Annotated in this window: 93 protein-coding genes and 1 rRNA gene (1 of these 94 running past the window's edge); 37 read left to right on the plus strand and 57 right to left on the minus strand. The window is 41.6% G+C overall.

All coding sequences use genetic code 11. The features are described 5' to 3' along the window. From OFY17_RS10320 to OFY17_RS10340, 5 genes are all read right to left on the minus strand, one after another. On the minus strand, positions 1-56 hold the beginning of the coding sequence (locus OFY17_RS10320; protein WP_263530651.1) for a hypothetical protein. 484 nt of this gene lie to the left of the window's left edge; 56 of the gene's 540 nt are visible here — the first part of the coding sequence; the start codon lies at positions 54-56; its stop codon lies off the left edge, out of view. Between the two features lie 27 nt (positions 57-83). Beyond that, positions 84-1,016, minus strand: coding sequence for a type II secretion system protein (locus OFY17_RS10325; RefSeq protein WP_263530652.1), 933 nt, complete (start codon positions 1,014-1,016; stop codon positions 84-86). Beyond that, on the minus strand, positions 1,013-1,354 hold the full coding sequence (locus OFY17_RS10330; RefSeq protein WP_263530653.1) for a hypothetical protein: 342 nt from the start codon (positions 1,352-1,354) through the stop codon (positions 1,013-1,015). Before OFY17_RS10330 ends, OFY17_RS10325 begins: the two co-directional genes overlap by 4 nt. Next, positions 1,347-1,862, minus strand: coding sequence for a GspH/FimT family pseudopilin (locus tag OFY17_RS10335; RefSeq protein ID WP_263530654.1), 516 nt, complete (start codon positions 1,860-1,862; stop codon positions 1,347-1,349). Before OFY17_RS10335 ends, OFY17_RS10330 begins: the two co-directional genes overlap by 8 nt. Positions 1,863-1,945: 83 nt before the next feature. Continuing rightward, a complete protein-coding gene (locus OFY17_RS10340; protein WP_263530655.1) occupies positions 1,946-2,821 on the minus strand; it encodes an alpha/beta fold hydrolase in 876 nt (291 codons plus the stop codon). A gap of 88 nt (positions 2,822-2,909) precedes the next feature. On the opposite strand from OFY17_RS10340, the gene pabB reads away from it, so the two are divergent. Continuing rightward, complete coding sequence (pabB, locus tag OFY17_RS10345) at positions 2,910-4,316, plus strand: aminodeoxychorismate synthase component I (protein WP_263530656.1); 1,407 nt, start codon at positions 2,910-2,912, stop codon at positions 4,314-4,316. Positions 4,317-4,324: 8 nt separating this feature from the next. Beyond that, the gene (locus OFY17_RS10350; protein ID WP_263530657.1) at positions 4,325-4,981 is read left to right on the plus strand and encodes an NUDIX hydrolase; all 657 of its coding nucleotides are present in this window, start codon (positions 4,325-4,327) and stop codon (positions 4,979-4,981) included. Between the two features lie 48 nt (positions 4,982-5,029). On the opposite strand, the gene OFY17_RS10355 is transcribed toward OFY17_RS10350, so the two are convergent. Further along, positions 5,030-5,335: a LysR family transcriptional regulator gene (locus OFY17_RS10355; protein ID WP_263530658.1), complete on the minus strand. Its 306-nt coding sequence runs from the start codon at positions 5,333-5,335 to the stop codon at positions 5,030-5,032. A 114-nt stretch (positions 5,336-5,449) separates the two neighbouring features. Here OFY17_RS10355 and OFY17_RS10360 point away from each other — a divergent pair, with 114 nt between their 5' ends. Continuing rightward, complete coding sequence (locus tag OFY17_RS10360) at positions 5,450-6,793, plus strand: anti-phage deoxyguanosine triphosphatase (protein ID WP_263530659.1); 1,344 nt, start codon at positions 5,450-5,452, stop codon at positions 6,791-6,793. Positions 6,794-6,891: 98 nt separating this feature from the next. On the opposite strand, the gene OFY17_RS10365 is transcribed toward OFY17_RS10360, so the two are convergent. Beyond that, a complete protein-coding gene (locus OFY17_RS10365) occupies positions 6,892-7,512 on the minus strand; it encodes a phosphoadenosine phosphosulfate reductase domain-containing protein (RefSeq protein WP_263530660.1) in 621 nt (206 codons plus the stop codon). Between the two features lie 329 nt (positions 7,513-7,841). On the opposite strand from OFY17_RS10365, the gene OFY17_RS10370 reads away from it, so the two are divergent. Continuing rightward, positions 7,842-8,321: a TlpA family protein disulfide reductase gene (locus OFY17_RS10370; protein WP_263530661.1), complete on the plus strand. Its 480-nt coding sequence runs from the start codon at positions 7,842-7,844 to the stop codon at positions 8,319-8,321. A 12-nt stretch (positions 8,322-8,333) separates the two neighbouring features. On the opposite strand, the gene OFY17_RS10375 is transcribed toward OFY17_RS10370, so the two are convergent. The 9 genes from OFY17_RS10375 to OFY17_RS10415 form a co-directional block, all read right to left on the minus strand. Beyond that, positions 8,334-8,765 carry a copper chaperone PCu(A)C gene (locus OFY17_RS10375; RefSeq protein WP_263530662.1) on the minus strand — a complete coding sequence of 144 codons (432 nt, stop codon included), beginning with the start codon at positions 8,763-8,765 and terminating at the stop codon, positions 8,334-8,336. Between the two features lie 12 nt (positions 8,766-8,777). Next, on the minus strand, positions 8,778-9,287 hold the full coding sequence (locus OFY17_RS10380) for a hypothetical protein (protein WP_263530663.1): 510 nt from the start codon (positions 9,285-9,287) through the stop codon (positions 8,778-8,780). A 45-nt stretch (positions 9,288-9,332) separates the two neighbouring features. Further along, entirely contained in the window at positions 9,333-9,959 is a 627-nt protein-coding gene (locus OFY17_RS10385; protein WP_263530664.1) for an SCO family protein, read from the minus strand. 20 nt (positions 9,960-9,979) lie between these two features. Continuing rightward, a complete protein-coding gene (gene cyoE / locus OFY17_RS10390; protein ID WP_263530665.1) occupies positions 9,980-10,864 on the minus strand; it encodes a heme o synthase in 885 nt (294 codons plus the stop codon). A 16-nt stretch (positions 10,865-10,880) separates the two neighbouring features. Further along, on the minus strand, positions 10,881-11,216 hold the full coding sequence (gene cyoD, locus OFY17_RS10395; RefSeq protein ID WP_263530666.1) for a cytochrome o ubiquinol oxidase subunit IV: 336 nt from the start codon (positions 11,214-11,216) through the stop codon (positions 10,881-10,883). After that, a complete protein-coding gene (gene cyoC, locus OFY17_RS10400) occupies positions 11,216-11,836 on the minus strand; it encodes a cytochrome o ubiquinol oxidase subunit III (RefSeq protein ID WP_263530667.1) in 621 nt (206 codons plus the stop codon). The genes cyoD and cyoC overlap by 1 nt, the downstream gene beginning before the upstream one ends. 70 nt (positions 11,837-11,906) lie before the next feature. After that, entirely contained in the window at positions 11,907-14,009 is a 2,103-nt protein-coding gene (locus OFY17_RS10405; protein ID WP_407659418.1) for a cbb3-type cytochrome c oxidase subunit I, read from the minus strand. Continuing rightward, complete coding sequence (gene cyoA, locus OFY17_RS10410) at positions 13,996-14,847, minus strand: ubiquinol oxidase subunit II (RefSeq protein WP_263530668.1); 852 nt, start codon at positions 14,845-14,847, stop codon at positions 13,996-13,998. The genes OFY17_RS10405 and cyoA overlap by 14 nt, the downstream gene beginning before the upstream one ends. Positions 14,848-15,346: 499 nt before the next feature. Further along, positions 15,347-15,724 (minus strand): VOC family protein, encoded by a 378-nt coding sequence (locus tag OFY17_RS10415; RefSeq protein WP_263530669.1) that lies wholly within the window; start codon positions 15,722-15,724, stop codon positions 15,347-15,349. Between the two features lie 156 nt (positions 15,725-15,880). Here OFY17_RS10415 and OFY17_RS10420 point away from each other — a divergent pair, with 156 nt between their 5' ends. Further along, on the plus strand, positions 15,881-16,585 hold the full coding sequence (locus OFY17_RS10420) for a helix-turn-helix transcriptional regulator (protein WP_263530670.1): 705 nt from the start codon (positions 15,881-15,883) through the stop codon (positions 16,583-16,585). Between the two features lie 17 nt (positions 16,586-16,602). Here the strand turns inward: OFY17_RS10420 and OFY17_RS10425 are convergent, their stop codons facing one another. The 5 genes from OFY17_RS10425 to OFY17_RS10445 are packed head-to-tail and all read right to left on the minus strand — an operon-like array spanning position 16,603 to position 20,346. After that, a complete protein-coding gene (locus OFY17_RS10425; RefSeq protein WP_263530671.1) occupies positions 16,603-17,145 on the minus strand; it encodes a DinB family protein in 543 nt (180 codons plus the stop codon). 44 nt (positions 17,146-17,189) lie between these two features. Beyond that, entirely contained in the window at positions 17,190-17,825 is a 636-nt protein-coding gene (locus OFY17_RS10430; RefSeq protein WP_263530672.1) for an HAD hydrolase-like protein, read from the minus strand. A 52-nt stretch (positions 17,826-17,877) separates the two neighbouring features. Beyond that, positions 17,878-18,432, minus strand: a complete 555-nt coding sequence (locus OFY17_RS10435) for a GNAT family N-acetyltransferase (protein ID WP_263530673.1) — start codon at positions 18,430-18,432, stop codon at positions 17,878-17,880. Between the two features lie 9 nt (positions 18,433-18,441). After that, positions 18,442-19,491, minus strand: a complete 1,050-nt coding sequence (locus tag OFY17_RS10440) for a DUF2333 family protein (protein ID WP_263530674.1) — start codon at positions 19,489-19,491, stop codon at positions 18,442-18,444. Between the two features lie 12 nt (positions 19,492-19,503). Further along, entirely contained in the window at positions 19,504-20,346 is an 843-nt protein-coding gene (locus OFY17_RS10445) for a hypothetical protein (RefSeq protein WP_263530675.1), read from the minus strand. A gap of 117 nt (positions 20,347-20,463) precedes the next feature. Between OFY17_RS10445 and dsbD the strand changes: the two genes are divergently transcribed. The 9 genes from dsbD to purD all read left to right on the plus strand — a co-directional run bounded on the left by dsbD (position 20,464) and on the right by purD (position 31,215). Continuing rightward, positions 20,464-22,299, plus strand: coding sequence for a protein-disulfide reductase DsbD (gene dsbD / locus OFY17_RS10450; protein ID WP_263530676.1), 1,836 nt, complete (start codon positions 20,464-20,466; stop codon positions 22,297-22,299). Between the two features lie 237 nt (positions 22,300-22,536). Continuing rightward, positions 22,537-22,980, plus strand: a complete 444-nt coding sequence (gene accB / locus OFY17_RS10455) for an acetyl-CoA carboxylase biotin carboxyl carrier protein (RefSeq protein WP_263530677.1) — start codon at positions 22,537-22,539, stop codon at positions 22,978-22,980. A gap of 20 nt (positions 22,981-23,000) precedes the next feature. Then, complete coding sequence (gene accC / locus OFY17_RS10460) at positions 23,001-24,341, plus strand: acetyl-CoA carboxylase biotin carboxylase subunit (protein WP_263530678.1); 1,341 nt, start codon at positions 23,001-23,003, stop codon at positions 24,339-24,341. Positions 24,342-24,458: 117 nt separating this feature from the next. Further along, a complete protein-coding gene (gene prmA / locus OFY17_RS10465; RefSeq protein WP_263530679.1) occupies positions 24,459-25,349 on the plus strand; it encodes a 50S ribosomal protein L11 methyltransferase in 891 nt (296 codons plus the stop codon). Between the two features lie 46 nt (positions 25,350-25,395). Continuing rightward, the gene (locus tag OFY17_RS10470) at positions 25,396-26,721 is read left to right on the plus strand and encodes a zinc-ribbon and DUF3426 domain-containing protein (RefSeq protein WP_263530680.1); all 1,326 of its coding nucleotides are present in this window, start codon (positions 25,396-25,398) and stop codon (positions 26,719-26,721) included. Positions 26,722-26,873: 152 nt separating this feature from the next. After that, positions 26,874-27,842 carry a tRNA dihydrouridine synthase DusB gene (gene dusB / locus OFY17_RS10475; protein ID WP_263530681.1) on the plus strand — a complete coding sequence of 323 codons (969 nt, stop codon included), beginning with the start codon at positions 26,874-26,876 and terminating at the stop codon, positions 27,840-27,842. A 72-nt stretch (positions 27,843-27,914) separates the two neighbouring features. After that, positions 27,915-28,193 (plus strand): DNA-binding transcriptional regulator Fis, encoded by a 279-nt coding sequence (fis, locus tag OFY17_RS10480; protein ID WP_263530682.1) that lies wholly within the window; start codon positions 27,915-27,917, stop codon positions 28,191-28,193. A 74-nt stretch (positions 28,194-28,267) separates the two neighbouring features. Continuing rightward, complete coding sequence (purH, locus tag OFY17_RS10485; protein ID WP_263530746.1) at positions 28,268-29,845, plus strand: bifunctional phosphoribosylaminoimidazolecarboxamide formyltransferase/IMP cyclohydrolase; 1,578 nt, start codon at positions 28,268-28,270, stop codon at positions 29,843-29,845. 83 nt (positions 29,846-29,928) lie between these two features. Further along, the gene (gene purD, locus OFY17_RS10490) at positions 29,929-31,215 is read left to right on the plus strand and encodes a phosphoribosylamine--glycine ligase (RefSeq protein ID WP_263530683.1); all 1,287 of its coding nucleotides are present in this window, start codon (positions 29,929-29,931) and stop codon (positions 31,213-31,215) included. An 87-nt stretch (positions 31,216-31,302) separates the two neighbouring features. Here purD and OFY17_RS10495 read toward each other — a convergent pair whose 3' ends face one another. Next, positions 31,303-31,566: a hypothetical protein gene (locus OFY17_RS10495; RefSeq protein WP_263530684.1), complete on the minus strand. Its 264-nt coding sequence runs from the start codon at positions 31,564-31,566 to the stop codon at positions 31,303-31,305. Between the two features lie 63 nt (positions 31,567-31,629). Here OFY17_RS10495 and OFY17_RS10500 point away from each other — a divergent pair, with 63 nt between their 5' ends. From OFY17_RS10500 to pdxH, 4 genes are read left to right on the plus strand one after another with little or no spacing between them, the layout of a single operon-like run. Further along, on the plus strand, positions 31,630-33,924 hold the full coding sequence (locus OFY17_RS10500; protein ID WP_263530685.1) for a 7TMR-DISM family protein: 2,295 nt from the start codon (positions 31,630-31,632) through the stop codon (positions 33,922-33,924). Between the two features lie 42 nt (positions 33,925-33,966). Further along, on the plus strand, positions 33,967-34,308 hold the full coding sequence (locus OFY17_RS10505) for a histidine triad nucleotide-binding protein (protein WP_263530686.1): 342 nt from the start codon (positions 33,967-33,969) through the stop codon (positions 34,306-34,308). A gap of 17 nt (positions 34,309-34,325) precedes the next feature. Then, on the plus strand, positions 34,326-34,958 hold the full coding sequence (gene coq7 / locus OFY17_RS10510) for a 2-polyprenyl-3-methyl-6-methoxy-1,4-benzoquinone monooxygenase (protein ID WP_263530687.1): 633 nt from the start codon (positions 34,326-34,328) through the stop codon (positions 34,956-34,958). Position 34,959: 1 nt separating this feature from the next. After that, positions 34,960-35,601 (plus strand): pyridoxamine 5'-phosphate oxidase, encoded by a 642-nt coding sequence (gene pdxH / locus OFY17_RS10515; RefSeq protein WP_263530688.1) that lies wholly within the window; start codon positions 34,960-34,962, stop codon positions 35,599-35,601. A 21-nt stretch (positions 35,602-35,622) separates the two neighbouring features. Here the strand turns inward: pdxH and OFY17_RS10520 are convergent, their stop codons facing one another. Then, positions 35,623-36,180, minus strand: coding sequence for an alpha-ketoglutarate-dependent dioxygenase AlkB family protein (locus OFY17_RS10520; protein ID WP_263530689.1), 558 nt, complete (start codon positions 36,178-36,180; stop codon positions 35,623-35,625). An 18-nt stretch (positions 36,181-36,198) separates the two neighbouring features. On the opposite strand from OFY17_RS10520, the gene OFY17_RS10525 reads away from it, so the two are divergent. The 4 genes from OFY17_RS10525 to yfaE all read left to right on the plus strand — a co-directional run bounded on the left by OFY17_RS10525 (position 36,199) and on the right by yfaE (position 41,044). Continuing rightward, a complete protein-coding gene (locus OFY17_RS10525) occupies positions 36,199-36,924 on the plus strand; it encodes a heparan-alpha-glucosaminide N-acetyltransferase (RefSeq protein ID WP_263530690.1) in 726 nt (241 codons plus the stop codon). Between the two features lie 310 nt (positions 36,925-37,234). Next, entirely contained in the window at positions 37,235-39,499 is a 2,265-nt protein-coding gene (gene nrdA / locus OFY17_RS10530; protein WP_263530691.1) for a class 1a ribonucleoside-diphosphate reductase subunit alpha, read from the plus strand. A gap of 125 nt (positions 39,500-39,624) precedes the next feature. Next, positions 39,625-40,758 (plus strand): class Ia ribonucleoside-diphosphate reductase subunit beta, encoded by a 1,134-nt coding sequence (gene nrdB / locus OFY17_RS10535; protein ID WP_263530692.1) that lies wholly within the window; start codon positions 39,625-39,627, stop codon positions 40,756-40,758. After that, complete coding sequence (gene yfaE / locus OFY17_RS10540) at positions 40,742-41,044, plus strand: class I ribonucleotide reductase maintenance protein YfaE (protein WP_407659420.1); 303 nt, start codon at positions 40,742-40,744, stop codon at positions 41,042-41,044. Before nrdB ends, yfaE begins: the two co-directional genes overlap by 17 nt. 9 nt (positions 41,045-41,053) lie before the next feature. On the opposite strand, the gene OFY17_RS10545 is transcribed toward yfaE, so the two are convergent. Then, on the minus strand, positions 41,054-41,659 hold the full coding sequence (locus OFY17_RS10545; protein ID WP_263530693.1) for a CDP-alcohol phosphatidyltransferase family protein: 606 nt from the start codon (positions 41,657-41,659) through the stop codon (positions 41,054-41,056). Between the two features lie 88 nt (positions 41,660-41,747). Here OFY17_RS10545 and OFY17_RS10550 point away from each other — a divergent pair, with 88 nt between their 5' ends. Then, the gene (locus OFY17_RS10550) at positions 41,748-42,515 is read left to right on the plus strand and encodes an alpha/beta fold hydrolase (protein ID WP_263530694.1); all 768 of its coding nucleotides are present in this window, start codon (positions 41,748-41,750) and stop codon (positions 42,513-42,515) included. A 21-nt stretch (positions 42,516-42,536) separates the two neighbouring features. Here OFY17_RS10550 and OFY17_RS10555 read toward each other — a convergent pair whose 3' ends face one another. Both OFY17_RS10555 and OFY17_RS10560 read right to left on the minus strand, forming a co-directional pair. Next, positions 42,537-43,439 carry a hypothetical protein gene (locus tag OFY17_RS10555; protein WP_263530695.1) on the minus strand — a complete coding sequence of 301 codons (903 nt, stop codon included), beginning with the start codon at positions 43,437-43,439 and terminating at the stop codon, positions 42,537-42,539. Between the two features lie 118 nt (positions 43,440-43,557). Then, entirely contained in the window at positions 43,558-44,424 is an 867-nt protein-coding gene (locus OFY17_RS10560; protein WP_263530696.1) for a prephenate dehydratase, read from the minus strand. A 108-nt stretch (positions 44,425-44,532) separates the two neighbouring features. On the opposite strand from OFY17_RS10560, the gene yidD reads away from it, so the two are divergent. Then, positions 44,533-44,799 (plus strand): membrane protein insertion efficiency factor YidD, encoded by a 267-nt coding sequence (gene yidD / locus OFY17_RS10565; protein WP_263530697.1) that lies wholly within the window; start codon positions 44,533-44,535, stop codon positions 44,797-44,799. Here yidD and OFY17_RS10570 read toward each other — a convergent pair. From OFY17_RS10570 to OFY17_RS10585, 4 genes are all read right to left on the minus strand, one after another. After that, on the minus strand, positions 44,796-45,440 hold the full coding sequence (locus tag OFY17_RS10570; protein ID WP_263530698.1) for a LuxR C-terminal-related transcriptional regulator: 645 nt from the start codon (positions 45,438-45,440) through the stop codon (positions 44,796-44,798). The genes yidD and OFY17_RS10570 overlap by 4 nt on opposite strands. A 27-nt stretch (positions 45,441-45,467) precedes the next feature. Then, positions 45,468-47,426 (minus strand): acetate--CoA ligase, encoded by a 1,959-nt coding sequence (gene acs, locus OFY17_RS10575; protein ID WP_263530699.1) that lies wholly within the window; start codon positions 47,424-47,426, stop codon positions 45,468-45,470. Between the two features lie 113 nt (positions 47,427-47,539). Next, positions 47,540-48,283: a class I SAM-dependent methyltransferase gene (locus tag OFY17_RS10580; RefSeq protein ID WP_263530700.1), complete on the minus strand. Its 744-nt coding sequence runs from the start codon at positions 48,281-48,283 to the stop codon at positions 47,540-47,542. Between the two features lie 55 nt (positions 48,284-48,338). Then, positions 48,339-48,959 (minus strand): HAD family hydrolase, encoded by a 621-nt coding sequence (locus tag OFY17_RS10585; protein ID WP_263530701.1) that lies wholly within the window; start codon positions 48,957-48,959, stop codon positions 48,339-48,341. A gap of 296 nt (positions 48,960-49,255) precedes the next feature. Between OFY17_RS10585 and OFY17_RS10590 the strand changes: the two genes are divergently transcribed. From OFY17_RS10590 to OFY17_RS10605, 4 genes are all read left to right on the plus strand, one after another. Further along, on the plus strand, positions 49,256-50,284 hold the full coding sequence (locus OFY17_RS10590; RefSeq protein WP_263530702.1) for a TAXI family TRAP transporter solute-binding subunit: 1,029 nt from the start codon (positions 49,256-49,258) through the stop codon (positions 50,282-50,284). A gap of 102 nt (positions 50,285-50,386) precedes the next feature. Beyond that, positions 50,387-52,513, plus strand: coding sequence for a TRAP transporter permease (locus OFY17_RS10595; protein ID WP_263530703.1), 2,127 nt, complete (start codon positions 50,387-50,389; stop codon positions 52,511-52,513). 126 nt (positions 52,514-52,639) lie between these two features. Further along, positions 52,640-53,467 (plus strand): formate dehydrogenase accessory sulfurtransferase FdhD, encoded by an 828-nt coding sequence (gene fdhD, locus OFY17_RS10600; protein WP_263530704.1) that lies wholly within the window; start codon positions 52,640-52,642, stop codon positions 53,465-53,467. Continuing rightward, positions 53,457-55,775, plus strand: a complete 2,319-nt coding sequence (locus OFY17_RS10605; protein ID WP_263530705.1) for an FdhF/YdeP family oxidoreductase — start codon at positions 53,457-53,459, stop codon at positions 55,773-55,775. The genes fdhD and OFY17_RS10605 overlap by 11 nt, the downstream gene beginning before the upstream one ends. A 65-nt stretch (positions 55,776-55,840) precedes the next feature. Here OFY17_RS10605 and OFY17_RS10610 read toward each other — a convergent pair whose 3' ends face one another. Beyond that, a complete protein-coding gene (locus OFY17_RS10610) occupies positions 55,841-57,199 on the minus strand; it encodes a peptidoglycan DD-metalloendopeptidase family protein (protein WP_263530706.1) in 1,359 nt (452 codons plus the stop codon). A gap of 388 nt (positions 57,200-57,587) precedes the next feature. On the opposite strand from OFY17_RS10610, the gene OFY17_RS10615 reads away from it, so the two are divergent. After that, the gene (locus OFY17_RS10615) at positions 57,588-58,898 is read left to right on the plus strand and encodes a response regulator (RefSeq protein ID WP_263530707.1); all 1,311 of its coding nucleotides are present in this window, start codon (positions 57,588-57,590) and stop codon (positions 58,896-58,898) included. Here the strand turns inward: OFY17_RS10615 and OFY17_RS10620 are convergent. From OFY17_RS10620 to OFY17_RS10640, 5 genes are all read right to left on the minus strand, one after another. Further along, complete coding sequence (locus tag OFY17_RS10620) at positions 58,895-60,442, minus strand: sensor histidine kinase (RefSeq protein WP_263530708.1); 1,548 nt, start codon at positions 60,440-60,442, stop codon at positions 58,895-58,897. The two genes, OFY17_RS10615 and OFY17_RS10620, sit on opposite strands and share 4 nt — an antisense overlap. Continuing rightward, positions 60,439-60,981: a heme NO-binding domain-containing protein gene (locus OFY17_RS10625; RefSeq protein WP_263530709.1), complete on the minus strand. Its 543-nt coding sequence runs from the start codon at positions 60,979-60,981 to the stop codon at positions 60,439-60,441. The genes OFY17_RS10620 and OFY17_RS10625 overlap by 4 nt, the downstream gene beginning before the upstream one ends. Before the next feature lie 273 nt (positions 60,982-61,254). After that, positions 61,255-61,701, minus strand: coding sequence for an MOSC domain-containing protein (locus OFY17_RS10630; RefSeq protein ID WP_263530710.1), 447 nt, complete (start codon positions 61,699-61,701; stop codon positions 61,255-61,257). A gap of 22 nt (positions 61,702-61,723) precedes the next feature. After that, positions 61,724-62,152 carry a GNAT family N-acetyltransferase gene (locus OFY17_RS10635; protein WP_263530711.1) on the minus strand — a complete coding sequence of 143 codons (429 nt, stop codon included), beginning with the start codon at positions 62,150-62,152 and terminating at the stop codon, positions 61,724-61,726. A 15-nt stretch (positions 62,153-62,167) separates the two neighbouring features. Continuing rightward, positions 62,168-62,404, minus strand: a complete 237-nt coding sequence (locus tag OFY17_RS10640) for a DUF6500 family protein (protein WP_318013673.1) — start codon at positions 62,402-62,404, stop codon at positions 62,168-62,170. A 129-nt stretch (positions 62,405-62,533) separates the two neighbouring features. On the opposite strand from OFY17_RS10640, the gene OFY17_RS10645 reads away from it, so the two are divergent. The 6 genes from OFY17_RS10645 (at position 62,534) to OFY17_RS10670 (ending at position 66,815) form a co-directional block, all read left to right on the plus strand. Beyond that, positions 62,534-62,827, plus strand: coding sequence for a DUF4212 domain-containing protein (locus OFY17_RS10645; RefSeq protein ID WP_407659422.1), 294 nt, complete (start codon positions 62,534-62,536; stop codon positions 62,825-62,827). A 5-nt stretch (positions 62,828-62,832) separates the two neighbouring features. Then, a complete protein-coding gene (locus tag OFY17_RS10650) occupies positions 62,833-64,599 on the plus strand; it encodes a sodium:solute symporter family protein (protein WP_263530713.1) in 1,767 nt (588 codons plus the stop codon). Positions 64,600-64,709: 110 nt separating this feature from the next. Further along, positions 64,710-65,216 (plus strand): hypothetical protein, encoded by a 507-nt coding sequence (locus OFY17_RS10655; RefSeq protein ID WP_263530714.1) that lies wholly within the window; start codon positions 64,710-64,712, stop codon positions 65,214-65,216. Positions 65,217-65,402: 186 nt separating this feature from the next. Then, positions 65,403-65,609, plus strand: coding sequence for an RSP_7527 family protein (locus OFY17_RS10660; protein ID WP_263530715.1), 207 nt, complete (start codon positions 65,403-65,405; stop codon positions 65,607-65,609). Between the two features lie 280 nt (positions 65,610-65,889). Beyond that, on the plus strand, positions 65,890-66,360 hold the full coding sequence (locus OFY17_RS10665) for a GNAT family N-acetyltransferase (protein WP_263530716.1): 471 nt from the start codon (positions 65,890-65,892) through the stop codon (positions 66,358-66,360). Between the two features lie 80 nt (positions 66,361-66,440). Further along, positions 66,441-66,815: a glutathione S-transferase N-terminal domain-containing protein gene (locus tag OFY17_RS10670; RefSeq protein WP_263530717.1), complete on the plus strand. Its 375-nt coding sequence runs from the start codon at positions 66,441-66,443 to the stop codon at positions 66,813-66,815. 394 nt (positions 66,816-67,209) lie between these two features. Here OFY17_RS10670 and OFY17_RS10675 read toward each other — a convergent pair whose 3' ends face one another. Both OFY17_RS10675 and OFY17_RS10680 read right to left on the minus strand, forming a co-directional pair. Further along, positions 67,210-69,078, minus strand: coding sequence for a methyl-accepting chemotaxis protein (locus tag OFY17_RS10675; RefSeq protein ID WP_263530718.1), 1,869 nt, complete (start codon positions 69,076-69,078; stop codon positions 67,210-67,212). 254 nt (positions 69,079-69,332) lie between these two features. Next, positions 69,333-69,815: an FKBP-type peptidyl-prolyl cis-trans isomerase gene (locus tag OFY17_RS10680; protein WP_263530719.1), complete on the minus strand. Its 483-nt coding sequence runs from the start codon at positions 69,813-69,815 to the stop codon at positions 69,333-69,335. A gap of 343 nt (positions 69,816-70,158) precedes the next feature. Between OFY17_RS10680 and OFY17_RS10685 the strand changes: the two genes are divergently transcribed. Then, positions 70,159-73,611 (plus strand): hybrid sensor histidine kinase/response regulator, encoded by a 3,453-nt coding sequence (locus OFY17_RS10685; protein ID WP_263530720.1) that lies wholly within the window; start codon positions 70,159-70,161, stop codon positions 73,609-73,611. Positions 73,612-73,664: 53 nt separating this feature from the next. Here OFY17_RS10685 and OFY17_RS10690 read toward each other — a convergent pair whose 3' ends face one another. The 8 genes from OFY17_RS10690 to OFY17_RS10725 form a co-directional block, all read right to left on the minus strand. After that, entirely contained in the window at positions 73,665-74,291 is a 627-nt protein-coding gene (locus OFY17_RS10690; RefSeq protein WP_263530721.1) for a TetR/AcrR family transcriptional regulator, read from the minus strand. 58 nt (positions 74,292-74,349) lie between these two features. Next, entirely contained in the window at positions 74,350-74,718 is a 369-nt protein-coding gene (locus OFY17_RS10695) for a DUF2750 domain-containing protein (protein ID WP_263530722.1), read from the minus strand. A 13-nt stretch (positions 74,719-74,731) separates the two neighbouring features. Next, positions 74,732-75,418 carry a pseudouridine synthase gene (locus OFY17_RS10700; RefSeq protein WP_263530723.1) on the minus strand — a complete coding sequence of 229 codons (687 nt, stop codon included), beginning with the start codon at positions 75,416-75,418 and terminating at the stop codon, positions 74,732-74,734. Positions 75,419-75,586: 168 nt separating this feature from the next. Continuing rightward, positions 75,587-76,204: a YitT family protein gene (locus OFY17_RS10705; RefSeq protein ID WP_263530724.1), complete on the minus strand. Its 618-nt coding sequence runs from the start codon at positions 76,202-76,204 to the stop codon at positions 75,587-75,589. 126 nt (positions 76,205-76,330) lie between these two features. Beyond that, a complete protein-coding gene (sodX, locus tag OFY17_RS10710) occupies positions 76,331-76,633 on the minus strand; it encodes a nickel-type superoxide dismutase maturation protease (RefSeq protein ID WP_263530725.1) in 303 nt (100 codons plus the stop codon). A 78-nt stretch (positions 76,634-76,711) separates the two neighbouring features. Further along, positions 76,712-77,209, minus strand: coding sequence for a superoxide dismutase, Ni (sodN, locus tag OFY17_RS10715; RefSeq protein WP_263530726.1), 498 nt, complete (start codon positions 77,207-77,209; stop codon positions 76,712-76,714). Positions 77,210-77,222: 13 nt separating this feature from the next. Further along, positions 77,223-77,420: a hypothetical protein gene (locus OFY17_RS10720; protein ID WP_263530727.1), complete on the minus strand. Its 198-nt coding sequence runs from the start codon at positions 77,418-77,420 to the stop codon at positions 77,223-77,225. 49 nt (positions 77,421-77,469) lie between these two features. Further along, the gene (locus tag OFY17_RS10725; protein WP_263530728.1) at positions 77,470-77,913 is read right to left on the minus strand and encodes a tetratricopeptide repeat protein; all 444 of its coding nucleotides are present in this window, start codon (positions 77,911-77,913) and stop codon (positions 77,470-77,472) included. Between the two features lie 249 nt (positions 77,914-78,162). Here OFY17_RS10725 and OFY17_RS10730 point away from each other — a divergent pair, with 249 nt between their 5' ends. After that, on the plus strand, positions 78,163-79,062 hold the full coding sequence (locus OFY17_RS10730) for an adenylate kinase family protein (protein WP_263530729.1): 900 nt from the start codon (positions 78,163-78,165) through the stop codon (positions 79,060-79,062). A gap of 86 nt (positions 79,063-79,148) precedes the next feature. On the opposite strand, the gene cobO is transcribed toward OFY17_RS10730, so the two are convergent. The 11 genes from cobO to rrf all read right to left on the minus strand — a co-directional run. After that, positions 79,149-79,775 (minus strand): cob(I)yrinic acid a,c-diamide adenosyltransferase, encoded by a 627-nt coding sequence (cobO, locus tag OFY17_RS10735; RefSeq protein ID WP_263530730.1) that lies wholly within the window; start codon positions 79,773-79,775, stop codon positions 79,149-79,151. 3 nt (positions 79,776-79,778) lie between these two features. Further along, positions 79,779-80,393, minus strand: coding sequence for a trimeric intracellular cation channel family protein (locus OFY17_RS10740; protein ID WP_263530731.1), 615 nt, complete (start codon positions 80,391-80,393; stop codon positions 79,779-79,781). A 24-nt stretch (positions 80,394-80,417) separates the two neighbouring features. After that, positions 80,418-81,005, minus strand: coding sequence for a histidine phosphatase family protein (locus OFY17_RS10745; RefSeq protein WP_263530732.1), 588 nt, complete (start codon positions 81,003-81,005; stop codon positions 80,418-80,420). Continuing rightward, positions 81,002-81,790, minus strand: coding sequence for an adenosylcobinamide-GDP ribazoletransferase (locus tag OFY17_RS10750; protein WP_263530733.1), 789 nt, complete (start codon positions 81,788-81,790; stop codon positions 81,002-81,004). The genes OFY17_RS10745 and OFY17_RS10750 overlap by 4 nt, the downstream gene beginning before the upstream one ends. Positions 81,791-81,817: 27 nt before the next feature. Then, positions 81,818-82,879, minus strand: a complete 1,062-nt coding sequence (gene cobT, locus OFY17_RS10755; RefSeq protein WP_263530734.1) for a nicotinate-nucleotide--dimethylbenzimidazole phosphoribosyltransferase — start codon at positions 82,877-82,879, stop codon at positions 81,818-81,820. 11 nt (positions 82,880-82,890) lie between these two features. Continuing rightward, on the minus strand, positions 82,891-83,658 hold the full coding sequence (gene rlmB / locus OFY17_RS10760; RefSeq protein ID WP_263530735.1) for a 23S rRNA (guanosine(2251)-2'-O)-methyltransferase RlmB: 768 nt from the start codon (positions 83,656-83,658) through the stop codon (positions 82,891-82,893). 56 nt (positions 83,659-83,714) lie between these two features. Then, positions 83,715-86,285, minus strand: a complete 2,571-nt coding sequence (gene rnr, locus OFY17_RS10765; RefSeq protein ID WP_263530736.1) for a ribonuclease R — start codon at positions 86,283-86,285, stop codon at positions 83,715-83,717. A 227-nt stretch (positions 86,286-86,512) separates the two neighbouring features. Further along, positions 86,513-87,052 carry a DUF924 family protein gene (locus OFY17_RS10770; protein WP_263530737.1) on the minus strand — a complete coding sequence of 180 codons (540 nt, stop codon included), beginning with the start codon at positions 87,050-87,052 and terminating at the stop codon, positions 86,513-86,515. A 117-nt stretch (positions 87,053-87,169) separates the two neighbouring features. Further along, positions 87,170-88,021 (minus strand): polysaccharide lyase family 7 protein, encoded by an 852-nt coding sequence (locus tag OFY17_RS10775; protein ID WP_263530738.1) that lies wholly within the window; start codon positions 88,019-88,021, stop codon positions 87,170-87,172. Positions 88,022-88,442: 421 nt separating this feature from the next. Beyond that, the gene (locus OFY17_RS10780) at positions 88,443-88,652 is read right to left on the minus strand and encodes a cold-shock protein (RefSeq protein ID WP_012071288.1); all 210 of its coding nucleotides are present in this window, start codon (positions 88,650-88,652) and stop codon (positions 88,443-88,445) included. A 510-nt stretch (positions 88,653-89,162) separates the two neighbouring features. Beyond that, positions 89,163-89,260 (minus strand): 5S ribosomal RNA (gene rrf / locus OFY17_RS10785); the annotation flags it as partial.

Below are 89,260 nucleotides of genomic sequence, written 5' to 3' on the forward strand. Positions count from 1 at the left end.
CTTTGACGTACTTTATTTTGACTTACCTTGCTCTGAAGCAGCAGTTTTGCTTCCATGACCTTTTCCATCCCTGCAATTTCCAGCTAATACACAGACCTGAGTTTTATGATCTGATTAGCCACGGCCTGACATTGTGATTTATAAAGCCAAACCTCACCTCTCATGGAGGTGTATTCTTGAGTGATACTTTCCTGACGACTAAAAGCCCCTTGCCCTTCTTGGCAGTCGGTTAGCCGATACAAGTATTCCACCCAAATCCCTCGAACTTGCTGTAATGCAAAATCCCTATAGTGTGTTGATAGACTATCTACAAAACCGTCGTTGCTGGTATCCAGTAATGGAAATAGGGCTAAACGCTCAATACCATTCATCAACTCCAAGGAATTACCGCTAAATGCTGGAGTTCGCCAGAAGGCGGTAGAGCCATCTTTACCCTCCCTTAAATACCAATAAAAAGCGTCTTCACTTTCCACTATGCCTGAATGACCAAGGGCGGTGTCATTTTCTAACTCTATGCTCGTCCCACTGCTGGAAACACTAAGTAATTGGCCTTTTACCGACACACCGCAGCTTGAGAAGGTCACTTCATCGCCTGCCTTCCAATAGCAGTCCATCGAAGTGGTGAAAGGGTTGCTGTTTACCGTAAGGCTGGTGCGGCAAGCACCATAGTCCGATCCAAGTAACCAGTCAGAATGGCTTTTCACGGAACGATTGCTTAAACGGCTGGGTAAGTTATGGCCTGACTGAATAGTGAGCGTGAGGCTAGAGTCTTCAAAGCAATGGGCAGGGATTAATCTCGACCACTGGGCATGAAAGTGTGCATTGATAGCGGCTCGCCTATTTTGATGGTCTTGATATCTTTGCGCTAATGCCTGACGCTCTTGGAAAGAGGATAGTGCCACCACCAAGGTGGGCAATATTATGGAAATCAGCAAGCAGGCTACCATCATTTCTAGTAACAGACTGCCCCTTTGATTTCCTCTTTGCCTTACCGTTTGACCGCCACGTAAAATCATGGGCTAATGCCTTCGTCTGCGCTGGAGACAGAATACTGAGAAGCATAAAACCATTGCTTTAGCTCTTCCCCCGAACATAGGTCGCAATTGGGGTATGAATAAAGGGTGTTAACATCTTCTGAGGCTAGATTTTCTCCGATTAGATGCTCAAACACCTCCTGATTTTGGTCGTTTTCAGCTCGCTTTTTGCTGTCTTCTGATATTTGAATACTTGACCATTGCCTATGGCTTTGACGCTCTACAACTTGCAACACTACAGCTAATAAAAATAGACACAGGAGTACTTCGAGAATGATCCAGCCTTGCTGGTGCTTTATTCGATTTGAAGGTTTAAACATCGCACACCTCACTACTCTTTTCGGTGAGGCTTGTGGTGTAAAAGCGCCCTCCTTGGTTCAGGACTAAGCCCGCTTGCCAAATTCCCAAACAAAATTGGAAGGTGCCATTTTGGTAACCCGATAGACCATCAGCGGTGAACTCTATACTTTGTTTATTCCTTGGAAAGCCTTGCCAAGATAAGACTATATCGCCATCCAATAAGATATTTCGATAAATCGAAGGTGAGCCTTCCACCTCTGTTTCTTGATATAGCAGAAAGCCAGATGACCAATCTCCAGAGCATGACTGCCCACCACACACATAGGCAGTTTGGCCACTCACCACGGCTAATTGCCGAGCTTGTAACAAAGCATCCGCTAGCTGTGCCATAGCCTCTTTGAGTGTTTTTTGGTCTTGGGTTGTTTGATGTAAGGAAAGAAAGTGAGAAGAGCCAAAATACGCCAATATGCTGAGGATCAGCATCACGCATATAAGCTCAAGCAATGAGAAACCACCTTGCTTATGCATGGCACAACCTCCTTGTTACTTTTCAATAAGCATCCTTGCTTATCTTAAGCTTAGCGGTTTTTCATAATTTGTAAGTTTTCAGTTTATTCCGAAGAGCTGTTATCAAACCATTGGTTAATATGTTTGGCTATTTGCCTCGGTTTTTGAAAAGGCAAAGAGTGGTCACAGGCACTGAGGCTTTTGTGCTGCCAGTTGTCATTCTTGATACTCAAGAGTTCATAGTGTTGCTTTAGGGCCTCATTACTTAGATCCCCTGAGAATAAAAACACTTCTTGGGAAGCATCAATGATACGCTGCCTCAGTTCTGGCTCTTGGTTCATGATTTCCACATAATCCGTCACTGCGTCCAGTGCATAAGCAAAACCGAATGGTCTATGGGCAAGACGGGATTGTGTTGTCGCTTCTGCCACTGGGTGTTTACGACGGTTCGGAGAGACGCCATCCATAAAAGCAGCTACGCCTAATTCAACATCACCTGTTTCACGAATTAAGCGCGAGGCATGGCGATACTTAAGGCGCACTTCCATAAGAGTACCTAGGTCTTCTCTATCCAGAGAAGCTGGTTCTAACAAGGCCATTTTAAGGGCAGATTTACTTTGCTGTTTGCGTCGGTAATTGAGATTTAATGCCACCAAACCGCCAAGCGAATAGGCAACCACATCACATTCCAGCCACTTCACATGGTCGAGTAAAGCCTCTATCTCATCCGTCAACTCATCGATAGAAACAGCCTCTTCTTCACCCGACGCATGAAAGGAGCCTCCCATGCCTTTTAAATCTGGCACTAGCATCCAACGCCACTGGGTTAAATACGGCATCATAGGAGAATAGGTAATTTCCCCCGCCACACCAGCCCCATGAATGAGCAAGCAAGTCTTGTCGGTTTCTGCATTGGGGTTTTCATAAAGGCGATACGCAATTCGCGCATTGGGTAAAGTAAGGAAAAAAATGTCAGACACGAGTAATTAGCCTGTGATCAAGTCGATTAAAAGAATACAATAATTGTGATTAAAAACAGCATCATATACTACTAGGTATTCATAACAAATGTCAGAAATTACGCAGATAAGCCTTCCCTATCAGGCATCTCTAGTCTCTTTTTTCAGTGCGATACGCCATTTGCCTTATCCAGCGTTACTGGATAGCAACCATAAAGACTTTCCTGACACTCAATACGATATTCTAGTGGCTAATCCTGTTGCCCGTATTCGCCCATCAAACAATCAGCCGATGATTCAATGGCGTGATAAGCCACTCTATGATTTAACTCTAACCAGTAACCCAATGTCACTGCTGGATGAGCTAATGTCACTTATTTGCCAAGAGCCTTGGGCAATATCTGCTTCCAAAGCATTACCATTTACTGGCGGTCTATTGGGCTATTACGGTTATGAAAGCGGCCATTATGTAGAAAAGCTCCCAGATACCGTAGAACATGATATCAAGCTGGATACGCTAGATGTTGGGCTCTACGCTTGGGCAGTCATCACAGACCATAAAGAACAAAGCACCCAATTAATTTTTACCCCTTGGTGTGATCAAAATGAAATAGATGAACTGATCAGTCTATTTCACGCCGTACCAAATTCCATAGAAAACAAAGAAACCTTCCTGTTAAAAACGCCTTTTGCCTCTAATATGACAGCGGCAGACTATGAGCAGAAGTTTAATCGTGTTCAAGAATACATATTGTCGGGTGACTGCTATCAGGTAAACCTTGCTCAGCGCTTTTCTAGCCAATATGAAGGCGACACTTTCTCTGCTTATCAAACATTACGAGAGGCTTGCCCTACTCCTTATGCCGCGTATTTAGAGCTTTCGCCTGAGCAAAGTGTATTAAGCCACTCCCCTGAGCGTTTTTTACAATGTGACCAAGGTAGAGTGGAATCAAAGCCCATTAAAGGTACGGTTTCACGCGGGGCAACGGAAGAAGAAGACAAGGCCAATGCAGAATGGTTACAAGCTTCTGAAAAGAACCGCTCAGAAAACCTAATGATAGTGGATTTGCTGCGTAATGACCTTGGCCGAACCTGTCTAACGGGCAGTATTAAAGTGCCTAAGCTCTTTGCATTAGAAAGCTACGCCAATGTTCATCACTTGGTTTCTACTGTGGAAGGACGAATTGAGAAAGCAGAACAAGCCATTCAGGTTTTCCACCAAAGCTTTCCCGGCGGCTCCATTACAGGAGCACCTAAGATTCGGTCTATGGAGATCATCGATGAATTAGAGCCCCATCAGCGTTCTGTGTATTGTGGTTCCATTGCGTATTTTAGTTGCAACGGTCAAATGGACTCTAATATAAGCATCCGCACCTTAGTGGCGGATGATGGAAAACTCCATTGTTGGGCTGGCGGTGGATTGGTTGCAGACTCGCAATGCCAAGAAGAATACCAAGAAACCTTTACCAAAGTGGGTAAATTAACCCATACTCTAGAGTACGTCTTTTTGAAGTAGGTTGTATTATGTGTGACATAGAGCGCTTCTTAAATGCCCCACCCATTCATTTAAGTTTGGACGATATTCGTGCCGCTCTAGATAACGAACCCTATGCGCAACCTATCCATAATCCAGATAAAGATTTATTCCCTAATGACTATCAAGAAAATTACCGCTCTGCTGCAGTACTAATTCCTATTTGGCATGAACCAAAAGACGGCGAGCTGTATGTACTCTTTACACAGCGAGCATTACATATGCGCAACCACCCAGGGCAAATAGCCTTCCCCGGTGGCAAACACGACCCAGACGATGCCAGCATTCAATACACAGCATTACGTGAAACCTTAGAAGAGGTCGGTTTAGAACCCGATTGTTTTGATCTATTGGGAGAGCTTGGGGAATTCTGTACCTTGTCTGGCTTTTGCATTAAGCCGATTGTCGCGGAAATGACCCGTAAAAGTGAATTAAGCTTATGCGAAGATGAAGTCAAATCCGTTCATTGGGTACCACTTAGATACCTATTGACGCCAGAAAACTATCAATTCAAAAAGAAGAAGCTAGACCCAACGTCATCAGGATATTTTGAAATTCAGTATCAAGAGATTCGTATTTGGGGCGTTACCGCAGGCATATTATTCGGCTTGTACCAAACTCTCGCTAAGCACTTAGCTCACCGATAGAAGTTTAAGCTGATTTATTTAAAAACGAAGCAGTACTTTTCGATCACATTATTTAGTGAAATTGATTGCCTGCTCGATCTCTAAAGATGTTTTTAAAACACTATGCCACTTGTTTTGAAATTTCTTATAACAAGTTTCCAGAGACTTGATATGGCGAAGTAATAGCTCACCAGCTTCCGTGATTTCTGTAGTACGTCCATGACGAACTAATAGCGCTTCACCTAACTCACTCTCAAGCTTTTGAATATGCTGAGTCACAGCAGGTTGTGTTAACCCTAGCTGCTGAGCGGTCTTGGTAAAACTGCTAGTTTCTGCCAAAATTTTAAACGTTGTTAGATGATGTGTATTTAACATAAAATTTCCTTATGATGTTATCTCATTATGGCAAAGCCATTTTGGGTAAACATTGATCTAAACCGTGTTTTAGTGAAAGATTATAATAATTATTAACATCACATGGACAACAAGATGACAAATGCGCACCATGACTTGCAACCTTGGACTGAAAGACAGTCTGGCTATAAAGCGGCTCGTGACAATGATTATCGGACGCCCTATCAAAGAGATCGTGCTCGCATTATTCACAGCGCGGCTTTTCGCCGTTTACAATCTAAAACTCAAATATTAGCAATACGCCAAAATGACTATAGTCGAACGCGTCTTACCCATTCTTTAGAAGTTTCACAAATTGGCAGTGGGATTGTACACCACCTAAAACACAGCGCGCCACAAAATTCAGCCTTTCAGCCTTGGTTAGCCAGCGATGCGTTAATTGAAACCATTTGTTTAAGCCATGACATAGGTCACCCTCCTTTTGGCCACGGCGGCGAAATTGCCCTCAATTATATGATGCAATCCTGTGGCGGTTTTGAAGGGAATGCGCAATCTTTAAGGATTCTAGGAAAACGAGGTTCCTATTCCGAACATTTTGGAATGGATGTAACACGCCGCACCTTATTAGGCATTTTAAAATACCCTGTTCTCCATCAGAGTGTGGTTGGAGAATACCCACAAAAACCAGATAACTTCCGTCAATTTAAAGCCTCTAATTGGGCACCACCGAAATGTGTTTACCAAGAGGAACAAGACTTGCTCACTTGGATTCTCGAACCATTTTCGGATTCAGACAAACAAGCTTTGCAACAAGTTAACAGTACCAAAGGTATCCATAAAAAAGCACAATTCTCAGGCTTCGATACTAGCATTATGGATCTAGCGGATGACATTGCCTACGGCGTGCATGATCTTGAAGATGCCATTGTTCTTAACATGGTCACAAAAGATATGTGGCTGGAGCATTTAGAACCCAAATTAGCTGCCATAGATACACCTTATTTAAAAAGTAATTTAGATAATATACGTACGCAGCTTTTTAGCGGCCAAAGCCACTTAAGAAAAGAAGCCATAGGCGACCTTGTCAGCTGGTTTATTACCTCCTGCCAAGTGGAAGAAAATACGACTTTTGAACATCCTTTATTGCGCTTTCAAGTCGGCTTACCTGAAGGCCAGAGAAAAGCCTTAGACCTTCTTAAGCAATTTGAGATGCAACATATTATCCAACGCCCTGAAGTACAGATGCTGGTGTACAAAGGTCAACAAATGCTGTTAGAAATGTTCGAAGCTTACAGCGCCGACCCGAACCGTTTATTGCCAAAAGAGATTGCTGCTGAATGGCGTAAAAGCCAAGAAAACGGGGAGAGTGGGTTAAGGATTATTTGTGACTATATGTCGTCGATGACAGATGACTACGCCAGCCGCATGTACAACAAATTGTTTGTGCCCAGCTTAGGCTCGGTGTTTGAGCCTATGTAAAAATACGAAACAGCTTAAATTATAAGTTTAAATAAAAAAGCACCACTTCCCCCACAAAAGGAAGGTGGTGCTTTTTTTGCTTAACAACACAAAAGCTTTTAAAGCTGAGTATGTAAGCCGCACTCTCTATTTGAAAGGCCTTTTGTTGGGTCAAAGTAATTTTTCACGTTAGGCAGGTCATGCTCTTTCAAATAAGCATCCATATCCGCCTCTTTCCAATGTAAGAAAGGTGCTACTTTAATCACCCCATCAGCACCTTGGCTGACAATGTCCATATTTTTACGGAATTCTGTTTGCTCCGCACGTACACCCGTAATCCAAACATCAGGAGCAACTTCTTTTAAGCCACGCGAAAAGGGTTCTAGTTTAAAGTTTGCAGTGAACTCATCATGACGTTCTTCGCCTACTGCTGGAACACCGCCAAAGGCATTATCCCAACGAGTTGCTGTGATTTTTGGCGTATATACTTCAACTTGTAAGCCAAGAGAACTAATTAGCTTCTCCGCTACTATGTAGGTATCACGAGTGTTGTAGCCTGAGTCAGCCCATAGGATTGTCATATCTTTTTTCACTGCGGCAGCCGTGTGCAAAACAACCGCTTCATGGGGGCCAAAGTGTGTAGACACCATTGGCTTTTTACCAGCACTTACCGCCCATTTAATTATTTCAAGAGGCGTTGCATTGCTTAATTCTTCATTTACTTTTTGAATATCAATCATCTAAAAACCTAAAATCACATCGTTATAAAACGGAATTGAATCGTTGCGCTAGAATGCCATTAATTAACGATTTTATCTACGAGCTCCCTACCAACTAATGCTCCGCTATTATATTTTTGCGCTATAAAGTTATTTGAAATTAGCGAATAGTTTATTAGTTAAAGTGAGAATAAAAATAAAAAATACTCTGTCGGATTGATTGAGCTTCTTAGTTCATGCTGCTCACCCAGTGGGAAATGCGTAATCAATAGGGTTTTAGTTCCAATTACTTGCCCGTGCCCACTCCCCTATATATTATGTCCAGCTCAAATATTTAGAGCCCCCTCAATATGACACTCAGTAAAAATATTGCTTTAGCGCTAAAGCTCCTAGCTTGTGCACTTCTACCTATTATTGTTTTGATCCTAGTCATGTCGTTACGGAGCAACCCGTCTTTTGAAACGGCATCGGGTGACAGCCATAACTGGAAAAGCGACAAGTGGACTATTGTGAATTATTTTGCTGAATGGTGTGCTCCCTGTTTAGAAGAGCTCCCTGAGTTAAATCAACTTGCTGAACGCTCAGATATTCGCGTTTTTGGCATTAGCTACGACAGCTTATCTGTTGATGAAATAAAAGGGCTAATCAATAAGTACCAAATTGAATTCCCAATATTAAAAAGCTCTGCTGTTCAGGCTCTGCCTCTGTCAATACCAGCTGTTTTACCAACAACTTACATCGTATCACCAGATGGCCAAGTAATGGATGCATTACATGGCAAGGTCACGGAAGAAGCAATCGATCATTTACTCTCAAATTTATCGAAGTAAAAAAAAGCTGAGTTAATTACTCAGCTTTCTTGGATCAATAACATTAAACTTAACCGCTTGCGATGTTCCGTCATCATAATGCAAAGTGATTGTCGCTATCTCACCATGTTTAACACGCTGCTTTAGTTTAATCAGCATAATATGGTAACCATTTGGCGCTAGATATACGGTTTCTTCCGCATCAACATCAATATAGTCAACTTTACGCATTATCATGCGGTCATTTTTCATTGAGTGCGTATGCAATTCGGTAAATTCCGACACATCAGATTCTACCTTAACAATGCGCACATCTTCTTTTGTTAAATTATCAAGAACTGCATAGGCTGCCGTATTATCGCTACCCGGCACATTCGCCCTGAGGTTTGTTCTATTCACCTCCAGTTGAGCTGAGAAAGCTACCGTACTCATAGTAGTAAGTAACAAAGCTATTATTTTTTTCATAAGACGTCCCTTTTAAATACCGCTGTGGCGACGAGAAACTAAACAGCCCGCCCCTTGTTGTGTGCTGGTGAGTGTCGCATTTTTCGTGAAGCGCTCTTTGTGGCGTAAAAAGAAACTATCGTCGCTTAATCGACCAACATATTCCCACTTTTTAAACACTTGTTCACGAACAGCAAGACAGGTTTCAGGTAGTGCGAAAGTCTCTTGATAGGATACCTCACACTCATTGTTAATCATTGGAGCTGCATTAAATTGCACTTGTGCATCACGATCTTTATAGGATACGACGCCAATAACTGTAAATGGATATTTATCGGCGTTGTGCTTTGGCTGATCAACATGTAAACGGTGAGCATTTTCACCAATCAGCTCATCGGCTATCGCAATCAGCGGCGCTTTACACAGCTCAATTTTATGCTCTTCCACAATCACGGACATGGAGGTTTCTGCCTGAACGTGAAAGGAAAACAGCATACTGGAAGCGATGGATAAAATAGACAAAGAATGACGCGAAATTAACATAACACACCCTTTATTTAGGAAGGTAAGGCAAAGTTCACTGAGAACTTAATTGGAAGAAAAATCGCCTGTACTTTGCAGCTGTTGAATACGGGCTGCTAATTCACTTGGCGTTGTGCTGTGACTCATAGTGGTAAATAACTTACCTGACTTATCTATCATATAAAAACGAGAAGAATGATCGACCGTGTATTCAAGAGCAGAACCCTCTAGATCCACCAGATCGAAAAACACACCATAATCTGATGTAACCTGATCAATCTGTTCACGGGTACCCGTTAGGGCAATAAGATCATTATCGTAGTAATCGCCGAAGTCATAAAGATCTTCTAACGAGTCCCTTTCCGGGTCAACGCTAATGAATAAAAACTGCACACCATTACGTTCTTCTTCCGTTAATTGCTTATAAGCTGCCTGAACAACACCAATCGAGGCAGGACAAGCTTCTGTACAACTAAGAAAGCCGAAATAAACAACACCAACCTTCCCTTCAATATCTGAAAGAGAGAATGGGCCCTGTTTAGTTTGTAAGGTAAAAGGACCACCAAGATCGCTAAGTGGTCGGTATTTTTCACCGATAGGATGGGTGGTGGTTGAAAAATATAAAACGATAATTAAAACCGACAGTAAAAGAGATAAGGCTACTGCAATTTTAAGAACTTTAGATTGGTTCATACTTTTCAACCACTCAATATTTATCGAGAAAGTGCCATTTCGACAGGGACATGATTTACATAATCTACGGAGATTAAGACACTAAAAACAGTGATAACAACGATTGAAAACACAAACATCTTGCGCCCCCAAACCTTTTCACTTTCCAGTTTATGGCCGGACTTTACTAGGTATATCCAATAAAGACTCATCAAGCTCACAACAAGCGCATACATGTTTCCTGCATAGCCTCTTTCTGCCAGCAGTAATGCTGCAAAGGCAAAGGCAACTATGTACAAGTACATATGATAGCGAGCAACTCTCATACCGTATTTAACCGGTAGGACAGGAATATCTGCTGCTTTGTAGTCATCAAATCGGCAAATAGCAATGGCGTAAGAATGAGGTATCTGCCAAAAGCAGAAAGTTAACAGCAATATTGCTGCCCCTACATCAAAACCGTTACTTACACTCACATAGCCCATTACTGGTGGACATGCACCAGATAAGCTGCCTACTAAAGTACCGTAGACTGAATTGCGTTTGTATTTCAGTGTATAAAAGCCAACATAAACAAGAATACCAATCACACCAAAGAGAACTGCATAAGCCGTTGTATAAGCATGTAGCAGCCAAAAACCAAGCGCCCCGAGAACTAAAGCCAAAGCTAAAGCGGAAGGTACGCTAACACGCCCCTGCGCTAAAGCACGGTTTTTTGTACGGTTCATTTTAAGGTCTATGTCACGGTCAACATAGTTATTGACGATACACCCTGAAGCAACAATAAAGGCTGTTCCAAATAAAACAGCGAGCAGTAACGAAACGTCTATATTGCCCTTTGATGCAAGGAAAAAGCCGCTGGCAGCGGCTATAAGATTTCCGAAAATAATGCCTGGCTTAGTCAGCGAAACATAGTCTTTAAACATAATTTTCTCGACTAAGTTAGTGACCCATAAGCATATTATGGTTCAAGTGTTCGAAGATCCATAGTGAACCCACTATGACGAACAAAAGAATAAATACAGTATAAATAGCAGAAGCTGTTAACCAAGTTTGATCAGAAGATCCGTTCATATGTAGGAAGAAAACCATTTGAACTAAAACCTGAGCAATGGCAGCAACCACAATAGCAATAACCGTAAAGGTGTCACTTGCTACTCCAGACATAACTAAATAGAAAGGAATTGCTGTTAATACGATAGATAGGATTAAACCTACTACGTATTCTTTAACGCTACCGTGAGCCTGTCCGCCATGAGTTTTTTCAGATGATGACATTACATTGCACCTCTCAAATATACGAAACTAAATACACAGATCCAGATGATGTCTAGGAAATGCCAGAATAAACTTAGGCAAGCCAATCTGATTTTGTTCTCATGTGAAAAACCATCACGGTTAAAGTGAACAAACAAAATCGCCATCCAAACCAAACCAACTGTTACGTGAAGGCCGTGGGTAGCAACTAAGCTATAAAAGGCTGTCCAGTAACCACTAGTTTGTGGTGTAGCACCTTCATGGCTGAAATGTACGAACTCGTATATCTCCATTGCCAAGAAGCCTAAACCAAGCAAGGCGGTAATTTTCAGCCAAAGCTTCATTCTGCCCATGTTTTCTTCATTGGCGCCCAACATAGCCATACCAAAGGTAAAACTACTTAAAAGAAGAAGAGCGGTTTCAACGGCTACGAAATTAAGGTCAAACAACTCATGTGGTGTGATACCACCTGCAAAGTTTTGGCTCATTACCGCGTAAGTGGCAAAAAGTGTACAAAACAGTAAACAGTCACTGATTACATATAACCAGAAGCCAAACATATAGCGATCAGCGGCTTCGGCCTCATGGTGGTGGTGATCATCATGGTCATGAGTATCATGATCGTTAGTTAATGCTGTCATAAAAATATTCCAAAATTAAAATTCTGGTTGCAGCACTATTTTATATAGTGCTGCAACGGCGGTTCATTGGTTACTTAGCAACAACCGAGCTGTCATTTTCTTTTGATGGATTCCATTTTTTGTAGTGCTTCGCATGTTTCTCGAAGTAGAACTCGCGCCCTTCATTACTCTTCAAGAACTCACCTTCAATGCGCTCTACTTCAGGAACTTCAACATAATAGTCTTTATCACGTTCAAAGTTGTATTTGATCCAGCAAGCAATGATTGCAGCTAAAGAAGCAAAGACCATCCACCAAATATGCCATACAAAACCAAATCCAAAGGGTAGCGTTAACATACCAAGCACTGGACCCGCCCATGTATTCTTAGGCATATGGATACGACCATATTTACTTGGGCGCTTGTAAGCTGTGCCCTTCTGCTTCATATCCAATAATGGATCACGATCGCTAACCTGAATCTCTTCACCGAAGTTGTAGAACTGTGGTGGAGAAGCAGTGAACCATTCTAAAGTATGGCCATCCCAAGGGTCACCAGTGACATCTTTGTAGCCTGGCTCGTTACGCTTGTACAAGCTCCATGCAATGTTCACAACTTGCGTACCTATACCAGCGGCAATCATAGCCACACCGATAAGCGCAATGTACATGCTCATCTGCCATTCTGGATTATCAATATACTGTAGACGACGAGTCATGCCATCGAAGCCTGTGTAGTAAAGAGGTAACCAAGCAAAGAAGTAACCGAAGAACCAAAGTGCTACAGACCATTTACCAAGTGTTTCATTCAACTTAGCGCCTGTTGCTTTAGGGAACCAGTAAGTAAAGCCTGCAAAGTAACCGTATACCGCACCACCAATAATTACGTTATGGAAGTGAGCAGGAACGAACATACTATTGTGCAATACAAAGTCGTTTGCCGGGATAGACAACATAACCCCTGTCATACCACCGATAGTGAAAGTAATTAGCATAGCAATTACCCACCACATAGAAGCAGTTAGCTCTACACGACCTTTATACATAGTAAAGATCCAGTTATAGAGTTTCACACCTGTCGGTATACCGATAATCATGGTCATGATACCGAAGAAGGCATTGACGCTTGCACCCGATCCCATTGTAAAGAAGTGATGTAGCCATACAAGGAATGACAAAATCATGATTACGATCGTTGCCCATACCAATGAGGTATAGCCAAACAGACGTTTTCTTGAGAATGTCGCAGTTACTTCAGAGATCATACCGAATGCAGGTAGTACCAAGAAATACACTTCAGGGTGACCCCAAGCCCAGATCAAGTTAACCCACATCATCTGATTACCGCCGTCATCGTTGGTAAAGAAGTTGAAGTCGAAGTAACGATCAAGTGTTAACTGGGCAATGGCAATCGTTAAGATTGGGAAAATAACCAGTGCAATACCGTTGGCACAGAAAGTAGTCCAAGTGAATACTGGCATTTTCATTAATGTCATGCCTGGAGCACGCATTTTAAGAATAGTCGCTACAAAGTTAACAGCTGTTAACGTGGTACCTAAACCAGATATTTGCAATGCCCATATCCAATAGTCGACCCCGACCCCAGGACTGTAATCAATCCCCGAAAGTGGCGTATAAGCCAACCAACCTACTGCAGCAAACTCACCAACAAACAATGAAATGTTTACTAGCAATGCGCCAACTAGGAATAGATAGAAACTCAATGAGTTAAGGAAAGGGAAGGCAACGTCTCGTGCACCGATCTGCAACGGCATGACAACGTTCATGATGCCGACCATTAATGGCGTCGCCACAAAGAAGATCATTATAACACCGTGAGCGGTGAAGATCTGGTCATAATGCTCTGGCGGCAAGTATCCAGCGCCAAATTCATCTGCCGTTGACAATGCTTGGTGTGTACGCATCAAAATCGCGTCGGAGAAGCCACGTAGTAGCATTATCAGGGCAACGATACAGTACATTATACCTATTTTTTTATGATCTACTGACGTAAACCATTCGTCCCACAGGTAGCCCCATAGTTTTTTGTAGGTAACAAAACCTACTACGAACAATCCACCTAAGATAGCGGCAATCATTACTGGCATTACCACTGGATCATGAAAAGGGATTACGCCCCAGTGTAATTTACCTGTTAACACATGAGGGTCTTTAATTAAATCAGTTTGAACCATTTTGGGCTCCGATGAAAGACTCAATAATATTCTTAAACTGTAGAGGATCTATTGAAGAGAAATGCTCTACTTTATGATCACGTGTCTTTTCAGTTAAGCGATCATATTCTGCGTCTGTTAATACTTGCTCTGAGGTTCTTACGCCTTCAATCCATTTCCCGTAATCTTCTTCTGACGTCACCTTAGCTTTGAAACGCATACCAGCGAAGCCAAAACCACTGTAGTTTGCAGAAATACCACGATATTCACCAACTTCGGTGGCCATCAGGTTCATACGGTTTTCCATTCCTGCCATGGCGTAAATTTGACCACCAAGTTTAGGAATGAATAATGAATTCATTGTTGATTGTGAAGTAACCAAAAACTCAACCGGACGATCTACCGGGAAAGCTACTTCATTCACCGTAGCAATTTTTTCTTCTGGGTATAAGAAAAGCCATTTCCAATCCATTGCAACCACTTGAATAGTAAGAGGCTCCTTATCGGAAGCGATCTCTTTCCTTGGGTCAAGTGAGTAGGAAGTGATATAGGTAATAACAGCTAATACAGCAATAATGACAACAGGCACACCCCAAGCGAAGAACTCTATCTTACTAGAGTGTTCCCATTCAGGATCGTAGACCTCATCTTTTTTACTTTCGTGGTATTTGTATGGAATCCAGATCGACATAATAATGGTTGGAATAACCACGATAAGCATCAGACCCATTGTAAGTAAAATAGTGTCACCGATTTCTTTACCTGTAACACCGCTAGAATCGAACAAGGCAAGCTCACAACCACTGAGAAGTAGTGCAAGCGAAAATACCATAGTTGATTGGAACAGTTTTTTCTTCATCTGTAACCTCAGAATGCCCTACAGCAAAAATATGCATACGGACCAGGCGTTAACAAAAAACGCTTAAAATTCATAAACATAACCATTTCACAAACAGTTATGAAAGCTAAAGTTCGCACTTAATACAACACCAAGTTACAAGTTTATTGACATAGATCATCAAAAAAACCTTATAACCTGTAAGTGTAAATCGAGCCCGTCGATTATATTTTTGCCCCACCCCTTTTACAATAGGAAGCAGCTATAAAATGCTAATTCAGCAAAATAATTGTATAGATAATCAATATTTACTTACGCATAAGTACGCAGATTGGTTCACCACTTGATGCAAATAGAATGACAGACTGAAGATATGGGTACAAACAAGATTCACCTCGTCGAGCAAAAGGCGATGAAGATATAAACAAAGACCGAACACTTTAGTAGGCTTTAGTTGAGAATTGAAAAAACTAAAAAAAGGCTGAAATTGCTATTAAGCCAATTTCAGCCTAGCTTAATGTCACTGCTTAGAATGCAATCCAACCACATTACCTTCAGTGTCTTTGATTATGGAAATAAAACCATACTCACCGATAGAGAATTTAGGCCTTTCCACTTGACCACCAGCCGATACAACACGCCCTTCTTCAACAGAGCAATCTTCACATGAAAAATACACCACTGTGCTATTTTGGCCGGGCTCTACGCCATCCATTTTAACTAAAGCCCCTGTTGCACCATACCCTTCCATACTCGATGGAAAAGACTTCATTACACAAGTGGAGTCAGCAGGATCACCTATATCTCCCAACTCAACAGTTAAAACAGCTTCATAAAATGCTTTCGCTCTTTCCATATCAGACACATAAATATCAAACCAACAAACAGGATTTTGCATAATTTCTACTCCATAAAATCGTATTAAAGATTGTGCTATACAACCAGCCAAGCAAACCTTAACTGGAATAATAGCCACTCTAACAACCCCCTACTGACAGCATGATGTCAGTAGGGTTAAAGTAAGCTATGAATCGCTTAGATTGGGATAGAAAACATGCGTAGAGCAGATAGATTAATCAAATTAGTTCACTTTATGAGAAGTCGACACAGAGCCATCACCGCTCAACAAATTGCGGATGAATTTAGTATTTGCACACGCACTGTCTATCGCGACATTCAAGACTTAATGGATTCCGGTACCCCTATCGTAGGTGAAGCGGGTGTGGGTTACATGATAGACAAGCAATTTTACCTTCCCCCCATCACTTTCGACGCTGACGAGCTAGAAGCTATCGGCTTAGGTATCAGCATGGTACGCCAATGGACAGATGAAAAGTTTGCTCAAAAGGCCAATGAAGCATTTGCAAAAATTCAGGCTGTATTGCCTGCCAATCTACAAGGGGAACTTCAACAAATAACGGCTTACGCCATCCCTTCAAGACCAGTATTACCATGGTCAGTCAGCTTCTCTGATTTACGCGAGTTCATTCGTAAACAGCAAAAAATACATATCAACTACATAGACGAAAAGGAAAAAACAACCAGTCGAGACGTACGCCCATTGTCATTATTCTTCTTCAGCCCTGTATGGGTATTAGCTACTTGGTGTGAAAAAAGACAAGACTTCCGCAACTTTCGCATCGATAGAATTCAATCCCTAACGGGTCTAGATGAGTTTTTCAAAGATGAGGAAGGGAAAGACCTAAACACCTTAATTCTGAGAGAAACAGGCGCTCCATTATGTGACTTTAACAAATAACTAATGAAGCGAATTCACTATACGACTACAACATCAGGAATATTAATTAGCAGATCAGTAACACCAAGATCAATCCCTTGCTGATTTAGCAGTGTCGAGACTTGTCCCCTATGGTGCGTTTGATGATTAAAGAAGTGTTGCACAATGTGGCCAAAGTTTTTATTAAAGCGGACACCCGTAGTACTTACATATGAGATAACCCTAGATAAGTCACTATCTTTAAGCTGTTTTGCAAACAAGAGTATAACCTCATCCATCTCGAAACGTTTTCCTTTTAATATAGAGAAATCTGCATACAGCATAGCATCAAGAGAAGACGGCTTAGGCAAGCTTCTCACATAGCCTAAGGACTTATCATCTTCCACATGGTCAGCAAAGCGCTGCAGCCAGATAGTATCGCCGATAAGAATATGATTTAGAGTATTGATAATGGAACCAAAAAAAGCCTTTCTATCTTCTAGCAACTCGTCCTTAGTCAATCTCGAACAAGCAGCATAAAGGCTCTGGTTCATTGTGGCATTGTATTCCGCCATGAGTACAAAATTTGATTGTTGTGACATTACACATCCTTAAACCAATCCAGCCAATCCAAGCATGGAAGAGCCTATCCAATAAGCTTTAACAAATCATTAGGAGAGGCAAATAAATAAGCAGGTTCATGCTCTTCTAATTCCTCAGGAGAGCCATACCCCCACAATACACCAGCAGACGCCAAACCATTCTTATGCGCCGCAGTTAAATCTACATAACGGTCACCAATCATGAGTGCATCCCCACCAATTTGGTTATTTTGCTTTAGACTCTCTAATTGTTGCCATTTTTCTACACCGATCTCACCACCGTTAATAAACTGAAAACAGTCTCGCAATTCAAATAATGACAAAATACGCTCAGCAAAATCGACTCTTTTCGAAGTACAAACCCCTAACTTAAAACCTGCAGACAAGAGTCGTTCAAGCGCATCTGGAACACCTTCATACAAAACATTCTCGGCGAAACCCACTTCAGAATAGCGTTCGCGATATTTTGCTACCAAGGAAAAAATAAGCGCATCATCGCTAGATTGAGTAAGCTGCTTGAAGGTAATGTCGAGAGGAGGGCCTATAAAGGTAGCGAGAAAGTCTTCATTTTGCTGCTCAAAACCATGAGCCGAAAGCGCATAGTTAAGCGACTTCACAATCCCTTCTTTGGGGTCGCTAATGGTACCGTCTAAATCAAAAATCAAACAACTGTGTTCCATAAATCTCCCTTTATTACCTAATCTGTATCAACCTTGAACACCAACAAAGCCATTACGACAATGGGAACACCTTACCTAACAAGTGAACGCTTTGTTTATTTCGCTCTATTTGAGCAATATCAGGCAACAAGCCCCATTCTTCAAAACCTTGCTTGGAAAAAAAGTTCAAACTCTTCGTATTTTCAGCATAAACATACGCCACCAAGTGAGAGAAACCTATCTCATGTCGATTGGTAATAAGGTGATCGAATAAAGCAGAAGCCACTCCCAATCGCTGATACTCGCTAGACACGTAAAAACTCACTTCACGGGCATTATCAAAAGCAGGCAAGCCGTAAAAGGCTTCGACTGAACACCAACCAGCCACTTTCCCTTTTTTCTCTTTGGGGCTAATTGAGTTTTCTTTATCGATATAGAAGGAATCAATGACGAGTAAGGGTTTTTGCTTGGTAGCAGATTCAATCCAGTCAATCACATCGACTAGATTGATATTTTTATGCTTTGAGACATCCTTACGAAAAGGGTCAATTTCTAGATAAATAGCAAGAATATCGGGAGCATCCTCTAATTTCGCAGGACGTATACACCCGATATTTTTACAATCCATAGACTATGGCTAGCCTTGTTCCAACAATCGACGTAAGTCTATGATGGCGGTATTCGCTCTCGATATATAAGAGGCCATTACCAATGAATGATTCGCCAACATACCAAAACCACTGCCATTCAAAATAATAGGCGACCAAATACTTGATTGAGTCGCTTCTAATTCTCGAATAATTTGACGCAAACTTACCAAGGCATTTTTATCCTGAAGTACGAAGAAGAAATCCACCTCGACCGCACGCAACATATGCATTAACGCCCAGCTAGTACCACGTGCTTCATAAAAAACATCATCTATCTTCAACCAAGGGGTTTTAACATACTGATAAGCCCCTGTATCACTAGTCTGACGCGCATTTGCATCTCCTGCCAAATCTGTATTCTCTCGTACGCTAGCAACACTCGCTGATAAACGCTGAGACATACTGCCTAACCGAGTACTGATATCGGATAACCAGTCAGCAAGATTATCTGCACGAGCATAAAACTGGGCATCGTTTTTAGAGGTGTCAGCCAAACGATCAAGGTATTCCATTAGCTCTTGGTTACCTCGACGATATTCGCTCTCACTGGATGGTAATGCCCAGCTTTTGTTATCAAAGTTAAACTGAGGCTCAGCTACTTTTAGGTTCACGTCTTCTGTGGATTGAGATTGGGAACGGCTAAAGTCTTTACGGAACGCTCGTGCTAGATCTCTGGCTTGTACCAAAACACCAAATTCCCAAGCTGGCATGTTATCCATGAAGATACCAGGTGGCGCTAAATCATTGGTAATAAACCCGCCCGGCTTTTCCAACAAGGTATCCATAATGCTATGAAGTGTACTTGCCGTGGTATAACCAACAACAAGCTTCTTACTATTATTTAGGTAGCCCCTTTCCTCTGCCTTTGCTTTTGCCGTGTCAACAACATCAAACGCATCTGGTTCACTGCTCCAGTACATGCCTAGAAAGCTCAGTAGTATTACTAAAATCGCAACAATAGAAACGGCCACTTTCCACAGCCCCGAAAAATTCACGCGCTCTTTAAATTGTTCTAACTGACCTGTTAACCATGACATATCTGTCCTACCTTAATCCTGTTGTAACTCTATTTTATAATCAGTACGGTGAAATATCATAGCCCGTAGACGAAACTCTGGCGTACGGCTATTAATTATCTGATACAACAAACGAGCTTCTTTATCTTTCGCCCAAGAAATAGCAATGGGAGCACGCTGTTCATTTACCTTATCTATTATAGGCTGAAGCAGCTCCAGCACTTCATCATCACTCAAAGAAAACAGTTCTTTAGGTAAGAAATACACATTCTCTTGTTGCTTACTTTGTTCTTGATCATCATTAGCCGCAAGTGTTTTTTTCTTTTGTTGCTGGGCAGCATGTCGGGCTTCATCTAATCTTTTTTGCTGCAAATCCTGTATTCTCAAGTCTATTTCATTTATCAGCGGGTCCTGTGAATTCACAGAGCGGGCGGATTCTAAGTAGCGTGAAGCTTGTCGATAATTGCGACCCTGTGCTGCTTGCCAAGCCCATTCACCATATAGCTCAACAATATTAGCAATCCCCTGAGTCGCTTCAAAGTTACCGGGATCTCGCCCTAACGCCGCTTGAAAATATAAGTTTGCATTATCTTCTTCAGGAGTCAGTAAACGTCTTGCCGCAAGTGCCTGCTCTCCTCTCTCAATAAGGCCTAATGTAATTTTTTCAAAAGCTGAAATTGTTTTTTCTTTGTTTTTTTCTTTAGCTTCAAGCTTACCATCAGCAGCAGCCTCAATAGTTTTAGGCTCTTCCACTTGCTGAGTTGGAGCATGATCACCTTCCAATAAAGGCTCTTGATCTTTTACCGGAGCTAGGTTTTGCTGACAAGCTGTCAGGAATAAAGCAGAAAATAGCAAAGAAAATAGTTTTTTATTCAATTTATCACCTTGTGATTGGCAACTTTTGGGTGGGTTGTTAGTCTACACCTTCTATCTGGACTGTTGAAAGTCAGTTTTGTACCGACAGCCCTCAATTCATTAATATTGTAGATATCTATGCGCCCACTTATTTTTTTGCTGCTACTTTTTATCCAAAGTATTGCCCATGCTTTTACGTTCGCCCCAACATCAAGCCTAACAAAACCCAGTTTTTTACCGGTAGAACAAGCTTTCCAGTTTTCTTTATCCACTCCGAAAGATGGCAAGATCTTGGCTTCATGGACAATTCATGAAGGCTATTACTTATATCAAGAGCAATTCCGTTTATCTGGTAAAAATAAAGACAAGCTACATTTTTCTCATTTTCCAGATGCCGAAACAAAAAACGACCCCTATTTCGGTGATGTGCAAATTTATCGTAACACCCTTACCTTACCTATCTACTACGACATTAATCTGCCTGTAGGTAGCGAAATTGATGCCACACTGTCTTATCAAGGCTGCGCCGATCAGGGGCTTTGCTACGCCCCTCAAAACACGCCTATCTCATTTACCGTTCCAGAACTCTCTGCAGACGCACGCCCCTCACCTGACAACACGAAAAATGGGAACACATCTAAAGCCTCTACCGCTAATTCAATTGCACCATCTGAGACTCAGGCCATAACCGAAACCCTTAAATCGAGTAGCATTTGGATCGCCCTAGGCACCTTATTTCTTCTAGGCTTACTTCTTTCATTAACCCCTTGCGTTCTACCTATGGTGCCTATTGTCAGCGCCATTGTTGTTGGCACACGAGATTCAAGAATGGGGGCATTTTATTACAGCTTTATCTATGTTCTGGCTATGGCACTCACCTACTCTTTAATTGGTGGCTTAGTCGGCATTTTTGGCCTGCAACTTAATCTGCAAGCACAACTGCAAAGCCCATTATTGTTAGCAACATCCAGTGTTATATTTGTCCTATTAGCTTTGGCCATGTTTGGAGTTTACGAATTACGACTCCCTTCTTCATGGCAAAATAAGTTACAAGTAACAGCATCAAGTTCCCAATCTTTATGGAGAACATCAGGCAGCACCTTTATAGCTGGGGTTTTATCCACTTTAATTGTCTCTCCTTGCGTTTCCGCACCATTGGTTGGCACCTTGCTTTATATAAGTGGCCAAGGAGACGCGTGGTATGGCGCACTTATGCTTTTCACTATGGGAGTCGGCATGGGAATCCCTTTGCTATTAGTTGGTTTATTTGGCTCTAAGGTGCTACCCAAGAATGGCGAATGGTTACAGGACATAAAAAACGTGATGGGGCTGGGGCTATTAGCCGTTTCGGCTTGGCTGATGTCTCGCTGGATTCCGGAACACGCTCAGCTATTTCTCTGGGGCTTACTGGCTTTATCTATAGGTAGCTACTTTATACACAGAGCCTACAATCATTCTCACCCTATCCGCTGGCTTATCGCCATCACCTTTTTACTCATTGGTATAATGGAATTTATAGGGGGCGCAATGGGAAATAAGGAAGCTTTACAGCCATTAAAATCAACCTACACCCCTAATTCGACTGAGACGTATAACACAGTACATTTTGATGCCAGCATTGGCAGCTTAGAAGAGCTTCAGAGAATAATAAGCAACCAAGATGACAGACCGATAGTACTGGATCTATATGCAGATTGGTGCATCAGCTGTCGATACGTTGAAGCCATGTTTGCTTCTCCCGAAGCTCTTCCTCTAACAAAGCAAGTACAGCTCGTTAGGGTCGATGTTACGCAAAATTCACAAGAGAACAGAGAAATAATGAAAGCCTTTTCATTATTTGGACCACCCTCCATTGTTTTTTTAGACCCCCAAGGAAAAGAACTTAAGCAACTCACATTGATTGGCGAGCCCACTCAAGCGGAACTAATCGAACGACTACAATTCGCAGTAAGCCAGCAACTCAAAAAACCCTAGTTTACCAGAGATCAAAAAACACACATACGGAGTGTTTTTCGGTTTTTTTACCGAAGAACTGGACAATTTCACGCTTTTTCACGATAATTTCACCCTATAGATGCTTTAGTTACTTTTATTTTTTTTAAAAGCCGCTATCTTACACTCAAGACCGCACAATTATAGGGCGGCACAGTTTAACAATTATCCAGTGTGTTTTGCTTCACTGGGTCAATAATGACAATAAAGAGAGAAATCATGGACATTCGCAAAATAAAGAAACTAATTGAGCTGCTAGAAGAATCTAACGTATACGAGATTGAAATCAAGGAAGGCGAAGAAGCTGTTCGCATCAGCCGTGGCGGTGCAGCACCTATCGTTGCAGCACCAGTTGCTGCTCCTGTCGTAGCGGCTCCAGTAGCTGCGCCTGCTCCAACAGCAGCTCCAGAAGCTCCAGCAGAAGTTGCTGGTCACGCAGTAAAATCACCAATGGTCGGCACTTACTACAAGTCATCTGCTCCAGGTGCTAAACCATTCGTTGAAGTAGGCCAAAAAGTAAATGCTGGCGATACTATTTGTATCGTTGAAGCAATGAAAATGATGAACCAAATTGAAGCTGATAAATCAGGCACAATTGGCGCAATCTTAGTAGAAGATGGCGAGCCAGTTGAATTTGATCAACCACTTGTAACTATCGTTTAATTTAAACAAGAGGTTTTATCATGCTCGATAAAGTATTGATTGCTAACCGAGGCGAGATCGCGCTACGTATTTTACGTGCGTGTAAAGAACTTGGTATCAAAACCGTTGCTGTCCACTCCAAAATTGACCGCGACCTATTGCACGTTCGCCTTGCAGATGAATCTATCTGTATTGGCCCCAATCCATCAGCACAAAGTTATTTGAACATTCCTGCAATTATTAGTGCTGCAGAATTAACAGATACTTCAGCTATTCACCCAGGCTATGGCTTCCTTGCAGAAAATGCAGATTTTGCTGAGCAAGTAGAAAACTCTGGATTTGCTTTCATTGGCCCTAAAGCTGAGACAATCCGTCTTATGGGCGATAAAGTATCTGCCATTAAAGCCATGAAAGAAGCTGGCGTTCCGACAGTACCAGGCTCAAATGGCCCTGTTCCTACAGACCCAGACGAGTGTTTACGTGTTGCCCGTGAAATCGGCTTCCCTGTTATTGTTAAAGCTGCCGCTGGTGGTGGTGGACGTGGTATGCGTGTTGTTCACAACGAAAGCAGCCTATTAAAGTCTATTAGCATCACTCAATCTGAAGCAGGCTCTTACTTTGGTGACAGCACGGTTTACATGGAAAAATTCCTACAAAACCCACGTCACGTTGAAGTTCAAGTACTTGCCGATGGCCAAGGTAATGCTGTTCACCTTTATGATCGCGACTGCTCTTTGCAACGCCGCCATCAAAAAGTTCTAGAAGAAGCTCCTGCCCCTATGCTTGATGAGACATCTCGCCAAGCGTGTTTACAAGCTTGTGTTGATGCCTGTATCAAGATTAACTACCGCGGTGCAGGTACATTCGAGTTCTTGTATGAAGACGGTGGTTTCTACTTCATTGAAATGAACACTCGTGTTCAAGTAGAGCACCCAGTAACTGAAATGGTTACAGGCGTAGACATAGTGAAAGAACAGCTGCGCATTGCAAGTGGTCTACCACTGTCCCTTAAGCAAGAAGACATCAAGCTTAATGGCCATGCGGTTGAAGCGCGTATTAACGCAGAAGATTCAAAAACCTTCATGCCATGCCCAGGTAAAGTGGAATACTTCCATGCTCCAGGCGGTATGGGTGTACGTGTCGACTCACACCTATACAGCGGTTACTCTGTTCCACCTACGTATGATTCAATGATTGCAAAAATCATTTGTCATGCAGCAGATAGAACAGCGGCTCTTAAACGCCTATCTGGCGCTCTTGATGAAACTTTTATTGATGGCATCAAAACCAATATCGATCTTCAAAAAGATCTCGCAAATGACGGTAACTTCATTGCTGGTGGCGTAAACATCCATTATCTTGAGAAAAAACTCGGTCTTTAACGACTTACAATACCCCCTAATGGAAACAAAATTTCATTAGGGGGTATTAATTTCCTCTCGCCTCTCCCCCCAAGCTTAGTTATCCTATTAGGGTTCTTAACCTATTGGACTCACTTTATGCCTTGGCTTCAAATTCGTATACACACCACTCCAGACCACGTCCCAGCTTTCGAAGACACCCTACTAGAATGCGGCGCACTCGTTGTGACATTTGAAGACGTTTATGATGACCCTGTCTATGAGCCTGATTTAAATACGACCCCTCTATGGCGTAACACCAAGGTAACAGGACTGTTTGAAGCAGATATTGACGTAGATGCCGTGCGTCCTGTCGTTGAGCATAAAGCGACGTCAATTGGGGAAACGAATATCGATTTGAAAATCGAGATACTAGAAGACAAAGACTGGGAAAGGGAATGGATGGATAGCTACCACCCTATTCAATTTGGGGAGCGCTTATGGGTATGCCCTAGCTGGCGAGACGTGCCAGATCCAAATGCAGTCACCCTGATGCTAGACCCTGGATTAGCTTTTGGTACAGGCACGCACCCAACGACTGCTTTGTGCTTACAATGGTTAGACAGCATAGATTGTGAAAACAAAACACTCATCGACTATGGCTGTGGCTCGGGTATTTTAGGCATTGCTGGCTTATTGCTCGGTGCTAATAACATGATAGGTATAGACATCGATCCACAAGCGATTCAAGCAACCCAAGCCAATGCTGAACGCAACAACATAGATTCAAGTCGAATCGAGGTAAAACTCCCACCATACGAGTCAGACCTTCAAGCTGACATAGTGGTTGCGAATATCTTAGCAGGACCTCTCGCACAACTGGCGCCGACTATTTCCTCATTGGTAAAAGATGGTGGACAGCTGGCCTTGTCGGGGATATTGGCTAATCAGGCAAAAGAAGTTATCCTCGCTTATCAAGAATGGTTCACGATAGAATCCGTTACTGAGCGAGACGAATGGGTTCGTATCGTCGGCGTCAAAAACGCTTAATAACTGAGATCAACAGGTCTGCTTTACTTAAGGAAATACCTCCCCTATGGCCAATAGCTTAATCACACGTTGCCCAAAATGTTCCACTGCATTTCGTGTTACAGATGACGTACTAGCCATGGCAAAAGGTAAAGTAAGGTGTGGGCAGTGCTTTCACATATTCGATACAGCTAAAGTAGCCAATCAAGTACCTCAACCAACGAAGGCCACACCTACTAAAGCAGAGCCTGCTACTGCCGTAAAAGCAAAAGAGAACCTTGTAACGGCAGCTCCTGCTGAAGAGCCAAGAAAAAGTGCCTCTTTAGATGAGGATCACAACAAGAAAACACCCATTGAACAAGCAACAATAGAGTCAGACTTAACCGCTGATGATGAAATCATCAACCCTGACTGGCTGCAAACCTTGTTTGATGACGAAGATCTTCAACCTCCCGAAGACCCTCTTTCACCTAAAGACAGTCTGACACCTAAACCTATAAATGACGTCAAAAGTAACACAGAGAAAAACAGCCAGAAAAAAGCAGATGAACGCTCCCAAGACGACTTAGCCCCTTGGGAATTAGAACTTGCAGAAGTGGAAGCTGCTCTTCAAAAGGCACGTAATACCTCTAAGAGCACGCCCAAACCAAAGGCGAGTAAAGCGACTGAAAAGCCTGCTATTCAAAAACCCAAAGCACCACAAGCAAAGTCTCAACCTCAAGGCAGCGAGCCTGCCCAAGAACCAGACTACATGGTTGCTTTGCATTCTCTTGCACAAACAGCTTCGGCACAAGCACGCCCTTCGGATATAAAAAGTCAGCACAGCATCTTAGAGCAGCTGTCCGCCCAAGAAAGCTTAGCCCCTCTCTTTGAAGAAAACGAGCCAAAGTCGCACACCAAGAAATCACGAACTTGGTTATGGTTTATGGGCTTTATTTTGGGAGCTGCCATATTAGTGGGGCAAGTTGCGACCCATTATTTTGATGCTGGAAGTCGCTCTCCCAGCTTACGACCATTCTATCAAATGGCCTGTTCCTATTTGGATTGCGCTCTACCCGGCTTTGAAGACATTACTGGAATATCGATTCAGCATGTGCGAATTCAAAGTCACCCGAGCATTCCTGATACGCTTTTAGTCAACGCCATCATGACCAACACCAGCAGTTTCTCACAACCTATGCCTAAAATTGCGCTAGAGTTTTTTGACTTAAACGGTGCCCCTGTTGCTGCTCGGCTTTTTGCCCCCAGAGACTATCTTCACAAGGACTTTCTCGACATTACCTATATGCCATCAAACACACCTATTCACTTGGTTATCCCTATTAAAGACCCGGGGGCCACAGCGGTTACTCATCAACTAAACGCCTTTTCTGCAGACACTCGATCTTATTAGTGCCTCATTTTCTAAATGGTTTCATAAAAAGGTTAAAAAACAGTCAATTTTTAATCTGTCAAGACTTCAAAAACATCAATTGCCTAGGTATTATTCACGCCCGCTAACTTAGTTGGCGCTCTTTAATATTTCATCCAGTATTCAGGAACATCATGGCATTTGCTATTGGTCCATATCATGTAGAGAAGCCGGTCATTCTTGCACCTATGGCAGGTGTAACAGATTTACCCTTCCGACGTCTTTGTCATGATCAAGGGGCTGGTTTAGTGGTTTCCGAAATGGTTACTTCCGATGTTCGACTTTGGAACTCCAGCAAAAGTCGCCATCGTTTAATTCATGATGACGAAGTTTCCCCAAGATCAGTGCAAATCGCAGGAGGCGACCCTGTCATGATGGCCGAAGCAGCTCAGCAGAATGTTGAGTTAGGCGCGCAGATCATTGACATTAATATGGGGTGCCCTGCCAAGAAAGTCTGTAATAAGGCCGCTGGATCCGCCTTATTAAAGGATGAAAGTTTGGTACGAGAAATACTGGAATCTGTTGTAAATAGTGTATCGGTTCCTGTCACTCTAAAGATTCGCACAGGCTGGAGTCTGGATCAAAAAAACGGCATTAGCATTGCTAAAATGGCAGAAGATATTGGTATCCAAGCCTTAGCTGTTCATGGACGTACGCGTGAATGCAAGTTTAAAGGCCAAGTCGAGTACGACACAATCGCTGAAATTAAACAGCAACTGTCCATACCCGTTTTTGCCAATGGTGATATTAACGACCCAATCAAGGCGAAGTATGTAAAAGACTACACCAATGCTGATGCCATTATGGTTGGACGGGCCGCCCAAGGAAGACCGTGGATATTTCGCGAAATAAATCATTATTTACACACCAACGAGCTGCTTAACTCACCTTCTCTAGAAGAAGTAAAGCAGCTTGTGATGAAACACGTTGTCAGACTACATGAGTTTTATGGCGACTATTTGGGTGTTCGAATTGCCCGTAAACATGTTGGTTGGTATCTACAGACGCTTGAGGACAAGTCACAATTTCGTGCTGTTTTTAATCGTATTGACAACCCGCAAGAGCAATTAGACAAACTAGAAGCATTTTTTACTGCTGAATAAATTTATGACTTAATGTATGAGACTGCTTATACATTAAACAATGGTTAATTTAATATAATAGAAGGTTACTCTGTGTTAGAACAAACTCAAGCATATACATTCAAAACCGCTTCTTCTGAGCAATCACAAACACTACGCGATAATGTTGAAAAAGCCCTACACAACTATTTTTCTCATCTCGATGGGCAACCAGTAACAGATCTATATCAGCTTGTTTTAGCAGAAGTAGAAGCACCCTTGCTAGAATCTGTAATGAGCTACACCAAAGACAATCAAACTAAAGCATCGACCCTACTAGGCTTAAACCGAGGCACACTTCGTAAGAAGCTAAAACAGTACGGCATGCTATAAGAATCACTGATAAAGGGCGTTTTCGCCCTTTTTCATTTTATTTCCCCTTGTTTAATCCTATTGCGAGAACCATGATGGCAAATCAAAAAACAGTTACTCCAATCAAACGAGCTTTAATCAGCGTTTCTGACAAATCAGGCATTGTCGAATTCGCAAGAGAATTAACGGCTCAAGGCGTTGAAATTCTATCTACTGGTGGTACTTACAAGCTGTTGCTTGAAAATAAAGTCCCTGCGACAGAAGTATCAGACTACACAGGCTTCCCTGAAATGATGGACGGCCGAGTAAAAACGCTTCACCCTAAAGTACATGGCGGCATTCTAGGTCGTCGTGATATTGATGGGGCTATCATGAAAGAGCACGGCATCGACGAAATTGATATGGTTGTTGTTAACCTATACCCATTTGAAGCCACTATCGCTCGACCTGATTGCGATTTACCAATGGCGATAGAGAACATCGATATTGGTGGACCAACTATGGTTCGTTCTGCGGCAAAAAACCACAAAGACGTTGCTATCGTAGTTTCCCCTGCTAGCTATGAAGGCATTCTTGCTTCATTAAAAGCAGAAGGCGGATTAACTCTCGACCAACGCTTTGATTTAGCGGTTCAAGCTTTCGAACACACTTCCCATTATGATGGCGCTATCGCTAACTTCCTAGGCAAAAAAGTAGAAGGTGGTAGCGAAGACTTCCCTCGCACTTTCAACTTGCAATTCGATAAGCAAGAAGAAATGCGTTACGGCGAAAATCCTCACCAAAAAGCGGCTTTCTATGTTGAAAGCAATCCGCAAGAAGCTTCTATTAGCACAGCGAAACAACTACAAGGTAAAGCCTTATCTTATAACAACATTGCTGATACTGACGCCGCTCTTGAGTGTGTAAAAAGTTTCGATAAGCCAGCCTGTGTTATTGTTAAACACGCTAACCCATGTGGTGTTGCTACGGCAGATTCTCAACTAGAAGCTTATGATCTCGCTTTCCAAACGGATCCAACGTCTGCATTTGGTGGCATCATTGCTTTCAACCAAGAGTTAGATGCAGCGACAGCGAAAGCCATTGTTGAGCGTCAATTCGTTGAAGTGATTATCGCACCAAGTGTTAGCAAAGAAGCCGTTGAAGTGGTTTCAGCAAAACAAAATGTACGCTTACTTGAATGTGGCCAATGGTCTACAGAAAAGCCTGCCGCGTTGGATTACAAGCGTGTTAATGGCGGATTATTAGTTCAAGACCGTGATGACGGTGCCATTACATTAGCAGACCTAAAAGTAGTCTCTAAACGCCAACCTAGTGAAGAAGAGTTGAAAGACTTGTTATTCGCTTGGAAAGTAGCAAAATTTGTTAAATCAAACGCTATTGTTTACGCCAAAGCAGCGCAGACTATCGGTGTCGGTGCAGGCCAAATGAGCCGTGTATACAGCGCGAAAATCGCTGGCATTAAAGCCGCTGACGAAAACCTAGAAGTCGTTGGTTCAGTTATGGCCTCTGATGCTTTCTTCCCATTCCGTGACGGCATTGATGCCGCCGCTCAAGCTGGCATCACTGCGGTTATTCAACCGGGTGGTTCAATGCGTGATGAAGAAGTTATCGCTGCAGCAGACGAAGCTGGAATGGCAATGGTATTTACTGGCATGCGTCACTTCCGCCACTAAGAAAAGCGTTAAGGAGGACAGTTCATCCCCCTTAACTAAATTTCTGAATTGGCCTTTAGGCTTTGCGAAAAAGGGTTTATACAATGAAAGTTCTTATTATTGGTAATGGCGGCCGTGAGCATGCATTAGCATGGAAAACCGCAGAATCAGATAATGTTGAAAAAGTATTCGTGGCTCCAGGAAATGCGGGTACAGCAACAGAAAACAAAGTAGAAAACGTTAATATCGGTGTCACTGATGTTGCTGATCTCGTTGCGTTTGCAAAAAGCGAAAGCATCGACCTTACTATTGTAGGTCCAGAAGCACCGCTAGTTATTGGTGTTGTTGATGCCTTTGAAAAAGAAGGTTTGGCGATTTTCGGCCCAACGGCTGGCGCAGCTCAATTGGAAGGCTCTAAAGCCTTCACTAAAGATTTCCTAGCTCGTCACGATATTCCAACAGCAAGCTACGGCAACTTTACTGAAATCGAGCCTGCTGTTGCCTATATCAAACAGCAAGGCGCACCTATTGTTGTTAAAGCCGATGGCCTAGCGGCTGGTAAAGGCGTTATCTTGGCGCAAACAGAAGCGGAAGCCATTGAAGCAGTCGAAGACATGCTACAAGGCAATGCTTTTGGTGATGCCGGCAGCCGTGTTGTCATTGAAGAGTTTTTGGTGGGTGAAGAAGCTAGTTTTATCTGCATGGTAGACGGCGAGACCGTTCTGACTATGGCGACTAGCCAAGACCACAAAGCACGTGATAACGGTGATAAAGGACCAAATACTGGTGGCATGGGCGCTTACTCCCCTGCACCTGTTGTAACACCTGAAATTCATGACCGCATTATGAGCGAAGTCATCATGCCAACCGTAAAAGGCATGAACGCTGAAGGCAATCGCTACCGCGGCTTCTTGTACGCAGGTGTTATGGTTGCTCCTGATGGCACTCCAAAGGTTCTAGAATATAACTGCCGATTCGGCGATCCTGAAACTCAACCTATCATGATGCGTTTACGTTCTGATTTGGCTCAAATGTGTTTAGCTGCGATCAATGGTGAACTTGAGAGTGTGGAAGCGGATTGGGACCCTAGAGCAAGCCTAGGTGTGGTTCTAGCTGCTGGCGGCTACCCTGCAAGCTACCCTAAAGGCGATGTTATTTCTGGTTTGGATACTAAGCTTCCGGCTCATCAGAAGGTATTCCAAGCAGGTACGGCTTTAGAAGGTGATGATGTAGTTACCAACGGTGGCCGTGTACTATGTGCCGTTTCTCTTGGTGATACAGTTGCAGAAGCACAAGCTGGCGCCTATGAAGTTGTGGATACACTTTCTTGGGATAAAGTCTATTTCCGAACAGATATTGGCCATCGCGCAATATCTCGTGAGAAAAGCTAAGCCTTAGACTCAAAAAGTACGCTTTACAAAAAAGGCCTTCCGATCGCTCGAAAGGCCTTTTTTAATCACTCAGAGTTGCTTTAACCACTAGTCACCACTCTTTTCTTTTAGCGACGCTTCTTTTTTATTAAGCCAAGCTTTAAATACACGACCGACTTCTAAACACAACAGACCAAATACAACGCCTGCCATCCAGTCAAAAGCAAGCACAAAGCCTAATGTTGCCAGCATTCCATAGCCATATATGAAATTAGTTCTAGAGTTTGGAGCCTCTCTTCTTGTCCACCATGTGACAGCCAATAGCAATAAACTAAACCAAATATAATGTTCGACTAAAATTGGATATAGCATTCAATCCCCTATCTAGTTAATAATGACAGCCTACTTTGTATTTCGTTAGCTGAGGCGACCAATTTGCTTTACCGATTCATTTTACTCTTTTTGCTTTCTGCCTCCAACCTAACTTGGAGTGCAACAGAAATTGCCATATTAGATGACGAAAACAATAGGGTTAATTTAGCCGAAAAAAGCTCCTATATTATTGATACAAGCGCCCAACTTTCTATTTCATCCATTGCCTCCGATAATCACCTTAAACACTTCAAGCCCATTCAACGGGAGTTTGTGCATTTCTCAGATATAAATGGCAACGTCTGGTTACGCAGTGATATTGCAATAAGAACGGCAACAAGCTCTCCAGTTATCTTGGAGGTCGTCTCACCAAGGCTGCAGATACTCGATATTTATTTGCCTAGCATAAACAGCACTCAACCTATCATTGAATTAGGTGGGAAAAGGCCTTATAGCAATCGACAAATCAAAACCTTTAACTATGTTTTCAGCCTTCCTGCAAACTCGCCTCCAGTTTTCACTCTGTATTTGAAGCTTGCTTCCAATGGACCAATTAACGCTCAAGTACAACTAAAAACCCTATCCGAATTAAGTGAAAGCGCCAATAAAGAACTGCTATTTAATGGATTATTGACAGGGGTATTATGCTTACTCCTATTGATGAATGTGGCTTTCTTCTTCAAATCGCTACAACCTATGCATCTAGCATACGCTGGTTTTCTTTTGACGATTGCTATTGTCCACCTTGCTATTAACGATCAACTGTCGCAATTTTTCCCGAACACGCTAGGCGCCCAAGACCATCTATATTATTCTGCGCTACTTCTGTCATTTAGCTTCACTACTCTCTTCTCGCGGCTATATACGGACAGTAAAAAGCTCACAAAAAAAACAGATACATTATTAATTCTTTTAAGCCTTCTGAGCGCATTATTAGCCATTTCCTTTTCTCTTTTACCAGAGCAGCTTCAAGTCATTTCCATACTCATAATGCCTACTCTGTTAATGGTGCTTCTACTCTTTTACGCGATATACGCTTTCATAAAAAGTCTGCCTTTCTCAGGTTTTCATCTAGTAGCAAGGCTAGTACTTTTTACAGGTTATGCCGTTTGGTCATTGTCTATGTATGGCATCATCCCTAGCATGGCCGCTTTAAAATGGGGGCTTATTACAACTGTTATTTTTGAAGCTCTCATCTATTTGATTAGTATGATTACGCAAAACTCTCCACTGCAGAACAATAGAGACTATGAGCCTAATCGCACTCAAACCGAGGTACTGGATCTTTTATCTGATCTATCTAGCCGCTTACGCCGCCAGATCAATATTATCGGCGGTGGATTAGCACACCTAGAACAAGCTACTCAATCTAGTAGTGCTCGACAGCTATTATCCAGCAGCAAAACCGCTAACAGTAATATTCAAGGGCTTATAGAGCGTATTGATTACCTTAATGATTTAAAGGACAACCAATACACGGAACAGATTGACCCTATTCCTCTTAATCAACTCATTGACAACGCTTATAGCAACTTCCAACGACTTGACCAAGATAACTCGCTCCTCGATATCCCCACGGAAGACACTGACCATGTGGAAATACTACGCAACGGCAAACTGATTCAACACCTCATTGAGGTTCTAGCTCTAGAGTTCAAACACTTTACAGATCAGACGCTAACCCTGACGGTGCGTCATTTAGTCATTAATCGAGAAGGCGTTACTGTGCTGGAGATTAATTGCTATCCATTACCAAATCGCATTCAAGATGCAAGCAGCTTCGATCTCGGCATCAGCTATATCAACTATTTGGTGCAGCACTTAAAAGGCGACGTAAAGATATCAGACAAAACAAGCCAAAAAAGAATCAATATTCGCATTCCTGTTGTTAGTCATTTACGCCAACTTAACCATCAAATGGAAATCCAAAATACCTTCGATGTTATTTTGTTTGGCCAAGAGGACGATGACTTACAAAAAACACTCTCATTATTACAAGAACACCCCAGTAGAATAGAACACTTCGACACCTTAGAGGCCTTGCTAGACAACCTTAGCTCACCAGAAAAACGAGAGGCTGGAAGTATTATTTTGGTCTTTGATAATGGCGGCCACATTCCTCATATCACACAACAGAGGATTCTCCCTCTTATGCGGCCAGAAGATCAGTGCCTACTCATTAGCGACAATGTTAAAATGTCTTTAGATTATGCTAAACGACTTGGGTTTGACGATATCCTGCTATGCTCTGAGCTAGACAGTCAGTTCATGAGAAAATTTGCACACCTAACGCAGAAAGGTAGCCGATTAAAAGGCAATTTTATGTCACGCATCAATACTTTGCGTAAAGCAACTTGATACCTACACTAAACTTTGAATAATACCCAGAAAGGAAAAATGATGGATTGTTTATTTTGTAAACTGGTAAACGGAGACATTCCGGCGAATATTTTATATCAAGACGATGATGTCATCGCTTTTGAAGACATCATGCCGCAAGCTCCAACGCATTTTTTGGTCATTCCTAAAAAGCATATCAGTACTTTGAACGATTTATCTGATGAAGATGCCCCTATTATAGGCAAGCTACCCATTGTTGCTGCCAAAGTGGCTAAGCAAAAAGGCATTAGCGATGAAGGCTATCGCGTTGTGATGAACTGTAATGAGATGGGAGGACAAACGGTCTACCATATTCATATGCATGTTCTAGGCGGTCGTGCCATGCAATGGCCACCAGGTTAAATATATAAGGAAAAAATATGGTCTCTTTTCTAGATAATGCCGTATTACAGTTTGATCGTGCATTACAAACCTTAGTACCCCATGCCGCGACACCCTCTCGCCCCTCGCCAGCAGATAATCTGGAAGAGTCGGCATTAAACGCCCCTGACAAAAAGCATGCTGCAGGGCTGATGAGAATTAACCATACCGGGGAAGTATGCGCTCAAGCTCTATACGCGGGTCAAGCAACGACAGCAAAGTTGGCCAGTGTTAGAGAAGATATGGAACATGCTGCGGAAGAGGAAATTGATCACCTAGTCTGGTGTGAAAAAAGACTCTACGAGTTAGAGAGTAGACCAAGCATATTAAACCCATTTTTTTATGGTGCTTCATTCGTTATAGGAGCTGGAGCTGGATTAATAAGCGACAAACTTAGCTTAGGCTTTGTTGCAGCAACAGAAGATCAGGTTTGCTTACATCTTGAAAAGCATATGGAGACATTACCGATTGAAGACCATAAAAGTAAGTCGGTGCTGGAACAAATGCACATAGATGAAGCTCGACATAAAGCCATGGCATTAGAAGCTGGGGGCTATGAATTCCCTCAACCTGTTATGTCTGTTATGACCGTTATTTCTAAAGTCATGACTTCGACCACTTACCGGATATAGTATGAACAGAGACCTCCACTCAATTCGCCGCGATTATCAGTTTGACGACCTTTTAGAAGAGCAAGCGGGCAATGACCCACTGTCACTATTCGATCAATGGTTAAAAACAGCTATTGAAGCTTGCCTTATCGACCCAACCGCTATGATTTTGAGCACAGTGGATGTTAACCTTGCCCCTCATTCGCGCGTTGTCTTATTAAAGCAAAGAAACCAACAAGGCTTCTCTTTTTTCACTAACTACGACAGTGAAAAAGGCCAACAGATCGAAAACAACAATAAAGCTTGTATGACCTTTTTTTGGCCTGCCTTGTCTCGCCAGATTCGCATAGAAGGCACAATAGAGAAAGTTGAGCGTCAGGCTTCCGAGGATTACTTTGCTAGTAGACCTAGAGGCAGCCAGCTCGCTGCTAGAACCTCCAAACAAAGTTCGGTTGTTGAGAGCAGAGCTCATTTAGAAGCCGCATTTGAGAAAGAAAGCCTAGCCTTTGATGGCAAGGAAGTGGCTTGCCCAGACAATTGGGGGGGATATATTCTTTCACCTTCATTTATCGAGTTCTGGCAAGGCAGACCAAGTCGATTACACGACAGAATTTGCTACACGAAAAATGGTAACTTCTGGGATATCAGCAGAAAAGCACCCTAGTCTCAGGCCTCTAAAAATGGGTCAAAGCAGCAGACGAAACGTTAAGCTAATACGCTCTTCTTTGACCTTTTTTCTGACTGGTAAAGAGTGCTGCCACAACACTTGTGTTGATGGCCCCATAATCAACCAAGTCTTATTTTCTAGTTCTAGAGCATGTTTAATTTGATGGTCTGCCTTAAGGCGAAATAAGAAACTACGCTTGGCTCCGAAACTCAACATAGCAACGACAGGGCTAGGACCTAGGGCTTTTTCATCATCAGAATGCCAGCCCATATATTCTTCTCCATCTTTATACCAATTTATCAAAACAGAATTAAAAGGCTGCTCAGATAATGCTTCTGCCTCTAGTTTCAGTGGTAATAGCCAATCTGGCCACCCCGCGCCAAAATGACTTTTCCCAGTATAGCGATAACACAAGCCCTTATCGGCAACAAAGGCAACTTGACGAGGAACCACCACTTGTCGGCCAAACATAGTTAATTCTTCTCGCTGCCAATCAAGCTGTTCTTTTAATAGAGGCATAAAGCCCTGTAAGCTTGAGCTGGAAAATGAGTATCGGTATGATGGCTTAGCTTTCATTTGACCTCTTGGATTTCAATGCCTTCTTCTACGACACCTTCAGTGACAAAACGCAGTGCTTTTTTAGACCTATACAGAGGCACTGCCGTGCTCTTAATGATGGTTTTTCATTTGTGCTGGGACCTTCGGCACTTTGGTTTTATAGAGTACTCCATACACGACCCTTTTTGGGTCTATTTTAGAAGCTTGATCCTAACTCTATTTTTAACTGCTATAGGCTGGTCCAGCTATATCACATTAAGTAAGTCACCCTCGGCTTCTTTCTTCTGGCGAGATTTAAAACTTTTTCTAGCGGCAGCCACCATTTCTGTCGCCACATATTTAGCAATACCTGAGCAATGGATTTATTTTGGCATACTACATTTTATTTTTATTGCTTCGATTCTGTGTCGCCCTTTAGTTACTTTGCCGGTTTTATCGGCTTTTTTAGGGGGAATCATATTGCAAGTTTACCACTTTACAGATTTGCTTCACTTCCCCAATGCATTTCACACCATTTCACAATATGTTGCCCTACCCACTAAGACGTTGGATATTATTTTCCCCTTCCCTTGGATTGGCGTTGTTTTATTAGGCCCCCTTCTTGGTTTTTTAAATTGGCATAAAGTATCGACACCTAATCACGTCATTCTTGCAGCCATCGCTTTTATGGGACGATTTGCACTGCCAATTTATCTTGTTCACCAAGTCGTTTTATTTGCCCTTGTAGCTGGTATCAAAACAGTGCTCACATTGTTTTATTGAGCACTTTTTGTGCATAAAAACCAAGAAAGAATCAATCAAAAAAAACTAAAAAAAAAACCTAAAAATTCGTTTCAGAATCTTGCCAATTTTCAAGTTTACGCTTTTTAAGGCAAGCAAAGTAAGTGACTACTCAGCACGAGTATCGTTCTCATTTATTCCTGTTTTTCAAGCCTTGATTTTCACATCGATGCGCTCTATTGTTCGTTACAGCTTCGCAATAAAGCACTACATATAGTATGTTTACAAAAACCAACACACTATATAGAGACAAACAACCTTATTTCATAATGCGCTAACGGGAAATTAATGCATGAGCAATCTGACAGTTACTAAGCGTAACGGGGCGACCGAAAATATTAATCTTGAGAAGATTCACAAAGTCATTACCTGGGCCGCTGAAGGTTTAGATAACGTATCTGTTTCCCAAGTAGAATTAAAAGCACAGATTCAGTTTTTCGAAGGTATTAGAACCACAGACATTCACGAAACCTTGATTAAATCCGCAGCCGATTTAATCAGTGAATTTACCCCTGATTATCAATACCTCGCTGCTCGGTTGGCTATCTTCCACCTACGTAAGAAAGCCTTTGGTGAGTTTGAACCGCCACACCTGCATGACCATGTCAAAAATCTTGTTTCTCAGAACCGCTACGACGCTCATTTACTTGAAGACTACTCAGCTGAAGACTTCGACATATTAAACGGCTTTATTGACCACTCCCGCGATATGAACTTCTCTTATGCTGCAGTTAAGCAGTTAGAAGGCAAATATCTCGTTCAAAACCGTGTTACGGGGGAGATTTATGAGAGCCCACAGTTCATCTACATTTTAGTGGCTGCTTGCTTGTTCGCGAATTACAGTAAAGAAACACGTTTAGATCTAATTCGTCGCTTCTATGACGCGGTATCACAATTCAAAATTTCTTTACCGACGCCAATCATGTCTGGGATTCGTACCCCAACTCGTCAATTTAGTAGTTGTGTATTAATTGAATGTGGCGACTCTTTAGACTCTATTAATGCCACTTCAAGCGCTATCATTAAGTATGTTAGCCAGCGTGCTGGTATTGGTGTGAATGCTGGCGCAATACGTGCGTTAGGCAGTACCATCCGTGGTGGTGAAGCATTCCATACTGGTTGCATCCCTTTCTACAAGCACTTCCAAACTGCAGTAAAAAGCTGTTCTCAGGGCGGTGTGCGTGGTGGAGCGGCAACAGTCTTCTACCCTATCTGGCATTTAGAAGTAGAAAGTTTACTTGTACTTAAAAACAACCGCGGTGTTGAAGAGAACCGTGTACGTCATCTAGATTACGGTGTGCAATTTAACCGTCTCATGTATCAACGTCTGATTAAAGGCGGCGATATCACATTGTTTAGCCCATCAGATGTACCGGGGCTATACGACGCTTTCTTCGCAGATCAGGAAGAGTTCGATCGCTTGTACACTATGTATGAACAAGACTCGAGCATACGTAAGCAAACCATCAAAGCTTCCGAGCTATTTACGCTATTTGCTTCTGAGCGTGCGAGCACAGGTCGAATCTATCTACAAAATGTTGACCACTGTAATACTCACAGCCCATTCAACCCTACGGTAGCGCCAGTTAAGCAGAGTAACCTATGTTTAGAAATTGCTTTGCCGACCAAACCTTTGAACCGTATTGATGATCCAGAAGGTGAAATCGCACTTTGTACTCTATCCGCTTTCAACTTAGGTGCACTAGAAAACCTAGATGAGCTTGAAGAGCTAGCAGAATTGATTGTACGTGCTTTAGACAGCCTATTGGACTACCAGCACTACCCAATTCCAGCAGCACAGCGTGCTACTGAATTACGTCGTACTCTGGGGGTAGGTGTCATTAACTACGCTTATTACCTTGCTAAAAATGGCGTACGTTACTCTGACGGTTCGGCGAATGGGCTTACTCACAAGACATTCGAAGCGATTCAGTATTTCTTGTTAAAAGCTTCTAACAAGTTGGCGAAAGAATTTGGTCCTTGTTTAGCATTTAACGAAACAACCTACTCTCAAGGCATTCTGCCAATTGATAGCTACAAAAAAGAGGTTGATGCTATTTGCTCTCCTGAGCTTTTCTATGATTGGGAAAGTCTAAGAACAGAAATCGTTGAGCATGGTTTACGTAATTCAACGTTAACTGCGCTAATGCCTTCTGAAACATCATCTCAGATTAGTAATGCTACTAATGGTATTGAACCTCCTCGTGGTTTTGTATCCGTTAAAGCCAGTAAAGACGGTATCCTGAAGCAAGTTGTTCCTGAGTTCGAACGTCTGAAAGACAACTATGAGCTACTGTGGACCATTCCTTCTAATGACGGTTATCTGCAGCTCGTTGGTATCATGCAGAAGTTTGTTGACCAAGCGATTTCAGCCAATACAAACTACGACCCACAGAAATTTGAATCACAAAAAGTACCAATGAAAGTCATTTTAAAAGACCTTCTTTCTGCTTATAAACTTGGTGTCAAAACCCTTTACTACCACAACACACGTGATGGTGCCGAAGACAAGCAAGAAGACATGGATGACTGTGCTGGCGGTGCATGTAAAATATAGCACTCATTCAAACACTAGCAGGCCCCATCTTTTTGGGGCTTATTAGTGTTTAAAGTGTTACTAAATAATATGAATATCTAAGGCTTCTATTCTAAGTCTTACGCATTAGAGGATATATTTGCGAAATGAGTTACTCGACTTTTAACCGTAAACAGTTCGATAGTATGAAAGAACCTATGTTCTTTGGTGAGAATGTCAATGTTGCGCGTTATGACCAGCAAAAGCATCCTATTTTCGAAAAGTTAATCGAGAAGCAGCTATCTTTCTTTTGGCGCCCAGAAGAAGTAGACCTGTCTAATGACCGTAAGGACTTCCAGCGTTTAGAGCCCCATGAGCAACACATATTTTTAAGTAACTTGAAGTACCAAACTCTGCTAGACAGTGTACAAGGCCGTTCACCTAATGTGGCTTTACTGCCTATTGTGTCTCTACCTGAATTGGAAACATGGATTGAAACTTGGTCCTTTAGTGAGACCATCCACAGTCGTTCATACACTCACATCATCCGCAATATAGTGAATGACCCGACCGTTATTTTTGATGACATTGTCACTAATGAAGAAATTACTAAGCGTGCTGATAGTGTGTCTCGCTACTATGACGACTTAATTGAGATGGTTAACCTGTACAACACTATGGGTCTAGGTACTTTCAATGTTCCCGGTAAAGGCAATGTTGAAATCTCTTTAAGAGAGCTCAAGAAGTGTCTTTACCTAACGGTTGTGTCGGTCAACGTATTAGAAGCCATTCGTTTCTATGTAAGTTTTGCTTGTAGCTTTGCTTTCGCTGAACGCACCTTGATGGAAGGTAACGCCAAAATTATTAAGCTGATTGCCCGCGACGAAGCCTTACACCTGACAGGCACGCAACACATGCTTAACCTGATGTCTTCAGGAAAAGATGACCCTGAAATGGCTGAAATCGCTGCTGAGTGTAAAGAGCAAGCGGCGCAAATCTTTATTGAAGCCGCTGAGCAAGAAAAGGAATGGGCTTCTTACCTATTCAAAGACGGCTCTATGATTGGCATTAACGCTCAAATTTTAGGTCAGTACGTAGAGTACATCACCAATATTCGTATGCAAGCCGTTGGCTTAGAACCCCGCTTTGAAACCAAGAACAACCCTATCCCTTGGATCAATGCTTGGCTAGTAAGTGATAATGTTCAAGTTGCGCCACAAGAAGCTGAAATTAGCTCTTATCTAGTTGGCCAAATTGACAATGACTTAGACGATGCAGACTTCGATGACTTCGATCTCTAACTTGGCAGAAAATACAAGCCTAGAAAGCCATGAGCACATGCACCGTGTGCTCATTGGGAAGAAACAAATTCTAGTTACCGAGGATGAACCACTTCTCGTGCAACTAGAAAGAGCGGGTATTAATATGGAGTATCAATGCCGAGAAGGCTACTGCTCCTCTTGCTCTATTAAGCTAATACGAGGAAAAGTCATTTACCCTTTTGAGCCACTGGCTTGGGTACAAAGTGGTTATATGCTGGCCTGCTGCGCCATTGTTAAAAGCGATATAGAAATAGAGTTTTTATAATCCCCCCTATTACTTCAAAGTCCGGTACCCTGCATAAATTCTTATTACTGTTGTCACCCAACAGATACCACCAAACACATAAGCCAATACTGCAAAGTGTGACGGCATTAAGCAAAGTAAAATCAGAAAGATAATCGTCTCAGTCCCTTCAGCTAAGCCACCCAAGAAATACAAAGATTTTCGACCATATTCTAAGTGCTCTATTTTTCGTTTCTCGGCCATAATTGCGAAAGCTAAAAAGCTACTCCCTGTCCCCATAAACGAGAAAATAACAAAGCTTGCTGCTAATGCATTGTCAGCTGGGTTCACTAAGGCAAAACCGAACACCACGCCAGAATAGAAAATAAAATCTAAGGTGATATCTAAATAGCCACCCAAATCTGTCGGCCCTTGTACTCTTGCAACAGCGCCGTCTAACCCATCCATAAGGCGATTGACGATAATACAGAGCAGTGCCAGAAAATAATATTCATTCGCTAGCAATGGAATACTTGAGATGCCCACTAAAAAGCCAAATATCGTTATTTGATTGGCTTTGATACCAATAGAATCGATTCTATTAGCGAGTGCCTGTAAAGGAAGTTTTAGTCGTTTAATAAAGAATGGATCTAACATGAAATGCCCGCGAACAAGTTTCGAAAAATGACTAAGCCGTAATAGAATTGCTACAATAGTTAAAATATTTCAGCTTATTAAGGTCATTATGATACACGCAAAGCAATATAGTTCCTCAGGCCCTAACCTAATTATTATCCATGGCCTTTTTGGCAATGCAGACAATTGGCATTCAATTGCGCAAAACCTAGCAGAACATTTCAACATCTATTGCATTGATTTACCGAATCACGGCCTTTCTAGCAGTATGCCGGATGCAACTTACCCAAAGATGGCACAAGAAGTATTAGATTGGGCCTCAGAAAATAATCTAGGTGAATTCTACCTACTTGGTCATTCCATGGGAGGCAAGGTTGCTATGCAAATGGCAGCACTAGATCAACATAAGACAATATTGAAACTGATTGTCGCCGATATAGCGCCTGTTGATTATGAACCTAGCCACACCAGAATCTTAGAAGGCTTAAATGTTTTAACGCAAACTAAGGTGTCATCCAGAAAAGAAGCGGACAGCATTTTATCTGACTATGTAGAAATGCCTGCTGTAAGGCAGTTTTTATTGAAGAATCTAGTGAAGTCAGAAACAGGTCAACTTACTCTTCGCTTAGCAGTCGAGCACATTAGCAACAGTTACCCAACCATTTTGAAAAAGCCTGTATTTGAACAAGCCGTTATGACGCATACGCTCTTTATTAAAGGTGAGCATTCAGACTACATTATCCCTAAGTACCAGAAAAATATAATGACAGCTTTTCCACAGGCCAGCTTTAAGATACTGACAGGCACTGGCCACTGGCTTCATGCAGAGAAACCACTCCCTTTTGGTAGTTTAGTAAAGCGCTTTTTTACTTCATAAATACGTAAGGTAGCTCATCCTTTAACAATGGGCTTCAGAGCATAAACCAAACGCACTCTTTAAGTAGGCAGATGAAGGTAACACAAGCCCATGGGCTCGAACTAAAAAGGAATTAAAATTAACTCGTAGTTCATTTGGATAACTTGGTGGAAGCAGATTAGAGCCCTCAACCCAAGACTCAACATAGCTTGCCAAAGTATTTAGCTTTGCGTCGCTATTTGAAAAAATCGCAAACAGAGCCCCTGAGTGAGTAGTAGGAAAAGATGCCCCTATGATCACTTTGTTATTTTGAAACAATATCTTACGTATTTTTTGAGATGTACGATTGTTATAGAGTTGAGAATCCATTAACGAAATAATAAGATCTGATTCTGCTATCGCTTCCCTCACCACTTTTGTTGCCGATAACCTATCTGACTCCACTTTATAAAAGCGAAACCGAAAACCATAGTTGTATGCATACTGAAGCATCTCTTCTTTATTGATGAAGAGATTATCACTATAAAGCACCGCCATTGGCTTTTTATCAAACCAAATACTTTGTAATAGAGATAAGCGTATTTCTAGTGGTGCACCGGAAAAAATAGCACTAGAAGGGATGGAGCAAGTTTGCTTTACCTTAAGGTACTCTTCTTTCCCGATAAAGGCTGCAATCACATTACCTTGGGTAGCATATTCACAGATCTCTGAAAAACTATCCACACCAATCGCTACAATCATATCGTCATGTTTTACATGATCTAAGTTCGGCTTTAGAAAAATATTACGTATCGGAATGAGCTGAGTTTTTGAAGGTAATAGTTCAGATAACTGAAATACTAATGATCGGGCTGAACCCTCCTCTATGTCATGAACGACATAAACGGAGGACGATGCTGATACCGACCAAAATAGGCAGATTAAGAGTGTAAAAATCCTTTTCACGATTTGATTGTCCAATTAGATCGTTTGTAAACTAAAGTCCATTTATAGCCAGCAATATATTAATAGTTAACAAGCAAAATATTAATAGTTAACAAGCAAAATAGCCATTTTAAAAGTGTTATTTTAAACGGTAGTCATCCGCTAAATAGGTACCCAAAATACGTATTTCTTCAGAGAAAAAGCCGAGTTCCTCTAATGCAGCTTGCATGACTGAAGACTGAAAGTGAGCTTCAACATCCACATAAAATTGGGTCGCTGTAAAATTACCGTTCACCATATAACTTTCCAGTTTCAGCATGTTAATGCCTTGCGTTGCAAAGCCTCCCATCGCTTTATAAAGCGCCGCAGGTATATTACGTACGCGAAACATAAACGAGGTAATGTACATACGATTTTCTTCATAAGCAGGCATTTTTTGCTGCCGTGAGAAGACTAAAAAGCGTGTCGTATTACCCTCAGTATCATTGAAGTGGGTTTTAAGAATATTGAGCCCATATAGTTCTGCGGCCAAAGCAGAAGAGATAACTGCCAAGCCACTTTCTTCACTCTCAGCAAGGTGTTTGGCTGCACCAGCAGTATCATACATGGCAACATTTTTTGCCTTTAATGCTTTAATATTGGCATCACATTGGGCAAGTGCCTGAGGGTGGCTACCAATACGCTCGATATCCTCTATTGGCACTCCTGATCGAGCCATAAGACAATGGTTAACGGGCTCAAAATGCTCTTTCACCACATATAATTGAGTTTGCTTTAGCTCTCTATATATTTCTTCTACTCGGCCCGCCGTCGAATTTTCCACTGGAATCATCGCATAGTAAGCATCACCACGTTCCACCATTTGCAACGCCTCAGCAAAGGTAGCACAATGCACACTTTGCCAATCAGGGAAGGTTTGTTTACAAGCGAGATGCGAGTAGGCTCCCGGCTCTCCTTGGTAGGCTACAATTTTACTGGCATTCAGTGTTAAATACTGTTCTGGCATATTGGAGAAAGTCCCTATTATTGATTGCTTACCGCATACGCTGTATAAAATAACGCTTTGTAGATATGAAGTACATAAGAGCCAAAAACATAATATAAGAATCACTTAATGAAGAAAATATTCATATTATTAGTCAGATCTTATCAGTTCTTAATCAGCCCACTTTTGGGTAATAACTGCCGTTTTTACCCCAGTTGCTCCACCTATATGATTCAAGCAATAGAGCAAAAAGGTGTGATTAAGGGGGTATTTTTAGGCGTAAGAAGACTTTCAAAATGTCACCCATGGCATGAAGGTGGAATAGACCCTGTGCCAACGGGTGGTTGCGATTCAAAAGGCTGTAAAAGTCACCATTCTGAGCATAACAAAAACTAAGCCATTGGCTGCAATTTTAAATCGCTCGCCACCAAAACAGCTTGAGTTCTATTATTGATCCCCAGTTTACGGAAGATAGCCGTAATATGCGCCTTCACAGTGGCTTCGGAAATAGAGAGTTCGTAAGCAATTTGTTTATTTAACAAACCATCGTGTAAATAGCATAAAACCTTGTATTGCTGTGGTGTTAATTCAGCCACTTTATGCTGGATAGATAAATCTGCCTTGGGCTGATTTTCTACCTGCTTTCTGAGGGTTTCAGGTAACCAGATGTCACCTAACAAGATAGCGTTAATCGCTTCCACATAAGTTGATGGTTCACTGGTTTTGGGAATAAAGCCCAATGCACCTGCATCAATGACTTTCGCCACGACACTACTGTCTTCGTTACCAGAGATAATGGCGATTGGCACATCTGGAAAGTCTTTGCGGATGCGAATTAACCCGTACAATTCACCACTGCCGGGCATATTTAAGTCCAGCAGTAATAAATCTAGGTCATCACCATTAGACAAACATTGAATAGTAGAGTCCAAATCATGGGACTCTACTATTTCAATTCCTTGTATTTCGGCACGTAACGCACCACTTAAAGCACTTCGAAACAGAGGGTGGTCATCTGCGATTACAAGTGATATCACTGTTTATCCTTTAAAATATATGAAGCCTCACACATTTAAACGGTTTTCGATCAAATCATCAACCACGCTAGGATCTGCAAGTGTACTTGTATCACCCAGTTGATCTTGTTCATTCGCCGCTATTTTTCTCAAAATGCGTCGCATAATTTTACCTGAACGCGTTTTGGGGAGGCCTTTACTTGCCCACTGAATAAGATCCGGTGTTGCAATCGGACCAATTTCTTGGCGAACAAATTGTTTTAATGATTTCGTTAGCTCTTCATCAGGCGTGACACCTGAAACAGCACTAACATACACATAAATACCTTGGCCTTTAATATTATGTGGGTAACCAACGATCGCCGCTTCTGCGACAGAAGGGTGAGCCACCAAGGCACTCTCTATCTCAGCTGTGCCTAAACGATGCCCTGAGACATTTAATACATCATCCATACGACCAGTAATCCAATAATGGCCGTCTTCATCGCGCATGGCACCATCACCAGTAAAGTACATACCTTCAAATGTACTAAAGTAGGTTAATTCAAAGCGTTCATGGTCACCGTATACAGTACGGGCTTGCCCAGGCCAAGAGTCTGTTATCACTAGACCACCTTCCTGTTGAACACCTTCTGCGTCCATGAAATTGCCCTGTGCATCCACCAGTGCAGGTTTCACCCCATACAAAGGCCCCATACAAGAACCCGGTTTGGCATTATCCTGAACTATACGTGGCGCCATCATCAGGCCACCCGTTTCAGTCTGCCACCAAGTATCTGCAATTGGGCAAGATGAGTTACCAATAGCAGAAAAGTACCAAGACCAAGCTTCGGGGTTAATAGGCTCACCTACACTACCCAATATACGTAATGAGTCACGTTTACTGGTACTCGTGGCCTCATCGCCTTTCGACATCAAAGCACGAATGGCAGTTGGTGCCGTGTATAAAATAGAGACATCGTATTTGTCGACGACTCGACCAATACGACCAAAATCTGGATAAGTCGGCACACCTTCAAATAAGATACTTGTCGTGCCGTTTGCTAAAGGCCCGTACACCATATAGCTATGGCCAGTAATCCAGCCTACATCAGCCGCACACCAATAGACATCATCCGATTTAATATCGAATACCAACTCGTGTGTTAAGGAAGCATACACAAGATAACCACCTGTACTATGCACTACCCCTTTTGGTTTGCCTGTTGATCCTGATGTATAAAGAATAAAAAGAGGGTCTTCAGCACTCATCGGCTCGGCAGGGCATGAAGTTGACTCATTCTCTGCTTCTACCGCCCAATCAAGATCTCTCCCTTCAAACCAAGGAACGTCTTTTTGGGTATAGCGATAAACCAGTACTTTCTCTACAGACGGACAAGCATTATTTTCTAATGCCATATCCACATTGTGTTTTAGCGGTATAGTATTTCCTGCTCGACGACCTTCATCAGCAGTAATCACCAGTTTTACGTCACAATTATTTAATCGATCAGCAATGGCATGGGAAGAGAAGCCACCAAAAATAACAGAGTGAATTGCCCCTATACGAGCACAAGCCAGCATGCTGTAGACGGCCTGCGGAATCATCGGCATATAAATCGCCACTCGATCCCCTTTTTTCACACCTTGGCGTTTTAAAAGGTTTGCTAGACGACCGACTTCGTCGTGCAATTTTTGATAAGTAATAGCCACTTTATCAGAATTTTCAGTATCGCCTTCACAATAGTAAGCGACCTTATCAGCATGTGTAGCAAGATGACGGTCAATACAGTTATAAGCTACATTGAGCTCACCGTCTTCAAACCATTTAATGCTCACATTGCCGCGTTCAAAAGAGGTATTTTTCACCTTGGTATAAGGCTTAAACCAATCTAAACGCTTGCCTTCCTTTTCCCAAAATTCATTCGGGTTCTCAAGTGACTCTAAATAGCGTTGTTCAAATTCTGCCTGACTGACATTGGCACTCTTCGCTGCCTCGATTGAGGCTGCGCTATATAATGACTCCATAACCCGCTCCATTGCTAATTTGTTTTTGTTATTCGGATGCAGAAACAACTATAACTGGCTACATTCGTGTATCTATTCCACTTTAGTCTTATTGACCTTTGAGAGGATTAATTTTACTGGTGCATTCTGAGTGCTTTAACAAAAAATGGAAAAGACACTTCTTGTTTCTTATTCGGCTCCATCCATACATTACGAACTTTTGAAGCGGCAGACTGTAAAAACGCATCGCCATGCTCTTGAATGTATAATTGGGAAGCTGTCCAAGTACGGATAAAGTCCATGGTTTGCGTTGCAGACCAGAAACAAGTTAAGTCGAAGTTCGGTACTTCAATTGCTTCAAAAGGAAATGCTATATCCGTATATTGGTTCCACAACAATCGACTGTTTTTAGGCCAATAAGCTTCAAGGTGAGGCAAAACATCCTCTGTAATGACCTTGTCCACTTGTTCACCCGCTTGCAACCAGTTATAGCCCCAGCATACGAACAGCCCTCCAGGTTTCAATACACGGCGTACCTCCGCCCAAAAGCTGTCTAAATCAAACCAATGTAAAGCATGGGCAACGCAAACCACATCAAAATAGTTATCTGGATAGGATGTTTTTTCGGCTGGGCAAGCTTGGTATCGGACTTTTCTATGGGGGGTCGCCGCTGCAACCTGAGATTCACTAATATCGGAAGCTTCTACCACATCAAAATAAGCGGCCAGATCAACAGATGCTTGGCCTGTTCCGCAAGCACAATCCCAAACAACACCTCTAGAACTCACTTGCTGAGACAGCCAATGATACAACTCTGCTGGGTACATTGGCCGAGTTTTAGAGTAAGTCGTTGATAACACTCCATCAAAAGAACGCATAACAACCTCTAATTAAAAATAAATCCCTTAAAATATTAAATGCCATGTAACGCTTTTAACTAGACAATACATCATATTGATTTAAAACCCTACGTGCTTCTTCAACACCTTTTACTCGATGGGCAATCATGCCGACTTCGAGCGCCCTATCTATATTTACCTGATTATCATCTATGAATAAAATTTCTTCAGGAAGCACCCGTAAAGCGTCGATAACGTGCTGATAAATTGCCCTCTCCGGTTTAACTAAACCCACTTGATGGGAGGCATAGTAGCTATGAAACTTGCCAGCGAGAGACATTTCTTCCATTAATCTTGGCCAGTGTGCAGCATTGGTGTTTGATAATACCGCCCGATGAAGCTCGGGCTTCACTGAGTTAACCAAATCTAAAGCGCCGCTAAACAAGCCCCTAGGCCACGCCTGAAAAGCAGTTTTAAAAACTTCTTTATCCGTATCACTTGCGACCTCTTTCAATAAGGCTGTCGCAAAGTCATCAAAAGATATACGCCCTGAGTCGAATGCTGCCACCGCTGGAGAATTAAGCCACTGTAGCCAAACTTCAGCTTCTTCACCCTTAGTATTAAGCATGGAATGCATTTCTGATACATCCCCCAAATCCACTAGGACATTACCAAGATCAAATAATACAACACGAATATTCTGGTTTTGTTTCACTATCAGTTTCCCTAATTCATCGTAGGCAAGATTTTGCTCATGAATGACAGTCTATTTCATAGGGATTCAGATTCATACCAAGAGTTAAAAGACTTACAGCATGAGCAAAATATTGCTCATGCTGTAACTGGTCTGGTAAGCCAAAAATAGCCAGTGTGGAAAATAATGCCTATACAAAAAAATACTACAGTGGATATTTTCCTTATAAATCAATAACTAATTAATATTTTCAGGGTCTGGCATGGTATTCGCTATAACTGAAATGGTACATACCCCATAACTAGGAGAAAAATAAAATGAAATTGGGATTTATTACTAAAGCTATTCTTTCAAGCGCAACCGCTGCCGCGATTAGTCTATCTGCCACCAGCGCTATGGCTGCGGATAACCGAGACTATATCTTAGCTACAGCTTCAACAGGGGGTACTTATTACCCTGTAGGTGTTGCTATCGCAACCTTGAGTAAAGTCAAACTAACACCAAAGTACGGCTTCTCATTATCCGCTATTAGCTCAGCAGGCTCTGGTGAGAATGTGAAGTTAATCCGCGAAGATCAAGCTCAATTCGCTATCTTACAAGGCCTGTACGGCGCATGGGCATGGGGTGGCGAAGGTCCATTCAAGAGCTCAGGCAAGCAAACAGAACTGCGCTCTGTCTCCATGCTTTGGCAAAATGTTGAGCACTTTGTACTAAAAACAGACCTAGTGAAAACCGGCACTATTTCTGATTTGAAGGCATTGGAAGGTAGCAATAATAAATTCTCAATTGGTGCAAAAAACTCAGGCACAGAAGGCTCTGGTCGTCAGCAGCTTAAAGGCTTGAATATTGATCCAGATAAATTCAACCTTGCACACATGGGTTACGGACCAAGTGCTGACGCTATGCAAAACGGTAACATTGAAGGCATGAATACGCCTGCTGGTGTTCCTGTCAGCGCAGTGACACGACTCTACGCCTCTATGTCAGGTAAAGTTAAAGTATTAGACTTCACTGACGAGCAAATGAAGCAGGCAAACGGGGATTATGATCTCTGGACTCGCTATGTTATCCCAGCGAATACTTACCCGGGTCAAACTAAAGAAATCAACACCATTGCTCAACCGAATTTCTTGGTAACCCATGCTGGTATGTCTGAAGATGACGTATATCAACTTACCAAAGCACTGTATGAAAACCTAACCTACTTAAGCGCTATCCATAAGGCCACTTCTGTGATGTCTATTGAAAAAGCGATAGCTGGTTTACCAGTGCCACTTCACCCTGGTGCGGCGAAATACTATCGTGAGCGTGGTATAGAGATTCCAGCTCGACTCGTCGCGAAATAACACAACGGCTGCAATACATAGTCGCTATAGCGTTATCACGCCGTATCATGATACGGCGTGCTTTTATCCAATATTTTTGCTCGTCTACAAGGCTGTCTGTTTATGACTTCTTCATCCTCCCAAACTGCGGAATCACAAGAAATAAACCTTGATGATTTTGAAACACAGCACCGCTCAGGGCCATGGCTAAACCGTTTTATATTTACCCTTTCCGTATTGTTGGCCGTCGCTCACATTTATATCAACACAATCGCCACCCTACCTGAGCTTTGGGTATCGGCTTTCCACTTTGCTGGTTTTGGTAGTTTGTGTGCCTTACTTATCCCTGCTAATCCAAATTGGCGAAACAGCAAGCTTGCCATGTATTTTGATGGTGCCATTGTTTTATCACTGGTTATCATGGTGTTCTATATTATCTTTTTTGAGGATGCGCTCTATGAGAGAGGCGTGACCTTTAATACTTCGGACTGGGTTGTGTCTTGCGTCACCGTACTGATCGCACTCGAACTGATTCGCCGCACAAGTGGTTGGTTTATTCCCCTTTTGATTGTGATTGCTCTATCTTATGTTGTGCTATGGGGACAATGGTTAGGCGGTATGTTCACTTTCCCTGGGCTCAGCCTTGAGACCCTCATGTACCGCAGTTTCTTTAGTACCGATGGCATGTTTGGCTCCATATCTCGTATTTCATGGAGTTTTGTCTTCATGTTTATTTTATTTGGAGCCTTTCTAGTCAAATCCGGTGCGGGTGACTTCATCATAGATTTGTCTCGGTCACTCGCCAGTAAAATGATTGGCGGACCCGGTTTTGTTGCCGTGCTAGGCTCAGGTTTGATGGGTTCAGTATCTGGTTCGTCTGTTGCCAATACAGTATCAACGGGTGTAATTACTATTCCCCTTATGAAGAAGGCTGGCTTTCCAGCACGCTTCTCTGCTGGCATTGAGGCAGCGGCTTCTACTGGCGGTCAGTTAATGCCCCCTGTGATGGGCGCTGGTGCTTTTATCATGGCGTCTTACACACAGGTGTCCTATGTCACCATTATTGGCGTAGCTGCCATTCCTGCTCTGCTTTATTTTTTATCCGTTGGTTTTTTTGTACGCGTCGAAGCCAAGCGCAGCAAGGTCATTGCCACAGAAGAAGATAATGATATTGTGATTTCCGAAGTACTAAAAAGTGGCTGGCATCATGCTATTCCCCTTACTGTACTTGTTACCCTATTAGTACAAGGCTTCACCCCAACCTATGCAGCAGGCATTAGTGTACTAGCCGTAATAGCAGCCTCTTTATTATCCAAAACCCACAGAATGGGGCCGGTTGAAATTTTAGATGCTATGGCTCAGGGCGCCAAAAACATGTCCACAACCGCTGTCTTGTTGGTGGGTATTGGCTTGGTGGTTAATGTTATTAGTACCACTGGGGTTGGTAATACTTTCTCTATTCTTATTTCAGATTGGGCTGGAGGAAGTTTATTCTTCACCTTGTTGCTCGTCGCAATTGCCTCGCTCATTCTCGGCATGGGGCTACCAGTTACGGCATCTTATATTGTTTTGGGTACTCTCTCTGCACCAGCCATTTTCAACCTTATAGCAGAAAGCCAGTTATTAGAAATGATGAGTAATGGCAGCCTGCCTGAAGCGGCGAGCGCTGTATTCATGTTAGTGGATCCAGCCTCATTAGCTTCTTTGGCACAAGGTATGCCGATGGAAGAAGCCGCCGCTTTATTAGCACAAGTCCCTAGTGACTTTAAAGGCATGCTGATTGATCAGTCCTTAGGTGCTCAAAGTGTAGCCATGATCCTAGTGACAGCACACATGATTATCTTTTGGTTATCCCAAGACAGTAACGTAACGCCTCCTGTGTGCTTAACCGCATTCGCCGCTGCCGCCATAGCGAAGACGCCACCTATGCTGACGGGGGTAACCGCATGGAAATTAGCAAAAGGCCTCTATATTGTGCCTTTACTCATGGCCTATACCCCACTGATAGGTGGTGATACTGAAACCCTATTGCGCTTAACCTTCTTCGGTATTTTTGGTTTATATGCATTAGTGGCGGCAATGGAAGGTTATTTGGAGGATAAACTTTCGATTTTCCTAAGAGCTATGATGCTAGCAGCCTCTATCATGATGCTATGGCCAGCCCTAGCTTTATGGATTCAAGTTATCGGTTTGATACTTTTCCTATATGTTTTTGTTATTGGACACAAAAGCTATAGTCTCAAGAGCTAACCATTACCGACAATAAAAAAGGCGTATTTTATGCGCCTTTTTTATTGTCCATCTGATTACAAGTAGACAGATCCCCTTGCCTCTCAGTAATATCAAGGATTGTCTATCATCAGGTCTTTATAAACTATGTCTGCCTCCCTTCCCTCTTTTAAAGGCTATCAAGATACAAACTTTGCAGGCATCAACCCTTCATCCGCGCCTTTAGTTGAAGAAACTCCTCTTGCTATCAGCATTAATGGTATTGCCTATGCTGTGATTATGGTTACTCCAATTAATCTAGAAGTTTTCGTCATTGGTTATTGCTTAAGTGAGGGGCTGATTAATAGCACGTCTGATATTCGAGACATACATATTGAGACACGCAAAGTTCAATTAGACATAGACAGTATCCAGATTAATTTAGAAGTAAGCTCTCGTTTGTTTGCCCAGTTTAAAAAACAACGCGCTCACTTAGGGGCATCAGGCTGCGGCCTTTGCGGCCTAGAATCATTAACACAGGCTCTGCCCGTTCTAAACAAGCTAGAGCCAAGCCGCCCTCTGTCCATCGATACCTTAAACGACCTGAGAAAAGCATTGGTAGAACATCAAACTCTCGGAAGCAAAACGGGAGCTATTCACGCCGCCTTATTATTGGCGCCAGATAACACCCCATTGTGCTGTATGGAAGACATTGGCCGACACAATGCGCTTGATAAAGTCATTGGCTATGCCGCACAAAAGAAAATATCACTGCATAATCATAATATTCTCATGTCGAGCCGTTGTAGTACTGAGTTGGTTCAAAAAGCCGTTCGTGCCGGACTATCTTACCTAACGCATTTGGCATCACCGAGCACTCTCGCTATTAAACTAGCCCAGCACTACAGGCTTGCTTTAATCCATTTACCCAAAGCCGACAATGCCAGAATATTTTCACCAGTATCGATTAATAAGGACATTAACAATGACGGATAAAAAAACAGTTTATACACCTTATAAAGGTGCTGCTGGTGGTTGGGGGGCGTTGAAAAGTACCACTAAACATTGGCTGCAGAGCGAAAACTCTGTGCGTAATATTCATACCCTTTTGAAAACCAATCAGCCAAATGGGTTTGATTGCCCTGGGTGTGCTTGGGGAGAAAAACACGACCCAGCAAAAATACGCTTTTGCGAAAATGGAGCCAAAGCGGTGAATTGGGAAGCCACATCAAGAAAAGTTGACGCCGCTTTTATGGCTCAGCACAGCGTCACTTGGTTGAATACCCAAAGTGATTACTTTTTGGAGTACCAAGGTCGTATCACAGAGCCACTTCGCTATAACCCTGAAACAGATCATTATGAAGCCATTTCATGGCAGCAGGCCTTTAAACAAATTAGCGACACGTTAAAGGCTCAACAAGACCCAAACCATGTAGCTTTTTACACTTCAGGCCGGGCTAGCAATGAAGCCGCTTTTCTATACCAACTGTTTGCGAGAGCTTATGGCACGAATAACTTCCCTGACTGTTCAAACATGTGCCATGAGGCCAGCGGTTATGCACTGACGAGCAGTATAGGAATCGGTAAAGGGACAGTGGATATAGAAGACTTCGAACATGCCGAAGCTGTCTTTGTCTTTGGGCAAAACCCCGGAACCAACCACCCTCGGATGCTAGAAACTCTGAAAGAGGTCGTACAAGGTGGTAATAAAGTCTTAAGCTTCAACCCTTTACGTGAGCGCGGTTTGGAGCGTTTTCAGAATCCCCAAAGTCCAGTTGAAATGCTCTCTAATCGTTCCAAGCCCACCCATACTAATTATTTCTGCCCAAAAATTGGCGGCGATATGGCTGTCATTAGGGGTATGGTAAAAGCCCTTATCGATTTGGAAAAGGAAGCCCAAAAAGCAGGTAGCGCAGTTTTTGACCACGCATTTATAAAACAACACACTCAAGGGATGGAAGACTACCTTGAAGAAGTAAAACAGACACCTTGGTCAAATATTCTTGAGCAATCAGGACTCACTAAAGAAGAGATTCTCTATTGTGCCCAAGTGTATGCAGATGCGGAAAATGTCATCATTACATGGGCAATGGGCATTACTCAACACTACCATTCTGTGGCAACCATACATGAAATAGTTAACCTGCTGGCACTAAGAGGGAACCTTGGTAAAAAAGGGGCTGGCGCTTGCCCTGTACGCGGACACAGTAATGTCCAAGGCGATAGAACCATGGGGATTAATGAACGCCCTTCTGCTGCCTTTTTGAAAGCTCTCGAAGAACATTTTTCCTTCTCCCCGCCAACAGAAGATGGCTTAGCAGTTGTCGATACTATCCATGCTATGAAAAACGGCCAAGTTAAAGTTTTCATAGGTCTAGGGGGTAATTTTGCAGCGGCTACACCAGACACAGTGGCTACTGAAGAAGCATTAATAAACTGCCAACTCACGGTACAGATCAGTACAAAACTCAATCGATCTCATCTGATTACAGGAAAAGAGGCGCTCATTCTCCCATGCCTTGGCCGTACCGATATTGACCTTCAAGAATCTGGTCCACAGAAAGTCACGGTTGAAGACTCTTTTAGCATGATCCATGCGTCTTCTGGCGTATTAGACCCTTTAAGTTCAGAAATGAAATCAGAGCCCGCCATTATTGCGGGTATAGCAGAAGCGACCCTAGGAAAGGCCCCCATAAATTGGCTGGAATCGATAAGCGACTACAATATTATTCGTGAACATATTGCTGCTGTTATTCCAGGCTTTAAGGACTTTAACCAAAGAATATTACAAGACGGTGGCTTTTATTTGGGTAACAGCGCCCGAGAAAGAAACTGGAATACGCCGTCTGGGAAAGCCATTATCCATAAGCATGGTTTACCAGAATCCATTCTCCCAAAAGGAGTAAAAGACCTACTATCAAATAAAACGCTTGTACTACAAACACTTAGATCACACGATCAGTATAACACCACCATCTATGGTATGAATGATAGATACCGTGGCATTAAAAATGAACGAAGAGTGGTGTTTATCAATCCTGCCGATATTCAAAGATTGGGATTTACAGAGGGCCAAAAGGTTACTTTAAAATCATTATGGGTAGATGGCGTAGAACGTAAAGTTGAAGGCTTTATACTGGTCCCATACAGTATTCCAATGGGTAATATTGCCACTTATTACCCTGAAACGAACCCACTAGTTCCATTAGACAGTACTGGAGAATTCAGCAATACCCCCACATCAAAAAGCATCGCCATAGAGCTTGAAGAATATCGAGAATCCATCCAAGTTTTATCAACTTAATGCATCACAATATATAAACAAGGTACTACAACAAGCAGAACAGAGTAAGGCTGTAAAGAGAAGTGTTATTGGTAGTAGGCTATCTCTTTATTCGCCATCATCCTTAGTGATTGAGTCACATTTCTATCAAACTCAGCTTTGCTTTCAGTAGGAATGGAAAATGTATTGGGAATATCTGCCGTCATAGGGTTAACCGGCGAACCTTTAATATGTAGCTCATAATGTAAATGCGGCCCTGTCGATCGGCCAGTATTGCCCGATAAAGCAATCACTTGACCCCTTGATACTTTTTGCCCTTTTTTCACTAGCGTTTTATTTAGGTGTAGAAACCTAGCGCCATAAGGACCAGCATAATCCACTTCAATAAATTGACCGGCATACCTATGTCGCTCAACACGTGTGACAACGCCATCACCTGTGGCCAACACTTGTGTTCCCGTGGGGGTCGCTAGATCAACGCCGTTATGGGGTGATATACGACTTGTAATTGGGTGTAAGCGTTTATCATTGAAAGGCGAACTTACTCGGTATTCCTGTGACGTGGGCCAGCGTCTCAACGAGGGAGTTAAACTCATACCATCCACATCATAAAAGCGTCCATCTGAATGAAGAAAAGCACTGAAAACCTCACCATTATAAGAGGTTCGAATTTGTATCGCATCTAACTGAGCGCCACCTACCTCTACGCCATTTATATGACCTTGAGTGGTCACTAAATCTATTTCTCCGCCTTCTTTAGATATCTCGTCAACGTTTACTTTTTGGGCAAGAATTTCACGCAGGGTAGCAATATTTACTGAGGATAAGTCGAGGCGTTTTAAAGAGGCGTAAAAACTCCCCTCAACCGCCCCGTGTAATACATTCATTCTATAACTGATTGGTTTAATATTTTCTTCATAATAAAAGCCACCAGCCGCATGTCGAACATAGGAAATACTTTTACTCGGGTTAACATGGCGAGTAAGTACCATTAACTCGCCATGCACATCTAACTGAAAAGTGAACTCATCTTTAATTTTCAGAGGTTCGAGCACTAAGAATTCTTGATCCGCTTCTAGAACAGCGTACAGAGAAGACAATGACAACCCCAAACGCTTAAAAATACGCTCTAAGCTATCACCTGATTTAATGGAGTATTCCATTAGCGGACGCTCAATAGGAGAAATTTGCACCTGCTTTAACAGGCTTTCTTCTGAAGGAGTATCTGCCGTCAAAGATGAAGGAGGCAATGCAGAACTATCTACTTCACCTTCATTTAGAGTGGCCTCTGCCACTGACGGGAGCAAGTCACTCTTAAAAGGCTGAGCTGAAGGTACCATTGCTTTGTAGGTCAAAAGCAATACACCAAAAGTACAGGCATAAACCACTAACCAAATGACAGTACTAGTGTATTGGCGTGATAGCCGTTTTTTTATCAATTGCATAAAATTTCGTTAAAAATACAATCCATGTAAACAAGTATTTAAGCAAGCCTGTCTCACAAAGCTTTGCTAAAAGAAGTACTCAAATGAGAGATAAATAAAGGGAGATGGTTGAAGAGCAAAAATGATTTTATACCCAACGAAGCCTTCCTAAAACAAGCCTCTTTTTTGAATGCGAAGGATATCAGGTTTACAGTTGAAAAACGAATAGGGCTGTTTAATGTTTTTTAGCAAGCCCAACACATTCCCCATATAAAGCAATAGATTATTAGTGACCAATAAAGTTTTATATATGACAAACAAAACATTCAAATATCATTGTAATGTAAGGAAAAACCTTACATTATTGTCAGATCTATTAAAAAGTTAAGGCGTTAATAGGAGGCATTCAATGAGTACTGAAAGTTCAACGGCAGATCTACCTTTAACGGTACTTTGTGTAGATGACGAAGTAAATATTCTCAAGTCGATGAAGCGCTTACTTCATAAACAAGGCTATCAAATATTATTGGCTGAAAGTGGCGCCAAGGCTTTAGCCCTAATGAAGGAGCATGACGTACATTTAATCATGTCAGATATGAAGATGCCCTCCATGACTGGCGCCCAGCTTCTTGAACAAGTTGCTACCTCCTACCCTGAAACTTACCGTATTTTATTGACCGGTTATTCTGATATGGAATCCACTGTCGACGCGGTTAATAAAGGCAAGATCCACCGTTATTTGCAAAAACCTTGGGATAATGACGAAATTATTGAAGCCATTTCCGAAGGCCTACAACAAGTAAAGTTAAAGCATGAAAACATCAAACTACAGGGGCTTATTAAAAAGCAAAACTCTTTACTAAAAGGCTTGAATCAGACCCTTGAGGACAAAATTAAACTACGTACTAAGCAAATTAATGCGGCGATGAAAAAAGTTGAGCAAAACAATATTGCCACTCAAAAAGTCTTATTTAATTTAATCAGTATCAACCCTCACCTTAGTGGTAGTTACGCTAATAGTATTAGTCTGTTGTCGAAGCGTATTGCCGAGAAGTTGTCCCTTCCTAAAAAAGAGATAAAAGAAATTAGCTTTGCTGCATCATTGTGTGAAATCGGTCTTCTCGGGATGGATACCGCTGTCTATAGCCAATCTTTTGGTGAGCTCGATTTTGATCAGAAGCAGGAATATCAAAACCAAACCATTATTGCCCAATTAATATTAAGCCCCGCCGCTCACATGCAGGATGTTTCAGACATTATCACCTGCCAGTTTGAGCACTTTAACGGCTCAGGTCCAAATAGACTTACCGATGAACAAATTCCACTTGGTGCGAGAATACTGGCTGTTGCCCGTGACTACTGGCGTTATAGGCTAGCCAGAATTACCAGAGAGGAAATACCCGACGCCGAAGTAAAACTACAAATGAAGAAGTTTATGGGTGTACGCTACGACCCTGAAATTTTGGGAATACTAATTGATAACCCTGAGATAGTATCAAGCAAATACCTTGAAAAACCGATCAAGGCACTTTCTATCAAGGCTGGAATGGTGTTGAAATACAGCGTCTTCACGGAGAAGGACATCCTTGTGCTGCCTGAAGGTCATGTATTTACAAATGAATCCATTACCAAGCTGCTACAATTTGAAAAACAGCAAGCAACACCTTTCACAGTCATTATCGAAGAACAAAAGGTTGAAGAGGAAAAAACTGAAGACTAACTGTCTTCAGTTGCCGTGCTCATAGGGAAGTTGATGTTAAAGGTGGTGCCAACTCCTACCTCAGAATCAACAACAACTTGAGCATCATGTGCCTCAAGAATGGCATAAGAGACAGATAACCCTAAACCTGTACCGACACCCACGGGTTTGGTTGTAAAGAAGGGAGTAAATAACTGTTTTACCGTCTTTTCATCCATTCCACTTCCGGTATCTTTTACATGAAGAATAACTCGATCATTTTCTTCAGTATGGGAAATAGAAAGTTCCCCACCGCCTTCCATTGCATAAGCTGCATTCACAAATAAATTCACAAACACTTGTTGTAATTGCCCCGTATTACCTATGATCCGCGGGCAGCTCTCTGACAGTTGATTGTCTATTGTGTGTTCATACTTAAAAGAGTTCGCAACAATTTTTAATGCTCCAGTAACACAGTCAGGTAAAGACATCGGCACCAAAGCTTCATCACCTGAATGAGAGAAACCTTTTAAATTATCAACAATATCTTTCACTCTATCCAATCCTTCTATATTGGATTTGAGAATATCCGTTGAATCATCTTCTATGTAATCTAGGTCAGATTTTTTACAAGCTTCTTCAAATGCGCTCAATGTTAGCGTGTCATTTTCTTTAACGTTCTGACTTAACTCGGCGTGAAATGATTTGATATCAGTTAAGTATTCTTTAAGAACTTCCATGTTAGAACGGATAAAGCCTACTGGATTATTAATTTCATGGGCAACACCTGCCGCCAATTGCCCTAGGGATGCCATTTTTTCAGATTGGATAAGCTGTTTCCGCGCTTTTTCAAGGTTATTTAAAGAGTCTTGTAACTGAACATTACGCTTCAAAATACGCATATCTGCTAAGCGCCTTCTCGTACCATTCAGCAAATGCTCTCTCGCGGTTTCTAAGACAGAAAGTAACTCTTCACTAATAGCCTCTTCTGTACAAAAAAAGGCCATCCATCCAATTCTCTCTCCACCGAGTGTGAAATTAGTATAAAAAATCGTTTGGATAGGTTGATCTGTGGTTATATTCCTTTCTTTAATAGACTGTACAGTCCACGTATCTAAAAGAGTTGCCTCTCCCAATGGCAGCACTGACAAAACATCCTCTTCAAATGGATTGCCCTCCTGCCAACCTTCTGCCAAAGACCACATCTGCTTTAGCTTACCACCGACCGCTTTTCCCTTATCACTGATGATATAAAAACCATGGGAAGCTGAGCTAAATCCCCCAGTCAGATCAACGATTTTGTCGACCATTACATTAAGGGGCAACTCAGACGCCACATAACTAGAAGACAGGCCTAAATATTCAAGCTCTGCTTGCTTCTGCGTCGCTGACTCTAGCGCACGCTTTAATGACAAATTCGTTTCATATATCTCTAAAGAATATTGCTCTAATTGATTCTCAGCCATATTGCGCGCTTTCTTTTCACGAGCAATCTTGCGCTCAAGTACACCTAAGCGCTTCGTTAGATCTTCTAATGTAGGCTGTGTTTCAGCAGTAACAGCTTCAGATGCGTTATCTTGGCTCACACTTTTTCTACCTTAATAACGCAGCGCTGATCACCTTCGTGCTCACATTCAGGTTGACTCACAACGACCTCTTGGCCTGTGTGTTCAGCTAGTCCTCGAATAATTCCCTCACAGAAAAAACATAGTTTACGGGGAGACTGATAATTAAAGGTAAGTTCATTCGCGGTTTCGGATAAGAATTCAAATTCTGGAAGTAATGCATCTGGGTTAAGTTTTTTAACCTCAACATGAATAAAGTTTTGCACGGCATGTAAAAATTCAAACACATCTTTAAAATCGTGGGCACCACCAGGGGCTAAGCTGTATAACTCTTTAAAAACCCACTGACCAAAAGCGAATTGAGCATCTTTTGAGGAGATATTTTTCTTTTCTACCACTAAACCTATTAAAGTAAATAACTCTTCATCGTCATAAGTCGCTACGGCAGTATAAATACCACCACTGGGTAAATCCGCTTCTTCTAAAAGTTCATCCCAGAATTCATCACCCCACAACTCTTCAATAAACTCGCCGAATTTAACGAATACAATACCTTTCATAAGCAACTCCATTTATATAATTATTAATCAGTATTAGATACTTTATTCAAATTTTCCAATTAATAATCATATAAAAACTAATCAGTTACAAGAAACCTCATTCAGAATCAGAGCAAAGGAAGAGCAAATCATTTAATGAAATTGTTACGAGAATCATTATCGTGAAATTAATAAAAAAGTTGAGTTGAGTTAACTGAATAAAAACCGAATCGTAATAAGAGTCGTTATAATATGAAAAACAATTTACCCCCTATTATATTTAGACGTAGAAATTTAGCTAAACTCCATACCGACCCGCAAGACACCTGTATTAAGAACATTAGCCCTCAATCCACCAGAATGTAACCAAGCTTTCACCACCTGAGCAGAAGTTATACCATCATTTTCTAACGCTTTACCTAATTTTGCACAAGGCAGACACAGCTCTACTCCATAAAATGTAACGCTGCCAATAGAAAAGGTTTTTCCTACTAAATCGTTAAGGCGAACGCCTTGTGTAACAATATTACGGCGTGTATCAGACAGAGCAATATTTTGCTCAAAGTTCATATTAAAAGCCGCTATTGCCTCACTTTCAACAAAAGTGATATTTGGGCCATCGTCTCCCTTTTTGCCATAGTTCCTATCGCCGACAATGCCTTTGCCAAAATCGACTTGTACCGCCTCTATTTGAATTTGCGGTGCTTTTGGTTTCTTTGCGACATATATGGCTTGAATCATTTGATTATCTTACCCATTCTTTTTATGACTTATGCACTGCCATTTGACGATAAGGTATTTCACCCTTAAAAAAGCGTTCACCTTCGATTTTCATGCCAAATCGCTCATAAAGTGCTATTGCGCTTTCTCGCGCATCACACCAAAAAATATATTTCTGCTCTTTAAAATAATTAGCTAAAAATGACATAAGATGCTCTAACATCTGGCTACCAATGCCTTGCCCTTGAAATGCTTCAAGAGTCGCGAACTTTCTTAGCCGCACACTATTCTCTTCAATAAAAATAGAAGCGACACAAACCAAGTTCTCATCTTTATAAGCTCCAAAGTGCAACCCATCAATATCATTTTCGACGCGGCATTCATCAATGCTTTTATTGGGCCATAGGACTTGATGTCGAAGGGGAAGCACTGCATCAATCGAAACTCTTTGGATTGTTATTGATAAAGACATTATTAAATTACCTTTCTACTTAGTTCTGGAGAAGTCCAATAATTCCATCATATTAAGAATTTTGGTTGCTTTCTCAAAATGATTAAGTTGATGCTCTTCTATCCACCAACGAGCTACCTTCATCAGGTTCACTGGATCATTATTTTTATTGGTAAAAAAGGCATAAAAGGAGACTTGCACACCTTGCCCTTTTTTATCAATTTTCTCGTTACAAATGGTCACTATTTTGTCTCTAATCTGCTCACTAATCATCTTACTTCCTAGTTAGTTTCCTATGCTATCTCTTTGTTTTACTAATGTATCCCCAGTTTCTAAACCACAAAATAAGACTATAAGACTAAAGTCGAACTTCATATTGAATAACTGCCTGATAAATTAACAATGCAAAATAAAAATAATTATAGGAGATCGACCGTGTCAGATCATAACGTTAATGCAGAGAAATACTGGCAAGCCAATTTAAGGCTTATTCTTGGCAGTCTCGTCGTTTGGGCTCTCGCGTCCTACGGCTGTGCCATTCTACTCAGACCTATGCTATCAGGCATCGCTGTCGGCGGTACTGACTTAGGGTTCTGGTTCGCTCAGCAAGGTTCCATTCTCGTTTTCATCCTGTTGACCTTCCATTACGCATGGAAAATGAACAAATTGGATGAAGAATTCGGCCTGCAGGAGTAGCAACCATGGATCAATTTACTATTAACCTTCTCTTCGTTGGTGGATCATTCGCGCTTTACTTCGGCATTGCTATTTGGGCTCGTGCAGGCTCAACAAAAGAGTTTTATGTCGCAGGCGGTGGTGTTCACCCTGTTTTAAACGGTATGGCAACGGCAGCTGACTGGATGTCTGCAGCTTCCTTCATATCCATGGCAGGCCTTATTGCCGCTGGCGGCTACGCTAACTCCACCTTCCTCATGGGTTGGACTGGTGGTTACGTATTACTTGCTATGCTACTGGCCCCTTACCTACGTAAGTTTGGTAAGTTCACTGTACCGGATTTCATTGGTGATCGCTTCTACAGTAAAACAGCTCGCCTAGTGGCTGTGGCTTGTTTGATTGTTGCGTCCGTGACTTACGTTATCGGTCAAATGACAGGTGCTGGTGTGGCCTTCTCTCGCTTCTTAGAAGTAGACAAAAACACTGGTCTTGTGATCGCTGCGGTTGTTGTATTCTTCTACGCCGTATTAGGTGGCATGAAAGGGATAACCTATACTCAGGTTGCTCAATATGTGGTTTTGATCATCGCTTATACCATCCCAGCGGTCTTCATCTCTCTACAATTGACGGACACCTTCCTACCTGCAATTGGCCTATTCTCCACTCACACTGAATCTGGTTTGCCTTTATTGCAAAAATTAGATGAAGTGGTTCGAGAGCTCGGCTTCAGAGACTATACCGCTGATGTAGATAACAAGCTGAACATGGTGTTGTTCACTTTATCTTTGATGATTGGTACGGCTGGCTTGCCACACGTTATTATTCGTTTCTTCACCGTGCCTAAAGTGGCTGACGCTCGCTGGTCTGCTGGCTGGGCTTTAGTATTCATCGCATTGTTGTACTTAACAGCGCCTGCTGTAGCATCAATGGCTCGTTTGAATCTTATTAATACGGTTTACCCTTCTGGGCCTACTGAGCAACCAATTGCTTATGCCGAGCGCCCTGATTGGGTTCAAACTTGGGAAACAACAGGCCTTATTAAGTTTGAAGACAAAAACAACGACGGTCTTGTTCAATTCTACAACGATGTGCCAGCTTTCCAAGATGAAGCAACAGCACGTGGTTGGGAAGGTAACGAACTTGTTGTTAACCGAGATATCCTAGTATTAGCTAACCCTGAAATCGCCAACCTACCAGGTTGGGTAATCGGTCTGATTGCGGCTGGTGGCCTTGCGGCTGCTCTATCTACCGCGGCAGGTTTATTGTTAGCCATATCCTCGGCGATAAGTCATGACTTAATAAAAGGCTCGATAAACCCCAATATAACCGATAAAGGAGAGCTCAAAGCGGCACGAATATCCATGTTCGTCGCCATTGTCGTTGCCACCTACCTAGGTATGAACCCACCAGGCTTTGCAGCCCAAGTGGTAGCTCTGGCCTTCGGTATTGCGGCAGCTTCGATCTTCCCAGCGCTAATGATGGGTATCTTCTCGAAACGTGTTAATAGCAAAGGTGCTATTGCGGGTATGTTAGCAGGCTTGTGCTCTACTCTGGTGTATATCTTCCTATTCCTAGGTTGGTTCTTCATTCCGGGTACAGCATCATTCGCTAATACACCAGATAACTGGTTGTTCGGCATATCTCCATTGTCGTTCGGTGCCATTGGTGCAGTAATCAACTTTGCTGTTGCCTTCACCGTATCTTCAATGACAGAAGAGCCACCAAAAGAAATCCAAGACCTTGTTGAAAGCGTTCGCTACCCTCAAGGTGCTGGTTCTGCTGTTGATCACTAAGAGAAATAAGATCAATATTAGATAATGCACTAATGGTAAGAGCCAGACTGCAAATACTCGGTCTGGCTCCTTACTCGAATACATAACAACAATAAAAAAGAGTGAATCTTATGTTTTGGGAACTTATAGCAACTGTTTTTGCTGGCATCGGTGGTGCTGGTATTGCCTTATTAATAAGAAAACTTTCCAAACAAACCGCACCGAAATGGCTAGTGCCTGTTTTTGCGGGGCTATCTATGATTGGAATACAAATTCAAAGCGAATACAGCTGGTATGACCATCAGGCAGGCTTATTACCTTCTGGTGTCGTAGTTGTGAAGACAGTTCAAGAAGAAGCACCATGGCGCCCTTGGAGCTATGTATTTCCTCAGACCATGCGTTTTATAGCTGCAGATGTAACCAATTCTTCCGTTAACAAAATTGATCCAAATTTAGTCCATGTGAACCTGTATTTCTTTGAGCGTAGACAAACCGCCAAACTGGTTCCTCAGGTAATTGATTGTCAGCAGAAAGCTAGAGCACACTTCCCTGACTCAGCACAAAACGCAAAAGCGACTTGGTATTCTCTCGACAATAATGACCCACTTTTAGCCGCTATATGTAGCCCTATGTCTTAATATGACAGGTTATTAATTAAGAGAATCTATTATTAAATAGCTAACCTAACTAAAAACTAGATCAGGTAAAGGTTAGTTTTTTTCACCTTAAGCTGTATTTTTTATCGTTTGTTCTGTCCAGTCTAACTGCTTAATATTTACTCAACAAAGAGATTCACTCTTTGTGATAATTTTAAGGAGAACAAGATGAAAAATTCCATATTTTCTACAGAAGCCCTAGGCGATTTCACTACTGCTAACCCTACTTCAGAAGTTGAATACTATGTCGCTCTTGCCAACAAGCAACGTGCTGAAATGGTCGCGTCAATGGCTTCTTCAATTGCAAAGAAAGTAAAAGCGAGCTTTGCTAATATCAAAAAATCATTAAGCCAACAGAGTATGAAGCACGCGTAACAACATCCTTCTAATCAACTTATAACAGCATAAAAAGAGTGTAAAACACCAATGAAGAATATCTCAAAGGGCGTACTAGTACCTGCATTCATGTAACGCTATTTACGCCCTAATTCTTTATTCTATCCCCCAATAGCATCTCTCTTAGTACTCGACTATTACTTCTTCAAACAACCTAGCTTATTGTGTTCAATGACTTTAGAGTGAATCTTAGTTAGAGTTTGCCTAAGCGCCTACACACCTTAATCCAACAAGGTTAATTTTTACGAGATATAAGATTATGCTAACTTGGCACCAACAAGGCTTCACTGAACTGTCTCTTTTCACTTTATATGATCTATTAAAAGTACGAACAGACATCTTTGTTGTTGAACAAAACTGCCCCTATCCAGAGCTGGATAATATCGATAAGCATGACAACACAAAGCATCTTTTCGCCTTACTCGAAGGAAACCCTATCGCGTATGCACGTATCATTGCGCCAAATATCAGTTACCAGAATCATTCAAGCATAGGGCGTGTACTTGTTATTGAAAATCACAGAAAAGATAAACTAGGCCACCAACTTGTTAAACGAGCAATACAAAGCTGTATAACACAATGGCCAGACATTCCTATAAAGATTGGAGCTCAATCTCATCTGCAAGGTTTCTATCAAAAGCATGGCTTTACCACGACATCAGAACCTTATATTGAAGATGGAATTGAGCATGTCACCATGGTTTATAGTGCAAATAATTCAGATATTTAAATACAGATGAGTAGCCCTCTTAATAAACAGACAAGATAGCGCTAAAATTGCGCCTCCATTTATTAAGTTAAGCTATTTTTATGAAGTTTTTTATTCAATTCATACGTAACCTTTTAGGCTACACAATTATTATTGTCGACTTCCTTACTCGGGGCCAAAAGCTAAAACGCTCCCCTGAACAGCAATTAGAAGTAAATGAGCAGCTAAAAAGCTTGTCTCTTTATCAGTTTTCCGCCTGCCCTTTTTGTACAAAGACACGTCGAGCAATGCACAAACTAAACTTACCAATAGAGAAGCGAAATGCCTCTATAGGTTCTTCATATCGTATGGAATTATTAGAGGGTGGTGGAAAGTTAAAAGTGCCTTGCCTTCGTATAGAAGAAAATAATAAAGTCAGCTGGCTTTACGAGTCTTCCGATATTATTACTTATCTCGAAAAGCGCTTTGAACGTTAAAGTCTTTTTTAAAAACAACTTAGCCCCAAGGTAAAAAAGAGCTCTCTGTGGCTCTTTTTTTATTCTTTCTCTTTATAAGCTTTCCGCTTGTCTGTTGTGTTATCACTCAGCTCGACAAGTTTTATCACCATAGTAGTTATCGCAATAATTACACTGACTTGCATCACCAGCTCGATCTACTTTTACTTTTTTAACGAATATGCCTTTTACTATCTTAGTTATATTTTTCATTTTTTAGTCCTCTTTTTTTATGTGCCTTTATATTAACTAAAAAAATAAAAAAGAATAAATCGATAGTTTTTATCGATTCGATAGCAATTACCTACAAAAAAGCGCCTCGCTATTTCAATGTAAAACATCTCATAGCTAGGCGCTTCAAATGGCGTTAAAGAACTTAGACTTTAAAGAAGTCCATCTCATCCTTTTGCGACTGGGCTTGCTGTGCCAAGTCACTAGTTGCAGCAAGAGTTTCATTGATTGCGGCTGTATTTTGTTGCACTAGATCAAATACTTGCACTGTGTTCTTAGAAAGCTCTTCCGTCACACTCGTTTGCTGTAATGATGCTGTTGCCACCATGGAGTTAATCTCAGAGATAGCATTAATCACACTAGAAATCTCTTCAAATGAGTCATTAACCTGTTTAGCAAAATCAACAGAACCTTCAATTAATTGAACATTCTTCAGCATGTTCGTGCTTGCTTTCTCAGATTTATCTTGCAGCTTAGAGATGATCTCTTGAATGCTAATGGTTGAGTCCTGAGTCTTAGAGGCTAACGCCCTCACTTCGTCAGCCACCACAGCGAAGCCACGTCCGGTTTCTCCAGCACGAGCCGCTTCAATTGCTGCATTCAGGGCCAATAAATTGGTTTGTTCTGAAATACCATTAATAACATCTGTCACAGAACCAATTTCTATTGAGAACTTCCTTAGTTCGTCGACTAGACTCGCAGTTTCAGTCACAGAATCATTAATATCTTTCGTCAAGGATATGTTTTTATCGAGAGTCGCTTTACCGTTTTCTATCGTTGTAAGACTTAATTTAGCCTGCTCTTCAGCATTCACCGCCTTCTCGCTTACATTCTGAGATGTAGAGGAGAGCTCATGAATCGCCATGGAGATTTGTTCAACCTGTTGCTTCTCATTTTCCATATTAGCTAAAGTATCATTCATAACAGCGTTCAACTCTTGTGATGCTGAAGCAACACTATCTGAGCCTCTTAACGTGTTGCCAACAATAGTTGTTAGTCTGCTTGAAAGTGCCACTAGTGAACGATAGATACCCGTATCCCGGTCAGATCCTACAAGTTTTTCTCGTAGGTCACCTTCAGCCATTTTCTCCATTAAAGATTCAATATCTTCAGGTGCACCACCAACAGGGTTTAGTACCAGTTTACCCAATACAATTAGTAGCACGCCTCCTGCCAGCAGAATGCAAATGAGACCAACTAATAAGGAGTAGAATAACTGAGTATTTGCACTTTCAGTAATCTGTTCGTCACGAGTGAAACTAATGTATTCCCAACCATTAATCTCCATTTTCCCCCAGAAAGCCGTATAGTCGACATTCTTACCATCTACTTCAGCGGTATAGGAAAGTTCTGGGTGATCTGTATCAAACTTCTCAAAAACAGGGCGTAAGTCTTTGATTTTTTGACCTAACCATTCTTCGTACGGAGACACGATGACTTTACCATTACCTATGTAAACGATTAAGTCATCCCTATCTTTCAAATGGCCGATAAAGATATCCAAACGAATCGTTGTCATTACGGCAACATCAGAATTTACGTTATAAGCTAAAGCAACAAATAATTCGCCTTTGGATGTATAAGTAGGAGAAACAAAGAAGGTTTCCCCTCTTTCAAATAAGGCTCGGTAATAACTACGTTCTTTATAATTCGTTTTCGATTTCTTTCCTGTTCTGTTGTAAACAGCACCAGAGGTATCAAACAAATACACACCATTACTTCGCGCTTTAAGCAAGCTATAGAGTGATGCCAATTTTTCAGCATTGCTATCAGATAAAGAATCACTATTAATTTTATGATTTTTTATTTCTAACGAAGCCAAAGCGGATTCGTAACTAGCAAACTTTTCCACTAGTTGCGCCTCTAACGCTAAATTCTTTTCACGAAGGATTTGTTTATTCAGATCCATACTCTCGGATCGGAATGATAGAAAGTCTGACAAGGCAACAATCAATACGGTTGCAGCAATAATCAAGCTAAGTGCACCCATGACTTGCAGTTTAAATTTTTTCATTTGCGGTTCCTTCGTAACAAAGACAGAATTCTTTATATGATTGTTCCACTGCGACAAACTTCAGCGCGTTGGATAATTACCATACATTTTGTCATACAATTAAGTTTAATACACTAGACTTATTAAACTCTAACTCGCCGAATAAATCTTTTTTCCTCAATATATATTTTTATACTTATATGAAAAAAGGCAGTTCCTTAAAATAAGTACTGCCTTTTTAAAAACATGACTCTCAACTAAACAACGATCGTTATTTAATGATGATGACCGCCTTCACCATGAACATGTCCATGCTCAATTTCTTCTGCTGTAGCTTCACGCACTTCAATAATTTCCACATCAAAGTTTAAGGCTTTTCCTGCTAGTGGATGGTTACCATCAAGCATAATGCCATCTTCTTCAACACCAATAACGGTAACAGGCTGCTGTCCACCTGGTGTTTGTGCCATAAACTGCATACCGACTTGAATATCATCTACGCCTTGGAAGTTTTCTGTAGGCACTTTTTGAATAAGCTCTTGATGAACCAAGCCATAACCCTCTTCAGGGGAAACAGCAACGGTAGCTTTATCTCCAGCCACTTTACCTTGCAATGCCGTATCTAGACCTTGAATAATATTTTGCGCACCACTTAAAAAAACTAACGGTTCTTGCCCAATCGAAGAATCCAATTCCTGACCTTCTTCATCCGTTAATGTGTAGTGCATACTGACAACCGCATTTTCTGAAATTTGCATTACCTTCTCCTGCTAAAATAAATTGGGAAAACAGAGCCTAGATATAATAAAAGCAAATGAATATGTCATTTGCGATACAGCATAACTAAACAAACCCAAACAATGGTTTAATTCATAAATGATACCTTTCCAGATCATCAATAACTAGCAAATAAGGGATAAGCCTAAACAGTTATTTGTGTCTTTACATACCCTTATATCAATAATTAAGAATGATTCGTGATTTACAGACTTAAGTCGTAGAGGATTTATCGCCAGATTGTGATACATTGAAAAATGAAAAAAGAAACCAAACTGCTTTTAAAAATAATAAGCTTAGGTATATGTTTAGGTAGTCCATTAAATGACTGTGTTCTGGGTTTTATTAGCGATATTTTATGTTTTTGGCCTATTCTGTATTGCCATATGGGGGGATAAGCAAGGCCCCAAAGCCAAAAGACTCACTCATCACCCTATTGTATATAGCCTTTCACTCGCTATTTTCTGTACGGCATGGACATTCTATGGGGCAATAGGCGAAGCAGCTCGTTCGGGGTGGAATTATCTCCCTATCTTACTTGGGCCTATTTTGCTTTACCGGTTTGGCTTTCCCCTATTACGTAAAATGATTAGGGTTAGCCAGAAAGAAAACATCACCTCTATTGCAGATTTCATTTCATCTCGCTATGGCAAACGCCCTATCACAGCACCGCTCATCATTTTGATATGCATGCTGGCTGTTATTCCTTATATCGCTCTACAACTAAAGGCCATCGGTTCAAGTTTCGCTCTTTTTGTCAATCAGGATGAATCGAGCATACACTTCGCGGTACTCATCGCAGCTGTACTCATCGGTGTCTTTGCTATGCTATTTGGCACACGGAAAGTGGAAGTAACTGAGTACCGTTCAGGTATGATGCTCGCCATTGGCGCTGAGTCGCTCTTTAAATTGATTGCCATTGTGGCTCTGGGTTTGGTCGTCATCTTCATGGCCAAAAGCATTAATCTGCAAGGCTTAGCAAGAAATATTGATTCTTCGGTTTGGGCGCCAGAGCAATTTCTAAGTTTCCCTTTTATCATGCAAACCTTTATGGCTGCTGCCGCAGTAATTTGTTTGCCTCGCCAGTTTCACGTTACCGTTGTAGACCACCAAGATAATCAACAATCAGAGCTCGCTCGATGGTTATTTCCTTTGTACTTATTGATTTTTGCCGTCATGATTCCGCCTATTGCTATTGCGGGCCAGACCTTCTTCACATCAGACGTCAATCCTGACACCTATGTAATTCAGTTTGCTCTTATTTCAGACAACCTCGCCTTACAAATGCTGATATTTCTTGGGGGAATGTCTGCAACGACTGCCATGATTATTATGGCAACATTTTCCTTAAGTATCATGATCAGCAATGACGTGATCTTACCCATCATGTTGGCTAGAGCAAGTGCACAGCAGCAATCACTGCCTTTGTATAGTCGCAAAATCCTAATCGTACGACGTCTAGCCATTGCGGGAATATTGACCTTATCTTTCCTCTACTACAAAGAAATGGCGCACAATGATTCCCTATCTGGTATGGGTATCCTTGCTTTCTCTTTGGTATTGCAACTAATGCCGGCTGTGGTAGGAGGCCTGTATTGGAAACGAGCCCATGCTCATGGTGTATACACGGGATTAACACTGGGTTTTTTAACATGGGTACTGATCATGATGCTGCCATTAACAGGCGATGTCGAATGGGTGCATAGAAATGTCAAGCCAAGCTCTGAACACATTAGTTATGGCGCTTTTATTAGTCTAGTCGCCAATATCATTGGCTATGTTGTGGGGTCTCTACTCTCCACGGAGCGCCTGATAGATAGAATTCAAGCCACAGCCTTCGTGAATCCAAAAACAGAATTAGAACAGAACTTTGCAAAACCCAAAAGCAAAGCAACCAATGGCGATTTTTTTGTCTTATTAGAAACATTTTTAGGCCGCCAGAAGTGCAAGCAAGTACTGATTAGTTATGAAATAGATTACAACCAAACTATCTCTGAAAATGCCTCCCCCGATCGCCCGTTCATTGATTACTGTGAACGCGTGTTAGGTGGAGTATTGGGGGGCTCGTCCGCAAGAACAATTATTAACTCGGTGCTGATCGACAAACAAATCCGTGTAGAAGAGATGGTGACCTACTTTGACGAAACCACTCAAGCTATTCAGTTTAGCCAGAACTTACTCTTCATCTCTATGGATAACCTCGATCAGGGTATTAGCGTTATCGATAAAGATCTTAGGGTGGTGGCGTGGAATAAAACTTACTCAACTCTCTATCCATATCCTGAAGGTATGCTAAAGGTAGGTCTTTCTGTGGAAGCTCTCATTCGTTTCAATGCCTCAAGGGGAGAATGTGGAGCAGGTGAATTAGAAGACTTGGTTAATCGCCGTTTAGATCATCTAAAACGTGGTACCAGCTACCGTTTCTTACGACGCCGTGGTAATGGCAGAGTTATTGAGATTGTTGGTAACCCTTTGCCTGACGGCGGCTTTGTGACCAGTTTCACCGACGTCACTATCCACATTGAAAGCCAGCAAGCCCTAAAAGAAGCTAATATAGACTTGGAAAATCGCGTTGTTGCACGAACACAAGAAATCCAAAGTGTTAACTACGAACTCATCCAAGAAATTGAACGACGTAACTCTGCAGAGCAAGCTCTCATCAGTGCTAAAGCCGAAGCCGAGCAAGCAAACGCCTCCAAAACAGAATTTCTCGCCTTGGCGAGCCATGACATACTGCAGCCACTAAACGCAGCCAAGCTTTATATGAGTGTCCTGCAATCCTCCAAATTACCAAAAGATAGCTCAGAGATTGTTAGCAAACTGTTTGACTCCTTAGAATCTACTGAAACGCTAATTGCAACGCTACTAGAGATCGCCCGATTAGACCAAGGAGCTATCCAACCCAAACTAGAAGACTGTAACCTACAGGATATACTCACACCAATTGTCGCTGAGTTCGGCGTTATCGCGGAAAACAAAAATTTATTACTAAGCTCAAGGCTTCGCCCACTGCACGTTCATACAGACCCTATTTATTTACGTCGCATTATCCAAAACTTTGTTTCGAATGCCGTAAAGTACACAGAAAAAGGTAGGGTTTTATTAGGCGTCAGATCGAGAAAAGAGCAAGTTTATGTGCAAGTTTGGGATACTGGGGTTGGTATACCAGCAGCTCAACAGGAGAAAATTTTTGAGGATTTTTACCGCTGGGAAAATAACCCTGAGCCAGGTATGGGGCTAGGCCTAGGACTAGTACAACGCATGCAAACACAGTTAGGTTTAGTAACAGAAATCCACTCTACACCGGGTAAAGGAAGCTGCTTTAGTATTGGAATTCCACTAGCACATCAAACTACAGCAGCCCCCTTACCCGTCAATGAGACAATAGAAGAAGTGCTTACACCACAGACTAATTGCTATGTTTGGTGCATAGATGACGATAAAAATAACCTCCAAGCAATGAGCACATTACTCAATCACTGGCAATGTGAGTGCCAAACCTTCGATCAATTTGACGATGCGCTACAAGCTGAAGGGGTAGCAGAATTACTACTCGTAGACTACCACCTTGATGAGAATAAAGACGGCGTCTCGTTAATAAAAGCATTGAGGTTACAAGCAGGAAAAGAGATTCCTGCAGTGCTCATTACCGCAATGAGAGATCCAGAGTTGGTTGATATGTGTAAAGCAGAGAATATTACCTATATGGCGAAGCCTGCAAAACCTGCCAAATTAAGAGCATTAATCCAGCACATTCATCAATCAAGAGAAACATAAAAAGGGGCTCTAAGCCCCCTTTTTATTAATAGTTTTCCTTAGCCGAGCAGTGACTATTGTGAAGGTAAGCTAAGTCCACAGCCCGTTAATATAATTTCACTTACTGTATCACCGATACGCTTTATATCTTCTTCGCTAGTAGTTTCAATACCATTTAAAGCAACGACTTGAGCTTCAAAATCAGCATAGTGCTGGGTAGTGGCCCAAATCATATAAATTAAGCTGGCAGGATCTCTTTGTTGCATTTTTCCTGCATCCATCCATGCTTGTAATAACTCCACGCGAGATACAAACCATGGGCGTAGCTCTTCTTTTAAATAGTCGCCTATATGCTGGGCACCACCAATCACTTCCATGGCAAAAAGGCGAGATGCAACTGGTTTGTCAAAGCTTTGTTGTAGCTTAACGCGTATGAAACGGTCCAGTACCTCCGCAGGGTTGTCTTCAAAGGTCGCCCGATCAAAAACATCATTCCAGCCCAAAAGAGTCTGATCCAACACTTTCTTATAAAGGTTTGCCTTAGATTGAAAGTAATAAATAATATTCGGTTTCGGTAAACCAGCACGCTCAGCAATATGCTGTAGACTAGCTCCGTTAAAACCATTTAATCCAAACTCAATTTCAGCGGCATCAAGAATCTTAACAACGACTTCTTCACGGTTATTTTGACGCTTACTCATAAGGAAAAAACCTTTCTCTATTCAACTAACTTAGGCGATGGAGGCTAATCAACACAGATTAAGAAAACAACTCTGTCAATTCTTCTGCTGTCGATAACTTGCCTTCATCTTCAATATTTGGAAATACAGCAATAGTGATATTGTCTAATTTTAAGCTAGGTAGCCACTCACCTTTGAAGGTATCTAAGGAAATAGACACAGGCTCACAATCTTCCCAATCTTCAATCGCCCATTGACTAGCAAACTCAGCATCGGGCCACACCATAACGCAATCACCGTCATCGGTTTCAACCATCACGAAGCCTTCTTCGTTGCTCAAACTCCAAACTAAATTAGTGGCTTTTGCTTGCTCCACAAAATAGCTTAATCTTTCATCATCTGCAGCGACTAGTAATTGGACTCGCTCATCCATAGATAGTTCTTTCATGTCTTAATCTCTGTTAAAAATACGCAACTTCTGTTTCCGTTAATTGACGGTACCCGCCTTCATCAACGAGATCTAATGCTAGTGTACCAATCCTATCACGATGTAATGACTCCACCTTGTTACCCACTGCTGCCAACATACGTTTTACTTGATGGTACTTACCTTCATGAATTGTCAGGTATATCTCCGTCTCACTTATGCGTTCTGCAATCGCAGGTAGTGTTGGTTTACTTTCGCCATTCAACAAAACCCCCTTCTCTAGAAGATCTAAAGTATCGTCGAAAATGGGGTCAGCTAAGGATAAACGATAACGCTTTGAGCAAGCGTTTTTAGGTGAGGTAATACGGTGCAGCCATTGACCGTCGGTAGTAAGTAGTAAAAGCCCTGTTGTGTCTTTATCCAAGCGACCAACAATATTAAGTTTTTGACCTAGGTGAGAGGGCAATAAATCGAGTACAACGGGATGTTCCGCATCTTGGTTTGCACAAACATAGCCAGCAGGTTTGTTAAGTAAATAATACCCCTCACTTGGCCAAGCAAGGAGCTCTCCGTCTAAACTAATAACATCGGTTTCTTGTACATTGTAATTGGCTTTTTTAACAATATTGCCATTTACTGTAATTCGCCCTTTAGATGCCGCTATTTTAGCTGCTTTTCGCGCTAACTCAGTAACATGGGAAATATAAAAATCAAGTCTCAAGTAAATTGCCTATTTAAGGTTTATCAAATCGCTATACATAAAGATGCATAATAAGAGACTTATGATACCTGAGTAGCCCTACGTTAGGAAATATTCCATAACTTAGCTCATACAGCTGAACCCAAAAAATTCTAACAGTACTGCTATTGATTTGAATGATGCTTATTCTTAAATATTTCCCATGTAACGACCCGGTTTGTGGTTAACAGTAATAATCAGGTTTAAAGCAAAAGCACCAATAAAAGAAATAATTATTAGCCAGTAATCCACTACAAATACAGATAACAACACGATGCCGCAATCTATAACCATTTGAAATTTCCCCATAGAAACTCCATATTTTTCAGCTATATAGCGAGCTAAAATATTTATACCACCTAAGCTGGCGTTATGTCGAAACAGCATAAGAAAGCCAACCCCCATTAAAAAGCCACCCGCTATACTGGCATAAAAAGGATTAACGCTCTCGAAGGACAATAACATCGGAGTTAAATCTGAAAATAATGATAGACAAAATACTGCGCAGAAAGTCTTTAACGTAAACTCCCAACCAAAATGCACTATCGCCAATATATAAAAAGGTAAATTAATCAAAAAGAAAGCTTGCCCAAAAGTTAAAGGCGATGAGTACTGAATAATAAACGCTAAACCTGCCGTTCCTCCCGTCAATAAACCAACTTGTGAGAAAAGGTTAATTGCCAAGGCTATAATCATGGTTCCAATGACCATAGCTTGAATATCCTCAAGGCGGGTATGTTTTTGAGGGGATTGTTTACTAGTAGACATAGATGCTCGCTTAATGAATTAGAATAAGGAAATAAACAGGTGCATGAATTCTAAGAAAATGCGACGTTAAGTCCAATATCCTAATAAAAAGCTATTTTGAAGAAATTGTATAAAGTGTCTTATTTTCTATACACTTTTAGTTGGACGAGAAGAACGAATACTCGTAATAACTTTGCCGATAACACGTCTTGGGGACACCCAGCCAATTTTTTCTGACTGCATGCTTTTGTTGTTCTCTCCGCCAAGCCATAACTGACCATCGGGAGCGATGTGAAGTACTCTCTTTACGATATAACCATATAAAGCATGGTCGACCACCACAAGGTGGCCGATCATCAGTTTACGATACCAACGACTAATAAAAACGAAATCACCCTCTTCCAAAAGAGGTGACATGCTTTCTCCCTGCACTTTAATTAGCTTAAACATTATCCACCTCTGATGCTGTGGCTAAGGCCTTCCCTTAACTATTTTCGTATTACTTTGCCGTTCGTATTAAAAAGCCAATTAGCCTTTTAGATCTGGGTAAACTGTATCAAGCATTGGTGGGTATGGGCATGCTGCACGGTATGTAGACACGCCTTTAGTCAACCAAAATGCTTCAGCGAACTCATTTACTAGCTCAACAAGTTTTTCACCGTCAGCGCGGTTAATACCTTGTTTACACTTAGAAGCCTGCAACATAATGCTGTGTGTTAATTCATGAGCATTTGGAATTTGTTCAAACTGAGGTGCTTTGAAGTAATCGCCCCAGATGATGCGAACTGCTTCTTTAACTTCAGTACAAGCCGCTTCTTTCTCTGCAACTAAACGAGATACTTTAGCAACTTCTGCAACACCAACTTCACCTTCAACTTCTTTGATGATGTCCATAAGGCGAACACAGCTCAAAGCCGCTAATAAAGCAGTTGATGGATCGTAAATTTTACATGGGATATCGCAATGCGCTTTAGCTGTCTTAAACTGAACAACTTTATCTACCATTTTGATCATACTATGCATCATGGCTAACTTCCTCTTATTGATCGTTTTTACGGCGACGTTGAATTTGCTTATAAACCACAGCCGAAAGAATAACGCCACTTACAGCAAGTACACTTAATACGTGGATAGCGCTGCTCATCCAATGAGAATGATCATGTCCAGGGTGTGCTTGTGCAACTTGGCTTAAAACAAGAAATACACTTACTAGTAAAGTAGTAACAACAGACTTCATATATTTTTCCTTATGGTTCATGTTGAAAGTTAAAAAAATACACTAACAATTAATGCTGCACCACTGCCTTAGCACTGGATACAGCTTGCGATAGAGCTTGTAACAAAGACTTTTTTTGCGACATCACGCTATTACCATGGGTTTTAGAAAATAAATCCCACTCGAAGCGAATATGCGAGGCCGTTCTCATAATTAAGACACGGTGCTCTTCCTCCATATCCGGACGAGCAATAATAGCTTGGAGAAAGTTTACAGCATTTTCATACTGTGTGTTAGCAGATATGTAATCTCCTAAAGAAGAATAAGACTCCGCCATATTCAAAAAGCTCACTGCTATAGCAGCAACAGAAGATTCAGCATCCAGATGGAAGCTGTCGTCAAAAGATTGTTGAGCCTGATAAAGAGCCTCTCTGTGCAACTCTACAGCATCAGAAAAAGCATAATTTGAATGCGCCTTATTGGCCTGTCTTGTTAAACGTTCCCAGTTTTGCATAGTACCCTCCCAACACAAATAAATTAAAACTTAATGAGAATCATTATTATATATAAGAAAAGAAAAATCCACCTATATGAGAATAAATCTCAATAATTAAAAGCAGCTACTAAATATTTGTTGGAAGGGCAGACTCCAAGAATATTCATTCAACTATTTGCGCTAACTAGATGAAGAAAATAACTTTTTTACTGACAACAACATCCATTCACTCTACCCTATTTGTAGGAATCAAAAAAAGGTGGAAACATGTACTCTGGGAACCAATTTACATCACTCGTTCAAGTTGAAAAAATTAAAGTAAGAGAGCCTGGCGTTATCATACTGACAGGTCCTTCAAGTTGCGGTAAAGGCGAAGTCGCCAGCGCCCTGTGCAAAACATTATCTATTCGCCCAGAAGCTCACCTTTCTATGGGAGAAATTTTACGTAGTACTTTTAAGGATGCTAAGGAAGACCCATCCTTCGCAGAACTATTAGCGACTAAATACGATTTAAGTTATGAAAATAATATTTTTGATTGTGTAGATACGACCGAATCATTAAGTGCCAAAGTTCGCTCCTATCAAGCAGAGTTAGAAAAAATGTTCGATAAAACAGGTATGGACTTATTCACTTCCCAGCTGGAATGGCTTGAATTTTGTACCATGAATGGGCTATTGGTACCCAACCGATGGACTGAAAATTTTGTCGCGGCTCACATAGAGCAAGAAAATTTTGCCGATGGCGAAACCTTCATTTTAGATGGTTACCCAAGAACTCAACGAGCAGCGGAACACCTTCTAGACTTTTTAAGCTCAATGAACATCCCTGTGCTAAAAGTGCTTCACTTAAGCATTAGTCGCCAAGAAATGATGTCTCGTGCACAAGCTCGTGGTCGAGCCGATGATGATGATGAGTCTTTATTTAAGCGCTTTCAGTTTTACATCGAAAACGTACAACCAAGCGTTGATTTCATGAAAACGAAGCTCGGTTCAGATCGTATAGCTTTGATTGATGCTCATCAGCCTGTTTTTGATCAAACAGATAATGGTCCGGCATTTAACTTAGATGAATCTATTAATGCCGTTGTTGCGAGCGTTCTCAAAGCGATGGGAGTACCTAGAATGGTTATAAAAGATATTTTGATGGAAAATTCCAACAGTAAATAAAGGTGTCGATTTTATTTTTAGGTGCCTGAAAATAAAAAAGGGAAGCTTCTTCAGCTTCCCTTTTTTATTTGTACTCTTAACGTAAACTACCACTCGATGCCAATTTGCGCTTTTACTCCATGGGCGAAAGCATGTCTCTCATTAGCAATTTTACTATGGGTATCAACGCTATCTAACAGAACTCTAGGTGCTGTACGCCCTGTCATCATGACATTTTGATGTGAGGGACGATTCGCTAAAGCCTCTATTAAATCTTGCTCATTTAAATAACCATATTTGTACATATAGGTTATTTCATCTAGCAAAACAAAATGCACACTTGGGTCTGACAACACTTGCTTAGCTAAGGACCAAGCTTGTTCTGCGGCTTGTTGTTCAAGTTCTGGATTGCGGGTTTCCCAAGTAAAGCCATGACCCATAACATGAAAATCTACTAAAGGGTGCTGAGCAAAAAAGAGCTGTTCACCTGTTTCCTTACGGCCTTTAATAAACTGAATAACAGCACTCTTCTGACCATGCCCCAAAGCACGTGCCATGGTACCAAAAGCACTGGAGCTTTTGCCCTTACCATTGCCAGTAAGCAAGATGGTAACACCTCTTTCTTCTGTCGCCGCTGCAATACGCTGGTCAACAACTTCCTTCTTTTTCAACAAACGTGCTTCTCGTTTATCTAATGCGTCTTGGTCATCTTTTGAGGTCACTGTATCAGTCATTTTTTATCTCTTTTTGTAGAGTAGCCAACTTGGATAATACAAGTCTTTATGAATTGCGAAGATTCTCAGTATAAAGATTAATGCTACGGCGTAAATGGAGTTAAATTCATGTGAAGGCACATTATTTTGAAGTAGAACGACCAGTAAAGCACCTAAAAAAGCAGGCGTGGCATAAAACTCTCTACCCAAAACGAGAGGCGGTTTATGGCTTAAGACATCACGAATAATGCCTCCAGCAATCCCTGTGATAACCCCCATAGTAATCGCAATAGAAGGAGAAAAACCTAAATTAAGCACCTTCTCTGTTGCCACTACAGTAAATAACGCCAGACCAAATGAATCTGCGTAATGGAAAAGTCTTTGACGGTTCTCAATATATCTTATGGTAAAAAAGGCAAACGCAGAGGAAGCAAAAGCCACCCATAAATAAGAGGTATCTTCTACCCAATATACAGTTTCGACAGACAACACAGTGTCTCGAATGGTACCACCGCCTAATGAGGTAACCATGCCTAAAAACACGACACTAAAAAGGTCCATATCTTTTTTACCAGAGGAAATAACACCTGTAATAGCAAAAGCGGCAATACCAAACATGCCGAGTAGGTATAACAACATTCTCGTATATCTCTATTGAATTATTTAATTAAGAAGCCAATCACCAGCACCTAGGCGCTTTAACATGACTGAATTTTGTTGAATCGATAACTCTGTCAAGCTGCAAAAACCAACATCAATACGGTGACATTCTTCCAAAGGCCAGCAACACAGTAAACTCACTAATACCTTAATCACTCCTGAATGGGTCACCAGCACACAATTATCGTCAGAACTATTTTGTATAGTCAGCCACCAACACCAAACTCTATCGGCTAAATCTTGCAATGACTCGCCATTATAAGGGGCGCTATTAACAATATTCTCTGCCCAAAGGTCAATTTCTGACTTTGCTATGTCATTCCACAGCAGGCCATCCCAATCTGCAAAGTCCAGCTCTTTCAAAGCGTCAACCGGAGTTGAGCCATCATCGCTAATGTAATTTGCCAACAAAGCCGTTCGGGTTAAAGGGCTGTGGTAAAAAGAAGTCTTACCTTGCAATTGATTAGTAAGTGACTTTTTTAGGGGTTGTGAACTCAGCTGCCAATTTGTAGTTAAAGGCACATCACTTTGCCCATAACACAGGCCTTTAGCAACCTCAGGTTTGGGATGACGAATAAGGAAAAGCTTCATGAATAGGACACCAACACGCAAAAAATGAGGAACGCCTCACCCACTTGCTCACTGGCACCCAATGTATCGCCATTAAAGCCTTTTATCTTGTTATGTAAGTAGGCTCTGATAGCAAAAATCAGCAAAGTTGAAAAGCAGAAAACAAATAACAAATCCATTAAATTAAACGCCATCACACCAAACAAGACACATGGTGCTAAAGCTAAAGCCCATAGGGGTAAAGATAACTTGGATAACATATTGGCAGATTTGCTATTTCCAAGACTTACGTATTCCAATAAGTGCATTAAAATGAGAGGAAAAAATCGGCCAAAGGCATGAATAAAACACCATGCACTTAACACATAGATAAAGCTCAGAAATGACTCAGGCGCTAGAGTAAGCAGTTCACTTAACAATAACCACTTAATAGTGAGAGAGAACCAAATAGCCAAAGCGGCATAACTGCCTATGCGTGAATCTTTCATTATAGACAGGCGCTGGTCAGGTTCGAAGCCCCCTACCAGGCCGTCACAAGCATCCATCAGCCCATCTTCATGGAAACCGCCTGTTATTAAAACAGCCGTCAATAACATAAAAAGAGCTTGGATAGAGGTCGACCATTCAAGCCATAGGGGCCATGCACTTAATAAAGCAACCAGAACACCAACCCAAGGTAAAAAGCACACCGAAGGGGTGTGCTTTATATCATCACTCCAATCCACCTTAAGTGGAATACGAGTATAGGTTACTAAGCTGCGCTTAAAACCCTGCCAATGGGGGGCAAGTAGTGTGCGAGATATCATAATAAAACACCTTAACTATTAAGCAGGCTATTTTGCGTCGCTGACCCCTGCACTTTCAAAACTTGCCATCTCATTGATAAACACACAAGCACTATTAATAAGAGGGTAAGCGAGAATACCGCCAGAACCTTCACCTAAACGCAATTCCAAAGACAAAAGAGGCTGAGCCTTAAATTGCGACAATAAGTGTTTATGCGCCTGCTCGTTCGATTGGTGGGAAAATACCGCAAAGCTCAATACGTTAGGGTTTACCTTTTCAGCAAACAATAGTGCAACTGAACAAATAAAGCCGTCGACAACAAAAGCGGTATTACGCTCAGCCGAACGCAACATAGCGCCAGCAATGGCCAAAATTTCGAAGCCTCCAACTTGCTGAGCAAGTGTTTCCGCCGTCCAATCAGCTACTGCTTGCCCTGTCTCTTGTTCTGCTCTTTCTAAAGAGGATTTAATCACTTGCGCTTTATGTGAAACACCTTCTTGATCTAGACCCGTTCCTCGCCCTGCACTGTCTTCTGGGCTAATACCTAATAATGCGGACATCATGCATGAAGAGACACAGGTGTTACCAATCCCCATTTCTCCAAACATTAAAAGGTTTTTACCTGCATCAATGGCTAGGTCGGCTTCATCAAGGCCAGCTTGTAAGGCACTAAGACTCTCTTCAGCAGACATAGCCGCTTCAATACTAAAGTCTTTAGACGCAAAAGCGACTTTGCGTTGACCTAATAAAGGGTGTGCCTCTAAATCAGCAGCAACACCTGTATCTACCACTCTAAGGGGAACATTGTGTTGTTTACAAAATACACTAACCGCAGCGCCGCCCATTAAGAAGTTCATCACCATTTGTGGTGTTACCTCTTGTGGAAATAAACTCACGCCTTGTGCAACCACGCCATGATCGGCTGCAAACACTATCATCTGAGGTTTAGACACATTTGGCGTTAAAGTATTTTGGATTTTCCCCAACTGCAATGCCAATGCTTCAAGCTGCCCTAATGAGCCTGCTGGTTTGGTTTTAAAATCAATTTTTTTCTGTAAGTCAGCTTCAATCGCAACTTCAGGAGATTGGATATTAAATGATGGAAACAATGTCTTCTTCCTTAACCCTGAGCTTTAACAGCACGTTGACGTACGACTTCATACAAACAAACACCCGTCGCCACCGAAACATTAAGGCTTGAAACCACACCTGCCATCGGTAGTTTCACTAGATAGTCACATTGCTCACGAGTTAATCGGCGCATACCTTCGCCTTCAGCTCCCATAACAATCGCAGTCGGAATAGTAAGGTCTTGCTCGTAAATAGTGCCTGTGGCTTCACCTGCAGTGCCAAAGATCCATACGCCTTGATCTTGCAGCTTTTTCATCGTGCGCGCTAAGTTCGTCACAGAGAAAACAGGCATACTTTCTGCAGCGCCACACGCTACTTTGCTCACGGTCGCATTCAGTGGAGCAGAGTTGTCTTTTGGCATAACCACCGCATGTGCTCCAGCCGCATCTGCACTTCGTAAACAAGCACCCAAATTATGGGGATCGGTAACACCGTCTAGAATGATAATGAGAGGATTTTCATCAAGCCCCGATACTAGCTTATGTAGGTCCGCTTCATTACCCGCTTTTGTCATTGCCGTGTAGGCAACCACCCCTTGATGAACAACACGTTCTTTACTTTTACTGAATAAAGAATCCAATTCTCGGCGAGGTACTAAGCTATAACGTACCTTATGAGTTTTACACAGTTTCACTAAACGCTGTGTTTTCTTGTCGTCTCGGCCTTCTTGAAAACGTATTTCTTTAATTTTATCCGCTTGCTGAACTAAGGCATTTTCAACGGCATGCATGCCGTATATCCATTCTAAATCTGACATTTTTTACTCTAAATATGTAAATGAATCTATGTGACTAATACGCGCTAAACTAGGTACTAATCCCTCGCCCTTGGCTTAGCATTACTTTTCTTTGTTTTGGCTTTTTTAGGTTTCTTCTTCACACCAGAAGTTGCCGATTTAGAGCCTGAATTTGTTTTAGCCGCTGCACTCGCTGTTTTCTTCTGTCTTACACGCTTGCCTTTAGAATCTGTTCGTCTCTTTTTAGGTTTACGATCAGGGCTTTTGCGGCCTTCACTAGATTTCTCCGGTTTCTCCGTGCTACTAGACGACTTAGGTTTAGGTCGTCCACCTAATTCAATAGGAGGTAACTGAGCCAGCTGCATTTCTAATTCAGATACCTCTGAACGCTCTACTTTTTTACGAGGTCGTTGACCATTATCTGCCAAGCTCAAATCAATTTTGCGCTGATCCAAATTCACACTGGCGACAACCACTTTTAATGTATCCCCTAAACGGAATACACGATTTGTTCTTTCTCCAATAATGGCTTGGCGTTCAATATCATGAACAAAATAATCCTGCCCTAAGCCTGAGATGTGAACCAAGCCATCAACAAATAGCCCTTGTAGTTCAACAAACAAACCGAACGGAGTTACGGCCGTTACCACGCCATCAAAGGGTTCACCCAAATGCTGTTCAACATATTGACACTTCAACCAAGCTTCTACGTCACGAGTGGCTTCATCTGCTCTACGTTCAGTCATAGAACAAGATTCACCAAAATCATCCATGTCAGCGTGATCGTAGCCATAAATTTTACGGGCTTTTAGCGTATCACTGCCTGCAACTTTTACCGCTTGTCTGACCGTTGGACGTCCTTCCCCACGAATTAGGTAGCGAATCGCCCTGTGTACTAACAGGTCTGGATAACGGCGAATTGGCGAGGTGAAGTGGGTGTAAGCTTCGTAATTAAGGCCAAAATGCCCCATATTGTCTGCTTGATATACAGCTTGCGACATAGAACGCAACATCATAGTTTGAATACTACGGGCATCGGCACGATCTTTAATTTGCTCAGATAAATCAGCGTAATCGGAAGGTGTTGGTTTCGCCCCGCCAGTCAATTCAAGGTTAAGCTGACCAAGGTAAGTACGAAGAGTCATTAAGCGATCGTCTTTGGGGCCTTCATGCACTCGGAATAAAGCGGGCAAATCCGCTTTTAATAACAACTCAGCAGTGGCAACGTTTGCACAGAGCATGCACTCTTCAATTAGCTTGTGGGCATCATTTCGTTCAACTGGCACTATATGTTCGATTTTAGAATTTTCATCGAACACCATACGGGTCTCAACCGTATCAAACTCCATTGCTCCTCGTTCGTCTCGAGCGCCTCGGAGAGTATGATACAGACCATTTAAGTCATCGATATGAGACACAATAGAAGAATAACGCTCACGTAATTCAAGGCCCTGCTCTTCTGGCTCAGGGGCAATCATTTTCGCTACTTTGGTGTAAGTTAAACGTGCGTGAGAACGTATTAAGCCTTCATAAAACTTAAAACCACGCATCTTACCTTTCGTGGTCAAAGATATTTCAGCCACCATCGCCAGACGATCCACATCCGGGTTAAGTGAACATAAGCCGTTAGATAAGACTTCGGGCAGCATAGGAATGACTCGTCCGGGGAAATAAACTGAGTTCCCTCGAACTATCGCTTCTTCATCTAACGCTGTCCCTTTTTTGACATAATGAGAGACATCAGCAATGGCTACAAAGAGCTTCCAGCCTCCCGGTGTTTTTTCACAGTAAACCGCGTCATCAAAGTCTCGAGCATCTTCGCCATCAATGGTGACAAAAGGTGTTTCGCGTAAATCAACTCGATTGACTTTATCTTCTTCTGCGACTTCTGTGGTGAAATTTTTAGCTTGCTGCTCTACCGCTTTAGGCCACTCGTTAGGAATTTCATAACGGTGCATCGCTACTTCAATTTCAACACCTGGTGCCATGAAATCACCCAACACCTTTTTCACTAGACCTTGTGTTGGCTTGCCACGCTCTGCGTAAGAAGTGATTTCAGCTAATACATATTGACCATGCTTTGGCGTTAAACCAGAATCCGTTGTTATTAATACATCTTGAGCAATACGAGGGTTTTCAGGTGTAACGAAAGCCGTTCCACTTTCTTGATAGTAGCGGCCAACCATCTGCGTATGCCTACGCTCTAGCACTTCTACTACCACGCCATCTAAGCGCCCTTTCACAGAACGACCAGATAAACGAATTTTCGCTTTATCTCCGTCCATAACATTTTGCATTTGACGAGCAGATAAAAACACATCATCGTCATCAGAGCGCAGTAAAAAGCCATGGCCTTCTTTATTGCCCTGCACATAGCCCTCGATAAAATCGCTATCTAATAATGGTGAGTATTCATCATCGCGATTACTGGATAACTGATTATCACGGCACATAGCAATGAGTCGGCGACGTAATGCTTCAATTTGATTTTCATCTGACAAAGAGAAGTCTTGGCACAACTCTAAGTGGCCGATACTTCTATTTTGACTCGCTAGAAACTCGAGGATGAATTCTCGGCTAGGTACAGGATTATCGTATTTAGACGCTTCGCGTTGTTGGTGAGGGTCGTTAACTTTTTTATTGCTCAATGTGTTTTTATCCTTAGTAAAATAAGATGCTTTCTTTAGTACAATAAAATTATGAACATCTTATTATTCAGATGATTTATCGCTAAAAAATATTACTTCCCGCATCATGATTACCCATCTACTTTTCTCAAGTCCTGAGCTCAACCACCAACGCGATCAATGAACCAATATTATAGAGTATTCTTCACAAATACTCTTTAAGTAATCAAAGTGTTAGTCTGTTTAAACTAGAAGCTAGAGTTTGGTCCAGATAAGAAGTCGATTTCCTCTTGTGTTGATACTCGAGCAAGTATTTTATTACGATGAGGATAGCGCCCAAAGCGATCAATGATAGCTTTGTGTTTACGTTCAAACTCTAAATTATTCGAATTGCCTAGTTTATCGTATAAAAACACAGCCTGTTCATGAATTGTTTTTGATTCACTGTGCATAAAAGGCAAGTAAAAGAAGCCTCTCTGCCTCATAGGCACGGCCATATCAGCTCCTACACGAATGGCTTCTTGTGACAATATAAGTGACAAAGAATCATAAGCAAAAGATTTTGCATCACCTCGATACATGTTCCTTGAAAACTGATCTAAAACAATGACCTCTGCCAAGCGCCCTGCTGGTGTTGAACGCCACTCATAAAGTTCCCCTTGAATAGCTTGGTTATGTATTTTTGAAAATCGTTTAATAATCAAACCGTCGAATTCGGTATCTTTCACCCACCATTTTGATTCTTCAACCTCTTCAAACCAAAAGCTCAACACGTCATTAGGCTGCACAAGCACCTCCTTGAATCATTCATACTGCTATTCAAATATTTAAAAGTTTGATTACAAAAAAAGGGTAGATACATCATGTATCTACCCTTTCTAATAGTACTCTAGATTGACGAAAAGTTATTTCGTTTCGACTTTATACTCAAGTGAGTAAAAATGTACTTCACTTGTGCCATTTTTAAATTGATTATAAACACCGGCTTTAAAATAGCTGAATTTCTCTTTCCAGTAACTAATGTCGTGATCAACTTTGGTTACACCATCCACATTAATTAGCATCTTCGAATTTCCCACTACAATATCAAAACGTGTAGGTTCAGACAGGTTCACAGGGCCTAAATCCAGCTTAATATAAGCCTTTTTACAAGCTTCAGTGCCTTTGTTCCCACTTTTTGAACCACAGTTAACGGCATTGTTTTTGATAATCGCCCAGTAATGATTCTTCTTACCGCTACGCTCAGCTTCGTACACCACTCGCATTAAGGGGTGAGGAATATACCCTTCTCCGGATTTCCCTCTAGGGCTGCTTCCATCACCGCTATTATGTACTTGCAGGAAAGTCATTGCGTCATTTTTCTTTTCACTATTTTGTACAGACTCTAGAGGATTGATAGGCATCAAATCCGCACTCAAGCGATAATATGTATTAGGTAAGGAAGTATCAAAGTTATCCAATACTCGAATTTCACTTCTGTTTTTATAACCAGACATTTTAAAAACAAGTGCTTCAGAGTGTTTATCCACGTAAAAATGTTCGCTAACAACACCTGTAAAATCGCTATCTAATGCAAATTCGTTTTTATTGCCTGACTTGCCGTTTGGATCAGACTCTTGAAGCTTAGACTCAGCTAATACAGGCTGATATTTAGCATATTCAACAGGAGCAACCCTTTCGCCATTCGCAAGTACTGTACAGCTAAAAAATAAAGCGCCGATCAAGCAACTAGTTTTTGTAAGTTGAGCTTTTTTCATTATTTTTATCCTCGGATTGAAATCAAGTATGGTCCTATAGTAATACTAATACCTGACAAGATAAAGAAAAAACCTCAATTCATGTAGGAAAAAACCTACATATTGGATTTGGATAACAAATACAATTAGCTTAAAAATAGTTGGATTAAGTGATAATAGAAAAATCACTTCATGCTCAATATTTATCTGCTAGCAAACTGAAGAAGACCCCTTATACCAAGCGATCCAGATAAATGCTCACAGAACAAAATGACTATAAACCCATCATGCAAGAGGAAAATTTTCTAAAGAAAGATCTACACTGGATATAAAGAAGAGGAGTTAAAAGAGAGAAAGTATAAAAACTTAGACACAAAAAAAGCGACTAATAGTCGCTTTTTTAGCATTCATACACCGCTGAGAATTATCTCAGCAACGTTACTTATAAAGGAGTAACGTTTTGAGCTTCAGGGCCTTTTTTGCCTTGAGCTACTTGGAATTCAACTTTTTGGCCTTCAGCCAAAGTTTTGAAACCAGAAGTGTTGATTGCAGAAAAGTGAACAAAAACGTCAGGACCTTGATCCTGAGTGATGAAACCGAAACCTTTAGTTTCGTTGAAGAATTTTACTGTACCAGTTACTACGTCAGACATGTCTGTTATCCTGTAGATTAAGTTAATTTATACGTATATTCATTATACGTTTTAGTGCTAAAAAAACTCGGTATTACTTATGACTTAACAGGACCGAAAATACATGACGTACTATTCGCAACTCTGGACATAAATACTGCCAACTCTTTTAAACGAATTTGATTGTAGACTGCTTTTAACACTAGGGTCAATTAAGTTTTGAACAATTTCTATATTAAATACAGATTTTTTAGTTATTGAATGTAAATAACTAATCAGTGAAAACCGTTTTTTAAAAATAATCTCTAATTAATCTATTCGATACTAGCACATACGTATCAGTAAAAATAACTATATATATGACACGTAAACACTAACAACCATGACTTCTATTACTTTCTTTTAGACTGAGCCTCTCTCACACGCGTATCGTCTAAAGAGTCCCGCACTGGCATTGTGCTTATCTTTTTTATGAACATAAACGAAAAAACCCCACCCTGCTTAGCAGGATGGGGTTTCTCTTAATTTAAAGCTTGACGACGACCTACTCTCACATGGGATCCCCCACACTACCATCGGCGATGGCGCTTTTCACTTCTGAGTTCGGGATGGGATCAGGTGGTTCAACG

It is taken from the genome of Marinomonas sargassi, assembly GCF_025716875.1.
Lineage (GTDB): Bacteria > Pseudomonadota > Gammaproteobacteria > Pseudomonadales > Marinomonadaceae > Marinomonas > Marinomonas sargassi.

What these genes read in the sequence shown, in the direction of transcription:
- OFY17_RS10505 (WP_263530686.1), top strand. Translation starts at nt 33,967, where the DNA reads ATGGATTGTTTATTTTGTAAACTGGTAAACGGAGACATTCCGGCGAAT.
- OFY17_RS10415 (WP_263530669.1), bottom strand. Translation starts at nt 15,724, where the DNA reads ATGCAAAATCCTGTTTGTTGGTTTGATATTTATGTGTCTGATATGGAA.
- pdxH (WP_263530688.1), top strand. Translation starts at nt 34,960, where the DNA reads ATGAACAGAGACCTCCACTCAATTCGCCGCGATTATCAGTTTGACGAC.
- OFY17_RS10740 (WP_263530731.1), bottom strand. Translation starts at nt 80,393, where the DNA reads ATGTTGTTATACCTACTCGGCATGTTTGGTATTGCCGCTTTTGCTATT.
- rlmB (WP_263530735.1), bottom strand. Translation starts at nt 83,658, where the DNA reads ATGTCAGATTTAGAATGGATATACGGCATGCATGCCGTTGAAAATGCC.
- accB (WP_263530677.1), top strand. Translation starts at nt 22,537, where the DNA reads ATGGACATTCGCAAAATAAAGAAACTAATTGAGCTGCTAGAAGAATCT.
- coq7 (WP_263530687.1), top strand. Translation starts at nt 34,326, where the DNA reads ATGGTCTCTTTTCTAGATAATGCCGTATTACAGTTTGATCGTGCATTA.
- OFY17_RS10775 (WP_263530738.1), bottom strand. Translation starts at nt 88,021, where the DNA reads ATGAAAAAAGCTCAACTTACAAAAACTAGTTGCTTGATCGGCGCTTTA.
- cyoA (WP_263530668.1), bottom strand. Translation starts at nt 14,847, where the DNA reads ATGAAGAAAAAACTGTTCCAATCAACTATGGTATTTTCGCTTGCACTA.
- OFY17_RS10640 (WP_318013673.1), bottom strand. Translation starts at nt 62,404, where the DNA reads ATGATTAGTGAGCAGATTAGAGACAAAATAGTGACCATTTGTAACGAG.
- OFY17_RS10355 (WP_263530658.1), bottom strand. Translation starts at nt 5,335, where the DNA reads ATGTTAAATACACATCATCTAACAACGTTTAAAATTTTGGCAGAAACT.
- yidD (WP_263530697.1), top strand. Translation starts at nt 44,533, where the DNA reads ATGAAGAAAATATTCATATTATTAGTCAGATCTTATCAGTTCTTAATC.
- OFY17_RS10375 (WP_263530662.1), bottom strand. Translation starts at nt 8,765, where the DNA reads ATGAAAAAAATAATAGCTTTGTTACTTACTACTATGAGTACGGTAGCT.
- OFY17_RS10580 (WP_263530700.1), bottom strand. Translation starts at nt 48,283, where the DNA reads ATGCGTTCTTTTGATGGAGTGTTATCAACGACTTACTCTAAAACTCGG.
- OFY17_RS10385 (WP_263530664.1), bottom strand. Translation starts at nt 9,959, where the DNA reads ATGAACCAATCTAAAGTTCTTAAAATTGCAGTAGCCTTATCTCTTTTA.
- purD (WP_263530683.1), top strand. Translation starts at nt 29,929, where the DNA reads ATGAAAGTTCTTATTATTGGTAATGGCGGCCGTGAGCATGCATTAGCA.
- nrdA (WP_263530691.1), top strand. Translation starts at nt 37,235, where the DNA reads ATGAGCAATCTGACAGTTACTAAGCGTAACGGGGCGACCGAAAATATT.
- OFY17_RS10365 (WP_263530660.1), bottom strand. Translation starts at nt 7,512, where the DNA reads ATGATTGATATTCAAAAAGTAAATGAAGAATTAAGCAATGCAACGCCT.
- OFY17_RS10350 (WP_263530657.1), top strand. Translation starts at nt 4,325, where the DNA reads ATGTGTGACATAGAGCGCTTCTTAAATGCCCCACCCATTCATTTAAGT.
- OFY17_RS10690 (WP_263530721.1), bottom strand. Translation starts at nt 74,291, where the DNA reads ATGAGTAAGCGTCAAAATAACCGTGAAGAAGTCGTTGTTAAGATTCTT.
- OFY17_RS10435 (WP_263530673.1), bottom strand. Translation starts at nt 18,432, where the DNA reads ATGGATTGTAAAAATATCGGGTGTATACGTCCTGCGAAATTAGAGGAT.
- OFY17_RS10550 (WP_263530694.1), top strand. Translation starts at nt 41,748, where the DNA reads ATGATACACGCAAAGCAATATAGTTCCTCAGGCCCTAACCTAATTATT.
- OFY17_RS10430 (WP_263530672.1), bottom strand. Translation starts at nt 17,825, where the DNA reads ATGGAACACAGTTGTTTGATTTTTGATTTAGACGGTACCATTAGCGAC.
- OFY17_RS10660 (WP_263530715.1), top strand. Translation starts at nt 65,403, where the DNA reads ATGAAAAATTCCATATTTTCTACAGAAGCCCTAGGCGATTTCACTACT.
- prmA (WP_263530679.1), top strand. Translation starts at nt 24,459, where the DNA reads ATGCCTTGGCTTCAAATTCGTATACACACCACTCCAGACCACGTCCCA.
- OFY17_RS10605 (WP_263530705.1), top strand. Translation starts at nt 53,457, where the DNA reads ATGACGGATAAAAAAACAGTTTATACACCTTATAAAGGTGCTGCTGGT.
- OFY17_RS10625 (WP_263530709.1), bottom strand. Translation starts at nt 60,981, where the DNA reads ATGAAAGGTATTGTATTCGTTAAATTCGGCGAGTTTATTGAAGAGTTG.
- OFY17_RS10405 (WP_407659418.1), bottom strand. Translation starts at nt 14,009, where the DNA reads ATGGTTCAAACTGATTTAATTAAAGACCCTCATGTGTTAACAGGTAAA.
- fdhD (WP_263530704.1), top strand. Translation starts at nt 52,640, where the DNA reads ATGTCTGCCTCCCTTCCCTCTTTTAAAGGCTATCAAGATACAAACTTT.
- OFY17_RS10360 (WP_263530659.1), top strand. Translation starts at nt 5,450, where the DNA reads ATGACAAATGCGCACCATGACTTGCAACCTTGGACTGAAAGACAGTCT.
- OFY17_RS10615 (WP_263530707.1), top strand. Translation starts at nt 57,588, where the DNA reads ATGAGTACTGAAAGTTCAACGGCAGATCTACCTTTAACGGTACTTTGT.
- accC (WP_263530678.1), top strand. Translation starts at nt 23,001, where the DNA reads ATGCTCGATAAAGTATTGATTGCTAACCGAGGCGAGATCGCGCTACGT.
- OFY17_RS10635 (WP_263530711.1), bottom strand. Translation starts at nt 62,152, where the DNA reads ATGTCTTTATCAATAACAATCCAAAGAGTTTCGATTGATGCAGTGCTT.
- purH (WP_263530746.1), top strand. Translation starts at nt 28,268, where the DNA reads ATGGCAAATCAAAAAACAGTTACTCCAATCAAACGAGCTTTAATCAGC.
- OFY17_RS10330 (WP_263530653.1), bottom strand. Translation starts at nt 1,354, where the DNA reads ATGTTTAAACCTTCAAATCGAATAAAGCACCAGCAAGGCTGGATCATT.
- OFY17_RS10420 (WP_263530670.1), top strand. Translation starts at nt 15,881, where the DNA reads ATGCGTAGAGCAGATAGATTAATCAAATTAGTTCACTTTATGAGAAGT.
- OFY17_RS10590 (WP_263530702.1), top strand. Translation starts at nt 49,256, where the DNA reads ATGAAATTGGGATTTATTACTAAAGCTATTCTTTCAAGCGCAACCGCT.
- OFY17_RS10655 (WP_263530714.1), top strand. Translation starts at nt 64,710, where the DNA reads ATGTTTTGGGAACTTATAGCAACTGTTTTTGCTGGCATCGGTGGTGCT.
- sodX (WP_263530725.1), bottom strand. Translation starts at nt 76,633, where the DNA reads ATGTTTAAGCTAATTAAAGTGCAGGGAGAAAGCATGTCACCTCTTTTG.
- OFY17_RS10525 (WP_263530690.1), top strand. Translation starts at nt 36,199, where the DNA reads ATGCCTTCTTCTACGACACCTTCAGTGACAAAACGCAGTGCTTTTTTA.
- OFY17_RS10670 (WP_263530717.1), top strand. Translation starts at nt 66,441, where the DNA reads ATGAAGTTTTTTATTCAATTCATACGTAACCTTTTAGGCTACACAATT.
- dsbD (WP_263530676.1), top strand. Translation starts at nt 20,464, where the DNA reads ATGCGCCCACTTATTTTTTTGCTGCTACTTTTTATCCAAAGTATTGCC.
- OFY17_RS10560 (WP_263530696.1), bottom strand. Translation starts at nt 44,424, where the DNA reads ATGCCAGAACAGTATTTAACACTGAATGCCAGTAAAATTGTAGCCTAC.
- OFY17_RS10545 (WP_263530693.1), bottom strand. Translation starts at nt 41,659, where the DNA reads ATGTTAGATCCATTCTTTATTAAACGACTAAAACTTCCTTTACAGGCA.
- nrdB (WP_263530692.1), top strand. Translation starts at nt 39,625, where the DNA reads ATGAGTTACTCGACTTTTAACCGTAAACAGTTCGATAGTATGAAAGAA.
- OFY17_RS10695 (WP_263530722.1), bottom strand. Translation starts at nt 74,718, where the DNA reads ATGAAAGAACTATCTATGGATGAGCGAGTCCAATTACTAGTCGCTGCA.
- acs (WP_263530699.1), bottom strand. Translation starts at nt 47,426, where the DNA reads ATGGAGTCATTATATAGCGCAGCCTCAATCGAGGCAGCGAAGAGTGCC.
- OFY17_RS10745 (WP_263530732.1), bottom strand. Translation starts at nt 81,005, where the DNA reads ATGAAGCTTTTCCTTATTCGTCATCCCAAACCTGAGGTTGCTAAAGGC.
- OFY17_RS10520 (WP_263530689.1), bottom strand. Translation starts at nt 36,180, where the DNA reads ATGAAAGCTAAGCCATCATACCGATACTCATTTTCCAGCTCAAGCTTA.
- OFY17_RS10495 (WP_263530684.1), bottom strand. Translation starts at nt 31,566, where the DNA reads ATGCTATATCCAATTTTAGTCGAACATTATATTTGGTTTAGTTTATTG.
- cyoD (WP_263530666.1), bottom strand. Translation starts at nt 11,216, where the DNA reads ATGTCATCATCTGAAAAAACTCATGGCGGACAGGCTCACGGTAGCGTT.
- OFY17_RS10780 (WP_012071288.1), bottom strand. Translation starts at nt 88,652, where the DNA reads ATGTCTGACGTAGTAACTGGTACAGTAAAATTCTTCAACGAAACTAAA.
- cobO (WP_263530730.1), bottom strand. Translation starts at nt 79,775, where the DNA reads ATGACTGATACAGTGACCTCAAAAGATGACCAAGACGCATTAGATAAA.
- OFY17_RS10720 (WP_263530727.1), bottom strand. Translation starts at nt 77,420, where the DNA reads ATGAAGTCTGTTGTTACTACTTTACTAGTAAGTGTATTTCTTGTTTTA.
- OFY17_RS10370 (WP_263530661.1), top strand. Translation starts at nt 7,842, where the DNA reads ATGACACTCAGTAAAAATATTGCTTTAGCGCTAAAGCTCCTAGCTTGT.
- OFY17_RS10730 (WP_263530729.1), top strand. Translation starts at nt 78,163, where the DNA reads ATGTACTCTGGGAACCAATTTACATCACTCGTTCAAGTTGAAAAAATT.
- OFY17_RS10610 (WP_263530706.1), bottom strand. Translation starts at nt 57,199, where the DNA reads ATGCAATTGATAAAAAAACGGCTATCACGCCAATACACTAGTACTGTC.
- OFY17_RS10425 (WP_263530671.1), bottom strand. Translation starts at nt 17,145, where the DNA reads ATGTCACAACAATCAAATTTTGTACTCATGGCGGAATACAATGCCACA.
- OFY17_RS10705 (WP_263530724.1), bottom strand. Translation starts at nt 76,204, where the DNA reads ATGTCTACTAGTAAACAATCCCCTCAAAAACATACCCGCCTTGAGGAT.
- cyoC (WP_263530667.1), bottom strand. Translation starts at nt 11,836, where the DNA reads ATGACAGCATTAACTAACGATCATGATACTCATGACCATGATGATCAC.
- OFY17_RS10630 (WP_263530710.1), bottom strand. Translation starts at nt 61,701, where the DNA reads ATGATTCAAGCCATATATGTCGCAAAGAAACCAAAAGCACCGCAAATT.
- OFY17_RS10675 (WP_263530718.1), bottom strand. Translation starts at nt 69,078, where the DNA reads ATGAAAAAATTTAAACTGCAAGTCATGGGTGCACTTAGCTTGATTATT.
- OFY17_RS10680 (WP_263530719.1), bottom strand. Translation starts at nt 69,815, where the DNA reads ATGCAAATTTCAGAAAATGCGGTTGTCAGTATGCACTACACATTAACG.
- OFY17_RS10470 (WP_263530680.1), top strand. Translation starts at nt 25,396, where the DNA reads ATGGCCAATAGCTTAATCACACGTTGCCCAAAATGTTCCACTGCATTT.
- OFY17_RS10650 (WP_263530713.1), top strand. Translation starts at nt 62,833, where the DNA reads ATGGATCAATTTACTATTAACCTTCTCTTCGTTGGTGGATCATTCGCG.
- OFY17_RS10595 (WP_263530703.1), top strand. Translation starts at nt 50,387, where the DNA reads ATGACTTCTTCATCCTCCCAAACTGCGGAATCACAAGAAATAAACCTT.
- OFY17_RS10380 (WP_263530663.1), bottom strand. Translation starts at nt 9,287, where the DNA reads ATGTTAATTTCGCGTCATTCTTTGTCTATTTTATCCATCGCTTCCAGT.
- sodN (WP_263530726.1), bottom strand. Translation starts at nt 77,209, where the DNA reads ATGATGCATAGTATGATCAAAATGGTAGATAAAGTTGTTCAGTTTAAG.
- dusB (WP_263530681.1), top strand. Translation starts at nt 26,874, where the DNA reads ATGGCATTTGCTATTGGTCCATATCATGTAGAGAAGCCGGTCATTCTT.
- OFY17_RS10325 (WP_263530652.1), bottom strand. Translation starts at nt 1,016, where the DNA reads ATGATTTTACGTGGCGGTCAAACGGTAAGGCAAAGAGGAAATCAAAGG.
- OFY17_RS10335 (WP_263530654.1), bottom strand. Translation starts at nt 1,862, where the DNA reads ATGCATAAGCAAGGTGGTTTCTCATTGCTTGAGCTTATATGCGTGATG.
- pabB (WP_263530656.1), top strand. Translation starts at nt 2,910, where the DNA reads ATGTCAGAAATTACGCAGATAAGCCTTCCCTATCAGGCATCTCTAGTC.
- OFY17_RS10725 (WP_263530728.1), bottom strand. Translation starts at nt 77,913, where the DNA reads ATGCAAAACTGGGAACGTTTAACAAGACAGGCCAATAAGGCGCATTCA.
- OFY17_RS10440 (WP_263530674.1), bottom strand. Translation starts at nt 19,491, where the DNA reads ATGTCATGGTTAACAGGTCAGTTAGAACAATTTAAAGAGCGCGTGAAT.
- OFY17_RS10750 (WP_263530733.1), bottom strand. Translation starts at nt 81,790, where the DNA reads ATGATATCTCGCACACTACTTGCCCCCCATTGGCAGGGTTTTAAGCGC.
- cyoE (WP_263530665.1), bottom strand. Translation starts at nt 10,864, where the DNA reads ATGTTTAAAGACTATGTTTCGCTGACTAAGCCAGGCATTATTTTCGGA.
- OFY17_RS10685 (WP_263530720.1), top strand. Translation starts at nt 70,159, where the DNA reads ATGACTGTGTTCTGGGTTTTATTAGCGATATTTTATGTTTTTGGCCTA.
- yfaE (WP_407659420.1), top strand. Translation starts at nt 40,742, where the DNA reads ATGACTTCGATCTCTAACTTGGCAGAAAATACAAGCCTAGAAAGCCAT.
- OFY17_RS10665 (WP_263530716.1), top strand. Translation starts at nt 65,890, where the DNA reads ATGCTAACTTGGCACCAACAAGGCTTCACTGAACTGTCTCTTTTCACT.
- OFY17_RS10645 (WP_407659422.1), top strand. Translation starts at nt 62,534, where the DNA reads ATGCAAAATAAAAATAATTATAGGAGATCGACCGTGTCAGATCATAAC.